This is a genomic window from Kitasatospora sp. NPDC004723, from assembly GCF_040609255.1.
Lineage (GTDB): Bacteria > Actinomycetota > Actinomycetes > Streptomycetales > Streptomycetaceae > Kitasatospora.
Genome location: NZ_JBEXJT010000011.1, coordinates 57,672 through 148,443 on the forward strand (window position 1 = coordinate 57,672; position 90,772 = coordinate 148,443).

The 90,772-nt window shown below is 74.0% G+C and carries 61 protein-coding genes and 1 pseudogene (1 of these 62 running past the window's edge); 32 read left to right on the top strand and 30 right to left on the bottom strand.

All coding sequences use genetic code 11. From position 1 onward, the window contains the following. Together ABZW10_RS14515 and ABZW10_RS14520 are read left to right on the top strand one after the other, a co-directional pair. A protein-coding gene (locus tag ABZW10_RS14515) for a hypothetical protein (protein WP_355364156.1) crosses the window boundary here: on the top strand, positions 1 to 237 show its final stretch. It extends 1,038 nt beyond the left edge of the window; only the last 237 of its 1,275 coding nucleotides appear in the window; its start codon lies off the left edge, out of view; the stop codon is at positions 235 to 237. Positions 238 to 432: 195 nt separating this feature from the next. Then, a complete protein-coding gene (locus tag ABZW10_RS14520) occupies positions 433 to 1,392 on the top strand; it encodes a hypothetical protein (RefSeq protein WP_355364159.1) in 960 nt (319 codons plus the stop codon). A 296-nt stretch (positions 1,393 to 1,688) separates the two neighbouring features. Here ABZW10_RS14520 and ABZW10_RS14525 read toward each other — a convergent pair whose 3' ends face one another. Then, positions 1,689 to 2,351 carry a site-specific integrase gene (locus tag ABZW10_RS14525; RefSeq protein ID WP_355364162.1) on the bottom strand — a complete coding sequence of 221 codons (663 nt, stop codon included), beginning with the start codon at positions 2,349 to 2,351 and terminating at the stop codon, positions 1,689 to 1,691. A 10-nt stretch (positions 2,352 to 2,361) separates the two neighbouring features. Between ABZW10_RS14525 and ABZW10_RS14530 the strand changes: the two are divergent. The 5 genes and pseudogenes from ABZW10_RS14530 to ABZW10_RS14550 form a co-directional block, all read left to right on the top strand. Then, positions 2,362 to 2,819, top strand: a pseudogene (locus tag ABZW10_RS14530) (transposase); the annotation flags it as partial. Between the two features lie 245 nt (positions 2,820 to 3,064). Continuing rightward, positions 3,065 to 4,216, top strand: coding sequence for a hypothetical protein (locus ABZW10_RS14535; protein WP_355364165.1), 1,152 nt, complete (start codon positions 3,065 to 3,067; stop codon positions 4,214 to 4,216). After that, positions 4,213 to 4,875, top strand: coding sequence for a hypothetical protein (locus ABZW10_RS14540; protein ID WP_355364168.1), 663 nt, complete (start codon positions 4,213 to 4,215; stop codon positions 4,873 to 4,875). The genes ABZW10_RS14535 and ABZW10_RS14540 overlap by 4 nt, the downstream gene beginning before the upstream one ends. Before the next feature lie 4 nt (positions 4,876 to 4,879). After that, entirely contained in the window at positions 4,880 to 5,533 is a 654-nt protein-coding gene (locus ABZW10_RS14545) for an RES family NAD+ phosphorylase (protein ID WP_355364171.1), read from the top strand. Positions 5,534 to 5,547: 14 nt separating this feature from the next. Beyond that, positions 5,548 to 9,705 carry a CHAT domain-containing protein gene (locus ABZW10_RS14550; RefSeq protein WP_355364174.1) on the top strand — a complete coding sequence of 1,386 codons (4,158 nt, stop codon included), beginning with the start codon at positions 5,548 to 5,550 and terminating at the stop codon, positions 9,703 to 9,705. A gap of 7 nt (positions 9,706 to 9,712) precedes the next feature. Here ABZW10_RS14550 and ABZW10_RS14555 read toward each other — a convergent pair whose 3' ends face one another. Then, positions 9,713 to 11,605: a caspase family protein gene (locus ABZW10_RS14555; RefSeq protein ID WP_355364177.1), complete on the bottom strand. Its 1,893-nt coding sequence runs from the start codon at positions 11,603 to 11,605 to the stop codon at positions 9,713 to 9,715. 337 nt (positions 11,606 to 11,942) lie between these two features. Between ABZW10_RS14555 and ABZW10_RS14560 the strand changes: the two genes are divergently transcribed. The 6 genes from ABZW10_RS14560 (at position 11,943) to ABZW10_RS14585 (ending at position 18,050) form a co-directional block, all read left to right on the top strand. After that, positions 11,943 to 12,278, top strand: coding sequence for a hypothetical protein (locus ABZW10_RS14560; protein ID WP_355364180.1), 336 nt, complete (start codon positions 11,943 to 11,945; stop codon positions 12,276 to 12,278). A gap of 40 nt (positions 12,279 to 12,318) precedes the next feature. Next, a complete protein-coding gene (locus tag ABZW10_RS14565; protein ID WP_355364183.1) occupies positions 12,319 to 14,109 on the top strand; it encodes a hypothetical protein in 1,791 nt (596 codons plus the stop codon). Continuing rightward, positions 14,106 to 14,291, top strand: a complete 186-nt coding sequence (locus ABZW10_RS14570; protein ID WP_355364186.1) for a hypothetical protein — start codon at positions 14,106 to 14,108, stop codon at positions 14,289 to 14,291. Before ABZW10_RS14565 ends, ABZW10_RS14570 begins: the two co-directional genes overlap by 4 nt. Before the next feature lie 44 nt (positions 14,292 to 14,335). Beyond that, the gene (locus ABZW10_RS14575; RefSeq protein ID WP_355364189.1) at positions 14,336 to 14,893 is read left to right on the top strand and encodes a hypothetical protein; all 558 of its coding nucleotides are present in this window, start codon (positions 14,336 to 14,338) and stop codon (positions 14,891 to 14,893) included. A 58-nt stretch (positions 14,894 to 14,951) separates the two neighbouring features. Next, positions 14,952 to 16,517 (top strand): AAA family ATPase, encoded by a 1,566-nt coding sequence (locus tag ABZW10_RS14580; RefSeq protein ID WP_355364192.1) that lies wholly within the window; start codon positions 14,952 to 14,954, stop codon positions 16,515 to 16,517. A 297-nt stretch (positions 16,518 to 16,814) separates the two neighbouring features. After that, positions 16,815 to 18,050, top strand: a complete 1,236-nt coding sequence (locus ABZW10_RS14585; protein WP_355364195.1) for an MFS transporter — start codon at positions 16,815 to 16,817, stop codon at positions 18,048 to 18,050. A gap of 73 nt (positions 18,051 to 18,123) precedes the next feature. On the opposite strand, the gene ABZW10_RS14590 is transcribed toward ABZW10_RS14585, so the two are convergent. The 7 genes from ABZW10_RS14590 to ABZW10_RS14620 form a co-directional block, all read right to left on the bottom strand. Next, positions 18,124 to 18,984 carry a helix-turn-helix transcriptional regulator gene (locus tag ABZW10_RS14590; protein ID WP_355364198.1) on the bottom strand — a complete coding sequence of 287 codons (861 nt, stop codon included), beginning with the start codon at positions 18,982 to 18,984 and terminating at the stop codon, positions 18,124 to 18,126. A 90-nt stretch (positions 18,985 to 19,074) separates the two neighbouring features. Beyond that, a complete protein-coding gene (locus tag ABZW10_RS14595) occupies positions 19,075 to 19,917 on the bottom strand; it encodes a class I SAM-dependent methyltransferase (protein ID WP_355364201.1) in 843 nt (280 codons plus the stop codon). Continuing rightward, complete coding sequence (locus tag ABZW10_RS14600; RefSeq protein ID WP_355364204.1) at positions 19,914 to 21,425, bottom strand: 4-hydroxyphenylacetate 3-hydroxylase N-terminal domain-containing protein; 1,512 nt, start codon at positions 21,423 to 21,425, stop codon at positions 19,914 to 19,916. The genes ABZW10_RS14595 and ABZW10_RS14600 overlap by 4 nt, the downstream gene beginning before the upstream one ends. Beyond that, positions 21,422 to 22,030 (bottom strand): flavin reductase family protein, encoded by a 609-nt coding sequence (locus tag ABZW10_RS14605; RefSeq protein ID WP_355364207.1) that lies wholly within the window; start codon positions 22,028 to 22,030, stop codon positions 21,422 to 21,424. Before ABZW10_RS14605 ends, ABZW10_RS14600 begins: the two co-directional genes overlap by 4 nt. 5 nt (positions 22,031 to 22,035) lie before the next feature. Further along, positions 22,036 to 23,868, bottom strand: a complete 1,833-nt coding sequence (gene asnB / locus ABZW10_RS14610; RefSeq protein ID WP_355364210.1) for an asparagine synthase (glutamine-hydrolyzing) — start codon at positions 23,866 to 23,868, stop codon at positions 22,036 to 22,038. Next, complete coding sequence (locus ABZW10_RS14615) at positions 23,868 to 24,623, bottom strand: hypothetical protein (RefSeq protein ID WP_355364213.1); 756 nt, start codon at positions 24,621 to 24,623, stop codon at positions 23,868 to 23,870. The genes asnB and ABZW10_RS14615 overlap by 1 nt, the downstream gene beginning before the upstream one ends. A 246-nt stretch (positions 24,624 to 24,869) precedes the next feature. After that, entirely contained in the window at positions 24,870 to 25,823 is a 954-nt protein-coding gene (locus ABZW10_RS14620) for a response regulator transcription factor (RefSeq protein WP_355364216.1), read from the bottom strand. 630 nt (positions 25,824 to 26,453) lie between these two features. Between ABZW10_RS14620 and ABZW10_RS14625 the strand changes: the two genes are divergently transcribed. The 9 genes from ABZW10_RS14625 (at position 26,454) to ABZW10_RS14665 (ending at position 36,418) form a co-directional block, all read left to right on the top strand. Next, positions 26,454 to 27,398, top strand: a complete 945-nt coding sequence (locus ABZW10_RS14625) for an ABC transporter permease (RefSeq protein WP_355364219.1) — start codon at positions 26,454 to 26,456, stop codon at positions 27,396 to 27,398. 2 nt (positions 27,399 to 27,400) lie between these two features. Further along, complete coding sequence (locus ABZW10_RS14630) at positions 27,401 to 28,333, top strand: ABC transporter permease (RefSeq protein WP_355364222.1); 933 nt, start codon at positions 27,401 to 27,403, stop codon at positions 28,331 to 28,333. Then, entirely contained in the window at positions 28,330 to 29,160 is an 831-nt protein-coding gene (locus ABZW10_RS14635; RefSeq protein ID WP_355364225.1) for an ABC transporter ATP-binding protein, read from the top strand. Before ABZW10_RS14630 ends, ABZW10_RS14635 begins: the two co-directional genes overlap by 4 nt. Continuing rightward, positions 29,157 to 29,960 (top strand): ABC transporter ATP-binding protein, encoded by an 804-nt coding sequence (locus ABZW10_RS14640; protein ID WP_355364228.1) that lies wholly within the window; start codon positions 29,157 to 29,159, stop codon positions 29,958 to 29,960. Before ABZW10_RS14635 ends, ABZW10_RS14640 begins: the two co-directional genes overlap by 4 nt. A gap of 146 nt (positions 29,961 to 30,106) precedes the next feature. After that, positions 30,107 to 31,723 (top strand): ABC transporter substrate-binding protein, encoded by a 1,617-nt coding sequence (locus tag ABZW10_RS14645; RefSeq protein ID WP_355364231.1) that lies wholly within the window; start codon positions 30,107 to 30,109, stop codon positions 31,721 to 31,723. Between the two features lie 28 nt (positions 31,724 to 31,751). Then, a complete protein-coding gene (locus ABZW10_RS14650; protein ID WP_355364234.1) occupies positions 31,752 to 32,771 on the top strand; it encodes an LLM class F420-dependent oxidoreductase in 1,020 nt (339 codons plus the stop codon). 117 nt (positions 32,772 to 32,888) lie between these two features. Continuing rightward, a complete protein-coding gene (locus tag ABZW10_RS14655; RefSeq protein ID WP_355364237.1) occupies positions 32,889 to 33,983 on the top strand; it encodes an LLM class flavin-dependent oxidoreductase in 1,095 nt (364 codons plus the stop codon). A 145-nt stretch (positions 33,984 to 34,128) separates the two neighbouring features. Further along, on the top strand, positions 34,129 to 35,337 hold the full coding sequence (metK, locus tag ABZW10_RS14660; RefSeq protein WP_355364240.1) for a methionine adenosyltransferase: 1,209 nt from the start codon (positions 34,129 to 34,131) through the stop codon (positions 35,335 to 35,337). A 46-nt stretch (positions 35,338 to 35,383) separates the two neighbouring features. Next, positions 35,384 to 36,418, top strand: a complete 1,035-nt coding sequence (locus ABZW10_RS14665; RefSeq protein WP_355364432.1) for a carbohydrate kinase family protein — start codon at positions 35,384 to 35,386, stop codon at positions 36,416 to 36,418. On the opposite strand, the gene ABZW10_RS14670 is transcribed toward ABZW10_RS14665, so the two are convergent. From ABZW10_RS14670 to ABZW10_RS14680, 3 genes are all read right to left on the bottom strand, one after another. Then, complete coding sequence (locus ABZW10_RS14670) at positions 36,361 to 36,993, bottom strand: hypothetical protein (RefSeq protein WP_355364243.1); 633 nt, start codon at positions 36,991 to 36,993, stop codon at positions 36,361 to 36,363. The genes ABZW10_RS14665 and ABZW10_RS14670 overlap by 58 nt on opposite strands. Then, positions 36,990 to 37,544 (bottom strand): SigE family RNA polymerase sigma factor, encoded by a 555-nt coding sequence (locus ABZW10_RS14675; RefSeq protein WP_355364246.1) that lies wholly within the window; start codon positions 37,542 to 37,544, stop codon positions 36,990 to 36,992. Before ABZW10_RS14675 ends, ABZW10_RS14670 begins: the two co-directional genes overlap by 4 nt. 201 nt (positions 37,545 to 37,745) lie before the next feature. Beyond that, positions 37,746 to 38,936 (bottom strand): lipase, encoded by a 1,191-nt coding sequence (locus tag ABZW10_RS14680; protein WP_355364249.1) that lies wholly within the window; start codon positions 38,934 to 38,936, stop codon positions 37,746 to 37,748. A 167-nt stretch (positions 38,937 to 39,103) separates the two neighbouring features. On the opposite strand from ABZW10_RS14680, the gene ABZW10_RS14685 reads away from it, so the two are divergent. Together ABZW10_RS14685 and ABZW10_RS14690 are read left to right on the top strand one after the other, a co-directional pair. Continuing rightward, complete coding sequence (locus ABZW10_RS14685; RefSeq protein ID WP_355364252.1) at positions 39,104 to 40,243, top strand: sensor histidine kinase; 1,140 nt, start codon at positions 39,104 to 39,106, stop codon at positions 40,241 to 40,243. After that, positions 40,240 to 40,929 carry a response regulator transcription factor gene (locus ABZW10_RS14690; RefSeq protein ID WP_355364255.1) on the top strand — a complete coding sequence of 230 codons (690 nt, stop codon included), beginning with the start codon at positions 40,240 to 40,242 and terminating at the stop codon, positions 40,927 to 40,929. Before ABZW10_RS14685 ends, ABZW10_RS14690 begins: the two co-directional genes overlap by 4 nt. Positions 40,930 to 40,933: 4 nt before the next feature. Here ABZW10_RS14690 and ABZW10_RS14695 read toward each other — a convergent pair whose 3' ends face one another. Then, complete coding sequence (locus ABZW10_RS14695) at positions 40,934 to 41,122, bottom strand: hypothetical protein (protein ID WP_355364258.1); 189 nt, start codon at positions 41,120 to 41,122, stop codon at positions 40,934 to 40,936. A gap of 440 nt (positions 41,123 to 41,562) precedes the next feature. Between ABZW10_RS14695 and ABZW10_RS14700 the strand changes: the two genes are divergently transcribed. Together ABZW10_RS14700 and ABZW10_RS14705 are read left to right on the top strand one after the other, a co-directional pair. Further along, on the top strand, positions 41,563 to 41,778 hold the full coding sequence (locus ABZW10_RS14700; protein ID WP_355364261.1) for a hypothetical protein: 216 nt from the start codon (positions 41,563 to 41,565) through the stop codon (positions 41,776 to 41,778). Between the two features lie 52 nt (positions 41,779 to 41,830). After that, positions 41,831 to 43,066 (top strand): SPFH domain-containing protein, encoded by a 1,236-nt coding sequence (locus ABZW10_RS14705; protein ID WP_355364264.1) that lies wholly within the window; start codon positions 41,831 to 41,833, stop codon positions 43,064 to 43,066. A 393-nt stretch (positions 43,067 to 43,459) separates the two neighbouring features. Here the strand turns inward: ABZW10_RS14705 and ABZW10_RS14710 are convergent, their stop codons facing one another. Beyond that, positions 43,460 to 43,825, bottom strand: coding sequence for a hypothetical protein (locus ABZW10_RS14710; protein WP_355364267.1), 366 nt, complete (start codon positions 43,823 to 43,825; stop codon positions 43,460 to 43,462). A gap of 144 nt (positions 43,826 to 43,969) precedes the next feature. Between ABZW10_RS14710 and ABZW10_RS14715 the strand changes: the two genes are divergently transcribed. From ABZW10_RS14715 to ABZW10_RS14725, 3 genes are read left to right on the top strand one after another with little or no spacing between them, the layout of a single operon-like run. Next, on the top strand, positions 43,970 to 44,329 hold the full coding sequence (locus tag ABZW10_RS14715) for a hypothetical protein (RefSeq protein ID WP_355364270.1): 360 nt from the start codon (positions 43,970 to 43,972) through the stop codon (positions 44,327 to 44,329). Further along, the gene (locus ABZW10_RS14720) at positions 44,326 to 45,348 is read left to right on the top strand and encodes a hypothetical protein (RefSeq protein ID WP_355364273.1); all 1,023 of its coding nucleotides are present in this window, start codon (positions 44,326 to 44,328) and stop codon (positions 45,346 to 45,348) included. The genes ABZW10_RS14715 and ABZW10_RS14720 overlap by 4 nt, the downstream gene beginning before the upstream one ends. Next, positions 45,345 to 45,734 carry a roadblock/LC7 domain-containing protein gene (locus tag ABZW10_RS14725; RefSeq protein ID WP_063350516.1) on the top strand — a complete coding sequence of 130 codons (390 nt, stop codon included), beginning with the start codon at positions 45,345 to 45,347 and terminating at the stop codon, positions 45,732 to 45,734. Before ABZW10_RS14720 ends, ABZW10_RS14725 begins: the two co-directional genes overlap by 4 nt. Before the next feature lie 255 nt (positions 45,735 to 45,989). On the opposite strand, the gene ABZW10_RS14730 is transcribed toward ABZW10_RS14725, so the two are convergent. The 9 genes from ABZW10_RS14730 to ABZW10_RS14770 all read right to left on the bottom strand — a co-directional run bounded on the left by ABZW10_RS14730 (position 45,990) and on the right by ABZW10_RS14770 (position 62,691). Continuing rightward, positions 45,990 to 46,490, bottom strand: coding sequence for a tetratricopeptide repeat protein (locus ABZW10_RS14730; protein WP_355364278.1), 501 nt, complete (start codon positions 46,488 to 46,490; stop codon positions 45,990 to 45,992). Positions 46,491 to 46,875: 385 nt separating this feature from the next. Further along, positions 46,876 to 48,468 carry an amino acid adenylation domain-containing protein gene (locus tag ABZW10_RS14735; protein WP_355364281.1) on the bottom strand — a complete coding sequence of 531 codons (1,593 nt, stop codon included), beginning with the start codon at positions 48,466 to 48,468 and terminating at the stop codon, positions 46,876 to 46,878. Beyond that, positions 48,465 to 51,407 (bottom strand): beta-ketoacyl synthase N-terminal-like domain-containing protein, encoded by a 2,943-nt coding sequence (locus ABZW10_RS14740; protein ID WP_355364284.1) that lies wholly within the window; start codon positions 51,405 to 51,407, stop codon positions 48,465 to 48,467. Before ABZW10_RS14740 ends, ABZW10_RS14735 begins: the two co-directional genes overlap by 4 nt. Then, positions 51,404 to 54,823: an amino acid adenylation domain-containing protein gene (locus ABZW10_RS14745; RefSeq protein WP_355364287.1), complete on the bottom strand. Its 3,420-nt coding sequence runs from the start codon at positions 54,821 to 54,823 to the stop codon at positions 51,404 to 51,406. Before ABZW10_RS14745 ends, ABZW10_RS14740 begins: the two co-directional genes overlap by 4 nt. Then, entirely contained in the window at positions 54,820 to 55,089 is a 270-nt protein-coding gene (locus ABZW10_RS14750) for a phosphopantetheine-binding protein (RefSeq protein WP_355364290.1), read from the bottom strand. The genes ABZW10_RS14745 and ABZW10_RS14750 overlap by 4 nt, the downstream gene beginning before the upstream one ends. Continuing rightward, on the bottom strand, positions 55,089 to 57,383 hold the full coding sequence (locus ABZW10_RS14755) for a beta-ketoacyl synthase N-terminal-like domain-containing protein (protein ID WP_355364293.1): 2,295 nt from the start codon (positions 57,381 to 57,383) through the stop codon (positions 55,089 to 55,091). Before ABZW10_RS14755 ends, ABZW10_RS14750 begins: the two co-directional genes overlap by 1 nt. Next, complete coding sequence (locus tag ABZW10_RS14760; protein WP_355364296.1) at positions 57,376 to 60,561, bottom strand: amino acid adenylation domain-containing protein; 3,186 nt, start codon at positions 60,559 to 60,561, stop codon at positions 57,376 to 57,378. The genes ABZW10_RS14755 and ABZW10_RS14760 overlap by 8 nt, the downstream gene beginning before the upstream one ends. Further along, positions 60,558 to 61,826: an MFS transporter gene (locus ABZW10_RS14765; protein ID WP_355364299.1), complete on the bottom strand. Its 1,269-nt coding sequence runs from the start codon at positions 61,824 to 61,826 to the stop codon at positions 60,558 to 60,560. Before ABZW10_RS14765 ends, ABZW10_RS14760 begins: the two co-directional genes overlap by 4 nt. Position 61,827: 1 nt before the next feature. Continuing rightward, positions 61,828 to 62,691: an aminoglycoside phosphotransferase family protein gene (locus ABZW10_RS14770; protein ID WP_355364302.1), complete on the bottom strand. Its 864-nt coding sequence runs from the start codon at positions 62,689 to 62,691 to the stop codon at positions 61,828 to 61,830. Positions 62,692 to 62,892: 201 nt separating this feature from the next. On the opposite strand from ABZW10_RS14770, the gene ABZW10_RS14775 reads away from it, so the two are divergent. Continuing rightward, positions 62,893 to 64,758 (top strand): BTAD domain-containing putative transcriptional regulator, encoded by a 1,866-nt coding sequence (locus ABZW10_RS14775; protein ID WP_355364305.1) that lies wholly within the window; start codon positions 62,893 to 62,895, stop codon positions 64,756 to 64,758. Between the two features lie 441 nt (positions 64,759 to 65,199). Then, positions 65,200 to 66,117, top strand: a complete 918-nt coding sequence (locus ABZW10_RS14780; protein WP_355364308.1) for an SDR family NAD(P)-dependent oxidoreductase — start codon at positions 65,200 to 65,202, stop codon at positions 66,115 to 66,117. Between the two features lie 89 nt (positions 66,118 to 66,206). Here the strand turns inward: ABZW10_RS14780 and ABZW10_RS14785 are convergent, their stop codons facing one another. The 7 genes from ABZW10_RS14785 to ABZW10_RS14815 all read right to left on the bottom strand — a co-directional run bounded on the left by ABZW10_RS14785 (position 66,207) and on the right by ABZW10_RS14815 (position 87,051). Continuing rightward, entirely contained in the window at positions 66,207 to 67,784 is a 1,578-nt protein-coding gene (locus tag ABZW10_RS14785) for an FAD-binding protein (RefSeq protein ID WP_355364311.1), read from the bottom strand. A gap of 100 nt (positions 67,785 to 67,884) precedes the next feature. Then, entirely contained in the window at positions 67,885 to 69,075 is a 1,191-nt protein-coding gene (locus ABZW10_RS14790; RefSeq protein WP_355364314.1) for a cytochrome P450, read from the bottom strand. A gap of 159 nt (positions 69,076 to 69,234) precedes the next feature. Then, positions 69,235 to 74,256 (bottom strand): thioester reductase domain-containing protein, encoded by a 5,022-nt coding sequence (locus tag ABZW10_RS14795; protein ID WP_355364317.1) that lies wholly within the window; start codon positions 74,254 to 74,256, stop codon positions 69,235 to 69,237. Beyond that, positions 74,243 to 80,746: an acyltransferase domain-containing protein gene (locus tag ABZW10_RS14800; protein ID WP_355364320.1), complete on the bottom strand. Its 6,504-nt coding sequence runs from the start codon at positions 80,744 to 80,746 to the stop codon at positions 74,243 to 74,245. The genes ABZW10_RS14795 and ABZW10_RS14800 overlap by 14 nt, the downstream gene beginning before the upstream one ends. A 17-nt stretch (positions 80,747 to 80,763) precedes the next feature. Then, a complete protein-coding gene (locus tag ABZW10_RS14805; RefSeq protein WP_355364323.1) occupies positions 80,764 to 84,240 on the bottom strand; it encodes a beta-ketoacyl synthase N-terminal-like domain-containing protein in 3,477 nt (1,158 codons plus the stop codon). Positions 84,241 to 84,960: 720 nt separating this feature from the next. Then, positions 84,961 to 86,151: a serine hydrolase domain-containing protein gene (locus tag ABZW10_RS14810; protein WP_355364326.1), complete on the bottom strand. Its 1,191-nt coding sequence runs from the start codon at positions 86,149 to 86,151 to the stop codon at positions 84,961 to 84,963. Positions 86,152 to 86,535: 384 nt separating this feature from the next. Continuing rightward, a complete protein-coding gene (locus tag ABZW10_RS14815; protein ID WP_355364329.1) occupies positions 86,536 to 87,051 on the bottom strand; it encodes a hypothetical protein in 516 nt (171 codons plus the stop codon). Positions 87,052 to 87,432: 381 nt separating this feature from the next. Between ABZW10_RS14815 and ABZW10_RS14820 the strand changes: the two genes are divergently transcribed. Next, on the top strand, positions 87,433 to 90,772 hold a 3,340-nt coding region (locus tag ABZW10_RS14820; protein WP_355364332.1), incomplete at its 3' end, for a hypothetical protein.

Here is a 90,772-nt window from a genome sequence, read left to right on the forward strand (position 1 = left end):
GTCCTCGAGGTCTTCACAGACCCGGAACACTTCGCTGACGCCGCCGCCGGCCACCCCGACCTGTTGGACGATGACACCTTCGCCTGGCTGACACGCGCCACCTTCCAGGAACAGCTCCTCCGCCACAAGGCACACCTGCCCCGGACCACCGCACTGGCCCTTCCCGACTGGGCGACGCAGAGCCTTCTGGCCCTGATCGAACCGGACGACGAACCCTCACCGACAGAAGCGTCATGATGTGGCCCCTGGTCACCCGCCGTAGCCTGCCGATCTGGCGCGGTCGGGTACCGCCACGGCCGGGCCTGGTGGCAGGACTGAGCAGCCGAGGGCCCGTCGGGCTCCTCCGCAGGCCTCACCAGGTGCCAGAAGCTCCTGCTGTGCGGCGTTCGGCGTGGCGCTCTCTGATGGATCGTCATGCTAGCGGGGGAGAAGATGATCGACAGGATTGTGCGGACCAACTATCGCCTGAGCCACCGGATGCGCCGCAAAGCGCACAAGGTGACGCGTGAGCAAGCCGGGCTGCTGGCGCGATCGCTCCAGCGCGCTGGTCTCACCGGGCCGGTACCGATCTCCATGCGCCGGGCTGCCTGGCGACGGGCCTACGGCTGGAACCTGTTCGGAGCCATGGTGCTGCTGCTCGGCGCCATGGGCTTGTCGAGGGGCTCGATACGGCTTGCCAGGCTGCTCTTCCCGGCCGCCGTTCCGGTCGTGCGAGGCCTCTTCCTGGTCATTGGGGTGGCCGTCATCAGCTGGATCCTCATGTACATATTCATCAGCAGTACCAGAGTGGGATGGCTCGGCATCATCGGCAAGTTCGTGCCGGTCAAAAGCCTCGAAGATGTCGTCACCGGGTGCGCGACGGTGCTTGCCGCCGGACCGCGCAGCCGCCCGGACCACCTCGCAGGGGTCCCACCGCTGATGCGCTACGCCGAGCAGTACGTCCTCAAGATGTACCGCCAGCGGGGCACGGTGCCGCGGTTCTCCCACCGGGGCCCTCAGCTGCGGGCCCATGCACGGCTTGTCGCAGCGCGGCTGAGGGCGGCGGAGGCCAGGCTCGACGTAGATGCCGAGGGTGCTGCAAGGGAGATCGCCTCTCTCGTGGTGCAGATAGCTGACAACTACGTCGCTGGTCGAGTCGGCGCCCTGCTTCCAGAGGAGGAGCTGAAGGACCTCCAGCCGGTGCGGGACTACACCACACGGTTGCTGCCTTCTCTCTTGTCGATGACCCGTCTGGTCGCTGCGGCCGCAGTGGTGGCCGCATTGGCTGGAGCCGGGACGTGGGCGGCGTCCAGGTTCGGAATCCCGCCAAGCCTCGCCGCCCTGCCCGCCATCGCGCTGGCCAGCGTGCTGGTGCCGGCGCTGGTATCGATCGTCACCCCGCAGGCGAAGTAGAACCGCCGTCCGTGAGTCGGCCAGGAGTTCTGCCCGGAGCTTCACAGGGCACCTCGGCTTGTGGTAGCGGCGCACCGCGCCAGTCCCTGGTATCGGGGACCGCGGTCGGCAATGCTGGATCCAGCTGGCGGGGGTGATGCTGGTGAAGGTCTGGACCTCGTTGATCTCCAGCGCCACGGTGAAGGTAGACGTGTTGCCCTTGTCGAGCTGTGGTCGGTCGTCCTGCGCGACCGGGTTGCGCGGCAGGCCGATCTTCTCGGCGACCTATCGTTGCCGGGGCACGGTGAGGGCGCGGGTTACGCGGCCATGGGCATGGGGTTCTCGCCGCCGTCGTCCTTGATGAAGTGCGGCCGGTTGGGTTGGGCGCGGTCGAGTGTTCGGGCGAGGGCGTGGCCGGCTTGGTCGGCGGAGTCTTTGAGGAGGTGGCCGTAGAGGTTGATGGTGGTGGCGATGGTGGAGTGGCGCAGGGTCTTGGAGATGACGGCGATGGGGATGTTTTCGGCGATCATGATGCTGGCGGCGGTGTGGCGCAGGTCGTGCAGCCCGATCTTGGGGAGGTCGAGTTCGGCGGTGCGTTTGCGGAGCTGGTCGAGGACCCACTGGGGCCGCAGCGGTGTGCCGCCGGGGCGGGCGAAGACGAGTCCTTCGAGCCGGCCGTTCGGGTGGGCGCGCATCTGGATTGCGGCCTGGCGGTGGAGGGCTGCGATGACTCTGGGGGAGAGGCTGATCCAGGCGCGGCTGGCCTCGGTCTTGGGCTCGCGGAGGTGGGTCTTGCCGTTGTCGATGGCGGCGAGGGTCCAGCGGACGTAGAGCTTGCGGTCCATGAGGTGGACGTCGGACCAGTGGAGGGCGAGGACCTCGCCGCGGCGCATGCCGGTGCCGAGCATGACCTCGAACAGATAGTCGCCGCGGGGCGCGGCTGCCATCCGCAGCGCGTCGGCGACCAGGCCGGTGCGCATGTGGTCGGCGATCGTGGGCAGGAAGCGGAGTATCGGCACCGACACGACCGGCCTGCGGCCGGTGGTGCTAGTCACCGCCGCAAGCGTGCAGGACAACGGCGCCGTCCGATAGTTGCTGATCGCGGTCTCAGCCGACCAGCCGACCATTGGCAAGGCCAAGGCCAAGGCCTGGGCCGATATGGGCTACAAGAGCACCGTCGTCGAACAAGGCGCCACGCTCGGCATCGACGTCGAGATCGTCCGCCGCGACCCCGCCGCCAGGGGGCCGTCGTCCAGCCACGACGCCGGGTCGTCGAGTGGACCTTCGGCTGGCTCATGAACCACCGCCGTCTTGCCCGCGTCCACGAATCCCTCCAAGCCCACTCGGAAACCGTGATCCACGTCGCGATAATCAGCCTCATGACCCGACGACTCACCGGTGAGAGCACCCCGCGCGGGCGTGGAGGACGAACCTCGGAATCGGGGTGAAATGCCCAGTAAGCCTCGCTGTCGTCGACGGCCCCACCACCTCGGCATCCGGCCCGCGGACGCTGGCGTCGATCACCAGAGACCCTGCGGATCGGCGTCGACCCGCGGAGCGATCCGCGTGCCGTTGTCCGGCGGGTGCCCGAGGTGCGCCCGGAAAGCGACCCGAAGCCGCCCGGGTGGGGTGGTTGGATGGGAGGGCGGATCCAGCTTGTCGCCGCTGTCGGCGCGATGCGATCCTTTCGGGCATGCTGCACAGCGAGCTGCCGGACCACGCGTCAGTTCTCAGGGAGGTGCGGGAATTGCGGCGGGTCGGCCTGGTACGGCTGCGTGAGCTGGAGCTCCCGGCGCTGGCCCGGGCCGCGGACGTGATCGACTTGCCGGCCGGGCGGGAGTCGCGGCCCGCCGCTGTGGAGCGGCTGCTGCGGCTGGCGGTGACGCGAATCGATCCCGGCAACCTTCACACCGCCGCCGAGTACAGCCTCGGCCTGGCCCAGGGCACTCGCGACTGGCCGCCCGCCGACCGTCGGAAGTATGCCGCGGGCGTGTACGGGGTGAGCGTGGAGCGATTCCGCAAGCACCACGAGGCGCTGGTGCTGGGTGAGGTCGCCGAGCAGGTGATCCGGATGGCCGCGCGGGCGGGGCAGCCAGGTCGGGCAGCGCGGTCGCGCCAGGCGGACCAGGCAGGGGAGGCGGGGGATGTCGGGCCGCTCTCGCCCGCGTCGTCGGGTCACCGGTCGCTGCGGGTCCGGGTGGGCGAGCGGACCGCGCTGGTGACGGTGCATGTCCACCCCGTCGATCTGCTGCGCGATGTGGACGTCGTGGTCTCGCCGACCAACACCTATCTGGGACTGCCGGAGCCGTACAAGTCGTCGGTGTCGGCGTCGCTTCGGCGGGTGGGAGCGGTGCGCGGGTCGACCGGGGAGCTCGTCGAGGACCTGGTGCACGAGGAGTTGCGGAGGTGGGCCGTCCGGCACGGGGCGCCGGGCCGGGCGGTCCTGCCGGGAACCGTGGCGGCGGTCGGGGCGGGGGCGCTGGTGGAGCAGGGCGTTCGGCGGATCTATCACGCCGCGGTGGCGGTCCCGCGCCTCGGGACGAACGACTACGACGTGCTGCCGGCGGACGTGACCCGGGCGGTCGCCCGGGCGCTCGCCGTGCTCGCCGAGGAGCACCGGCAGTTCGATCCTCCGCTGCGCTCGATCTGTCTTCCGCTGCTCGGTTCCGGCCGGGGCGGGCTGCCGTACGAGGTCAGTCTCGGCATGCTCTGGGCCGCGGTGGAGGCCGAACTGATCCGCGGTGCGCAGTGGGAGGTGCACCTCGTGGTGCGGCGGGCCGCCGTCGCAGATCTGATTGAGCGTCAACTCACGGCCTTGAAGGCCGTCGACGGAAGGACCCGATGAACCCGTACCAGGTGCTTGCGGCCGCCGCCGCCGACTGGGACCGATTGGCCGGCCTGCTGAAACCCGCGTCGGGCAGCCAACTGGAGGCGCGGCTGCAGGCGTTGAGATCCGCCGGGCAGGACGGGCCGGCCCGGCTGCAGGCGGCCGAGAAGGCGGCCCGGCTGCTGCTCGAAGCGCTGCCGGACGCCGAGTCCGGACGGCTCGACGACGCGTCCGGTGCCCGGTTTGCCGGGGATCCGCAGGACCGGTCGCACCTCGGCTTCCATGCGGACGACCTGGCCGTGCTGGTGCTCGACGGCCACCGCATGGTCGGCCCGGTGCTCGGCCCGACCCGGGCGAGGATCCTGGCCGTACCGGCGCTCGACCCCGACGAGGTGCGGCTGCTGGGCGGTGATCCTGGCGCTGCCGGGCTGCTGAGGTTGACCGGGCTCGGCGGGAGGCTGCGGCTGCCCGGATTCCAGTTCGGCGTCGCGGGCGCGCCGTTGCCGACGGTGGTGGAGGTCAACACCCTTCTGGACGCCGAACGCGACCCGTGGGGCGTCGCGGACTGGTGGCTGTCGGCCAATGCCTGGCTGGGCGGCAACCCCGCCGACCTGCTCGGCGCTGGGCGGGACGGCCAACTCGTCGACGCGGCACGGTACCTGTCGGAGGAGGAGTAACCGGATGGCGAACACCAGGCCCCCGCGGGTGCTGCCGGGCACGCCCGCCAAGCTGACCCTGCCGGCCGGCGCCCCGCTGTACCGGCTGCACGCGGCCCGCCACCCGGCGACCGCGTTCAATCCCGTACCCGCCCACTGCCTCTACGGCGGCGGCCGTTTCGACGCGACCAGGTGCGACCCGTTCGGCTATCTCTACGCCGGGCTCACCGCCGAGTCGGCGGTGTGCGAGTCGCTGCTGCGGTCGGTTCCGTTCGATCCGGGCGGGACGCCGCGGCTGGTGCCGAGGGCCGCGATTCGCGGCCGCCGGCTGTCCTTCCTGCGGCTGGCCGCAGAGCTGGACGTGGTGTCCCTGGTGACCGGCCGGGAGCTGGCGGGTGTCGCCCAGGACTCCTGGCTGGTCCAGGCGGAGGCCGCCGAGTACCCGTTCACCCGTGACTGGGGTCATTGGATCCGTGAGCACACCGACCCGTGGGCGCAGGGCTTCCTCTGGCCGTCCAAGCGCGAGCCCGGCGACCGGGTGGTGGTCCTGTTCGGTGACCGCTGCGTGCCGGACGTGATCGAGGAGACGGGCGTCCCGCCGATCGACTTCGACACCGCCGAGGGGGAGAGGCGGCTCAACTCCTTGCTGGAGCCCTACCATGCGAGGATCGCCCCGTGACGCCGGAGCGGGCCATGGACCCGGTCCGAGGCCGGGGCCGGGACCCGGACGAGGCCTCCGACGACGAACTGCGCGCCGAGCGGGACGAGTTGCTGGAGCATCTGGCGGGTCTGCGGGCGGACGACCCGCAGGCGCCGACGGCGTGGGCGGTCGCCGGGGACTTCAGCTACCAGCTCTTCCTGCGGCAGGCGCGCCCGGAGGACCTGGACCTGGCGGACGAGGCGTTCGAGCGGGCCTTCGCCCGGCCCGGCGACGAGGAGATCGGCGACGAGGAGATCTGGGACGCCTGGCGGATCCTCCGCGCTCGCGTGCTGCTGTTCCGGTACGACGACCGGCCGCAACCCGAACTGCTGGACCGGGCCTGGGCGTTGCTGGTCGAAGGCCTGGCCGAACCGGTCGCCGGGTCGTCGTTCGAGCACCTCAGGGTGCTCGGCAGGTACCTGGTGGCCCGGCTCGCCCGGTTGCGGTGGGTGCAGGCCGACGACCGGCCCGCCCCGCAACGGGCGGCTCTGCTCTCCGAGGCGCTGCGCCGGTACGACGCCGCGCTCGACGACCACGCACCCGGCAGCCCGGAGGCCGCCGAACTGCACGGGGAGGCCGGTGCACTGCACCACGAGCGGTACCGGACCGGCGGTGACCTGCCCGACGCGCAGGCCTCCGTCCGGCACTACCGCGCGGCTCTCGAGGCGGCCCCGCCGGACAGCGACGTCCCGCTGCTGTGCTACGGACTCGCCACCGCCCAGATGGTGCACGGCCAGCGCGCCCGGGACCGGGAACTGCTGACGGAGGCCCGGACCCAGTTCGGCCGAGCGCTGGTCGAGGCCGGCGAGCGATCCGCGGAGCGACCGTCATGGGGCCGCGAGGCAATGGCCCGGATGGTCTACATCCGGGCGATGCTGTGGTGGCACTGGGACGACAGCACCCAGGTCGGGCCCGCGGAGGCGGAGTTGGCGCCACTGCTCGCCGAGCCGGATGCCGTCGACGAACTGCTGCCCACGTACCTGGACTGCTTCGGGCGGCTGCTCTACCAGCGTGCCACCGAGCGCGACGACGACGCCGGACGAGACCGGGCGCTCCACCTGCTGCAGCGGGCTCTCGACCGCTGGCAGCCCGAACGCGACGGCGGCTCGGCCGCACCGCTGGGCCTGCTGGTGGCGACTCTCCAGTGGGCCCGCTACCGGGCGGACGGCGACCCGGCGCGCCTGCCGGTGCTCGCCGCGGCCAGCGGGCGTGCCCTCGAAGACGGGAGCCAGGGCGCCCAGTTCCGGCGGATGGCCGTCATGTGCCACGGCTGGGCCAGACACGAGCTGGTGCGCCAGGGCCTTGCCGAGGCGGGTCCCGAGGCCGACGCCCTCTTCCAGGAGGCCCACCGCGCCACCATGGGGACGATGGCGGACGTCGAACACGGCGGGGCCTTCCTGAACTTCAGCGATCAGGAGTTCAACGGTCTCGCCAACGACATCGGCGGCCTCGACCGGCTGCCGGCGGAATTCGACCGGCTGTACCGGACCTGGCGCGAAGCGGACCCGGACAGCCGTGAGTCGGGGGAGTCGGCCGCGTTCCTGCTCGGCATGGTGCCGTTCCTCGATCCGCACGGCACGCACGTGACCACCGAGCAGAAGAGCGCGCTCCTGCAGGCCGCGTTGCAGCACCGGAAGGGCGATGCCGCCGGGCTGAGCAGCCTCCACGCCATCGCCGGCTGGATCGGCCTGAACGAGGCGACGGCCGGAGACGGGTCGAGCCTGGACGGGGCGCTGGAGCACCTCGATGCGGCCCGTGACCTGCGCACAGGCCAGGACGGGCGGACGACCGACGGAATCGAGTTGCTGCGCTCGTTCGTCCAGGGCCAGCGAGGTCAGCTGCGCGGCGGCCTCGACGAGGTGGAGACGGCCGCGAGTGTCATCGCCCGGTTGCGTGACCGGCCCGGCACCACTCCCTACCTCCGGTCGCTCATCGACGGCCAGGTCGCGGGTATCGAGGCCATTCGGTACGCGCGGCAGGGCGACCTGGCCGGCACCGACCGGGCCATCGCGCGGCTCGCCGAGATCCACGGCGCGCTCGACCCGGACGACCCCGCCCGCGGGGAGCTGTGGACGACGCTGGAGAACGCCCGGATGGGCCGCGACCAGCTCGCCAGGCGCCTGGGCGTGCCGACCACCGCCATGGCGACCCACGGCGGTGCCACCCTCGACGAACTGCGCCGCCAAGCCGCCCGGCTACCGCGCGACCACCGTGCCTGGGTACTGGGGGACGCGGGTATCACCCGTACCGCACGGGCGATGGACCGGTCCGACCCCCGGCTTCTCGACGAAGGAATGACCCTGCTCCGGGAGGCCTTGGACCTGTCCGACGAGGGAAGCGACGACTGGCTGCGCTACGCCTTCGTGCTGGGCGGCACCCACTGCGCCAAGGCCTCCCGAAGTGGCGACCGCCGCGAGCTGGGGACCGGCATCGACCTGCTGGAGCGGGCCGCCCGGCTGGCCGGCGGCCCCGAGCACCGGCTGTGGGCGTTCTGCAACCTGACCCTCGGCCGGGCCTACCGACTGCGCGCCGACCCGGCCCGCGACGACCGCCGCCGGGGACGCCTCGCCGGGCTCGAGTCGCTGCGCGGACACTCCTGGGCGGCGTTGCTCCAGTCCGGCACCGGGCACGCAGCCGAGGGTGCGGCCGAGGCCACCGCCGCGGCCCTGGAGGTGGCCGCCTGGTGCCTGGCCGACGACGTCCCCGAAGCCGCCGTCCAGGCGCTGGACGCCTGCCGCGGACTGGTGCTGCACGCCGCGAACACCGCGATGACGGTGCCCCAGCTGCTGACCGCCACCGGCCGGCCCGACCTGGCGGAGGAGTGGCGGGCCGCGGGCGGCGCCGAACCGCCCGGCGGAGCGGACGGCTTGACCGGGTCCGGCGGCGTCCCAAGCGAACTGCGCCGACGCGTCCTGACCGCGCTGACCGCCCTCGGCCCGGACGGCGGGCGGTCGGCCCGGCTGCTCGGCACCCCGGCCCCCGCGGAGATCGGCGAGGCGCTGCGCAGCTGCCGGGCGGACGCCCTGGTGTACCTGGTGCCGGCCTCCGACGACCGCGGCGGGGCGGCGGTCCTGGTCACTGCGGACGGTGGCGCGCACTGGCTGCCGCTGCCGCTGCTGAAGGAGGACGCCGGACCCCTGCGGGCCTACACCCCGGCCGGCCGGTCCGTCCGGGACATGGGGCCGGCCCCGCACGCTGGCGCACCCGACTCGACCTCGCTGCGCCGGCAACTGGACCGGCTGTGCTCCTGGGCCTGGTACGCGGCGGTCAAGCCACTGCTGGACATGCTCGTGCCACCTCCCGGCCGCACCCGCCCGCCGTCGCTGATCCTGGTGCCCATGGGCGCCCTCGGCGTGGTGCCGTGGCACGCGGCCTGGTCGGAGCCGGACACCACCGGACGCCGCCGGTACGCCGTCGAGCAGGCCGAGATCTCGTACGCCGCCTCGGCCCGGCTGCTGTGCGACGTGGCCGCCCGGCCGTCCACACCGCACACCGGCGCCGCCCTGGTGGTCGGCAATCCGACCGGGGACCTGCGCTACGCCGGCGAGGAGGCGGACGCGGTGCAGCGGGTCTTCTACCCGCGGGGCAGCTTCCTCGGGCGGCGCGCGGCGGGCGAGGCCGACGGCCCGGGAACGCCGGCCGAGGTGCTCGCCTGGCTGCGCCGCGGCGGTGGTGGCGTCCTGCACTTGGCCTGCCATGCCACCGTGGCCGCCAACCAGCGCTACAGCTCGTACCTCTCCTTCAGCGGCGGTGAGCTGGCCGCCGAGGAGCTGACCGAGGCGGCCGGGCGGGGCGGCGACGGGCTGGAGCTGGTGGTCCTGGCGGCCTGCCGGAGCCACGTGTCCGGGCGCGGCCACAACGAGGCGTACAGCCTTGCCACGGCGTTCCTGGTGGCCGGAGCCCGATCGGTGATCGGCTCGCTGTGGCCGGTTCCCGACGACGCCACCTCGGTCCTGATGTTCATGACGCACCATTTCCTGCGCCGGGAGCAGGAACAGGCGGGCCGGGCGCTGCGCCGGGCCCAGCTGTGGATGCTCGACCCGGACCGCCGGCTGCCGCCCGGTATGCCCGGCGCGCTGGCCGCCCGCGCCGCCGCGGTGGAGCCGGACGACCTCTCGGCCTGGGCCGGTTTCACCCACCTGGGACAGTGACGGCGGATCAGTCCGGGACGACCGTGCGGAGCGGGATGGTGAGCGCCGCCCAGCGGCCGGGGGAGGCCGCCGGGCGGCCGGGCAGCATGTCCCGGCTGCCGCCCGGGGCGAGCGGGCGGAACACGCCGTCCGTCGACCGGCCGGTCTGCCGGTCCGCGGGCAGCGTCGGGTCCCAAGGCCCGAACTGGAACGGCACGGTGTTCAGTTCGCCCTCCGCCACGATCAGCTTGAGCCAGTCACGGACGTAGGCGCCGGGCCGGACCGGCCGGGTGGACGGGAGACTGAGGTGAACCGGATCCCCGTCCAGCGCGTAACCGGTGCCGCCGGGGGCGATGAAGGCCCCGGGGAAGAGGACCGATCGGCTGGCGTAGCTGTCCGTGAGGTTCAGCAGGACGCACCAGAGGGCCTTGCCCGTCGAACGGTTGTGAATGCGGACGGACACCCTCGGCTCCTGCCAGCCGCCCGGCCCGCGGCCGTAACCGCAGACGACCTCACCGGAGCCCTCGGGCATGATCGGGCCACCACTGCCCCAGGGCGTCACCTCGACCCGGGCGTGGGATCCGAGCGAGGGATCGGGGTTGGCGAGGTCGCGCAGCTGATGCCAACCGGCCAGGTGGACGAGGCAGTCGACGATCCGCCGGGCGTCGGCCGTACCGTCCCACGGCAGCGCCGGGACGGCGGGGGATCCGTCCCGGAACAGCACCCGGGCCTCCGCCCGGTCCAGGACGACCCGCAGCAGCGTCCCGGGCGCGTCCCGCGGATCGTCCACGAGGCGAAGCAGCGGCGAGCGGGCGGTGCGCAGGGTGTCGGTCAACTCGTCAGCTACCGCAGGGCGTTCCAGCGCCTCCACCAGTACCGACACCGGTGGCAGGGCCAGCGCGGAGAGCGTCACCGGGTAGCTGAGCGCCGGATCGGGTGACCAGCCGGACGGCTCCACCAGGGTCCGGTCGACCCTGACCTCCCGGGCGGTCAGCAGGTGCCGGTCCTGGCTGCCGGGCCCGGGCTCGACGCTGAACTCGGTACCGCCGGCGTCCGGTCCGCCGCGCAGCCCGTGGACGGTTCCACAGTCCACCTCCCAGCCCGAAGCACCGTGGCGGAGCAGGTGAGGGCTCGGGGCGCGAACGGCCCCGCCGAGGAACGGCCGGTCGGCAGGGCCACCGGCCTCCAGGGGGAGCAGGACCGGGTGCTGGCGTTCACCCGAGCGCTGCACCCGGCACTGCGCGGCCGCCATCAGCCGGCGGTAGCTCAGCTCCGGGCCGCCCTGCTCGCCGAGCGCGCCGAGGAGTGCGTGCGTGAACACGCCGTGCCTGCGTCCGTCGAACCAGTCCTCGAACGCGGGCTGGTTCAGCCGACTCGCGGCCAGCAGGACGTGACCCGGCCCGGCCGCGGGACCGGTGATGTCGCGGGCCGTCGCGAGCGCCCCCCAGGACGGATCCGGTGGAAGGAGGCGCGCGCTGCCCTCGGCGTCCCGGGTCGCGCCGCCCGAGAAACAGCAGTCGAGGACCGCGACGACATGGGCGCCGCGGGCGGCGACCTCGTCCAGCAGGGCCCCCAGCTCCTTGTCCAGCAACGGCCCGTCGGCGCAGACCAGGGCCTGGCAGCGGCCGGTGGATTCGACCTTCAGCTGCTCGGCCGTGGCGTCGAACTCGGTCCCGTGGCCGGAGAACCAGAGCAGTGCGGTGTCCTGCGGCCCCGCCTGCCCGAGATGCCCGCGGATGCCGTCCGTGACCGCACGCACGGTGGCGTCGGTGTCGAGCAGCGTCCGCACAACCGGCTCCGTCACCTTCGCGTCCAGCCAATGCTCAGCAGCAGCCGCGTCATTGACGCACCCCTGGAGCGAAGCGCGGCCGAGCGCCGAGTAGTCGTCGATCCCCACCAGGAGTGCAAAAACCGTCCTCATGGGCAGAAGTGTTCCAGGCGGACATCGCCCCGGCGGTCCGGTCGACCGGGCGAATGGTGGGCGGGAACAGGTCGTCATCCGGCCATGCGCGTGCGATCACCTGCACGGCTTCGCAATATGGCAGTGCGATCACTATCCTTCCCTTCTCGACCGCGCGGTGTGAGCGCGGCGTCACTCCATGGTCATCGGGGGATTCATGGGCTTCATCGAGCAGCCCCGCCGCGTCGTGCGACCGGGCCAGGCGACCGCGCCCGGTCGGGCTGCGGCGAGCGGTCCGGCCACCGGCGGGCGACCGCCACAGACCCGCGTCGGGGCGGACCGGCTGCGAGCGAGGCCGGTGGGCTTCCTGAACGCCGTACGCCGACTCGACGCCGGACTCGACCCGGCCGCCTGCAGCGAGCTGGCCGACTGGCTCAAGGAGCACTACACCACCGAGTTCGGCGACGTCCCGCTCGGCTTCCTCGCCACCTGCTACCTCGGTGCACCGTACGTCGACCATCAGCTGAACCTCTTCCACTCGATCGTGGACCACTTCGCCCCCGGTGATCCGATGCCCCACCCCTTCGCGGCCGCCCGGATGCTGGTGCGCACCGGCGCCTACGCCTTCGTCGAGGTGTACGACGGCGGCTTGGTGCTGCCGGTGCTCCCGGACGGCAGCGTGGTACGCCCGTGAACCCGTCCCGCCGACCGCTCCACCGTGAACGGAGACCCGCATGACAGAGGTGGACTACGTCCTGCGCAACCAGGTGGCGCAGGTCGACAGACTCGTGAACCGGCTCTCCGAGCAGGTCGGCCAGGTGTCTGGTCAGGTCTCCGCCGTCGGCATCGCGCAGCAGCAGACCCAGAGCGAACTGCAGCAACTGCGCGCCGACTTCCTGGCCTTCGTCCACCAGTCTCAGCTGACCGCCAACGTGCAGCGGGCCGAGACCCGCATCGGCGTCATCCAGGACAAGGTCGACCACGAGTTCGGCCACCACAAGGTGGTCCGGCGCACCGCCGTCGGCATGCTGCAGGCCTTCGACCTCGGCCTGGTGTCCGAGGCGACGGTGACCTCGGTGAGCGAGCAGCTGATGATCCAGACGCCGCGCTACTGGCTCGCGCCCGCCCTGGTCGCCCTCGCGGCCTGGTCCGCCGACGACCCGGCGCTGTGCGAGCGGGCGGTGGACGAGGCGTTCCGGCGCTCACCGGAGCGCACCTCGCTCCTCTTCGCGCTGGTGCTGCGCAGACAGGGCCGCCAGCAGGCCGCGGTGCGGTGGCTGCGGCACTACCTGATCGCCCAGGACCCGGCCGCGCTCGGTCGGGAGTTCGCGGTCATCCTGGAGTCCATCTCGCAGGGGGCCTTCGGCGCGGGCGGCCGCGAGATGCTGCACGGGACGCTCGGGCGGTGGCGCGAGACCCTGCTCGGCGACGACGAGGCCCGGGCCGCCCAGGTACGTCGGTGGCGTGCGGAGATCGACAGCCTGCGCGCACCGTCGGCCGCCGGCGAGTTCCCCCGGCTCTCCCAGGTGTCCCCGCAGTGGCCGCAGTTGGACGCCGTACTCGCCTCGGCCCGGGCCCAGCAGGCGATCCTCGCCAAGTACACCGCGATGATGGCGGGCGAGTCCCTCCCGTCCGAGCGGCTCGAGGACGCCATCGACGACATCCTGGACCGGCTGGTCTCGGAGTACGACAACGAGGAGCTGCCGCTCCGCCGCGACCTGGCGTTCAACCAGGCGGTGGTGGCGTGCGACGGCGACCTGGACGCCGCCAGGCAGGCCGTGGACGTGGACTCCGCTTCGCTGGAGGAGACGCTCGACTACCTCACCATCCAGTCCACCGCGGCACTCAACCCCTCGGCCATCGGTGCCTCGGCCTCCACCCAGCGGCTCGCCGTCGCCGCCTGCCACGCGTGGTTCGCGCAGGCCCACGCCGGCTTCAGCCGGGACTACCGGATGGCCGAACCGCCGGACGTCCACGCGGTGTTCGCCACCAGCCACACCGTCGGGGCCCAGGTCTTCAACCTGCCGCAGTGGGCAGGTTCGTTCAACGCCCCGCTTCCCGCCCTGGAACAGTCGCTCGCCCAGCACTGGGACCAGCACACCGCCCCCTTCCTGGCCTCGCTGGCCTACCCGCTGCAGCGCCAGCTGGTCATGCTCGGCGGCGCGCTCGCGCTGCTGCTGTTCGTCGTCGGCCCGATGAACATCGCGGTCGCCCTCGGCCTGGCGGTCCTGGCCGGCGGCATCTGCGGATTGGTGCTGTACACCCGCTCCGAGGCCGCCCGGAAGGCCGCGGACTCGGCCAAGGAACTGCTGGCGCGCGCCAAGAACGACTCCATCCACCAACTGCGCGGCGCGTGCGCCGAGTACACCGACTGGAAGACCGCCTACCGGAACGCGGACCAGGTGGAGACCCGGACCCGCGAGTTCATCGGCTCACTGGCCGCCGCCGGCCACGCCCATAGCCCGTTCGACGGGCGCACCGTCCGACCCGCCGCCGCCACGCCGCAGTCCGGAGGAACGCAGTGACCACGCCCTACCCCGCCGCGCCACCACCGCGTCGCCCCGCCGCCTCCCCGTGGGCGGCCAGCCCCGAGCCCACCACGGAGCGGGCCACCAGCCGGCTGCGCCGGATCGTCGATGGCCTGCCGGACTGGGAACCGCTGCCGCCCGGCGAGGTGACGGTGCGCCGCCCCGGAAGCGGGCTGTGACACCGGCCTGGCGGCGGCGCGTGACACCGGCCAGGCAGCAGGCAGTGCGAACACCCGGACCACTCGGCGGCCCGTACCACGCCTGGGCCGACTTCCTGGAACGCTGGTCGGCGGGCGAGCCGGTCGACGACACCGGCCTGCCCGCGCTCACGCCCACCGACTTCCCCGAGGACACCTGGCAGCGGCTCGGGGCTCGGATCAGGGAAGCGTTCCAGCAGCGCCTCCAGGCCTGGGCGGACGCGCTCGTCGGGGCTGTCAACGCGGCCGACGACGAGTTCGCCGCGGGCCGCGCCCTCGCCCAGGCACGCACCGGGCTGCACCGGATCCGGGCGCTCGCCGGCCACCCGCAGCTCCCGGCCGACCTGAGGGAGAAGCTGACCGCGATCATCGACGCGCAGACCCGCCGGGCCCAGCAGGACCTGGAACGCGAGCTGGAGCGCCGGGCGTCGCGCGAGCACGACCAACAGGCCGTCGACGCCCGCCGCCGCACCCTGCGCGACAACCCGCTCACCGCCGTCATCACCGCCACGCCCCCGGCTGACCCGGGCGGCTGGTCCTACGACCCCGCCGACGGGCCGCGCCGCCGAGTCGTCCCGGGCTGACCGCGTCTTCGACCCGCCGTCCTGCCGCCGTCCCGCCGAACCGAGACCCGAGGCCCAGATGTCCAACTACGCCGAGAGCCGAGACGACCTCGACAACTACCTCACCGCGCGAGTACCGGTGATCGGCCTGCGCACCATCGAGCAGCAGCGGGCGCTGCGGCTGGTGAAGGAGGTGGCGACCCGGTCGCGCCGCAGCAGCCAGCCGTTCTGGATCTACACCAGGGCCACCGGCCTGCGCGACCTGCGCTCCAACGCCACCGTCCAGGACGACCGCTCCCTGACCGGCGCCATGGAGTTCGCCGCCGCCCAGTTCACCAGCCGCCCGCAGGCCACCCTGATCCTGGTCGACCCGGACGGGCTGGAGACCGACACCCACTTCACCCGGCACGTCGCCGAACTCGCCCGGCTGGCCGACGCCAACGCCGGCAGCATCGTCCTGATCACCGACAGCCCGATCTGGAGCGGACTGCAACGGCTCGGCATGAGCCTGCAGCTCGAACTGCCGGACGCCGACGAGATGTACGGCACCATCAAGAGCTTCCTCGACGACCACCACGGCGTGGTGCCGATCGAATGGAACGAGGACGACGCGCGCCGCGCCTCGGAGTTTCTGCTCGGCGTGACCGAGGCCGAAGCGGTCAACCTGATGGCCACCATCGTCGCCAAGGGATCGGTCCAGCGCGACGACGTCCTCGCGCTGGCCCGGGCCAAGGACCGGATCTTCAGCGACCTGGCCGGCCTCGAGCGGGTCCAGCTCAAGGCCTCGGACTACTCCGTCGGGGGCCTGAGCAGCCTGCGGGGATGGCTCCAGCGCAAGCACGAACTGATGCACGCCGATCTGCGCGGCACCGACCTGCGGCCGCCGCGCGGCGTGCTGCTGGTCGGCGTGCCCGGCTGCGGCAAGTCGCTGTCCGCCAAGGCCATCGCCTCGCAGTGGCAACTCCCGCTCTACCGGCTCGACATGGCGAGCATCCACGGCAAGTACCTCGGCGAATCCGAGGGCCGGATGCGGGAAGCGCTGGAGACCGCCGACCGGGTGGCGCCGTGCATCCTGTGGATCGACGAGATCGAGAAGGGGTTGGCCGGCAGCCACGACATGTCCGGCGTGCCGCAGCGCATCATCGGCCAGTTCCTCTTCTGGCTCCAGGAGTCGGACTCCCGCGCGTTCGTCGTCGCCACCGCGAACGACGTCCGCAGCCTCCCGCCCGAGCTCCTCCGCAAGGGGCGGTTCGACGAACTCTTCTTCGTCGATCTCCCCGACGCACAGGACCGCAAGGAGATCATCGATCTCTACTACCGCAAGTACGTGAAGGTCGAGCCCGACCCGAGCCAGGTGGACCGTCTCGTCGACCTCTCCGAGGGATTCGCCGGCTCCGACATCGAAGCCGCCCTCCACGAGGTCGGCGCCGAGGTGCACCTCAACGGCGGAGCCGCCAAGCTGCTCCCGTCGTTCGTGCTCGACACCTTCGCCAACACCACGCCGCTCAGCCGGACCAACCCCGAACAGATCGAGGAGATCCGCACCTGGGGCCGCGACCGAGCCGTCCCGGCCGGCCGCACCACGGCCACCACGACGTCCGGCATCTCCGGTACACCCCGCCGCGTCGTCTTCATGAGCGAGTAACCGCCCGCCCACGCGGGCGCCGGGGGTCTGGACGTCGAACGGCTCCGTTCCGTCATCGGTGGTAGCCGTTTGTGATTCAGGCGAGGAGGATGCGGTGTCGCAGCCAGGAAGTGGCCTCCGTCACCACCATGCAGCGGCCGGTGCCGCAGCCGGGGGCCCGCGGGCCGGTGAGGCGGTGGCTGTGAGTGGGGGTCACAGGATGAACGGGCGACTGGTTGGCGGGGTGGCCGGGGGACAGGATGGCCGGGCTGCGCGGCATTTCCTGTCCCTGTGTCACCCCGAAGGCAGTGATCATCCTTGACCAGTACCTCCGCTACCTCCGCAGCCCCGCCCGGTGAGGGTGCGGCCTCGTTCGACCGGTTGCGTTACGCGGGCGTCTTCGTGCTGCTGTTCCTGTTCGGCACCGAGACCTTCCTGGTCTCGCCGCTGCTGCCGACCATCGCGGACTCGATCAAGGTCAGCGAGGCGGCCGCCGCGTCCGGCGTCACCGCGTACGTGCTGGTCTACGCGGTGTTCGCGCCCTTCCTCGGCCTGCTCAGCGACCGCTTCGGGCGCCGCCGCACGCTGGTGGCCGGGACGGTGCTGTTCGTGCTCTCCAATGTCGGGGCCGCCGTCTCCAGCGATCTGGCGGGCCTGGTGCTCTCCCGGGCGCTGGCCGGGCTGGCTGCCGCCGCGGCCGGGCCGGCGATCTGGGCGCACATCGCCGAGACCGCTCCCGATGCCGTCCGGGGCCGGGCGCTGGGTCTGGGCATGGCGCTGTTCTCCTGCGGCCAGTTGATCGGCGTCCCGCTGGGCGGGTTCCTGGCCGGGGCGGCGGGCTGGCGGTCGGCGTTCTGGGCGCTGGCCGTCGGTACGGCGCTGGCCGTGCCGCTGCTGCTGCGGCAGGTTCCGGCGGGCGACCCGGCGGCGGAGCGGCCGGCCTCCGGCGGGGCCGTCCGGGCGCTGCTGGCGGGTTGGGGCGACCCGGTGCTGCGGCGGGCGCTGCTGGTGAACACCGTCTTCAACGCCGCCAACCTGGGGGCGTTCACCTTCCTCGGGGTGGTGCTGGTGCAGCGCTTCGACCTCTCGGTGCAGGCGCTCGGCCTGGTCGGCGTGCTGGTCGGCGCGGGCAGTGTGGCCGGTTCGCTGCTCGGGGGGCGGCTGGGCGACCGGGCCCGCGCCGCCGGGCGGCACAACCTGCCGCTGCTGCCGGTCTGGGGCGCGCTGCTGGCGCTCGGCATCCTGCTCACGGCCGAGGGGCCGGGCCTGGTGGTGGCGCTGGTGGGCGTGGTCGTCTGGTTCGTGGCCAGCGGCGGCTTCGTGACGGACCAGCAGACCCTGGCCGGTACGGTCGCCCCCGAGCTGCGGGCCACCTCCAGCGCCTGGCTGACCTCCACCATGTACGCGGGCACCGGGCTGGGTGCCTGGGCGATCGGGGCCTACGGCGACGCGGCGGACAGCACGCCGGTGGTCGGCACGGTGCTGGCGGTGGTGGCCGCGGCCGGGGCCCTGCTGGTCAGCACCTCGCTGCGGAACCGGCAGGTGGCCGGCTGAGCGGCGCCGGAGGGGAGCACCGAAGCCCGTACGGGGTTCCGTACGGGCTTCGGCGTGTGCCGGGGCGGTGCGGTCAGCCCGCCTGCTGGACGGGCAGCGGGCGCAGCGGGCGGTCCACCAGGCCGGTCATCCGGCTGCGGTCCTCGGCGGCGACCGGGGTGAAGAGCAGCACCAGGGCGGAGGGGTCGTCCACCGGGTGGAAGGAGGAGAGCGAGAGCCGGACGGGCCCGACGCCGGCCGGCTCCACGGTGACCGTGCGGGCGGTCAGTTCGGCCACCGAGTGGCAGCCCCACCAGTGGCGCAGCTCCGGTGCGTCCTGGTCGAGCCGGCGGTACAGCTCGCCGGTGCGCGGGTCGGCGAGGGCCGGGCCGGCCTGGGCGCGGAAGTGCTGGAAGACGTTCATGGCCAGCGGCTCCCAGTCGTGCAGCACACCGCGCAGCCGGCGGTCGGCCGCCATCAGCCACATCAGGTTGCGCCGGTCGGCGGGGACGGCCTCGGGCGGGCCCCAGAGCGCGGCCCAGGCGGCGTTCCAGCCGAGCAGGTCGAAGTGGCGGTCCAGCAGCACGGCCGGGCTGGCCGGCCAGGAGTCCAGCACCGGCTGGACGGCGCCGGCCAGCCGGGCGGCGGCGCCGTCCGCCGGGGCGGCCGGCTCGTGGTAGCCGGCCAGCCGCATGGCGTGCCGCAGCCCGGCCGCGTCCAGCCGCAGCGCCCGGGTGACCGCCTCCAGGACCTGCCGGGAGGCGGTCACCCGGCCCTGCTCCAGCCAGGTGTACCAGGCGAGCCCGACCCCCGAGAGCGAGGCCACCTCCTCCCTGCGCAGGCCCGGGGTGCGGCGGCGCGCGGTGGACCGCAGGCCGACGTCGGCGGGCTTGAGCTGCTCGCGGTGGGCGCGCAGGAAAGCACCGAGCTCCTGGCTGGCGAGGGGAGGTGACATGGCGTGGGCTCCTCGGGGGGCGGGGCTGCGTCGTACCTCAGACTAGAGCGGCAGCCGTACGGGCGGGTCGCGCCCGGTGGCGCGGGTGGATCAGCGCGGTGCCAACCGCCAGAGCCGTACCGGCATGTGGCTCACCCAGCCGCGTTCGGCCTGGCGGCGGGCGGCGCTCTCGCCGACGGCCGTGAAGAAGGCGGGCCGCAGGGCGGGGGCCACCAGCCGGCTGTAGTAGTCGCCGAAGGTGGCCGCGTGGAAGTGCTCGTACTGGGCGGCGTCCCGGACGGTGACCACGGCGTCCCGCTCCAGGTACGACTCCACGGTGAAGAACTCGCCGAGCAGTTCGGCCAGGTCCTCGACCGTACGCGTCCGGGTGGCGATCGGCAGCACCTCGCCCTCGCTGAACACCTGCGGCACCAGGGCGGGTTCGGTGCCGGTCGCGATCAGCGCGTCGCGGACGATCTCGTCCTCGCCGCCGAGCCCGTGGGCGTCCCGGGCGGGGTGGTAGGTGGTGAGCAGGAAGCGGCCGTCGGGGGCCAGCCGGTCGGCCACCCAGCGGAAGACGCGGTGCTCCACCGGGTACAGCCAGTGCAGCACCGAGGTCATGGTGACCACGTCGGCCCGGACGTCCAGCGGCTTCGGATCGGTCAGGTCGGCCCGGTGCAGGACGGTGCGGCCGGGGAAGCGGGTCAGCCGCTCGGTGGCCTCGGCTATCCGGTGCTCGGAGCGCTCCAGGCCGACGGCGAGCCGCAGCGAGGGGTGGCGGTCGAGGGCGGTCTCCAGCAGCTGGCCGATGCCGCTGCCGAGGTCGACCAGGGTCTGCGGGCTGCCGGTGACCTGGTCGAGGACCCAGTCGCGGTCCTGGACCTGGCGCAGCCGGCTGGCGTCGGCGTAGCCGGCCAGCGTGCCGGCCTGGATCTCGATGGCGGATGCGGTCACTGCCGGGCCTCCTCGGGGGCGGTGCCGGCCGCGGTGGCGGCGTGCGGCTCGGGGGCGGTGTCGATCAGGCGCAGCAGCCGTTCGCGGGTGCTGCTCTGGTCGTAGCGGTTGAAGATGTTGATCCGGTTGCGGGCGAGGTCGCCGCGGTGGACGTACTCGTAGAGGTCCTGGCGCTGGCCGAAGCCGTCGCCGGTCAGCTCCCAGGCCAGCCTGAACAGGCGGGACTTGTGCTCGGCGTCGATGTCCTTGCCGCGCATGTAGCGGTCGATGTGCGGGCGCAGCCGGGGGTTGGCGAGGTCGCCGGCGGTGGGCTGCATCAGCAGGCCGGAGGCGCCGATCTTCCGGACGATCTCCACCGCGCTCGCCGCCACCTCGGCGGACCAGACCCGGCTGGCGGCGGTGTCGCCCGGGGCCAGCAGCCCGCTGTCGGTGACCCGGGCGCGGGCCTCGGCGGCGTCCAGGAAGTACTCGGTCAGCTCCGCGTACCCGGCCAGCCGGCCCAGGTCCTCCTGGATGTTGCGGAAGCCCTTCACCCCGATCGACTCGGCGACCAGGGTGGCGGTGGCCAGCAGGGTGCGCAGCCGCTCCCGGTAGCGGACGTGGCCGATGTAGGCGCTCCACGCGTTGATCCGGCCCAGGCCCGCCCGGGCCAGCTCGCCGTCGCGCAGCAGGAAGACGCGGTCCCAGGGCACCAGCACGTCGTCGAAGAACAGCATCGCGTCCTGCTCGTCGTACTTGGCGCCGAGCGGGTGGTCGTGGCCCCACGGGGTGCTGCCCAGCGGCTCCCGGCAGAGGGTGACCAGGCCGGGGGTGTTCAGCGGCAGCGCGAACCAGACCACGAACTGCTCGCCGCGCCGCTGGGTGAAGGAGGCGGAGAGGTAGACCAGCACCTCGTGGGCCAGCGGGGCGAGGGTGGTGAGCTGCTTGGCGCCGCGCACCACGATGCCGCGCTCGTTCTCCTCCAGGACGCGCAGGGCGAGGTCGGGCTCCTCCACCGGATCGGCGGAGCGGTCGATCTGCGGGTCGCCGAGCGCGTGCGAGAGGACGAGGTCGTTGTCGGCGCAGTGCCGGTACCAGGCCTCCGCGTTGGCGCCGAACCGCTCGTCGTTGCGGGCCAGCTGGTGGCGGAAGTCGTAGACGCCGAGCGCGATGGAGGCCATGAAGGAGGGCGAGCGGCCGTGCTGGCCCAGCGCCTCGGCGTGCCAGAACTCGGCGCTGCGGCGCTGGAGGCGCAGGTCCTCCAGGGTGCGCGGCGGGGCGTAGGCGCGGGCGATCCGGCGGCCGGTGTCCGGGTCCTGCACGGTCAGCAGGGAGCGGTGCTCGGGGTCGTGCTGGAGGTCGAGCAGCCGGGCCAGCTCCAGGGCGGCGGGGCGGAAGGCGGGGTGCTCGGCCGGGTTGGCGACGCGCTTGCCGTCCAGGTAGAGCTCGCGGCCGTCGTCGAGTTCGGCCAGGTACCGCTCGCCGGTGAGCAGTCCCCGTCCGGTGGCCGGCGTGTCCAGCAGGGTCATGCGGTGGCTCCTGTCGAAGTCATGGTCGGGGCGTCGGTGGGCTGCTTGTCGGTGGGGGCGGGTGCGGGAGCGGTGAGGGCCGGATCGGTGAGGGCCGGATCGGTGAGCGGGTCGGCCAGGGCGCGGTAGCGGCCGTCGTGGTACAGCAGCGGCTCGCCCGGGGCGCCGTCGGTGGCGACGACCTCGCCGAGCAGCAGGGCGTGGTCGCCGCCGGGCAGGATCGCGTGCAGCCGGCAGTCGAACCAGGCCAGGCAGTGGTCGACCACCGGCGCGCCGGTGACCTCCGGCCGCATCGGCACGGTGGTGAACATGCCGAGCGCCCGGCCCGCGCCCGGGGTGGCGAAGCGGCGTCCGACGGCCTCCTGGCGGGCGGTCAGCACCGAGACCGCGAACCGGCCGGAGTCCCGGACGGCCGCCGCCAGCGGGCTGCGGGCGGCCACCGCCACGCTGACCAGCGGCGGGTCCAGGGAGAGCGTGCCGAAGGAGGAGACCGTCTTGGCGAAGACCTCGTCGCCGTCCCGGGCGGTGAGCACCGCGACCCCGGTCGTCCAGTGGCGGGCGGCCGCCCGGACGTCCTGCGGCTCCACCGGCCGGTGCCTGCGCACGGGGCTCATCGGAGCGCCACCCGGTACGCGCGCAGCCACTCGTCCAGCTGCACCAGGTGGTCCAGGCCGCCGACCGGGTTGGGCGCGGTGCGGGGGCTCGGCAGCGGCCGGCCCTCGGCCAGCAGCCGGCGTACGGCGGCCCGGTCCACCAGGTCGAAGACCGGCGCCTGCGGGTCGGCCAGCAGGGCTTGCGCCCGCTCGGTCAGCACCTCCGTGTAGCGGACGGCCGGGGTGGACGGGTAGCCGCTCTTCGGCCGGTCCGCCACCTGCGGCGGCAGCAGGTCCCGGACGGCGTCCCGCAGCAGGCCCTTCGGTCTGCCCTCCGGCGCCTTCAACGCCCAGGGGACGTTCCACAGGTACTCCACCAGCCGGTGGTCGCAGAACGGCACCCGGACCTCCAGGCCGACCGACATCGACACCCGGTCCACCCGGTCCAGCAGCGGCGGCAGCCAGCGGGTCAGCGCCAGGTGGAACACCTCGCGCACCCGGGCGTCCGCCGCCGACTCGTGAGCCAGGCGCGGGACTTCGGCGATCGAGTCGCGGTAGGCCGCGGCGGTGTACTCGGCCGGGCGGACCTCGGCCGCCACCTCCGCGCGCAGCAGGTCGGCCGGGGTGGCGCGGCCGTGCAGCCAGGGGAAGGTGCCGGATGCCAGCGCCGCCGCGTCGTGGAAGTACGGGTAGCCGCCGAAGATCTCGTCGGCCGCCTCGCCGGACAGCGCCACCGTGGAACGCCGGCGCACCTCGCGGAACAGCAGGTGCAGCGAGGCGTCCATCTCGCCCCAGCCCGGCCGGTCGCGGGCCGCCAGCACCACGTCCCGGGCGGGCAGCAGGTCGTCGTCCGGCACCAGGACGGCCGTGTGCAGCGTGCCGATGTGCTCGGCGGCGGCCTGCACGTACGGTGCGTCCAGGGTGGTGCGCCAGGCGTCCGGGGTGCGGTCGGCGCTGCCGGGGAAGTCCACCGAGAAGCTGGTGATCTTGCCCTGGCCGGCCCGCTCCCGGGCGATCGCGGCCAGCGCGGTGATGGCGCTGGAGTCCACCCCGCCGGACAGCAGGGTGCAGAGCGGCACATCGCTCAGCAACTGCCGCTCCACCGCGTCCGCCAGCAGCTCCCTGACCGTCGCCCGGGTGCGCTCCGGAGAGTCCTCGTGCGGGCGCGACTCCAGCCGCCAGTACCGGACCTCGGTGGTCGCGGACCTGGTCACCCGTACCAGCCGGCCCGGCCGGACCTCGTTCAGCCCCCGGAAGAGCCCGTGGCCGGCGGTCGGGGCGGCGGGCAGCGCGAAGAGCTCGGCCACGCCCTGGGCGTCCAGCTCGGCGCGGAACAGCGGATTGGCCAGCAGCGCCTTCGGCTCGGAGCCGAACAGTACCCCCGAGCGGTGGGCGTGCCAGTAGAGCGGCTTGATCCCCAGGTGGTCCCGGACCAGCAGCAGTTCCTCATCGCGGGCGTTCCACAGGGCGTAGGCGAAGATTCCGTTGAAGCGCTCGGGGGCGGCGGCGCCCCACTGGAGATGCGCGCGCAGCAGCACCTCGGTGTCCGAGTCCGTCCGGAAGACGTGCCCGTGGGCCTCCAACTCCCGCCGCAGCTCGCGGTGGTTGTACAGCTCGCCGTTGTAGCCCAGGACGGCCTGCGGGGCGTGCGGGGCGTCCGCCAGCGGCTGCACGCCGCCGTCCAGGTCGATCACCGACAGCCGGCGGTGGCCCAGCGCGAGGTGCCGGGACAGCCACACCCCCTCGGCGTCGGGGCCCCGGCACGCCAGGGTGCGGGTCATCTCCCGGACCGTCCGCTCCTCGCGGCGCAGGTCCGCCTCCCAGTCCAGCCAGCCTGTCACACCGCACATCACGCCTCCTGGCGGGGGTCGGAATCGGAAGGGGCCGAGGCCTCCCAGCGGCAGCCGTGGCCCGTCGGGCCGCTCAGCAGCCGGACGGCCGGGCGGAAGCCCTTGGCGCGGATATTGGAGGACACCGCCTCCGTGCAGTACGTGCAGGGGGAGGCCAGGGTGAGGCGGACACCGGAGCGGCGGGCCTGCTCGCGGTAGTCCCAGATGGCGCAGTGGGTGATGGTCAACGCGGAGTGCTCCGCAGGGCCCCGGGCGGTGCTGTGGTCCTCGTCGAACTCGTAGTCGGAGCCGTAGAGTTCGGCCTGGCGGGCGAGGCGGTGCATCGGGTCGGCGGCGCCGCGGCCGTAGTCCGGCTCCACCTCGCGGTGCACCTCGGCGTTCGACCGGGCCCACTCGGCGAGCACCGGCTCGCCGTACCGGGACACCAGGAAGCGCTCCATCAGCGCCTGGCCCCGGAAGAACACCCGCTGCCACTCGGGCGCGCGGGCCGAACCCTCCTCGGGGAGGTCCGCGAACACGGCGGACTGCAGGGCGAACCAGTCGGTCAGGTGGACCTCGTCCCCGCGGGACACCAGGAACCTGGTCAGGCCGGCCTCGGCCTCGTGCAGGCGGCGGCGCCACAGCGCCGAACGCTCGGCGTCCGACATCGAACGGTACGGGGACGGGGGCAGCTCGGGCGGCAGACCGGGGCCGGCCACCGGCAGAACGGCGGTGGCCGGCGCGGGCGGTACGGCACCCTCGGGCGGAATGCTCAACGGGTCACTCCCTTCGGCGGATCGCGGTGTCGCAACCGTATGAAGGGGAGTGGTGGGGGGAGTAGCCCCGAACGGACCCACTGGTGGCGACGATCGGAGACCGGGAGTGCGCCGAAGGTCGCCCTCGGGGGCGTGCGGTGGCTGGGGCGGGAGCGGGGCGGGTGGGGGTGGTTGCGGGCGGGTCGGGTGCGGGTCGGGGGTCCGGTGCTGCGTGCGGTTCCCCGCGCCCCTGAGGTCGGTGGTGGGTCAGCCGGCGAGGCCGTGGCGGTGGGCGTAGAGGGCGGCGCGGAGGCGGTCGGAGTGGCCGGTCTTGCGCATGGCGGAGGTGAGGTGCTTCTTCACGGTGGCTTCCGCGAGGGCGAGTTCGCGGCCGATCTCGGCGTTGCTGAGGCCCCGGGCGAGCTGGGCGAGGACTTCGCGTTCGCGTTCGGTCAGGCCGACCTGCTGGAGGGCCGGTTCGGCGGCCTGGCCGGCCAGGCTGGCGGGGTGGACGCGGGCCGGGGGCGGGGCGGGGAGGAAGACCGAGCCGCCGGCGGCGGCGAGTTGGACGGCGCCGATGATGCGGTCCTCGGGCAGGTCCAGCGGGAAGCAGCCGACGGCGCCGGCCAGCAGGATGCGGCTGGCCTCGGCGGTGGACTCGGCGCGTCTCAGCAGGACGACCCGGGTGTCGGGGGCGCCCTCCGGCCCGCGCAGGGCGACGGCGGCGGCCAGGTCCTCGCCGAGCGAGGCGCCCCGGCCCAGCAGGACGACGTCCGGCCGGACCCGGCGGACGGCGGCCACGGCGGCGGCCGGGTCCCCGGTGCTGCCGACCACGGTCAGCCCCGGCGCCGTGGCCAGTACGGACCGCAGGCCGGCACTGGCCACGGGGTGCCGTTCGACCAGGAAGACCCGGGTGGCGCCGGCCGCGGCCTCCTCGCTGCCGCACACCGGGTGCCCGCAGTCGCAGGCGGCGGCCGGTGCGGCGGGCTGCGGGCCGGGCTCGGCCAGCAGCTGGTGACCGGCGATCAGGTCGAGCGGGTTGTCGATCTCGCTGTGCAGTGCCTCGGCCCCGATCACCGGGCCGACGCCGATGTGCGAGAGCCGGCGGGCGCTGCCCCGGTGCGGGGTCCGGTGCGGATGCGGGTCGCGGGCGCCGGTGGGGAGGGCGCGCTGGGGGGCGTACTGGGCGGGTGCGTACTGCGACAGGGCGTACTGCGGCATGGCGGGTGCGGTTCCCTCGGACGTGGCGGGCCGGCTCGTGGGCACGGTTGCTGCGGCGGGGCCTGGTACGGAGGTCGCGGGCCGGAGGCGGCGGGCGGCGGGGCGTACGGGCCTGGTGCGGGAGCGCTGCTGCCGGGGTCGGGGCTCGGCGTCAGCGCTGGAGAGCGCGAGGACACAGCTCGTCGAAACACCTGCGGTGCCACGAGCCGCCGATACCGACCAGGGTGTAGCCGGTCCGCCGGATTGCCATGCCGACAGGGTAGTTCCGGGCCTCGTAGCAGGTCAAGGACGGGACGGCGGTCCGGCGGAGGCGGTAGCCGGCTGCCCCGCGCGGCCGATCCTATGACCGGGGGTAACAGCATGAACTGCTGACTGGCTGTCAACGCCGCCCATCCGCGACCTTCATGACGTCGGCCTTCCGCCGCCCACCCGGTGCGCCGAGCCGTTTCCGACGTGCCCCGGACCGTTCCGGCGCGTCCCGGCCCGCCGCCAGGGCCGCCCCCTCGAAGGTCCCCCGCAGACTGCCCGCCGGTGCCACCGGCCCCGTCCGGAAAGGAATTCCGCCATGCCCGCCGCCGACCACCGGACGGCCGCCCGACCCGGCGCGGCCCAGCCCCGAGGGGTGCGTGGATGACCGGGTTCCTGCTGCGCCGCCTGCTGCTCGCGGTGCCGACCCTGCTCGGGGTGACGGTGGTGGTGTTCGCCACGGTGGCCCTGGTGCCGGGCGATCCGCTGACCGCGCTGCTGGGACCGGGCGCCCCGCCGGAGGCCCGCCACGAGCTGTCCGAACGACTGGGCCTGGACGAGCCCTTGCCGCTGCGCTACCTCGGCTGGCTGGGCGGGGTGGCCGGCGGCGACCTCGGGGTCTCCATCTCGGCGCAGCGCCCGGTGGCCGAACTGCTCGGCTCCGCGCTCGGCCAGACCCTGCTGCTGGCCGGCGCCGCCTTCCTGCTGGTGCTGGCCGGCGGGGTGCTGCTGGGGGCCCTCGGCGCGCTGCGGCCGAACGGCCCGCTGGGCCGGCTCTGCGACGCGCTGGGCACGCTGGCGGTCTCCGCGCCGCAGTACTCGGTGGCGCTGCTGCTGATCGCGGTGTTCGCGGTCAACCTGCGCTGGCTGCCGGCCGGCGGCACCCACGACGTGTTCGGCGGCGGCGGCGCGGGCGACCTGCTGCGCCACCTGGTGCTGCCCGCCGTGGCGGCGGCACTCGTACCGCTGGGCCTGACGGCCAAGGTGTTCCGGGCGGCGCTCTCCACCGTGCTGGCGGGGGAGTTGGCGGACAGCCTACGGGCCCGCGGCCTGAGCCGGTTCGCGGTGCTGCGGCACTGCGTGCACAACGCCTCGCCGGCCTTGCTGACCATCGGCGGCCTGCAACTCGCCTACCTGCTGGAGGGCGTGGTCTTCGTGGAGACCCTGTTCGCCTGGCCGGGCGTCGGCCGGCTGCTGTACGACGCGCTGACCGCCCGCGACCTGCCGCTCGTCCAGGGCGGGGTGCTGGTGGTGGCGGTCGCTTTCGTCGGGATCAACCTGCTGGTGGACGCCGCGCACGCGGCGATCGACCCGCGCGTGCGGAGCTGACCGTGACGCTGACCACCAAACCCACCAAACCCGCCGGACCCGCCGGACCCGTCGAGCCCGGACCCGTCGAGCCCGGACCCGTCGAGCCCGGAGCCGTCCGGCGCGCCCCCCGGGACGTCCTGCTGCTGCTCTCCGCCGGGGCCGCCGCCCTGCTGGTGCTGCTCGCCCTCGGCGCGCCGCTGGTGGCCCCGTACGACCCGGCGGCCGGCTCGCTGGAGGACCGGCTGCTCGACCCGGGCGCCCCCGGCCACCTGCTCGGCACCGACGGCCAGGGCCGGGACGTGCTCAGCCGGCTGCTCTGGGCCGGCCGGGCCTCGCTGGTCGGCGGCCTGGTACCGGTGCTGGTGGCCGTCACCGCCGGCACCCTGCTGGGCATCGCCGCCGGGCTGGGCGGCCGGGTCACCGAGCAGGTGCTGCTGCGCACCCTCGACGTGCTGTACGCCTTCCCCGGGGTGCTGCTCGCCATCGCGGTGGCCACCCTGCTGCGGCCCGGCCTGGGCGCCACCGTGCTCGCGCTCTCGGTGGTGCTCACCCCGGCGGTGGCCCGGGTGGCCTTTACCGAGCTGCGGCGCATCCGCACCGCCGAGTACCTGGAGGCCGCCCGGGTCAGCGGGGCCGGCGGGCTGGACCTGGCGGTGCGCCAGGTGGTGCCGGTGGTCGCGCCGGTGGTGCTGGTGTACGCGGCCTCGCTGGTCGGCCTGTCCGTGGTGTACGCGGCCGGGCTGTCCTTCCTGGGCCTGGGCGTGGCGCCGCCCACCGCCGAGTGGGGCGCGATGCTCGACGAGCTGCGCCCCAGTCTGTTCACCCACCCGTGGGTGGCGGTGCAGCCGGCCCTGGTGATCCTGCTGGTCTCGGTGGTCTTCAACACCCTCGGCGAGCGGCTGCGCCGACGGATCGGCGACAGCGGAGCACACCTTCCGGAGGCGGGCCGATGAGTGTCCTGGACGTGGCCGGACTGGCCGTGGAGTACCCCGGCGGAGTCCGGGCGGTGGACGGGGTCTCCTTCTCCGTCGACGCGGGCGAGGCGCTGGTCCTGCTGGGCGAGTCCGGCAGCGGCAAGACCACCGCCGCCCGTACGGTGCTCGGCCTGCCCGGGCGCGGGGCCCGGGTCAGCGGCTCGGTGACGCTCTCCGGCACCGACCTGCGGGCCCTGGACGCCCGGGGCTGGTCGCGGGTGCGCGGCGCCCGGATCGGCTACGTCCCGCAGGACCCGACCGGCTCGCTGGACCCGCTGCGCCGGATCGGCCCGCAGCTCGCCGAAGTCCTGCTGCGCCACCGGCGGGCCGACGGCCGCCGGGCCGCCCGGGAGGCCGTGCCCGCCCTGCTCGCCGAGGCCGGGGTGGCGGAGCCGGAGCGCGTCGCCCGCGCCTACCCGCACGAACTCTCCGGCGGGCTGCGCCAGCGCGCGGCCATCGCCATCGCGGTCTGCTGCGGCCCCGAGCTGCTGATCGCGGACGAGCCCACCACCGCCCTGGACGCGCTGGTGCGGGGCCGCGTCCTCGACCTCTTCGACGAACTGCGCCGCCGGCGCGGCATCGCCCTGCTGCTGGTCACCCACGACCTGACGGCGGCCCGCCGGATCGGCGGCCGGGTGGCCGTGCTGCGGACCGGCCGGATCTCCGGCACCGGGCCGACCGAGCAGGTGCTCGGCGCGAGTCCCGGCACCGCCGCCGATGCCGAAGCCGACCCTGCCGACCCTGCTGCCGATGCCGCCGATGCTGCCGATGGCATGGTGGCCGCCGAACCGGGAGGCCGTCGATGAGCGCCGAGTCCGCCGCCGGCACGCCGCTGCTGGAGATCACCGAGGTCCGCAAGGGCTTCCGCCGGGGCTCCCTCGCCCTGGACGGCGTCAGCCTGCGGGTGGCACCCGGCGAGACGGTCGGCCTGGTCGGCGAGTCCGGCTCCGGCAAGTCCACGCTGGCCCGGCTCGCCCTGGGCCTGCTCGCCCCCGACGAGGGCACCGTCCGGTTCGCCGGACAGGACCCGTACGGGCTGCGGGGGCGGCGGGCCCGACCCGTCCGCGCCCGGCTCCAGTTCGTGCCGCAGCACCCGCGCGGCTCCCTCAACCCCGCGCTGCGGGCCGGCGAGGCGGTGGCCACCGCGCTGCGCCTGCACGGCACCCCGCGCCGGGAGCGGCCCGCCGCCGTGGCGGAGCTGTTCGGGCAGGTCGGCCTGGGCGCCGAGCTGGCCGCGCGCTACCCCCGGGAGCTGTCCGGCGGGCAGCTCCAGCGGGTGGCCGTGGCCCGGGCCCTGGCCACCCGGCCGGACCTGGTGGTCTGCGACGAGCCGACCTCCGCCCTCGACCCCGCGGTGCAGGAACGCCTGCTGGACCTGCTCGCCGGACTCCAGCAACGCACCGGCCTGGCCTACCTGTTCATCTCGCACGACCTGGCGGTGGTCCGCCGGATCGCGCACCGGGTGCTGGTGCTGAGGCACGGCCGGGTGGTCGAGGAGGGCAGCGCCGAGACCCTGTGGTCGGCCCCCGCCCACCCGTACACCCGGGCCCTGCTGGCGGCCGCCGAGTGTGGGCCGGCGCCCGTCCTCCAGGGCGCCCGCGACTGAGCCCGTCCACAACTCCACAACCGCACGTCCCGCCGCCCTATCGCCGCCCTTCCGGCCCCCGACCGCGCGCCCTGCCGCCGCACCTCCGCCTCCCCTTCCCCTCCCCTTCCCCGTACCGCCGACCCGACCAGCGACAAGGAACAGCCATGACGCACCACCGCCCCGCCCGCATCAGCACCAGAGTCGGCGCGCTGCCGGCCGCCGCCGTCGTGCTGCTCGCCACCGCGGGCTGCGGCTCCGGGACGGAGGCCCCGGCCGCCGGCGGCGAGGGCCGGGGCGGCACCCTGGTGGTCGGCGCCACCGGCAAGCTGCCCAACCCCGACACCGTGATCGGCGGGGCCGGCTTCGAGGGCAAGCGGCTGGTCAGCTTCCAGATCTACGAGGGCCTGACCCGCTACGACCTGTCCGTCACCGACCGCCCGCCGGCCGTCACCGGCGCGCTCGCCGAGTCCTGGAAGGTCGCCGAGGACTCCCGCACCTGGACCTTCAAGCTGCGCAAGGGCGTCACCTTCCAGGACGGCACCCCCTTCGACGCCGACGCCGTGCTGTTCAACCTGGACCGCTACCTCAACAAGCAGAGCGAGCACTACACCGACGCGATCGGCGCCGCCGCCACGGAGTACGCGGGCTCCATCACCACCTACCGCAAGCTCGACGCCGACCACGTCGAACTGGTCACCAAGGACCCCAACGGCCACTTCCCCGAGGACCTGGCGCACGTCCTGATCGCCAGCCCCACCGCGGTGAGGAAGACCGGCTCCAAGGACTTCGCCAAGCAGCCCGTCGGCACCGGCCCGTTCTCCTTCGTCTCGCAGACCGAGGGCCAGCAGATCGAACTGGCCGCCAACAAGTCCTACTGGCGCGGCGCGCCCAAACTGGACCGGCTGATCGTCAAGCCGCTGCCGGACGCCGCCGCCCGCACCGCCGCACTGCGCTCCGGCGGGGTCAACTGGATCGAGTACCCCAACCCCGACGACATCGAGAGCCTCCAGCGGGACGGCGTCCGGATCTCCACCAACAGCTACGACCACCTCTGGTACTGGATCCTTGACACCTCCAAGGCGCCCTGGAACGACCCCCGGGTGCGCAAGGCCGCCAACTTCGCCGTCAACCGGCAGGCCATCGCCGAGAAGCTGCTGCGCGGCACCGCCGACCCGGCCCTCCAGGCCGCCCCGCGCGCCACCTTCGCCTACGACCCGGCCGGCGACGCCTACGGCTACGACCCGGCCAAGGCCAAGGCGCTGCTCGCCGAGGCCGGGGTGGCCGGCGGCTTCAGCACCTCCGTCACGGTGCCCACCGGCGGCTCCGGCAACCTGCTGCCCGTGCCGATCTCCGAGGCCATCCAGCGCGACCTGGCAGCCGTCGGCATCAAGGTCGAACTGCGCACCACCGACTGGTCCACGCTGATCGGCGCCGAGGCCAAGGGCCAGGTCGCGCTCGGCTCGGACGCCATCGCGCAGTCCACCACACTGTTCCAGTCCGAGGCGCTGCTGCCGCTGTTCATCGGCTCCAACAGCCCGTTCTGGACGGGCCACTACAGCAGCCCCAAGGTCGACGAACTGCTGAATTCCGCCTCCGCCCAGCCCGACCAGGCCAAGCGGCAGGCCGACTACCGGCAGGCGCTCTCCCAGGTGACCGCCGACGCGCCCTGGCTGTTCGTGGTCAACGACCGCAACCCGCGCGCCCTCTCGCCCAAGGTGCAGGGCCTGGTGCAGCCGCAGTCCTGGTTCATCGACCTGACCACCGTCTGGATCGGCAAGTAGTGACCCCCGTACGAGAGAAGGCCGCTCGATGAGCACCCCGCACGCACCCGACCGCCGCGCCGAGCCGCCGAAGTGGGGCATCACCCTCCCGCTGCCCGGCCTGACCATCGACCGGCACCGCTTCATCGTCGAACGGCTGCCGGAACTCGGGTACACCGACGTCTGGAGCGCCGAGGGCGGCGGCACCGACGCCTTCACCCCGCTGGCCGCCACCGCCGCCTGGTCCCCCTCGCTGCGGATCGGCACCGGCATCGTCCCGGTGCACACCAGGGGCCCCGCCGTACTCGCCCAGACCGCCGCCACCCTGGCCCAACTCGCCCCCGGCCGACTGCTGCTGGGAATCGGCGCCTCCGTGCCGGCGCACGTCACCGACATCAACGGCATCCCCTTCGACGAACCGTTCAAGCGCACCCGGGACGTGCTGCGCTTCCTCACCCGGGCCCTGCGCGGCGAGCACATCGCCGGGGACTTCGACACCTTCTCGATCACCGGCTACCGGCTGCCGCACCCGCCCGTCGAACCGGTCAAGGTGATCCTGGGCGCGCTGCGCCCCGGCATGCTGAAGCTCGGCTTCAACGAGGGCGACGGCGCGATCACCAACCTGCTCTTCCCCGAGGACGTGCCCAAGGTGCTGGACGCCGTCGGGCCGCAGCCGCCGGGCAAGGAACTGGTGGTCAAGGTGTTCGTCTGTCCCACCGAGGACGCCGACTACGCGCACCGGGCCTCCCGGCCGTTCCTGGCCTGGATCCTCAACCGCGAGCCCTACCGCAAGTTCCACGAGTGGCTGGGCCACGGCGAACTGCTGAAGGAGACCCACGAGCGCTGGGCGGCCGGCGACCCGGAGGGCTCGCAGCGGGCGCTGCCGGACGAGGTGGTCGACGGCCTGTTCGTCTCCGGCTCGCCCGAGGAGTGCCGGGAGCGCATCCTGCGGTACCACCGGCCCGGCGTCACCACCATCCAGCTGTACGTGTCGCTGCCGCCCGAGGTGTTCGTCAGCCGGGCCCGACTGCTGGACACCCTGGCCCGGCTCGGCCCGGCCGCCGGGTAGCGCCGCCGGGCAGCGCGCCCCGGCCCATGGCACCCGGCCCCTGCCCAGGGACGGCCCGGCAGGGGCCCGGGCAGGGCGCGCACCCCCCCGTACACCCGCGAACGCGGAGGCAGAGCAATGGAGTTGGAGATCCGTGGCGGCGTGAGAGCCGCCCCCGTACACGGCCGGACACCGCGCGAGCGGCAGGCGCTGCGCTTCGCCCCGGACCTGCGGGAGCGCGCCGCCGACCCCGGGCACGTCGCCCGGACGGCCCGCGAGAACGAGGAGGACGGGCTGGACAGCGCCCTCGTGGTGCAGTCCAGCTCCTGGCCGGACCCGTGGCTGGTGGCCACCTGGGCCCTGGCCGCCACCAGCCGGCTGCGGATCGCCGTCGCCCACCGCGTCGGCACCACCGCGCCCACCGTCGCCGCCCGCCAACTGGCCACCCTGGACCGGCTGTCGGGCGGCCGGGCGGCGGCCCACGTGATCGTCGGCTCCAGCGACCTCGACGTCGCCCGGGACGGCGACCTGCTCGGCAAGCAGGACCGCTACCGGCGCGCCGACGAGTACCTCACCCTGCTGCGCCGCTCACTGACGGCGGAGGAGGAGTTCGACCACAGCGGCGAGTTCTACCGCGTCCAGGGCGCCCGCCCCGGGCTGCGGCCCGAGCCGCGCGGCGAACTGCTCTCCTTCGGGGGCTCCTCCCCGCAGGGCGTACGGCTGGCGGCCCGGCACGCCGAGGTGTACGCCGTACCCGCCCTGCCGCTGCCCGACACCCGCCGCCGGATCACCGAAGTGCGGGAGGCGGCCGCCGGATTCGGGCGGGTGGTGCGGATCTGGCGGCACCTCACCCTGGTGCTGGCCGACACCGACGAGGCCGCCCGGGACAAGGTCCGCGAGCTGCGCCGGGAGGCGCTGCGGCTCACCGCCGGCCCGGACGGCCACCGGTTCGCCCAGGCCGTCGCCCTGGACCGCGACCGCGAGCGGGGCCGGGCCGCCGAGGAGCGGCCGGGCGAGCAGGTGGCCGCCTACGTCCGCCGCTCCTTCGCCGCCGCGTACGCGGGCTCGCCCGCCACCGTCGCCCGCCGGATCAACCTGCTGCGGGCGGGCGGGGTGGACATCGTCCAGCTCGACCTGTCGACCGAGACCGACCAGGACCGGGCCCTGCGGCGGGAACTCGTCGCGCTGCTCCGCTCGCCCGGGGCGGTGGCCGCCCGACAGCGGGGCTGGTAGCCGCGGGCCCGTCCGGGGTGCCGCCGCGACATGTCGTCAAGTGCCGTCAAATCCCGTCAAGTGCCATGAACCGCCGTGTACCGCTGCGGTCTGCTGTGAAGCGCCACGAACTGCCATGACCCGCCACGACCTCAGGGAGAACCAGATGGCCACGCGCCTGTTCACCTCCGAGTCCGTCACCGAGGGACACCCGGACAAGATCGCTGACCAGATCAGCGACACCATTCTCGACGCCCTGCTGAAGGAGGACCCGAAGTCCCGGGTCGCGGTCGAGACGCTGATCACCACCGGCCTGGTGCACATCGCCGGCGAGGTGACCACGAAGGCGTACGCGCCGATCGCGCAGCTGGTGCGGGAGAAGATCCTGGAGATCGGCTACGACTCCTCGAAGAAGGGCTTCGACGGGGCGTCCTGCGGTGTGTCGGTGTCGATCGGCGCGCAGTCGCCGGACATCGCGCAGGGTGTGGACACCGCGTACGAGGCCCGGGTCGGGGGCGCCAGCGAGGGCCAGGAGGGGGACGACCTGGACCGGCAGGGGGCGGGCGACCAGGGGCTGATGTTCGGGTACGCCTCGGACGAGACGCCGGAGCTGATGCCACTGCCGATCACGCTGGCGCACCGGCTGGCCCGCCGGCTGTCGGAGGTCCGCAAGAACGGGACGATCCCGTACCTGCGGCCGGACGGGAAGACCCAGGTCACCATCGAGTACGACGGGGACCGGGCCGTCCGCCTGGACACCGTGGTGGTCTCCTCGCAGCACGCCGGCGACATCGACCTGGAGTCGCTGCTCACCCCCGACATCCGCGAGTACGTGGTCGAACCCGTACTGGCCGAATTCGCCATCGACGCCTCGGACCACCGGCTGCTGGTGAACCCGACCGGCCGGTTCGAGATCGGTGGTCCGATGGGCGACGCGGGTCTGACGGGCCGGAAGATCATCATCGACACGTACGGCGGTTTCGCGCGGCACGGCGGCGGGGCGTTCTCGGGCAAGGACCCGTCGAAGGTGGACCGTTCGGCGGCGTACGCGATGCGGTGGGTGGCGAAGAACATCGTGGCGGCGGGTCTGGCGCGGCGGGCCGAGGTGCAGGTGGCGTACGCGATCGGGAAGGCCGAACCGGTGGGCCTGTTCGTGGAGACCTTCGGCTCGGAGGCGGTGGACGTGCTGAAGATCCAGGAGGCCGTGGTGAAGGTCTTCGACCTGCGGCCGGCCGCGATCATCCGGGACCTGGACCTGCTGCGGCCGATCTACGCGCAGACCGCCGCGTACGGGCACTTCGGCCGCGAGCTGCCGGACTTCACCTGGGAGCGCACCGACCGCGTCCAGGAACTCAAGGCGGCCGCCGGTGTCTGAACACGGCGCGGTGGTGGTCAGCGGCTCCATCGCCACCGACCACCTGATGACCTTCCCCGGCCGCATCGCCGAACAGCTCCTGCCCGAGGAGCTGGCCCGCGTCTCGCTCTCCTTCCTGGTCGACGGCCTGGAGATCCGGCGCGGCGGCGTCGGCGCCAACATCGCGCTCGGGCTGGGCCGGCTCGGACTGCGGCCCGTGCTGGTCGGGGCGGTCGGCGCCGACCACACCGAGTACGACACCTGGCTGCGTGCCAACGGCGTCGACACCCGGGGCGTGCTCACCGACCCCGAACTGTTCACCGCCCGCTTCCTGTGCACCACCGACCGGGACCAGAACCAGATCGCCTCCTTCTACCCCGGCGCGATGAGCCGGGCCGCCGACATCGACCTGCACGAGGTCCTGGCCCGCACCGGCCCGGCCCGGATCGTGCTGATCGGCCCCGACGACCCCGGCGCGATGCTGCGCCGCACCGAGGAGGCCCGCAGCGCCGGCATCCCGTTCGCGGCCGACCCGTCCCAGCAACTCGCCCGCCTCACCGGTGAACAGGCCCTCGCCCTGGTGGACGGCGCGGCCCTGCTCTTCACCAACGCCTACGAACGGAGCCTGCTGCTGGGGCGCACCGGCCTCACCGAGGAGGACCTGCGCAAGCGTGTCGGCACCTGGTTCACCACCCTGGGCGCGGACGGCGTCCGGATCGAACGCCAGGGCCACCCGCCCATCGACGTCCGCCCGCCCCGCGAACTGCGCCGCGCCGACCCGACGGGCGTCGGCGACGCCTTCCGCGCCGGCGTCCTCGCCGCGGACACCTGGGGCCTCTCCCTACGGGCCGCCGCCGAAGTCGGCTGCCTGCTCGCCACCCTGGCCCTGGAATCCGTCGGCACCCAGGAGTACGACTTCCATCCCGAAACCTTCCTCACCCGCCTCGCCACCACCTACGGCCCCGAAGCCGCCACCCACGTCCGCCCCCACCTCCCCACCTCCACCTCCCCACCCCCACCTGACCGGCCCACACCGTCCCGGGTTCACGCGCAGAGCGGTGCGTCGGCCACGGCCCGCAACGCGGCCGGTTCCCGAAGGTAGCCGGGCGCCTCGAACCGGGCCGTGTCCGCTCCGGTGACCGTCACATAGCCGGGTACCACCAGCGGAGCGGAGTTCGGCCCGTGGGCTCCCGGCAGCCCCGGTGGCAGTGACACCTCGCCCTGCGCCTGCCAGATCCTCCCCGAGAACCGCAGGTACCGCGCCCCGCAATGGACGCCCCAGTCGAACGGATACGCCCGGCCAAGCACCGGACTGCCGGGCTGGGCCGGCGGACCGGCGGGATCCACCTCGCGGCGGACCGGAGCCGCTGCCGGTGCGGATGCGAATTCGGACGCCGCCGCCGAGACCGTCGGTTCCGCGGACGTGGACGTGGACGTGGACGCGGGCGCCTGGGCCGACCGGCGTTCGTCCGGCGCGGACCGCGGCCCGGACAGTACGCCCGCCACCACCGCGCACGCCACGACGGCCGTGACCACACCGGCGACCCGCACGCGACGACGGCGCCGCCCACGCTCCACCACCTCGCGCACCGGCGCCGGCACAGGAACCTGCTGATCCGCCAGCCCCCTCAGACCCGAACGGAGTTCTTCCTGCTCCCGGCCCTCGAAGTCGTTCATTCCTGGTCCCTCCTTGCACGTCCGGACAGTTCCGCCCGTCCGCGGATACGGTCCAGAGCCCTGCTTGTCCTGGATTTGACCGTCCCCACCGAGCACCCCAGCAGCTGCGCGACCTGCTCCACGCTCAGGTCCTCGTAGAACCTGAGCACCAGGACCGTGCGCTGCGCGGCCGGCAGCGCGGCAAGAGCGCGCTCCAGATCCACCAGGTCCCCCCAACGCTGTGCGGGGTCCTGGGCCTGACCCTGCTCCCGGGGACTGCGGTGGGGGATCTCCCGGTACCAGTGCCTCCGGCGCCACGTGGCGTGGACGTTGACAAGGGTCCTGCGGGCGTAGGCCGCAGGGTTGTCCCACGTATCGGAACGCCCCCAGGACATGTAGATCCGCAGCAAGGCGCTCTGAGCCAAGTCCTGGGCGGAATGCGGGTCCCCGGTCAGCAGCCTGGCGGTGCGCAGCATCGCCGGATGGACAGCATGGGCAAAGCGGCTGAAGTCCGCTTCACGTTCGGAAGGCGAGTCCCGCACCGGCGTCCCTCCCGCAGGTCGTGTCGTCATGTCGTTCTACTGGACCACCTGGGAGGCCGAGCGGGTTCCCTTCACCCGACAGGTGCCGTTCGAACGGCAGGGCGACCGTGCCACAGCTCCGAGAGGAGAGCTGACCAGGAGACCGACGGCCCTCGCTCGCTGGGCCCCGCCCGGTGAACGCCCAGGCGTCGTGCCTCGGAGCCCGGACGGGCGGGGCCGGCGCCGAGGCGCTCACCGGGCGTAGTCGACCTCGGGGAAGTCGGGGGAGGGGCCGTCGAGCAGCTGCCCCTGGTCGCGGAGGTGGAGGTCGAAGAAGGCTCGCGGGTAGGCGCGTTGGAACGCCTGTGCCCGGTGCGCGGGGATCGTCCCGACCTCTTCCTCCAGATCGGCCGGTGACCTGCCCAGGAGAGGGGCGATCAGCGGCAGGATCAGCACATCGTCGCCGAACGACTGGTGCGCGGCTCCCCGTACGGTCAGATGCAGGCGCCAGCCGCGCAGACGCGACCAGAACGCGCGCAGGGCGGGGTTGCTCTCCATGCCGCCCTTGCCCAGGGTGTCCACGACCAGGAACGGGCGGTCGAGCCCGGCGTCCACCACCGGGCCCGCCGCGCCCCCGTCCAGGCTCGCTCCCGCCGTGATCCGCCCGTCGGTGAGCATGGTCGCGGCGGTGGTGGCGCCGCCCAGGGAGTGGCCGAGCATGCCGACGCGCCGCAGGTCGAGCGCCCCGCGCATGCCGGTGGGCAGCGGGGTGCGGCAGACGCCGGGGTGGCCACCCGCGCGGAGGACGGCGAGCCGGTCCAGGACGAAGCGGATGTCGGCGGTACGGACCGCGAGGGCCTTGGCGTAGTCGCTGATCCCGCCCAGCGGATTCGTCTCGACGCGTCCACCGGGGAAGGCGACCACCGCCGCGTCGTAGGTGTGGTCGACGGTGACCACCAGGAAGCCGTGACTGGCGAGGTCTTCCACGACGCCGGTGCCGAACGACCGTGACGCGTCGGAGCCGGGAGAGTAGAGCACGACGGGCAGGGGGCCCGGTGGGCCGCCGACGGGAGCGCCCTCGTGGCCGTGGGTGCCTCCCAGCCGTACCCGGCCGGGAGGCAGGCCGAGGAGGCTCAGGTACCGGTCGGCCGCCGCCGGAGGCATCCAGGGAGCAGTGGGGCGGGCCGCGCAGTCGCGGGCGGGGTACCAGATGCTGATCATCAGCTCACGGCAGGGGCGGGAGGGTACCCAGGGGTCCGGCCGTGCGGTGTCGGCCAGGTGCAGCGCGATCGTGCCCAGCGGGTACGGTCCGTTCGGGGCGGGCAGCTGGAACCGCACGGGTTCCTCCTGCCTCGGTCGCGCGACGGCCACCTGGGCGAGCGGACCCGAGACCAGGGCGGCGGCCAGTCCGGCGCACGAGGACAGCAGTGTTCTCCGATTCATGGCTTCACTGTTCCGTCCGACGAGCCCGGCGGCTTCGCCCCCGGGGAGGAACCCGGTGTCAGCCCAGGAGGGTACGACGGGCATCAGCCGCGTGGATGACTCAGCCCGGGAGATGACGTCCTCCGGGCTGACAGGCCCCGGGCCCCCGTGTGGATAGCGTGGCCGGCATGGGCGACGGGGAGTCACGGCCGCTGGTGGCCGGACGTCTGCGGGACGGACAGTGGCACGGCGTGGACACGGTCGCGGCCGTGCTCCTCGCCCTGGCGTTCGGCGCGAGCGAGACGCGGAGCGGTGGCTGGGGCGCGGGAGCCGTGGCGGCGGTGGTCTGGCTGCCGGTCGCGGTGCGGCGTAGACGGTCCGTCCGCGTTCTGTACACGGTCCTGGCCGGAGCGGTCCTCGCCATGGTGTTCACCGGATGGGAGGAGTCCTGGATCCCCGTCGGGGCCGCCCTGTACACGGTGGCGGCGCGGGAACCGCGGCGCCGGTCCGCGACGGCGCTCGGCTGCTCGCTGGGCGCCGTCGCGGCGGCCATGGCCCTCGTACCGCGACCGGTCCCGGCCTCCGGGGTCGCGTGGGGCGTCGTCTTCGCGTCTTTGATGATGACCCTGCCCTGGCTGGTGGGCACCGCGCTGAGAGAGCAGCGGTCGTACGCGGAACTCGCCGCCCGGCAGGCCGTGACGGACGAGCGCCTGCGGATCGCCCGCGAGCTCCACGACGTGGTGGCCCACCACCTGACCGTCATCGCGGTACGGGCCGAGGTGGCCTGTGCGGTGGCCTCCACCAACCCGCAGGAGGCCGAGCGGACCCTCGCCCTGGTCGGGACGGCGGGCCGGACGGCGCTCACCGAGATGCGCCGCATGCTCGGCGTTCTGCGATCACCCGGTGACGGAGCCGAGTTGGGGGCCGCCCCCGGTCTGGCGGACCTGCCCGCGCTCGTGGACGGCGCAGGCCCGCGGGTGGAGCTGTCCGTCGACCCGGATCCACCGCTCCCCCCGGGGGTGGAACTGGCGGTCTACCGGATCGTTCAGGAAGCCCTCACCAATGTCGTCAGGCACGCGGGATCGGCGGACTGCCGGGTGAACCTGTTCCGGGCGGGTTCCGAGGCGGTCGAGATCGAGGTCGTCAACGACGCGCCGTCCCGGCTCCCGTCCCCGCTCCCGTCCCGGCGTCCTGGCGGCGGGCACGGACTCATCGGGATGCGGGAGCGGGCGGCCATGTGCGGCGGGACCCTCTCCGCCGGCCCCCTGGCGACGGGCGGATTCCGGGTGCATGCGTGGCTGCCCTGCGGATCGGAGACAGCACGGTGAACCGGCCGGTCCGGGTTCTCATCGCCGATGACCAGGCGCTGTTGCGGGCGGGCTTCCGTCTGCTCATCGAGAGCGTGCCGGACCTCACCGTCGCAGGTGAGGCCGGCAGCGGTGAACAGGCCGTCGAACTCGCCCTGCGGCTGCGGCCCGACGTCGTGCTGATGGACATCCGGATGCCGGGCACGGACGGCCTGGAGGCCACCCGGCGCATCTGCGCGGACCCGGACGCCGTCGGCACCCGTGTGCTGGTCCTCACCACCTTCGACCTGGACGAGTACGTGTACGCGGCACTCCGCGGCGGAGCCAGCGGATTCCTCCTGAAGGACATCCTCCCCGCCGACCTGCTGACAGCCTTGCGGGTGGTCGCCTCCGGCGACGCCCTGCTCGCGCCCGCGGTCACCCGCCGTCTGATCCGCGAGTTCGCCGGACGCCACGAGCCGGGCCCGCGACTCGCCCGGGAGCTGGCGGGCGTGACCCCACGGGAACGGGAAGTCCTCCGCTTGGTGGCCCGGGGACTGCCCAACCTCGTGATCGCCGAGCGACTGGGGCTGAGCGTCGCGACCGTCAAGACACATGTCCGGCGGCTGCTGGCCAAGCTCGACGCCCATGACCGGGCCCAGATGGTCGTCATCGCCTATGAGACGGGCATGGTCACCGCGGGTGGGAACCTCCCGTCCACGGGTTGACGCCTCACCGGCCGGGACGGTGGACCTGAAGGGGACGCCCCGGCGGGTTGCCGAGTTCGGGGTTGTCGCGGAGGTGGAGGGCACGTCCGACTCGGTGAGCGGATCCGAGGACGGGGCCGTAGGAGACGATCACCGAGCCGCCGCTGGGCAGGTTCGGCTTGGCGATCGCGTCGGCGGCGATCAGCGTGGACACCGGTCTCCGACCTCGACCGTACCGACAGGCCCCCTCGACTGGACCGCGGCCGGACAGCACCGGCGCGCCCGGGGCCGCCGACGTCGGCAGCAGGGCCTGGCCCGGCCGCAGGTCACGCACCGAACGCCGGGAGCGACGCTGTGTGGCGTTCGCCCGCCGCCTTGACGACGGTGTCGACGTCATCCGGGCGGCCCGGCAGTCCGCCGATACGGGTGGTCGGCGGCCCAGCTTCCGAGCCGGGTGCCCGGGAAACGCCTCCCTGCTGCGGCCGGAGTACCGTGGAAGGGGTCGGGCGGTCGCGCCGCGCGTGCTGCTCGCAGGCATTCTGCCGAAGGACTCGACCGGGGGCCCGGCGCCTCCAGGAGGGGTGCTGCCCGTGGCCGTTCGTTCTCCGGCCGCCCACTGCGCCGTCGTGTCGCACGGCGCGAGGTGTCATGTACGTGGCTGACGACTCCCGGCAGAGCCCGGTCGGAGCCGTCGGGAGGGTGACGGTGCCGATCCCGACGGACGGGCCGGGCGAGGTGCTGGTCGGCCTGCGTGGGGGGTCGGAGGTGTTCGCGGCTTGGTCCGCCGGGCCGATCGCGGTCAACACCAGGGTGGTCGTGATCGACACGATCTCCGCCCGGTCGGTGCTCGTCGAGCCGATGCCGTCCTGAGTCCGGCGGCCCCTGCGGCCCCGTCGATCTGTTGCAGGTCAGGTGGTTCGTCATGTTGTTCTGGCACGTGCCCGCGCCCAACGAGGCCATGCTCATCTCCGGTTCCAAGCGGCAGTCGCAGGACACCCAGTTCCGGATCGTCACGGGCCACGGGAGCTTCGTCGTTCCCGTCAAGCAGAAGGCCCGCATGCTGTCCCTCGCCCTGCAGGAGGCGGAGATCGCCGAGGACTGCGTCACCCAGCAGGGGATCCGGCTCACGGTCCGCGCGGTCTGTGTCTTCAAGGTCGGCGACGACGCCGTGTCGATCGCCAACGCCGCCCGGCGCTTCCTGTCCGAGCAGGACCAGATGCAGGAACTGGTCGGACGGATCTTCGCAGGCCACCTGCGCTCCATCATCGGCGGGCTGACCGTGGAGCAGATCATCAGGGAGCGCAGCCGGGTCGCCCAGGAAGTCATGGCGGGCAGTCACGGCGAGATGGAGAAGCTCGGCATCGTGGTGGACGCCCTGCAGATCCAGGAGATCGAGGACGCCACCGGCTACATCGACAACCTCGCCGCACCGCACGCGGCGGCGGTGGCCAGTCAGGCCCGGATCGCCCAGGCCAAGGCCGACCAGGAGGCGAGCGAACGGGAGCAGCAGGCCGCCGCGCTCAAGGCCGAGTACGAGCGGGACACCGCGATCAAGCGGGCCGGCTTCCTCGCGGAGACCGAGCAGTCCAGGGCACGCGCCGCACAGGCCGGGCCGCTCGCCGAGGCACGAGCCACCCAGGAGGTCACCGAGGAACAGACCGCCCTCGCGCAGCGCAACGCGGCGCTGACGGCGCAGCGGCTGGAGGCGGAGGTGCGGCGCCCGGCCGACGCCGAGGCCTACCGGAAGCGGACGCTGGCCGAGGCGGACCGCGACCGGGTGAAGTTCGAGGCCGACGCCGGCGCCTACACGGAACGGACCCTCGCCGAGGCCCAGGCGGACGCCAACACCGCCCGCGCGGCGTCGCTGCGGGACGGCAACCAGGAGCTGATCGCGGCCAACCGGATCGTGGAGAACCTTCCCACACTCGCCGACGCGGCGGCCCGGGGCATGGCGGGCGCCGATCTGACCGTCCTGAACGGCACCGACGGGGTGAACCAGATCGCGGCCGGCATCGCCGGCCAGGCACTGGCCATACTGCGGTCCCTCCAGCACTCGACAGCGGCCTCGACGGCCGGCGCGTCGGTCGCCCCCGGCGCGTCGGCCGTCGACCCGAACGTTCACGGCCGCTCCACGCCCCGGCTCCCGAACCGGAGCTGACCCGGATGTGTGCCGCGCGCGCGGCGTGGTCGAGCCGATTCCGCGGCACCGCCGGAACACCGGCGCTTCGGCGGTTCGGGAGTTCGGGGGTTCGACGGTTCGGCCACGGTATTCCGGCGCTCCGTCGCCGTCCGGACCAGCCGGGAGCGAATATGACGCTCAGTCATCGGAAAGTCACGCATTTCCGTGGCCGGCGTACACCCGCGATATTCGCGGTCCGATTCCCGCGGACGGATCTCCGCCGTCGGTTCGTTGTGCTCCGCATTCGCTCCGACCGGAGTTCCACGCGCGACTCGCGGCCCGCGCGGGCCTTCCGGACAGCCCTTCGGGCAGAGCCTTCGGGCGGGCCTTCCGGGCGGGGTGCGGACGCCCGGGCCGCCGGCCCGGCCTCGGCTAGACGTCGAGAGCGGCCTCGATGCGCTTGAGACCGTGCCGGGCGAGCGCGAGGTTGGAGCGCGAGCGGTCCAGCGCCAGGTAGAGGAAGAGCGAGCCGTGACTGCGGGTCAGCGGGCGGATCAGGTGGTACTGGGTGCCGAGGGTGATCAGGATGTCCTCGATGACATCGTCGATCGACAGCGCGGCCAGGGCGCGAATCTTCGCGCGAACGACCTCGGTGTTGGCGGCGGCCGCAATCTCCAGGTCGAGCTGCGGCCCCCCGCCGAGGAGCCCGAGTGACATACCGCTCTCGTAGTCGGCCACGGCCACTCCGATGGCCCCCTCGATGGCCATCGCGTCCTTGAGTGCGTCGTCAATGTTCATGCGCTGTTCGTCCTTTGCGTGACTTCCGGGCAGAACTCCCGTGTGCGGTAACAAAGTAGCAAGAAGCCACCGGTTGTGGTCACCTCGTGAAAATGATGGAATAAAGTACGCTGCCGGGGTTCAGAACGTGAAGGGGTACTACTGGTGCGGGCACTCGAAGCTTCCCTCTCCGATGTGCTCGGCTCCCCCGGAGTGGTCGGTGCCGCGCTCGTCGACGCCGTCACAGGTCTCGGCTACCAGGCCGCCGGGGACCACCGGCTGCTCGGGACCGGAGCCGAACTCGCCGAGCTGACCAACCTGATCGGCGAGCGGCTGTACGAGGCAGGGGCGGAGAGCGAGTTGGAGAGCCTGGTGGTCACCAGCACCCGCCATCACCAGGTCGTCCAGGTGGTGTCCCGGCAGGGCGACCCCCTGCTGCTGGCCACCGTGCTGGACCGGGAACGGACCAACCTGGCGCTGGCCGTCCGCCAGACCGCCGACAGTGCGCAGGACTTGCTGGCATGACCGACCGGTCCCACGACACGGCGCCACCCGCCATGCCCGCAGCTCCCACGACGCCGGCTCCGCCCACCGCGCGCAACGTGCCCGCGCTGCTGCTCGCGCTGCGCCGGACGGAGTTCACCGGCTCGGTCACCGTCTCCAGCGCACCGGGCGGCACGATCCACCTGGAGCAGGGACTGGTCGCCGCGATCGAGACCCCCGGGGCCCCGACCGCCGAGACCCTGCTGCTGAAGTCCCGGCGCGTCGGCGAGGAGGAATGGGCGTCCGCCGAGACGGCCGTGTCCGCAGGCCGGCCGGCCGACGCTCCCCCGACCTGGGGCGGCGACCTCGGCGCGGCTCTGGTGGCTCAGGGGTCGATCGGCGCCGGCGAGCTCGAAGCCGTCTGCGCCGCCGCCGCCTTCGACGGAGCCTTCGCCCTGGTGCTGAGCCCGCCCGGCAGTTGGGAGACGGTCGAGGCGGCGCCGCCTGCCAGGATCGCGCTGCGCCCGGGCATCGAGCCGGAGCGGCTCTTCGAGGAAACCGCCCGGCGGACGGCCCTGCTGACCCGCCTCTGGGGACCGCCCGGCGAACTGGCCCGCATCCGGATCCGTCCTGCCGCCCGGGCCGAGTCCGGCGCGCTGCGGATCCCGGTCCGCTACCAGGAGATCCTGGCCGCCGCCACCGGCCGCCGCACCGCGCGCGACCTCGGCTTCGCCCTGGGACGCGGTGTGTTCGCGGTGCTCCTCGACGTCGTACGGATGGACGCCCGGCACCTGCTCCACCGGGAACCGGAGCACCCGGCTGCCCTGGCCCCGAGCGTGGCCCCGCGCATGCCGACGAGCGAACCGCCGCCGGCCGACACCGGGCCGCTGCCGCGGCGCGTCCGCAGCGGACGCGGCGCGGGTGGTCCGGGCGGCCCCGGCGGCCTGCCCGCCCGATCCGAGGGAGCGGCGGCCGCTTCCGGCGGTCCACCGAACGCACACCGCGCCGAGCACACCGCGCGCACCGAGACGACCGAGCAGAGCGAGAAGAGCGCACCATGAGCAGCCAGACACCGACCGCCGTGCTGGTCGACGAGTTGAAGTCCCTCCGCGACCGGGTCATGGGCATCTCGGAGAGTGTCATCTCCACCACCGACGGCCTGTTGGTGGCCGCCGACACGGCCGCCGTCCACCCCGAGTCGGCCGCCGCCCTGTCGGCCGCCATGCTCGGCCTCGGCCGGCGCACCGCAGCCGAGGTCGGCGTGGGTGGCCTGCGCGACGTGGTCACCCGCTGCAACAGCGGCTACGTCGTGGTGCTGGCGATCGGGGAGCAGGCACTGCTGATGATCCTGGGGGACGAGGGCCTCGACGTCGCCGGCCTGCACCGCGAGTCGCCCGCCACGGTCCGCCGCCTGAGCGAGTTGCTCGGGATGGTCCCCGCGGTCTGAAGCTTGTTGCAGACGCCCGGGTGCGGGCAGGGCGGTGTTCGCTCTGGCCTGCTGGTTCAGGTGGTTCGGGCGAGGCTGTGCATGGGGGCGACGGCCTGCACCGCGTGGTGCAGGCCGTCGCCTTTCTGTCGGCGCCTTGTTTCCCGGCGTGGTGCGGACGGTGGAAAACCTTGCTGAAGCGCAGGGGGCGCGGGTCGGCGACGGCCGGCGGGGGCGGGCGTCGCGGCGGAGGGGGTGGCTCCGCCGCGAGCGCGTTCAGGCGGTGTGGTGCAGGTCCTTGGCGTAGTACGCGATGGCGCGGCGGTAGCGCCGCACGTCCGGGTCCTCGCTCGTGGTGGCGAGCAGGTCGAGCAGCAGGCTCATCGCGCCGTGGTGGTCGCCGACGTTGAACAGGGCCATGCCGAGGAAGGTGCGCAGGGCGCCGTCGTTCGGGTGGCGTTGGACGCCGGCGCGCAGCGTGTCGACCGCTTCGGGGTAGCGGCCCAGGACGCGGTAGGTGCTGCCGAGGCCGAGGAAGGCGCCGCGGTGGTCCTCCTCGGACAGGCCGGTGGTGGCGAGGCTGCGTTCGTAGAAGGCGACGGCCTCGGCTTCCAGGCCCATCCGGTCGTGGACGGATGCCGTGATGTAGGCGATCTCGGCGTCGTCCGGGAAGCGCGCGGACAGTTCCAGCAGGAGTGTCCGGGCTTCCTCGAAGCGCTCCTCGCCGCGCAGACGAGCGACTTCGGACAGGTCGGCTTCCTTGGTCTGTGTGCCCATGCACACATCGTCGCAGAGCCCGGGGCGGCTTCTCTCCAGGAGGGAAGGCGGGGGGAACGAAAGGGGAAGCGGTGTCCCGATGCTCGGCGCAGTTGCCGTGACCGGGAGGGCGGGCCCATGACAGAGGCGTCGGGCGGGGAGCGGGTGCTGGTGGGCCGCCATCCGCGTCTGCGGGTGAAGGCCAATCCTCGGCATGCTCCACCCGGCTCCGGCCGGTGCGGCGCCGGAGTTCGCGGCCGGGGTGGGGACCGTCCCCGCCTGATGTTCCCGGGCGCCGGGACCGTGACCAGTCGGCGTGCAGGCTGAACTCGACGGGCGCCGGACCTCGGACAGCGGACAGCAGGGCCCCGGTGGTGCCGGGGCCCTGCCGTGGCTGTGGATGTGGTTACGGCCGGGGGCGGCGGCGGGGCGGTGGGGGGAGGGCGGTGCGGTCGGCCTTGCCGTGGGCGGTGGTGGGGATCGCGGCGAGCGGGACGATGCGGGCGGGCACCATGTGCTCGGGCAGGTGGTCGGCGAGGTGGCCGCGGAGGGCGGTCTCGTCGAGCTGGTCCGGGGTGCCGTCGGCGGGGACGGCGTAGGCGACCAGGGTCCGGCCGTCGCGGAGGACCGCGACCGCGTTGCGGACCCGGGGGTGGCGGCGCAGGGTGGCCTCGATCTCGCCGAGTTCGACGCGCTGGCCGCGGATCTTCACCTGGGTGTCGATCCGGCCGAGGTGGTCGAGGTGGCCGTCGGGCGACCAGCGGGCCAGGTCCCCGGTGCGGTAGACCCGCTCGGTGCGGCCGGCGATCGGCAGTTCGACGAAGCGTTCGGCGGTGAGGTCCGGGCGGCCCGCGTAGCCGCGGGCCAGGGAGGGGCCGGCGAGCAGGAGTTCACCGGGGACGCCGACGGGGGCGAGGTCACCGGACTCGTCGACGACGTAGGCGCGGACGTTGGAGAGCGGACGGCCGATCGGCACCAGGTCCCCGTCCTCGTGCGGGCGGCAGGCCCAGCCGGTGACGTCGATGGTGGCCTCGGCGGGTCCGTACATGTTGTGCGCGGTGGCCTGCGGCAGGGCGGCGGTCAGGGTGTTGGCGAGTTGGGGCGGAAGGGCTTCACCGCCGCACAGCACCGTGCGGAGGGTGGTGCAGCGCTCGACTCCGGGCTCGGTGACGAACAGCGCGAGCATCGACGGGACGAAGTGCACCATGGTGACGCCGTGCCGCTGGATCAGCTCGACCAGGGCCTGCGGGTCGCGGTGGGCGTCCGGCGGCGCGACGGCCAGGGTGCCGCCCGCCAGGAAGGCGAGCAGGAGCTCCCAGAGGGAGACGTCGAAGGTGTACGGGGTCTTCTGCAGGAGGACGTCGGCGGGGCCGAGGCGGTGGCGGTCGAGCATCCCGGCGAGCCGGTTGGCGAGGGCGGCGTGGGTCAGTTCGACGCCCTTGGGCTCACCGGTGGAGCCGGAGGTGAAGATGACGCAGCAGAGGCCGTCGACGACGGCGGGCTCCGCGCGGTGGTGCCGCCAGTCGAGCGGGGCCGGGGCCGGGGCGGTGGTGGACGGTGCGCCGGTCAGCGGGAGGACCGGGACGGGGTGCCCGTCCGGAAGGGGTGGCGCGGTGGCGTCGGTGAGCAGCAGCGCCGCCCGGGTGGAGTGCAGCATGGTGCGGAGCCGGGCCGGCGGGTGCCGCGGGTCCAGCGGGACGTACGCGGCGCCGGAGAGCAGGATGCCGAGGACGGCGGTGACCAGGCCGGGGCCTCGGCGGGCGGAGAGGCCGACCAGCGCGCCGGGGCCGATGCCCCGGGCGGCGAGCCGGCCGGCCAGGGCGGCGGCGGCGTCCAGGAGCCGGCGGTAGGTGAGGCTGTCGTCCCCGTACCGCAGGGCGATCGCGTCGGGGGTGCGTGCGGCCTGCCGGCAGATCGCCTCGTGGACGGGGGTGCGCGGGGCGGGTGTCGGGTCGGGGTTGAAGCCGAGCAGGGTCGGCAGGTCGGTGCGGTCGCTCATCCGGCCACCGCCTGGGCGGCGATCGCGCGCGGGGTCGGGGACCCGGCGAGGGCGGCGATGTCGATGGGGGTGGCGAGTGCGCGCTGGACCTGGGAGATCATCCGGATGAAGAGCAGGGACTCCCCGCCGAGCGCGAAGAAGTCGGAGTCGGCGCCGACGTCGGGGACGCCCAGCAGGGTGCGCCAGATGGCGAGGACCTGGCCGAGCGGCGCGTCGACGGCGGAGACGGTGGAGGGGGAGGCGGAGGCGGAGGAAGGAGCGGAGCGGGCATCGGCGGGAGAAGCGGCGGGGGCGGCGTCGAGCCAGTGCCGGGTGGCGGCGAACGGGTGGGTGGGCAGGGCGGCCCGGTTGGCGGGGGCGCCGGCCCGGACGGCGGGCCAGTCCAGGTCGACGCCGTGCGCCCAGAGCTGCCCGAGGCCGCCGAGCAGATCGGCGCGCCGGGGCTGCAGGGCGACCATGGCGGCGTGCCGGGCCGCGGGGATCTGCCGGGCGCTGCCGATCAGTCCGGTGCCGGGACCGACCTCGACCAGGACCAGCCGGGAGCGGTCCGCGACGGCCTCCACCGCGTCCTGGTAGCGCACCGCGCTGCGCAGCTGCTCGGCCCAGTAGCCGGCCCGGCGGACGCCGCCCACCGGCAGCAGGCCGCCGTCGACGCTGCTGACCACCGGGACGGTGGCGGGGCGGGCCGGGACGTCCGCGGCGATGGCGCCGAGGGCGGTGGCGGCGTCGGCCATCATCCGGGAGTGGAAGGCGCGCCGGGCGGGCAGCGGCCGGTGCGGCACGCCGTCGGCCTCGAGCCGTTCGCGCAGTCGGCCGATCGGGGCGACGGGGCCGGAGACCACCACCACCTCGGGGGCGTTGAGCGAGGCGAGGTCCAGCTCGTCGAGGTCGGCGAGGTGGCGGCGGACCGTCGGTCCGTCGGCGAGGACGACGACCATCCGGCCCTCGGGGGCACGCTGCATCAGCGCCCCGCGTTCGACCACCAGCCGCAGCATTTCCTCCGGGGTGAGTTCCCCGGCGAGCGCGGCGGCGGCGAACTCGCCGACCGAGTGGCCGATCAGCGCGGCGGGCTTCACCCCGAGGGAGAGCAGCAGCCGGCCGAGCGCGTACTCGTGCAGGACGAGGGCGGGCTGGGTGAGGTCGGTGCGGTGGAGCAGTCCGTCCGGGTCGCTGCCGAGCAGCAGGTCGCGCAGGTCGACGCCGAGCAGGCCGTGGACGTGGTCGGCGCCCCGGTCGAGGTCGGCGGCGAATCCCGGGAAGCGGTGGTACGGCCAGGCGGACATGCCGGGGGCCTCGGCGCCCTGGCCGGGGAGGAGCAGGACCACCTCGGGTCGGCGCAGCGCGGTGCGGCGGGGAGCGACGGCCAGCGCCCGGGCGGCGGCGGCCGGGTCCCCGGCGACCACGGCGAGCCGGTGCGGGAAGTGCCGGCGGTGTTCGCGGCTCGTGGTGGCGGCGTCGCGCAGCGGCAGCCCGGGCCGCGCGTTCAGGTGGGCGGCGAGCCGTTCGGCGGCGGTCCGCAGGGCGTCGTCGCTGCGGGCGGAGAGCACCAGCAGTTCGGGGCCCGCCGGTGGTTCGGGGCCGTCGGCCGCGCGCACTGCGTCGGTGGACGCCGCCCCGGTGGACGCAGCCCCGGTGGGTGCCGCCTCGGCCGTCGGGGCCTCGGTGAGCACCACGTGCACGTTGGTACCGCCGAGGCCGAAGGAACTCACGGCGGCGCGGCGGGGCGTCCCGGGTGCGGCGGGCCAGTCGCGGGCGACCGTGTCCACGGTGAACGGACTTGCCGGGTCCAGCAGTTCGGCGCGCGGCTGCCGCACTCCGGCGAGTGGCGGGAGCTGCCGGGAACGCAGCGCGAGGACGGCCTTGATCAGCCCGGCCACCCCGGCGGCGGCCGACAGGTGCCCGATGTTCGCCTTGACCGAGCCGAGCGAGCAGCGGGCTCCGCCGGCCTTGAACACCTCGTGCAGCGCCGCGAGTTCGATCGCGTCGCCGACCTCGGTGGCGGTGCCGTGCGCCTCCAGGTAGCCGACGGTCGCCGGGTCGACACCGGCCCCGGCGTAGGCGCGGGCCAGGACGTCGACCTGGCCGGCCACGCCGGGAGCCGTGTAACCGACCTTGGCGGCGCCGTCGTTGTTGATCGCGGAGCCGGAGATCAGCGCGTGGATCAGGTCGCCGTCCCGGCGGGCGTCCTCGGCGCGTTTGAGCGCGACCACGCCGACGCCGCTGCCCGGCACCGTCCCGTTGGCGGCGGCGTCGAACGGCCGGCAGCTCCCGTCCGGCGACATGATGCCCTTGGGCTCGTACTGGTAGCCGGACTGCTGGGGGAGCGCGAGGTAGGCGCCGCCGGCCAGGGCGAGATCGCAGTCGCCGGTGCGCAGGCTCTGGCAGGCCAGGTGGACGGCGGTCAGCGAGGTCGAGCAGGCGCTCTGGACGGTGATCGCCGGGCCGCCGAGGCCCAGCCGGTACGCGATCCTGGTCGCCAGGTGGTCCTTCTCGTTGGCGAGCACCACGGAGAGCAGCCCGTCCGTCTCCAGCACGGCCGGGTCGGCGAGCACGTGCTGCTGGAGGTAGTAGTTGTAGCCGGTACCGGCGAACACGCCGACCCGGCCCGGCGGACCGTCGGTGATCAGGCCGCCGGACTCCAGGGCCTGCCAGGCGGTCTGCAGCAGCAGCCGCTGCTGCGGGTCCATCAGGTCGGCCTCGCGCGGCGGGATGCCGAAGAAGGCGGAGTCGAACAGCTCCGGGTCGGCGAGCGTGCCGCGCACCGGGACGTAGCCGGGCTCGTCCAGTTGCGCGGCGGGGACGCCGGCCGCGAGCAGCTCGGCGCGGTCGAGCCGGCTGACGCTGATCCGGCCGGCCACCAGGTTCGACCAGTACGCGTCCAGGTCGGCGGCGCCGGGGAACCGGCCGGCCATGCCGACGACGGCGATCTCCTGGCTCATCGCGGTCCTCCCGTGGTCGTCGCGCGCAGGTGGGCGGCCATGGTCCGCACGGTGGGGAAGCGGTAGAGGTCGGTCAGCGGGATCGGGCGGCCGTCCAGCTGCTCCTGGAGCCGGCGGCGGACCAGGGCGATGCCCAGCGAGTCGCCGCCGACGTCGAAGAAGCCCTCGTCGGTGTCGAAGTCATCGGTGCCGAGCACTCCGGCCCAGACCTTGGAGATCAGCTCCTCCAGATCGCCGACCGGGCCGGCGGACGTGGCGGCGGTGGCGGCAGCGGTCGGGGCGGAGGGGCCGGCGGGGGCGGACAGCGCCCCGAGGGCGCGCAGGTCGACCTTGCCGTTGCGGTCCAGCGGGAAGGCGTCCACCGCGAGCCAGCGCTGCGGGCGCTCGTACGGGGCGAGCCCGGGTTCGACGGCGGCGCGGATCCCGGCGAGCAGGTCGGCGGGTGCCTTGACGGCCGCGCACAGCCGCTCGGCGGCGACGAACACCACGGCGTCCAGGACGCCGGGCCGCTCGCGGATCCGGCGCTCCACGTCGACCGGTTCGACCCGGTGGCCGGCGATCTTCACCTGCCGGTCGGCGCGGCCGAGGAAGCGCAGCCGCCCGTCGGCGCCCCAGCGGACCAGGTCGCCGGTGCGGTACTCGCGCTCGCCGGAGCGTCCGCCGGAGCGCTCGCCGGAGCGTTCGGTGAACGCCGCGGCGGTGCGCCGCGGGTCGCCGAGGTAGCCGTCGGCGAGCCCGGCGCCGCTGGCGCGCAGTTCGCCGACGGCGCCGGGCGGTACGGGGCGGCCGGCGTCGTCGGTGATCCGCACGCCGGTGCCGCACACCGGTGAGCCGATCGGGAACGGGTCGGGCACCTCGTGGGCGCCGTCGGCGTGGAAGACGGTGGTGAAGGTGGTGTTCTCGGTCGGCCCGTAGCCGTTGGTGATCCGCAGCCGGCCGCACCGCCGCAGCACCCGGCGGACGTGGTCGGGTGAGACCACGCCGCCGCCGGTGAACAGCTGGCGCAGGCCCGCGAACGCCTCCGGCCGGTGGTCGGCGACCAGGTGGAACAGGCCGGAGGTGAGCCAGGCGTGGGTGGTCCGGGAGGCGGGGAGGAAGTCGGCCAGGCCGCCGGGCGTGGGTTCGCCGGGCGGGTGCACGACCACCGTGCCGCCGGCGGCGAGCGGTACCAGCAGCTCCAGGGTGGAGGCGTCGAACGCCAGCGGGGAGAGCCGCAGCATCCGCGCCCCGGCCGGGTGGGCGAACAGCTGCCCGTCGTCGGCCAGCCGCAGCACCGCCCGGTGCGGGACCACGATGCCCTTGGGCTCGCCGGTGGTGCCGGAGGTGAAGGAGATGTACGCGGCCGCGCCGGGCCCGGCCGGTCCGCCGGTCCGCGGCGGGGCGGGCGCGGTGTCCGCCGCGAGGCCGGCCGACGGGCAGCGGGGGACGGCGGCGAGGGCCGGGTCGTCCGGGGCGCCCCCGATGCGGGCGGTCGGGGCGACGGCCTCGGCGATGCGGGCACGGCGGTCGGCGGGAACGCCGGGGTCGACGGCGACATAGGTGGCGGGCAGGCTCAGGACGCCGAGCACGGCGACGGCCTCGGCGGCCGAGCGGGGCAGCTCCAGCACCACTCGGTCGCCGGGCCGGACGCCGAGGGCGCGCAGCCGGTCGGCCTGCGCGAGGGCCAGATCGAGGAGCTGGCGGTACGTCAGAACCGTTCCGCTGTGCGGATCGTCGACGGCCACCGCGTCGGGCCGGCGCCCGGCCTGCCGCTCGAACCGGGTCCAAAGGTCCTCTTCCCCGGTGAACTCGCTGCCCCGGCCGAGCTGTTGGAGCCTGAGCCGCTGCCCGTCGGAGATGCCGGTGACCTCGCCGAGCGGGGCGTCCGGCCGGGCGGCGAGTTCGGCGAGGACGGTCCGGAAGGACTCGGCGAGTTCGCCGACGTCGGCCGCGTCCTGCGCCGAACTCGCGTACTCCAGGGCCAGCCTGGGCCGCCGCGACCAGTCCTGGACGAACAGCACGGCGTCGAAGACGGAGCCGTGGCAGTGGCCCTCGTGCACCCGCCACTCGCCCTCGGCGGTGTCGAAGCGGTCCGGGACCAGGTCGTGGTGGGCGGCGAAGCCGAGCTGGGCGACCGGGTTGCGGGCGGCGTCGACCTCGCCGGCGAGCGCGTCGACCACCCGGGCGAAGGGCAGGTCGGCGTCGCTGACGGCTTCGGCGAGCGCGGCCGCGGTGGCGCGTACGTAGGCGGTGCCCGGCTGCCGGTCGTCGATCCGGCAGCGGACCGGGACGATCCGGGTGCACAGGCCGATGAGGTCGGCCATGCCGGCCTCGGACCGGCCGGCGGCGGCCACGCCGAGCAGCAGGTCCGAGGTCCGGGCACGGCGGGCGGCGGCCAGGGCCCAGGCGGCGAGCAGGACGGCGGTGACGGTGGTCCGGGCGCGGCGGGCGAGCCCGTCCACGTCCTCGGCGACGGCGGGCTCCAGGTCGAAGACCAGCCGTTCGCCGCGCCCGTCGGCCTCCTCCGCGCGGGGGCGGTCGGTGGGCAGGGTGGCGACCAGCGGGGCGCCGGCCAGCCGGGCGGTCACCCGTTCGGTGGCGGCGGCGAGTTCGCCGGCGGCGTCCTTGGCGGCGAGCCGGGTGGCGGTCCATTCGGGGGACGGCCCGGCGGCGGGCAGCGCGCCGGGTCCGTCCTGGTGGAGGCGGGCGAACTCGCGCCAGAGCACGCCGATGCTCCAGCCGTCGGCCAGCGCGTGGTGCAGCAGCACGGTGAGCAGGGTCCGGTCCCCGGCGTCGGTGCGCACGAACACCACCGGCGGCTGCTCGAAGGGGCGCAGCAGTTCGGCGGCGCGCCGCCCGTACAGCTCGTGCACGGCCCGGACCGGGTCCGTGCCGGCGGGCAGGCGCTGGTGCAGCAGCCGCGGGCTGTGCCCGGGGGGCAGGACGGTCCGGCGGGCGCCCCGGCCGTGCTCGCTGAACAGGGTGCGCAGCGACTCGTGCCGGGCGGTGAGCGCGCGCAGCGCGGCCTCGGTGCGGTCGGGGTCCAGCCCGCCCGGCGGCTGCAGCGTGAACATCAGGTGGTACGACTGGTCGTGGCCGGCCAGATGAGCGGCCAGCATGGCCTTCTGGCCGGGCAGCAGCTCCCGGTCGAGCGCCTCGGCGGCCGGCTCGCGCGGGGCGGGCTCGGTGCGGACGTAGTCCGTCGCCCCGGCCAGTGCCTCGGCCAGCGGGAGCGCCCCGAGCAGCCGGGCGACCTCGACGTCCCTGGCCAGTTCGCGCTGGCCGCCCGCGGTGAGCGCGATCGCCTGCAGTGAGGTGCCGCCCAGGGCGGTGAAGGACTCCCGCGAGGACCGGTCCGCGACCTCCTCGGCCGGAAGGCCGAGGAGGTGGGCGATCAGGGGGGTCCACTCGGCGAGCGGGCCGACCTGCACGGTCATGCCCGGCCGCCTTCGGACACCCGCTCCGGCCCGGCCTTCTCGGCGACGGCCAGCAGGTCGCCGAACCGCGGGTTCTCCAGCACGTGGTTGAGCTCGACGGCGATGCCGAGCTCCTGGCGGGCCAGCATGGACAGCCGCAGGGCGCTGAGCGAGTGCCCGCCGAGGTCGAAGAAGTCGTCGTCCTGGTCGACGGCGTCCACGCCCAGGACCTCCATCCAGATCTGTTCGAACTCGGTGGCCAACGCGGTCTCCCGGTGCTCGCTCATCACAGGTGCCTCTCCTTGGCCGTGGGCGGGATGTCGAGGTAGTGGCGGGTCGGGGCGAAGGGGTAGCCGGGGGCGGGGACCCGGCGCAGGCCCCGGTCGAGCTCGGGGTCCCAGGGGCCGCCGATGCCCATCTCCCAGAGCAGGCCGACCGAGGCGAGCAGCCAGTCGTAGCCGTTCGACACCGGTGGCGGCTCGACGTCGAGACGGGGCAGCACCTGGGTGCCGATCTCCAGCCAGGCGGCCGGGGAGGGCCCGGCGGCGGGCGGGGCGAAGCTCCGGTCGTGCTCCTCGTGCAGCCGGGCCGCCCAGTAGCCGGGGTCGGCGGCCTGCGCGGAACCGATCGCGGTGCCGTCCGGGGTGTACAGCGGGACGGTCGGCTCGGCGCAGCGCAGGCCGTCGGCGGGCCGGCCGAGGGTCAGGCCGATCGCGTCGGTGAAGTCCAGCACACCGGCGGCGCAGGCCGCGGCGAGGGCGCCGACGCCCTGGCCGACCAGCGCGGACGGGCGGACACCGCGCCGCCGCAGGGCGTCGATCCAGGCCAGGGCGACGGCGAAGCGACCGGCCAGCTCCCGGGTCTCCAGGTCCGGAACGCCGTCCACGGTGCGCAGTTCGGCGTAGCCCCGGTCGACGATCTGCCGGAAGTGCGGGTCCAGGTTGTAGGTGTGCGTGCTTCCGGGCAGCCGTCCGCCGCCGGTCAGGAAGTAGCCGGCGCCGCGCTCGGCCTGCACCGCGGTGGCCCGGCGCACCGGGCGCAGCGGCTTGAACTCCTCGTCGGGCGTGCGGATCAGGCAGCCGCGCCAGGGCAGCTCGGCCCGGCCGGTGCGCAGGGTGTAGCCGAGGTCGGGCAGGTCCGCGGCCGGCAGGCCGGCCAGGTGCCCGTTGATCCGGGCGAGGCTCTGCGTGGCGGCCTCCTCGGTCTTGGCGGAGACCAGCAGCAGTTCGCTGCCCTCCCGGCGCCTCGGCCCGCTGCGGTGGACCGGCGGGGCCTCCTCCAGTACGACGTGGGTGTTGGTGCCGCCGATGCCGAAGGAGCTGACGCCGGCCCGGCGCACGCCGTCGATGGCCGGCCACTCGTGCGCCTCGGTGGGCACGTACAGCACCGACTTGTCGAGCCCCAGGGCGGGGTTGGCCTCGGTGAACCGGGCGACCGGCGGAATGGTGCGGTTCTTCAGGGCGAGGACGGTCTTGACCACGCCGACCACGCCGGCCGCGGTGTCCAGGTGGCCCATGATCGACTTGAGCGCGCCGAGGGCGACGGGCTGCCGGTCCGGGCGGTCGGTGTCGAAGACGGTGCGCAGCGCGGAGACCTCGATCGGGTCGCCCAGGACGGTGCCGGTGCCGTGCGCCTCGACCAGGCCGATGGCGTCCGGTTCGAGGCCGGCGACGGCCAGCGCCGTGCGGACGGCGGTGGCCTGGCCCTCCGGTCCGGGGGCGGTGAAGCCCGCCTTGCGGGCGCCGTCGTTGACGGCCGCGGTGCCGGCGATCACCGCGTGCACGGTGTCGTTGTCCCGGATCGCGTCCTCCAGCCGCTTGAGCACCAGGATGGCGCCGCCGTCGGCGTCCACCGTGCCCTGGGCCTGGCTGTCGAAGGTCCGGCAGCGGCCGTCGGGGGAGAAGATCCCGCCGGGCTCGTGGAAGTGGCCGCGCCGGGTGGGCGGCCCCACCGAGGCGGCGCCGGCCAGCGCGATGTCGGCCTCGTGGGTGAGCAGGCTCTGCACCGCCAGGTGGACCGCGACCAGCGAGGTGGAGCAGGCGGTCTGCACGGTGAACGCGGTGCCCTGCAGGTTGAGCTTGTAGGCGATCCGGGTGGCGGCGAAGTCCTTGTCGCTGGAGACCAGGATCTGCAGGCCGCCGGCGGACTTCACCGCGCGGGCGTTGGGCCACAGGATGTCCAGCAGGTAGACGTTCAGGCCGGTGCCGACGTGCACGGCGATCCGGTTGCCGTCCGGGGCGATCGGCGGGTGGCCGGCGTGCTCCAGGGCGCTCCAGGCGCACTCCAGCAGCACCCGCTGCTGCGGGTCCATCAGGACGCAGTCCTGCGGGGAGTAGCCGAACAGCCGGCCGTCGAAGCAGTCGTAGTCGTCCAGCACCGAGCGGGCCGGGACGAAGTCCGGGTGGTCGATCACCTCGTCCGGGTAGCCCCAGCTGCTCAGCTGCTCGCGGTCGAAGAAGCTCATCGCCTCCACGCCGTGCTCGATGTTGTGCCAGAAGCGGTCCAGGTCCCGGCCGGCGCCGGGTAGCCGGATCCCCATCCCGATGATGGCGATCCGGTCCTGCCCCAGGTCGTCAGGCATGCTCGTCCCCTCTCATCAGTCGACGCCGGCGGGCGAGCTGTTCGCGGCCCTGCCGGCGCTGTGCGAGCCGTTGGTCGACGACGGGTGCGGTCGCCTCCGGCCGGAAGTGGGCGGCGCAGGCCGCCGCCGTGCTGAAGCGGAAGAGGTCGGTCACCGAGATCTCCAGGCCGATCTCCGCCATCCGCTGTTGCACCGTGATCAGGGCGAAGCTGTGCCCGCCCACGTCGAAGAAGTTGTCGCCGGGCTCCAGGTCGGGCCGGCGCAGCACCTCGGCCCAGAGCGCCCGGATCCGCTCGGTCAGCGAGTCGCCGCCGGACCGCACCGGTACGGGCGCGGCCGGTGGCGCGGTGCGCTCGGCCAGCAGCCGGCGGGTGTCGACCTTGCCATTGGCGTTCAGCGGGATCCGCTCCACCGGGACGATCCGTGAGGGCACCATGTAGCCGGGCAGTTCCTCGCGGACCAGGGCGCGCAGCTCGCGCTCGCCGCCGGCGCCGGGGTCGGCGACCACGAAGGCGAGCAGTTCGTCGCCCTCGGCGGCGGCCACGCAGGAGCGCACGCCGGACTGGCGCAGGAACGCGGCCTCCACGTCGGCCGGTTCGACCCGGTAGCCGCGGACCTTGACCTGGTCGTCCTCCCGGCCGAGGTGGACCAGCCGGCCGTCGGGTGCCCACTTGGCGAGGTCGCCGGTCCGGTACAGGGTGCCGGGGGCGTACGGGTCGGGGCCGAAGCGCTCGGCGGTCAGCTCGGGCCTGCCGAGGTATCCGGCGGCGACCAGGTCGCCGCCGACGTACAGCTCGCCGGGCACGTTGACCCCGGTCGGCCGCCCGCGGGCGTCCAGGACGTAGCAGCGGGCGGAGGGCAGCGGCACCCCGATGTCGCCCTCCCGCACCCCGCCGAGGCCGGCGGCCGGGACCTGGGCGATGGTCACGTGGATGGTGCCCTCGGTGATCCCGTACATGTTGACGAAGACCGCGGCCAGCCGCTCCGGGTCGACCAGCGAGGCCAGCCGGGACCAGCTGAGCGCCTCGCCCGCCAGCACCACGTACCGCACCGGGGACTTGCCGGGGCCGAGGGTGTCGAAGAACGGCGGCAGCACCCGGTACAGGGCGCCGGGGGTGAGGCTGAGCACCGTCACCTGCTCGGCGTGCACCAGCCGGGCCAGGCGCGGCGGGTCGACCAGGTCGGCCTGGTCGGCGATCACCAGCCGGGCGCCGGAGGAGAGCGCTCCCCACATCTCCCAGACCGAGACGTCGAAGGAGAAGGAGTGGGCGCCCAGCCAGCGGTCCTCGGGGCCGGTCTCCAGGCCGGCCGGGGTCGGGTCGCAGAGCGCGTCCAGGCCGCGGTGGCGGACCATCACGCCCTTGGGCACGCCGGTCGAGCCGGAGGTGTGGATGAGGTACGCGAGGTCGTCCGGGTCGGGCAGGACCTCGGGCGCGGGCCGCGGGCCGTCCAGTGTGCGGGCGTCCAGCAGGGTCCGCTGCCCGGCCAGCCCGCCGGCCTGGCCGAGGGTGTCCGGCTCGACCAGCAGGACGGCGGGCTCGGCGCTCGCCAGGATCAGTTCCAGCCGCTGCTTGGGGTACTCGGGGTCGAGCGGCACGTACACCCCGCCGGCCTTCCACACGCCGAGGATCGCGGCGACCACGGCCGGCGAGCGGCCCAGCAGCAGGCCCACCCGCTCGCCGCGGGCGAGGCCGGTGCCGGCCAGCCCGGCGGCGATCCGGTCGGACCAGCGCTCCAGCTCGCCGTACGTCACCCGGTCGCCCCGGTGCACCAGCGCCACGGCGTCCGGGGTGCGGGCGGCATGGCCGCGGAACGCGCCCAGCACGGAGGGGTGTTCGGCGCGCCGCTCGGGAACGGGCGGGTTCCACCCGAGGGTGAGCCGGTGGTGCTCCTGCGGGGAGACCGGGCCGGGCTCGCCGTCGGAGACCACCGCGGCCAGCAGGGTGTGGTACTGCTCCAGCAGCCCTTCCGCGGTGGCCGGTTCGAACAGCTCGGTGGAGAACTCGGCGCGCAGGAACGGCGCCCGGGTGGAGACGTCCACGGTCAGTGCGAGGTCGAACTTGGCGGCCTCGATCTCGACGTCCACCTCGGTGGTCCGCAGCGCGGCGAACTCCGGCACGGTAAAGCTGAAGTTCTGCACCGTCAGCATGGTCTGGAACAGCGGGGCGTGGCTGAGCTGCCGCTCCTCCCCGACGGCCTGCACGATCTGCTCGAACGGCACGTCCTGGTTGCCGAGCGCGGTCAGCGCGGTGCGCCAGGTGCGGGCGGTCAGCTCGGCGAAGTCCGGGTCTCCGGACAGGTCGACCCTGATCGGCAGGGTGTTGACCAGGCAGCCGACCAGCCGCTCCTCGGCCTCGTCCAGCCGGTTGGCCACCGGGACGCCGATCACCACCTCCTGCTGACGGGCGTAACCGGCCAGCAGCTTGGCGTACGCCGTGAGCGTCACGCCGAACAGGGTGGTGCCGCGCTCCTTGGCCCAGGCGGTGAGCCGGGCGACCAGCTCCGGGTCGAGGGGGCGGCGCAGCACCGCGCCGGCGAAGCTCAAGACGCTCGGCCGGGGGTGGTCGGTGTGCAGGGTCAACTGCGGTGCACCGATGAGTAGTTGGCGCCAGTTCTCGAGCCGGCGGGTGTTCTTCGACCAGAGCGCGCGCTGCGCCTCGGCGTAGTCCAGGTAGCTGGGTCCGGCCGGTGCGCCCGCGCCGGTGTTGTACTCCTCGGCCAGGTCGTCCAGCAGCAGGCCCACCGCCCAGCCGTCGCAGGCGATGTGGTGCACCAGCACCACCAGGGCGTGCCGTTCCCGGTCCCAGGAGACGAGGTGGGCGCGCAGCACCCGGCCGCCGGCCAGGTCGAACGGGCGGGCGGCCTCGGCGGCCACCAGCTCGCGCAGCTGGGCGTCCTGCCCGGCGCGCTCGGCGGGGCCGCCGTCCAGCAGGGTGATCTCCGGCTCGGCGTCCTCGACCACGCGCTGGACCAACTCGCCGTCCCGCAGCGCGAATCCGGTGCGCAGGACCTCGTGCTTGGCGGCCACCCGGCGCAGCGCTGCGCCCAGGGCCGCGCGGTCGAGCCCGCCCTCCATGCGCAGGGCGAACGCCACCACGTAGGCGGGGTTGCCCGGCTGGAGCTCGTTGAGGAAGTAGAAGCGCTCCTGGGCGAAGGACGCGCGTGCGGTGCGGGTCATACCGACTCCTCCGTCTCCACCGCGGCCTGCGGGCCGGCGGCGGCCATCGCCTCGGCGCTGCGCCGGGCGGCCGGTCCGATCAGCAGCGCGGCGGCTGCCACCAGCGCGGCGACCGCCGCCCAGCCCCAGAAGCCCTGGGCGATGACCAGGCCGGAGAGCAGCACCGGGCCGGCCACGTTCTGGGTCGCCACGTGCAGGTCGAAGGTGCCCAGGTACTCGCCCTCGGCGTGTTTGGGGGCGAGCCCCAGCGCCAGGCCCCAGGCGGAGGCGGACTGCATCACCTCGGCCACCGACAGGGCCAGGACGGCGGCGACGATCGCGGCCACCGCCAGCGCGGTGTGGTGCCAGACGGCGGTCAGCGACACCGCGAGGCAGCCGGCCGCGATCCACAGGCCGGCCCTGCGGCCGATGGCGGCGGCGCCGGGCAGTGTCTCGGCGCCCTTGCTGGCCCGGACCTGGAAGAGGATCACGAAGCCGGTGTTGATCACCAGCAGCAGCGGGACCAGGAACGGCCGCACCTCGGTCCGGTTGACCGTCCACAGCGGCAGCACCACCATCAGCAGGCTGATGTGCGAGGCGAGCAGCGCGGACAGTCCGACGACGCTCAGGTAGCGCAGGTCGCGGATGGCGCCGAACCGGCGGGGGCGGCGGGCGGCGGGGACGGGTGCGCCGACCGGCAGCCGGGTCGCCAGGGCCGCCGCGGCGCCGAGCAGCACCGCCGAGCCGACCGGGATCAGCACCAGCAGCCGCGAACTGAGCGCGGCGAGCGCGGCGATCCCGATGCCGACGCTGAAGCCGATGTTCAGCATCGAGCGCATCATGGCGTTCAGCCGGACCCGCTCCCCGTCCGGGACGAGGGTGGCGACCATGGCGCTCTCGGTCGGGCCGGTGCCGTAGTCGAGGAAGGCGATCAGCACCACCAGGGCGTAGAACTCCGCCGCGTTGGAGACCACCGAGTACAGGCCGAACCCGACCGCGACCGCCGCGAACAGCACGCACAGCAGGGTGCGCTTGGGCATCCGGTCGGCGATCATGCCGAACAGCACCGAGGAGACCAGTCCCGCGAAGCCGGCCGCGGACAGGCCGATGCCGACCTGGCCGGCGGACAGTCCGACGTGCAGGGTGAAGTAGACGACGCTGCCGCTGAGGAACACGCCCTTGCCGGCGGCTCCGGCGAAGCGGATGGCCAGCAGGCGGCGGCGCAGCGGGTCGGCGGGGATCAGCCGGGCGAGCCGGCCGGCGGGCACCGTGTCGTTCCCGCTCACGTCAGTACTCACCGCGTGCGAAGGCGAGCAGTTCGAAGACCCGCTCGGGGATGGTGGAGCGGGACGCGCCGAGCGGGGCCAGCGCCCGGCACCAGGCGTCCAGCCGGTCGGCGTCCAGCCCCGCCTCGTCGGCGAGTTCGTCGCGCCGCCGCACCATGACGGTCCGGTCCCAGCCCTCCAGGACGTAGTCGGCGGCGTCGAAGCAGCGCTCGCCGACGCAGGCGATCGGGCTGCGGGCGACCAGGCCCCGGGTGTCGGAGGCCAGGACGTTGCCCAGGTGCAGGTCGCCGTGGAGCAGCACCCGCTCCGCCGGGTCGGCGAGCAGTTCGGCGGAGATCCGGCGGGAGGAGGCGCAGTCCAGGCCGCCGCGCTCGCTCCAGCCGTACAGCACCTGCAGCCAGTCGGCGATCCGGCGCGGCGCGGCCTCCGGGTCGCCGACCGCGTGCAGCTCGTTGAGGAAGCGGGCGTACTCGGCCGGGTCGGGCTGCTCGGGCAGCGGCTCCACCGAGGTGCCGGGGACGACGGCCTCCAGCAGGGCGGCGCCGCGGGCGGCCGCGAGCACGCCCGGCACCCGGCCGCTGGGCGCGAACTGCCGGAGCATCGCGACCTCTTCGGCCAGCGCGTAGGAGTCGGCGGCGAGCTTCAGGCTCGCCGCGCCGTGCGGTCCGGTGCAGGGCAGCAGTACCGAGGAGACCCTTGCGGTGAAGTCGGTCTCGATGTCGGCGCCGATCTCCAGTTCCCACTCCCGGGCCAGGGCCGCCACCTGTTCGGGCAGGGTGCCCAGCCAGCGGTGGTTGACCTTGCCGGTGCCGGCGTAGTCGGCGGTCGCTTGGAATTTCGCGGTTATCTCGTCCAGATCGAGCAACGGGGATCATCACCAATCGGCAAGCGGCGGACGATCTTTGAGGCGATCAACGGCGACAGCCTGGCGGACCCGCGTTCAAGCCGGATGGAAGCCGCGTGCAAATTCCGTTCAAGGGATGGCCCTTATGCGTCACTCCTTGACTGGAAGTGTTCAAGATAGGTTCAATCGCAGCCATAACCGTGCAGTAACTGGGGAGATACGGTGGGTGGAACGATCTGGTTCGGCCTTCTGGGGCCCCTGGAGATCCGCGTCGCCGGAGCGGCGGTCATGGTGCCGTCCCGCGTCCGGATCCTGCTGGCGAGCCTGCTGTGCCGCGCCAACCAGACGGTCGGCGTGGAGGAACTGGCCGACGCCGTCTGGAGCAACCAGCCGCCGCGCGCCGCCGCCACCACCCTGCGCAGCCACGTGCTGCGGCTTCGCCGGCTGCTCGGGGAGGCGGCCGAACGGGTCGAGACCACCGGATCCGGCTACCGGATCGGCCTGGACCCGCACACCGAACTGGACGCCACCATCTTCACCGCGCGCGGCGAGTCCGCCCGCGCCGCCGCCCGGCGCGACGACTGGCAGACCGTCTCCCGCTCGGCCGCCGCCGCCCTGGAGCTGTGGCGCGGATCGCCGCTGTCCGACGTGCCGTCGGATCCGCTGCACCGGGACGAGGTGCCGGGCTGGCTGGAGGCCCGCATCGAGCTCGCCGAACTCGCCGCCTGCGCCGACCTGCGGCTCGGCCGCACCACCGAGGCGATCCGGGTGCTCCGGCGGCTGGCCGCCGAGGAGCCGCACCGGGAGGGCGTGCACGCGCTGCTGATCGAGGCCCTGGCCGCCGCCGGGCGGCGCGGCGAAGCACTCGCGGTCTACCGCCGGGTGCGCGCGGCCCTCGCCGCCGACCTCGGCATCGAACCCGGCCCGCAGATCGCCGCCGTGCACCAACGGGTGCTCGGGCCGGGCGGCGCCGCGCCCCCGCCGGACACCCGCCGTGCTCCCGGCTCCGCCGAACCGGCCGAACCGGCCCGCCGGTCCCCGCCCTTCCCGGTCACCGTGCTCCGCCAACTCCCCGCCGACCTGCCGACGTTCACCGGACGGAGCGCCGAACTCGGCGTCCTGCTGGACTCGGCCACCGCGCCGGTCGGATCACCCGCCACCGTTCAGGTCATCGCGATCGAGGGGATGGCCGGCGTCGGCAAGACCCGGCTCGCCGTCCGCGCGGCCCACGAACTCGCCCGGGCCGGCCGGTTCAGCCAGCTCCAGCTCTACGTCAACCTGCGCGGCTTCGACCCGGACCACCGCCCGCTCGACCCGTCCGACGTCCTGGACGGGCTGCTGCGCGCCCTCGGCGTGGACGAGTCCCGGGTCCCGGCCGGACTGGACGCCCGCGCCGCGCTGTTCCGCGACCGCCTGCACGGCCGCGAGGCGCTGCTGCTGCTCGACAACGCCGCCGGAGAACCGCAGGTCCGCCCGCTCGTACCGGCCGGGCCCGGCTGTCTGGTCCTGGTCACCAGCCGCCGCCGGCTGGCCGGCCTGGAAGGCGCGAGCGCCCTGCCGCTCGACCCGCTCGGCCCGCCGGAGGCCGTCTCGCTCCTGGCCGCCGCCGCCGGACCCGACCGGGTCGCCGCCGCGCAGGAGGCCGCGGAGCGCATCACCCTGCTCTGCGGCCGCCTCCCGCTCGCCCTCGCGCTGGCCGCCTCCCGACTGCGCGCCCGCCCGGCGTGGGGCCTGGCCGACCTGGCCGAACACCTCGAGCACGGCGGCATCCGGGCGATCGTGGCGGGCGACCGCTCGCTCTGCACCGCCTTCGACCTCTCCTACCGGGGCCTGCCGGAACCCGCCCGGCGGCTATTCCGGCTGCTCGCCGACCACCCCGGCCGCGACTACACCGCGCGCTCCACCGCCGAACTCGCCGCCCTCGACCCGGCCTCCGCGCGCGAGGCGCTGGAGTCGCTGGTCGACGAGAACCTGCTGATCCAGGAACGGGCCGAGCACTACCGGCTGCACGACCTGCTGCACGCCTTCGCCGTCGAGGCCGCCGCGGGGCGCCTAAAGGTGGAGGGAACCCCCCTGGGGATGCAGTGAGTTGACGCACCGTCGGCAGGGAGCGCCGATCAGGTGTGTGCTCGTGGTTCCGGACGGCGGCGTCGAGCGGGACCGGCGCCGTGAACAGCCGCCCCCGCGGACCACCGCCTGGGTGGGGCACACCTGTATGTGCTTCCCCACGGCCGTGATCCTGAAGAACCGGGCCACCGGCCGGAGCCTCCCGTGGCCGAGCCGAATGACGGCCCCGAAGGGCGGGCGGCCGGGTGGCCGCCCGCCCTTCCGTCGTACCCGGCGCATTTCCGGAGGGGGGTCGTCCGATCTTGGCCATTTCTTCACGACGACGTGTGACCGGTCCATGCCGGGAGGATATTTCCGGCAATCGAAGGAAAGGATTCGGGAATACGGCTCTGGTATTCTGATGGGCAGTCAGACGTATCGCTGCGGGCGCATGATTGCCATCACCACAGAGAAGAGTCGACCTTGAAGAAGTCCGTCATCATCACCGGTGCCTCCTCGGGACTGGGGCTGGCCACCACGCGCGAACTCGCCGCTGCCGGAAGCCATGTGATCATGGCCTGCCGAAGCGTGCCGAAGGGGGAGGCCGCCGCGGCGGAGATCCGCGCGGCGATTCCCGCGGCGAGTCTGGAGGTGGTCGAACTCGACCTTTCCTCGCTCTCGTCGGTTCGGGCCGGTGCCCGGGAAATCCTCGCGAAGTCCGACCGGCCGCCACTGCACGTGCTGATCTGCAATGCCGGAATCCAGGTGGTGAACGGTGTCCAGCGATCCAGTGACGGTTATGAACTGACGTTTGCGACGAACCACCTCGGGCATTTCCTGCTGACCCAACTCCTGGTCGACCACATCGTCGAGCCGGGCCGGGTGATCCTGGTTTCCAGCGAGGTCCACCAGGGGCCCCGGAAGTCGATGGGATTCCCGGCCCCGCGCTGGGAGGACCCGCAGGCGCTGGTCGATCCGGACCGCTCCGTGCTGGGCGATTCGGCCAAGTCCGGCCGGATCCGTTACGCGACCTCCAAGCTGGCGAACCTGTACGCCACCTACGAGCTGGCCCGGCGGGTCGTGCCGCGCGCGATCACGGTGAACGCCTTCGACCCCGGGCTGATGCCCGGCACCTCGCTGGACCGCGACTGGCCGCCGCGCATCCAGCGGGTCTACGCCCAGCTGACCCCGTTGCTGGTCAAGACGCTGCCGGGGGCCCGGTCCGTCGAACAGTCCTCCGCCGACCTGGCCTGGCTGGCCACCGCGCCGGAACCGGCCGGGACCACCGGTACCTACTTCTCCGGCCGGCAGCCGCGCGAGAGCTCCAAGGAGTCGCACGACCGCACCCGGGCCGCCGAACTCTGGACGGCCTCCGAGCGGCTGGTCGCCGCACACGCCTGACCCGGGCGGCACGCGAGGGCCGTTCCGGAGACCGACTGGTCTTCCGGAACGGCCCTCGACGGTTCGACCCCCGTACGCCCGAAGGGCGTTCAGGAGAGCGCCAGTACCGTCCCGGTCGGGCCCGACGAGGTCAGCCGGTGCAGCGCCCGGTCGACGCAGCGGTCGGCCAGCGCCGTCACCGTCAGCGCCGGCGGCACCGCCCCGGTCGAGCCGGGTATCAGCGAACTGTCGATCGCGAACAGGTTGTCGTAGCCGAGGACGTCGCCCGCCTGGCCGGTGGCCTTCCCCAGGACCACCCCGCCCAGGCAGTGCGCGGTGAGCGCCGGCGTCACCACGTCCACCCTGATCCCGGGGTTCGCCCGGTCCAGCTTCGAGGTGGTCGCCGACATCGCGTCGGTGACCCGCTGGATCCGCGGGTCCGACTTCGGCCAGGTCAGCTCGACCTTGCCGGTGGCCGGCCGGTAGTCGAACCGGCCGAGCGCCGGCGGCACGGACAGGCCCAGCATGGTGCCGGCGAGCGAGCCGAGCTCCGGGTAGCCGAGCGGGAACCCGAGGAAGGTCACCGGGGTCTCGGGGTCCGCCCAGTCGGTGGCCACGATGTGCGAGGGCCCGCCCTGCGCGGTGTCCCGCAGCGGCAGCCCGGCGCGGACGATGATGTGGTCCCCGCCCGTTCCCCAGTTGCGACCCACCTGGTCGCCCAGCTTCGGGAGACCGCCCCTGGCCTTGGCCCGGACCAGCAGCCTGGTGGTGCCGAGCGAGCCGGCCGCCAGGAAGACGTAACGGGCCGCGAACTGCGGACGGGCCGAGACCAGCCCCTGCTCGTCGATCCGCTCCGCCGAGATCAGGTACCGGTTGTCCACCGTGCTGATGTCCGTCACCTGGTGCAGCGGCAGCACCGAGACCCGTCCGGTGGCCTCGGCGGTTGCGAGGATCGAGCGGTCGACGCTGCGCTTGGCCCCGCTGTTGACGCCGAAGTCCGAGTGGCCGAGGATCGCCGACCGCACGGCGGTGCCGGCGATCTCGTTGCGGACGATCTGCCAGTCCACCGCCATGTCCGGGCGCAGCGTCGGCAGTCCGGCCCGCGCCGCCTCGGCCAGCAGGTCCCGCGCGTTGGCGTAGTAGGGGGAGTTGAGCACGTCGTCCGGGATGGGGGCGACGCCGATCAGGCCCCGCGCCCGCGGGTACCAGACGTCCCGCATCTCGGCGTAGTCGAGCGACTCGCCGAAGCTGCGGCGGAAGAAGTCCTCCCGGGGCGCCATCATCACCGCGTTGTTCACCAGCGAGCCGCCGCCGACGCCCGCGCCGGCCAGGCCGATCACGCCGTCGGCCACGAAGGCCTCCAGCACCCCGGTGAACGGGTGGAAGCTCTGGTTGGTGAACGGCGAGGTGGTGGCGAGCCACGCGGCGCGGCCGTCCGGGGCCTGCGGGGTGCAGAAGGTGTCGCCCGCGGGCGTGATCGGCCAGCGGCGTCCGCGCTCCAGCAGCACGCTGCTGAAGCCGGCCTGGGCCAGCCGGAGCGCCGCCACCGAGCCGGCGTACCCGCTGCCGACGATGACCACGTCGACGGGCTCGGCGGCCCGGGCGACACCGCTCAGCAGGCCCCCCGACAGGGCGGCGGCGCCGGTGGCCACCGCTCCGTAGCGGAGAATCTGCCGTCTGTTGAACACGGGTCCGTTCACTTCGTCCTCTCGAATGGTGCCGACGGTGGCGCCGGTGGTGGCGCCGGTGCCGGCACGTGGTGCCGGCGGTGGGCGGGCCGGGGCTTCCTCAGGCCGTCACACGGACGCCCATGCTCGCGATCCCGTACGAGCCCTGCGTGGTGCGCAGGCGCGGCGGGTCCTCCGGGTCCAGGGCGAGCCGGTCGAGGTGCGGGTAGAAGGAGCGGAACGCCGTCTCGGCGAGCAGCCGGGAGAGCGCGGCGCCCGGGCAGAAGTGCGGTCCGGCTCCGAAGCCCAGGTGATCGCCCTTGGTGTCGCGGTCCAGGTCGAAGACGTCGGGGTTCTGGAACTTGCGCGGGTCGCGGTTGCCGGAGCCGATCAGCACGTGCACCAACTCGCCGGCGGGGATGGTGACATCGTGCAGGGTGACGTCCTCGGCGGCCCGGCGCAGCAGCCACTGGGTGGGGCTGTACAGCCGCAGGTACTCCTCGATGAAGTCCCGGGTGAGGCCGGGCTCGGCGGTGAGCCGGTCGGCGAGCGCCTTGTCGGTCAGCAGCATGTGCACGCCGCCGCCGAGCAGGTTCATCGTGGTCTCGTGGCCGGCCGCGACGAACGACCAGGCCATGGTGACCAGTTCGTCGCGGGTCATGTCCCCGGCCTCCAGCTGCACGACCAGCTCGCCGAGGATGTCCTCCTGGTTGGGCTTGCCCTTGCGCTGGTGGGCGAGTTCGCCCATGTAGTTGCCGAATTCCACGATGTCCTCGAAGAATCCGGGCGCGAGGTCCGGGTCCATCCCGGCGGCGACCGCGAAGGACGCCATCACGGCCCCCGACCAGCGGCGCAGGTCCGCCTTGCGGTCGAGCGGGATGCCGAGCATCCCGCCGACCACCTTGAGCGGCAGCGCGGTGGTGAAGGCCTCGACGAACTCGACCTGCTCCTGCGCCAGGATCTCCTCGATCAGCTCGTCGACGATCTCCTGCACCCAGCCGCCGAGGGTGCGGACCAGCCGGGCGTTGAACGCCTTGTTGGCCATGTGGCGCAGCCGGGTGTGCTCGGGCGCGTCCCGGTTCACCAGCATCGGGAGGTTGAGGTAGTCGCCCTTGCGGATCTGCGAGGAGAAGAGCTTCTTGTCCTTCAGTGCGAGCGAGACGTCGTCGTAGCGGCTGAGGACGTAGAAGTCGGACCCGTCCCACATGCCGCCGGGGGCGTGGAACACCGGGTTCTCGTCCCGCAGCCGCACGTAGGTCGGCCAGGGGTTGAGGTGGTACTCGGGGTCACCCAGGTCGATCGTGATGGTCATGGTTGCCCTCTCTGTCAGGCATGGCTGTCCGGACTGCTGCGACGCGCGGGGACGTGCGGGGACGTGCGGGATCGTGCGGGGACCGCGCTGGGGAAGGGGGAGTGGGACGGGGCCGGCCCCGCCCGCCGCTGCAGGGTGGGCGGGGGCGGGGCCGGCGGCTCAGCCGGCCGCCGGGCCCTCCATGAAGCCGCTGGCGGTGAAGGACTCCAGGTAGGTGCGCACCAGCGCGGCGTCCAGCGGCGGGCAGCTGATGCCCGTCCCCTCCAGCGCCGCCCGGGTGTCCTCGGCGGCGGACTTCGGGAGCCGGACGTCGTCGACCGCGTCGTTGAGGAAGGGCACCAGACCGAGCAGCGCCATGGTGCCGGCCTCGCGCCCGGTCACCTTCTCCTTCCAGCGGGCGAACGTCATCCGCTCCATCGGGTAGCCGTACTCCTCGACCAGGTCGAAGAATTCGATCCAGGTCAGCTTGGTGTCATTGACCAGGTGGAAGGTCCGCCCGCTCAGCTCCGGGCGCCCGGCCAGCTCCACCACCGCGCGCGCCACGTAGTCGATCGGCGCGGGCTGCAGCGGCATCTCCACGTGGTCGGGCGCGATGCCGGCCTCGGCGCAGCCCTTGATCACCATGCTCAGGTGGTCCAGCCGGTTGAACGCCCCGGAGCTGCTGTGCGGGCCCGAGTTGATGCGGTGGATGGTGACCGGCACCCCGCGCCCGTGCGCGGTGCGGACCATGTGCTCGGCGACCCACTTCGACTGCGCGTAGCCGACCACCAGCGGGCCGCTGGTCAGCAGGTCCTGGCTCTCCGGCACGCTGTCGGCCTCGAACTCCTTGGAGGAGAACACCCCGACGGTGGAGATGAAGTGCACGGGCCTCGCCGCTCCGGCCGTCGCCAGCCGCAGCACCTCGCGGGTGCCGTCCACGTTGGCGGCCTCCAGGCCGCTGTAGGGGTACGTCCACTTCACGGTCGCGCCGCAGTGGAAGATGTCGCCGATCCGCGCGTGCAGGCCGGTGAACTCCTCCGCGCCGAGGCCGAACCGGGACTTGGAGAGGTCTCCGACGACCGGCACGATCCGGGCCGCGGCATCGCCGACGTCGACCCCGTAGGTGGTCAGGTTGGCGAGCACCCGGCGGAGGGCGTGCTGCTCGTCGTCGGCCCGGACCAGGCAGTGCACCGTGCCCGGGCGCCGCTCCAGCAGTTCGGCGAGCAGGAAGGCCCCGACGAAGCCGGTGGCACCGGTGAGCAGGACGTCCTGCGGGGCGGTCCCGGCCGGCTCGGGCGGCACGGTGGCGGTGATCGACGCCTCCAGCTCCGCCTTCTCCACCATGTCCGCCACGGTCATCGAGCGCACCCGGCGGCTGCCGAGGCCGCGCGGGCGGGCCGCGGCCCGCGGTGCCGCGGGCGCGGCGGCGGCGGAGGCGGCGGCGGAGGCGGAGGCGGGGGCGGCCGGGGCGACGGCGGAGGCGGCGGGCGCGCTGCCGGGCGACGGCTCCTCGCCCGCCGGGGCCGGTGCGGGAGACTGCTCCAGCTCGCCCGCGACCCACTCCGCGAGGTCGGTCAGCCGGCCGCCGGTGAACACGATCTCCAGCGGCAGGCCCACCTCGAAGTCGCGGTCCACCTGGCTCTTCAGCTCGGCGAGCATCAGCGAGTCGGCGACGGCCGTGACCTCGGTCCCGGGGTCGACCTCCTCCGGCGCGGAGCCGAGCACGGCGGCCAGCAGCCGGACCAGGTGCCCGGTGACCGTCCGCTCCCGTTCGGCGGGCTCCGCCGCGCGCAGCGCGGCCAGGTCCACCGGTCCGCCGGCTCCCGCGGCCCCCTCGGGCCGGCCGCTCGACACCATCCGCTCCAGCATGGCCTCGCTGACCGGACGGAACGACACCCCGCTCAGTTCGGCGACCAGCGAGCCGTCCGGCGCGGTCAGCCGCAGGTCCCCGGCCAGGGAGCCGTCGGCGGTCGCCCGGGTGACCACCGTGCACAGCACCTCGTCCGCCGCGACGGCGCCGTGCACGACCATCCGCTCGTAACCGGTGCCCAGGTGGACCGGGCGCTCGGCCCAGTCGGCCGGCTGCGGGTGCCCGGCGATCGCGACCAACTGCACACAGGCGTCCAGCAGCAGCAGGTCGGCCCGGACACCGGCCGCGACACCCCTGGTCCGCGCGTCCGGCGGCACCAGCCGCCCGACCGCGACGCCCGGCCCCCGCCGGGCGGACTCCACCAGCTGGAAGCTCGGGCCCAGCCGGAACGCGGGGTGCCAGGCCCGGCGGTAGAAGTCCGCGCCGTCCAGGGTGTCCTGGCAGCGCGTCCCGGCGTCCTCGAAGAGCGCCGCGGGTGTCACCTCGGCCGGGTCCCCGCCGGCCGGGGCCGCCGGGACGACCAGCGCCCGCAGGTGCTGCTGCCAGCCGGCCACCGGGTCCTTGCTGTGCACCCGGACCTCGGTCTTGCCGTCCGTCAGCGGGCCCAGCACCACCTGGACCGTGCGGGTGTCCTGGTCGGAGAGGACCAGCGGACGGGAGATCGTGAGGTCCTCGATCCCGACCGGTCCGTCGAAGGCCCGCTCGGCGCAGCGCAGGACCAGCTCCAGGTAGACCACGCCGGGCACCACGAGCCGTCCGTGCACCCGGTGCTCGGCGAGGAACGGCAGGGCGGCGAGGGAGAGTTCGCTCTCGCCGATCACCTCGCCGTCCGCCGTCTCCAGGATGTGCGGGCGCAGTGCGCGGCCGCTCCGCGAGGCGGTGGCGGTGCCCGCGGAGGTGTTCCGCGGCCAGTACTCCTGGCGCTGGAAGGGGTAGGTGGGCAGCTTGGCCGGGGAGGCCGGCCGGGTCACCACGGCGGACCAGTCGACCTCCCGGCCGCGGGCCCACACCTGGGCGAGCGACTCCAGCAGCACCCGGTGGGCCGAGGGCCCGTCGGCCGCCGGGGCCAGTCGCAGGACGTCCTGGTCCCCGCCGCCGACGGCGAGGGCGCCGGTACCCAGTTCGAGGATGATCCCGACCCCGCTGTCCAGGACCGCCGCCGGCGCCGCGTCGAGCGCCGCGGGCCTGTCCGGAGCGCTGTCCGCGGAGCGGTTCCAGTACTCGGCGGTGGCCACCTCGGGACCGGCCGGGCCGGTCCGGTGGTCGAGGACCAGGTCGACGGCCGGGATGCGCAGCCGGACGTCGGCCAGGTCGGCCGAGCGGCCCGCCAGGGCCAGCCGGGCACCGTCCGCGATGCTGAAGACGCCCGCGAGGGCCGCCGCGGCGTACGCGCCGGCGCCCTGGCCGACGATCACGTCCGGTTCGACACCGACCGAGCGCCACCAGGCTCCGAGCGCCACCGTGGCCGCGTAGCGCGCGGCCGGGCCGTCGCCGGCGGCCAGTTCCTCGCCGGGGACGCCGAGGGCGGCGGCCACCGCGTCCACGGTCGCGGTCACCACCGGCAGCTTCCCGTACAGGCCGTCGGCCCGGGCGCCGCCGTCGGTGGCCACGAAGGCCGCCTGCGGCACCGGCCCGGCACCGCGGCGACCGGTCACCACACCGGGGGCGTCGGCGCCCTCGGCCACGGCGCGCAGTCCCTCCGCCAGGTCGGCGGAGGTCTCGACCACCACGGCGGCGCGGTCGCTGAGGTCGGCCCGGCCGACACCGGCCGACCAGGCGAGGTCGGCGGGCGTGAAGGCGTCGGCGGTGGCGGTGAACTCGGCCAGCCGGGCGGCCGATGCGCGCAGGGCCACCGCACCGGAGCCGGAGACCTTGACCACCACGGGCCCGTCCGGGGCCGGTTCGGCGGCGGTTTCCCGGACCGGCGGGGACTCCAGTACGACGTGGGCGTTGGTGCCGCCGAACCCGAAGGCCGACACGCCCGCGATGCGCCGCTCCTGCTGCCAGCGGGTCAGCTCGGTCGGCACCGAGACCGGCAGATCCGCCCAGGCCACGTGGGGGTTGGGCTCGACCAGGTTCAGGTGCGGGGGGATCCAGCCGCGCTGGACCGTCAGCACCGCCTTGATGAACCCGGCGATGCCCGCCGCCGCCTCCAGGTGGCCGATGTTCGTCTTCACCGACCCCAGCGCCACCGGGCTGTCCGGTGCCCGGCCCTCGCCCAGCACCCGGCCCAGCGCCCGCACCTCGATCGGGTCGCCGAGCGGCGTGCCCGTTCCGTGCGCCTCGACGAAGCCGACCTCGGCGGCGGCGATCCCGGCCACCGCGAGCGCCCGCCGCACGACCTCCTGCTGGGAGGAGGCGCGCGGGACGGTCAGGCCGGAGCTCTTGCCGTCCTGGTTGACGGCGGAGCCGCGGACGACGGCGAGGATGTCGTCACCGGCGGCGAGGGCGTCGGAGAGGCGCTTGAGCACGACCACACCGGCGCCCTCGCCGCGGACGTAGCCGTCGGCGGAGGCGTCGAAGGTGCGGCAGAGTCCCTGGGCGGAGAGCATCCGGCCGCTGGACAGGGCGACCGAGGAGTCGGGGGAGAGCATCACGTTGACGCCGCCGGCCAGGGCCGTCCCGCACTCGCCCGCGCGCAGGCTCTGCACCGCGAGGTGCAGGGCCACCAGGGAGGAGGAGCAGGCGGTGTCCACCACCATGCTCGGGCCCTCCAGGCCCAGCACGTAGGAGAGCCGGTTGGCGCCGAAGTTCCCCGAGCTTCCCGTCGCGGAGTAGGCGTCGATCAGCGACACGTCGCCCGCGCCGAGGCGCTGGAAGTCGTTGCTGCCCATGCCGACGAACACGCCGGTGCGGCTGCCGCGCAGCGAGTCGGGCGCCACCCCGGCGTGCTCCAGGGCCTCCCAGGCCACCTCCAGCACCAGCCGGTGCTGCGGGTCGATGCCCGCCGCCTCGCGCGGCGGGATGCCGAACAGGCCGGCATCGAAGCCCCGCACACCGTCGAGGAACCCGCCGTGGCGCACGTACATCCGCCCCGGCGCCCCGGCCTCCTCGTCGAAGAACTCCTCGACGTCCCAGCGGTCCTCGGGAATCCCGGTGATCCCCGAGCCCCCGCGGGCCAGGAACTCCCAGAAGCCCTCCGCGCCCGTCACCCCGCCCGGGAACCGGCACCCCACGCCGACGACGGCCACCGGCTCGTCACGGGCCTGCTTGGCCGCCGCCACCTCGGCGCGCGCGGCCTTGAGCTCGACGAGGGCGCGGCGCAGCACCTCCTGGCGTTCGGGCGCGACCGCCCCTTGGGTGACCATGGTCCGCTCCTCAGTTGTTGTCATGGTGGCTCTCCTGGTTCAGCTCGGACTCGAGGAGGTCCAGCAGCTCCGACTCGGACAGCTGGGCGAGTTCCGCCGACAGTTCGTCGACCTCGGCGCCCTGCTCCGGGAGCGGGTCGGCCAGGCCGAGGACCTCGCCGAGCAGGTACGCGCCGAGCGCGGTGACGGTGGGGTGTTCGAAGGCCACCGTGCCGGGCAGCTCCTCACCCACCAGCTGCTCCAGCCGGAACTTGAGTTCGACGCTCATCACGGAGTCCATCCCGGCCTCGAAGAAGCCGAGGTCGGCATCGATCCCGCTGCCCGGCTCCCGGCCCAGCACCTGCGCGACCTCGGCCTGCAGCGCCCGCTCCAGCAGCCTGGTCCGGGCGGCCCGGCTCTCCGCCTGACGCAGCCGGCCCAGCAGCATCGCGTCGCCGCCGGCCCGGCCGGCCGCGGCCCGGGTGCCGAGGTGGGTGAGCAGCGGGCGGCGCCGCTTGGCCTCCATGACCGGGCGGAACCTCGCCCAGTCCACCGGTGCCACGGTCAGCTGGTGGCGCCCGGAGCCCAGGGTGCGGCCCAGGGCGGCGAGGCCGGTCTCGTTCGGGAGGACGTACAGGCCCATCGACTCGAAGTACTGCTCGTGGTGGCCGGCCATCTCGCTCTCCTCCCACCAGCCCCAGTTCATCGCGAGGCCCGGCAGGCCCCGGCTGACCCGGTCGTGGGCCAGCACGTCCTGGAAGTAGTTGGCCGCCACGTAGTGGCCCGCGAGCGCGGAGCCCCAGACCGAGGAGGCGGAGGAGAACATCACGAAGAAGTCGGTCCCGCCGGCCGCGGTGAGCGCGTCCAGCACCAGGCTGCCCTCGACCTTGGGCCGCAGGACGTCCCGGAAGTGCTGCCAGTCCAGGTCCACGACGGCCCGGGGCTCGAACAGCCCGGCCGCGTGCACCACGCCCTTGACGGCCGGCCAGGGGGCGGCGGCGTCGAAGACCGCGGCCATCGCGGCGGCGTCCGCCACGTCGGCGTGCGGGGTGTGGACGCTGACGCCGGCCGCCCTCAGCTCGGCGAGCGTCGCCAGCAGCTGACGGTCCGCCTCCGGAAGGTCCGGGCCGTCCTCGGGGACGGGCCGCCGGCCCAGCAGCACCAGGTGGCGGGCACCGCGCCCGGCCAGCCAGCGGGCCACCCGCAGGCCGAGGATGCCCCGGCCGCCGGTGATCAGGTACGAGCCGTCCGGGCCGACCGCCGTCGGCGAGGGTGCGACGGGCAGGTTCTCCACCCGGCGCAGCCGGGCCGCCTTGCGCAGGCCCGAGCGGTAGGCGACCTGGTCCTCGCCGTCGGGGGCGAGCAGCTCGGCGGCGATCGCCGCGGCCTCCCGCTCGGGGTCGGCGCCGGCCGGGTCGAGGTCGACCAGGCCGCCCCAGATCTCCGGGTGCTCCAGACCGACGGCCCGTCCGAGACCCCAGGCGGGGGCGTGCGAGGCCGTCATGGCCGCGCCGTCGGTGCCGACGCCGCCGCGGGTGACCACCCACAGCTGGGGCGCCGGGGCGCCCGGGCGGGCCCGCAGCACCTTCGGTGCGAACAGCAGCGGCCCGCAGGCCAGCGCGAGCGCGCCGTCCAGCTCCGGGCCGGGCAGCCGCGGGTCCGCCGCGTCGTGCAGCGCGCCCAGGTGGACCAGGCCGCGCACGGACGGTTCCTCGGCCAGCGCCCCGGCGACCAGTTCGCGCAGCCGGTCCGGCCCGTCCTGGCAGAAGGCCGCGGCCGTGCCCGGCTCCGCCACCGTGAGGATCCTGGCCCGCGCGCCGTGGGCGGCCAGCTGCTCGGCGACCCGGCGGGCCAGTCCGTGCTGGTCCTCGATCAGCAGCCAGGTGCCCGGGGAGCGCGCGGCGCCGCCCGGCTCCAGGACGGGCGGCTCGACCCGCTCCCAGTCCACCTCGTACACGTCCTGCGCGAGCGGGTCGGGCGCCTGCCCGTGCGGCACCGGCCTGCCCGGCAGCCAGTACCGTTGCCGCTGCCAGCGGTAGCCGGGCAGGGCGGCGGTGCTCGGCCCCTCGCCGTGCAGGGCCCGCAGGTCCACCGGCCGGCCGGCCACGTGCAGGGCTCCGGCGGCGTCCAGCATGGTCGCCCTGGCCTCGGCACCGGCCCGCATCGAGGCGGCCGTGCCGAGGCCGGCGACCTCGCCCTCCAGCGTCTGCCGGACCGCGGTGGACAGGACGGCGTGCGGGCCGACCTCGAGCACCAGGGTGTTGCCCTCGCCGGCGGCGGCCCGCAGCGCGTCGGCGAAACGGACGGGCAGCGTCATGTTGTCCGCCCAGTAGCGCGCGTCCAGCGCGTCGGGGGCGGCGGCTTCGCCGGTGACCGTGGAGTAGAGCGGGACGCTGCGGCCGGCCGGCGTCAGCAGGCCCAGCGCGTCGACGAGTTCACCGCGCAGCGGGTCCAGGACGGGGGTGTGGAAGGCGTACTCGCCCGGCATCGCCATCCAGAACGCCTTGCGGCCGCGGACCAGCGCCTCCAGCGCGGCGACCTCCTGCGGCAACCCGCCGACCACCGTGTTGACCGGGCTGTTGACGGCGGCGACGAACAGCCGCCCGTCGAACGGCTCGATCAGCGTCCGGACCTCGGCGACGGGCAGGCCCACCACCGCCATCCGGCCCTGACCGTGGCTACGGGCCATCACCCGGCCGCGGAGCACCGCGATCCGCAGGCCCTCCTCCAGCCCGAAGGCACCGGCCGCGACGGCCGCCGCGATCTCCCCGACGCTGTGCCCGACGACCGCGTCCGGCTCGACGCCCCAGGAGCGCCACAGCGCGGTGAGCGCCGCCTCCACCGCGAAGATCGCCGGCTGGGTCACCTCGGTGTCGTCCAGACGGGAGACCTCGCGCGGGGCCTCCAGCTGCTCCAGCAGCGACCAGCCGGCCAGGTCCCGGACGATCTCCTCGCAGCGCAGCAGCACACGCCCGGCCACCGGGTCGGCCAGCAGGCTCCGGCCCATGCCGGCCCACTGGGATCCCTGGCCGCCGTAGACGAAGACCAGCCTGCTCCGGGCGGGCCGGGGCAGCACACCCTGGCGCACCTGGTGGCGCGCCCCGGTCAGCAGCTTGCCGAGCTGCTCGGCGGCCTGCGCCGGCGAGGAGGCCACCAGCGCCATCCGGGCCGCGAAGTGGTCGCGGCGGACGGCCGCCGTGCGGACCGTCTCGGCCCAGGCCGAGCGGCCCCGGACGGACCCGCCGTCCGTCAGGAACGTCCGGTACGCCTCGGCGGTCTCCCGCAGCCCCTCGGGGGTGCGGGCCGAGAGCAGCAGCAACTCCGGCCGCTCGTCGGCCTGTTCGCCCGGCTGTTCGTCCGCGCGGCGCTCGGCCGGCTCGGGAGCCTGCGCGAGCACCACGTGGGCGTTGGTGCCGCTGAAGCCGAAGGAGCTGAGCCCGGCGACCCGGTCCCGGCCGTCGGTGGCCCACGGCGTGAGCTCCGTCGGCACGGCGACCGGCAGCGCCGCCCAGTCCACCAGCGGGTTCGGGTCCCGCAGGTGCAGGTGCGGCGGGATCTGCCCGTGGTGCAGCGACAGGGCCACCTTGACCAGCCCGCAGATGCCCGCGGCGGCCTCCAGGTGCCCGACGTTGGTCTTGGCGGAGCCGACCAGCAGCGGCGGCGCCCCGCCGTCCTCGGGCCGCAGCGCCTCGGCCAGCGCCTGGACCTCCATCGGGTCGCCGAGCGCCGTCCCGGTGCCGTGCGCCTCCACGTAGCCCACCTCGTCGGGCGAGGTGGCGGCGTCGCGCAGCGCGTCGCGGATCACGGCCTGCTGTGCGAGGCCGTTGGGGACGGTCAGGCCGGCGCTGCGGCCGTCCTGGTTCACCGCCGTACCGCGCAGCACCGCCCAGATGTGGTCCCCGGCCGCCTGCGCGTCGGAGAGCCGCTTGAGCACGACCACGCCGGCGCCCTCGCCGCGGCCGTAGCCGTCCGCCGAGGCGTCGAAGGCCTTGCACCGCCCGTCGGGCGAGAGCGCCCGCAGCCGGGAGAGCCCGGCCGTGGTGGCCGGGGCCAGCATCAGGTTCACCCCGGCCACCACCGAGAGGTCCGACTCGCCGGAGCGCAGGCTCCGGACCGCGAGGTGGGCCGCCACCAGGGACGAGGAGCAGGCCGTGTCGACGGCCAGGCTCGGCCCCTGGGCGCCGAGCAGGTAGGACAGCCGGCCGGCCGCGACGCTGAAGGTGTTGCCGGTCGCCAGGTGGGCGCCGTCGTCGGCGGTGCCCTCCGCGACCAGCAGCTGCAGGTAGTCGGAGGTGTTGATGCCGACGTAGACCGAGGTGCGGGAGCCGTCGAGCTCGGTGGCGGTCACGCCCGCGTCGGCGAGCGCCTCCGAGGCCACTTCGAGCAGCAGGCGCTGCTGCGGGTCCATCCCGCGGGCCTCGCGGGCCGAGATGCCGAAGGCGTCGGCGTCGAACTCGTCGACCCGGGTGGTGAGGAAGCCGCCGCGCCGGGTGGAGGTCTTGCCGGCGGCGGCCGGGTCGGCGTCGTAGAACGCCTCCCGGTCCCAGCGGTCCTCCGGCACCTCGACGGTCGCGTCCCGGCCGTCCCGCAGCAACTGCCAGAACCCGTCCAGGTCGTTCGCGCCGCCGGGCAGCCGGCAGCCCATGCCGACGATGGCGATGGGCTCGGAGGGCGCGACAGCCGGTTCGGCGGCCGGCGGGGCGGCCTCGGGCTGCGGCACGGCCTCGTCGGGCTGCGGCACGGCCTCGCCGGGCTCGGCGGCGCGGGAAGCGGCGGCCCGCGGGGCGGCGGGCGCCTGCCGGAGCCGGCGGTCGGCCAGGTAGCCGGCCAGCCTGCCGATGGTGGGGTGGTCGAAGACGGCGGTGGTCGGGATGTCCCGGTCGATCAGGTCCTCCAGCCGGACCCGCAGGGCGACCACCATCGCCGAGGTCAGGCCGAGGTCGAACAGGCCGGTCTCGGCGTCGAGTTCGTCCGGGTCGGCGAGGTCCAGCAGGACGGCCAGTTCCTCCTGGAGCCGGCGGAGCAGGTCCTCGGGGGCGGGCTGCGCAGAGGCGGGCTGTGCGGAGGCGGGCCGCGTGGAGACGGGCCGCCCGGTGGCGGGAGCCCCGGCGGGCGCGGCCTGCGGCACCGGACCGGCCGGCCGTACGGCCGCGGGTCGGCCGGCGCCCTGGCGGACGGCCGGCGCGGGGCCGTAGTCCTGCCGCTGGAACGGGTAGGTCGGCAGCTTCACCGAACGGGCCGGGCGCGGGCCGACCGCCCGCCAGTCGACCGGGCACCCCTCGGTCCACAGACGGGCCAGCGAGCCGAGCAGCCCGCGGTGCGCGGAGCCGCCGGCGAACGCCGACGGGACGCAGACCGGCGCGCGGCCGGGTGCGGTGGAGGCCGCCGGGCCGAGCAGCCCGCCGGTGCCGAGCTCGACCAGGATCCGCACGCCCCGCTCCCACACGGTCCGCATCGCCTGCTCGAACCGCACCGGCTCGCGGGTGTGCCGGACCCAGTACCCGGCGGTGGTGATCTCCTCGTCCGCGAGCAGACCGGTGGCGTCGGACACCAGCGGCAGACCGGGGAGGTTCATCGTCAGCCCGGCGAACTCCTCGGCCAGCCGGTCCAGTACGGGCTCCATGGCGGCGGAGTGGAAGGCGTGCGGCACGGCGAGCCGGACACCGCGCACGCCGCGGCCGGCCAGCTCCTCCGCCACCGCCGTGACGGCCTCCACCGGGCCGCTGACCACGGTGTCGCGCGGCCCGTTGAGCGCCGCGATCCCGACCTCGCCCGAGACCAGCCGCTCGATCCCGGCCAGCTCCTCCGGCGCGCAGGACAGCGCCACCATCGCGCCGCCCGCCGGGAGTCCGGCCATCAGCCGCCCTCGGGCGGAGGTCAGCCGGGCGCCGTCCTCGACCGTGAACACCCCGGCGAGCGCGGCCGCCGCGTACGCCCCGACGCTGTGCCCGACCACGGCGGCCGGCTCCACGCCGACCGAGCGCCACCACGCCCCCAGCGCCACGGCGGCGGTGTAGAGCGCGGGTTGGGCCACCTCGGTGGCGGCCAGCGCCTGCCGCGCCTCCTCGCCGCCCGACAGCAGTGCGGACAGCGGCAGTTCGGTGACCGGGCCGACCACCGCGGCCACCGCGTCCACCGTCTCGGTCACCACCGGCACCCGGCCGTACAGGCCCGCCAGCACGCCCGCGACCTTGGCGCCGTGGCCCGGGACGACGAACGCCACCCGCGGTGCGGCGCCGACGCCCCGGCGGCCGGTGACCACGCCGGTGGTGCTGCCGCCCAGGGCCACCGCGCGAAGGCCCGCCGTCAGTTCCGTCCTGGTCGCGGCGACCACGGCCGCCCGCTCGCCGAGGTCCGCCCGGCCCACGCCGGCGGCCCAGGCCACCTGCTCCGGGGTGACCCCGTCGGCCGTGGCGACGAAGTCGGCCAGCCGTCCCGCCGCCGCCCTGAGGGACTCGCCCTCCGCCCCCGACACCTTCACCAGGACGGGGGAGCCGTCGGGGTCCGGCTGCCCGGCAGACCCATCTGGCGTCACGTCAACACTCCTGTCGATCATCGCGTTCCCTCCAGCACGACGTGTGCGTTGGTGCCGCCGAATCCGAAGGCGGAGACTCCGGCGATGCGCCGTTCCTGTTCCCAGCGGGTGAGCACGGTGGGGACCGCCACGGGCAGGTCGGCCCATTCCACGTGGGGGTTGGGTTCGACCAGGTTGAGGTGCGGGGGGATCCAGCCGTGGTGGACCGTGAGGGCGGCCTTGATGAACCCGGCGATGCCCGCCGCGGCCTCCAGGTGGCCGATGTTGGTCTTCGCGGAGCCGAGCGCCACCGGGCTGCCGGGGTCCCGGCCCGCACCGAGGACGCGGCCCAGCGCCCGGACCTCGATCGGGTCGCCGAGCGGCGTGCCCGTTCCGTGCGCCTCGACGAAGCCGACCTCGGCGGCGGCCACCCCCGCCGCCGACAGCGCCCGCCGCACCACGTCCTCCTGCGCGCGGCCGCTCGGGGCGGTGAGACCGTTGCTGCGGCCGTCCTGGTTGACGGCGGAGCCGCGGACGACGGCGAGGATGTCGTCACCGGCGGCGAGGGCGTCGGAGAGGCGCTTGAGCACGACCACGCCCGCGCCCTCGCCGCGGACGTAGCCGTCGGCGGAGGCGTCGAAGGTGCGGCAGAGTCCCTGGGCGGAGAGCATCCGGCCGCTGGACAGGGCCACTGAGGAGTCGGGGGAGAGCATTACGTTGACGCCGCCGGCCAGGGCCGTCCCGCACTCGCCGGTGCGCAGGCTCTGCACCGCGAGGTGCAGGGCCACCAGGGAGGAGGAGCAGGCGGTGTCCACCACCATGCTCGGTCCTTCCAGGCCCAGCACGTAGGAGAGCCGGTTGGCGCCGAAGTTCGCCGAACTGCCGGTCGCCGAGTAGGCGTCGATCAGCGACACGTCGCCCGCGCCCAGGCGCTGGAAGTCGCTGCCGCCCATGCCGACGAACACGCCGGTGCGGCTGCCGCGCAGCGAGTCGGGTGCCACCCCGGCGTGCTCCAGGGCCTCCCAGGCCACCTCCAGCACCAGCCGGTGCTGCGGGTCGATGCCCGCCGCCTCGCGTGGCGGGATGCCGAACAGGCCGGCGTCGAAGTCCCGGACGCCGTCGACGAATCCGCCGTGGCGCACGTACATGCGTCCCGGTGCGCCGGCCTCCTCGTCGAAGAACTCCTCGATGTCCCAGCGGTCGCGGGGGATCGCGGTGATCCCCGAGCCGCCACGGGCCAGGAAGTCCCAGAAGCCGTCCGCGCCCGTCACCCCGCCCGGGAACCGGCACCCCACCCCGATCACCGCGATCGCGTCCTCGGCCCCGCCCCGGACCGTCGGCGCCGTCCGCGCCGGGTCCTGGGCCGGGTTCTGGGCCGGGGACGACGGGGCGTTCGCCGCCCGCAGTTCCTCGGCCAGTGCGCGGGCCGCGGCGGCCGGCGTGGGGTGCTCCCAGACGAGCGTGTCAGGCACGTGGTGCCCGAGCCAGTCGGAGAGCGTGCCGGCCAGCGAGACCGCCTGGATCGAGTCGATCCCGTACGAGGTGAACGGCTCGTCGGCGGCCACCTCGTGCAGGCCGAGCCGGGCACCGGCGGCGATCAGCTCCCTGAGGAGGTCCTCGATCTCGGCGGCGGTCCTGGTCCGCACGGCGGCCGTCCCGCGGCCGTCGGCCGGCTGCCCGACCGGGGCCGGGGCCGGGGTCGGGGTCGCGGCCGGTTCCGGGGCCGCGGCAGCGGGGGCGGGGGCCGGACGGGCGGCCGCCGGACGGACCACGGGCAGCGAACCGTCCAGGTACTGGGCCTTGCACGCCCGGCGCTGGACCTTGCCGCTGGAGGTGGTGGGGATCTTGCGGGCCGGTACCAGCACCACGTCGTGCACCTGCAGTTGGTGCACCTCGGAGATCCGTCGGCGGATCGTCGTGGTGAGCCCGCTCGCCAGCTCGGCGCTCACCCTCCCGCGCGGCAGTTCCTGGACGACGACCAGCACATCCTCGCCGTCCGTCTCGACCGTGAACGCCGCGGCCCGGACCGCCCCGAGCGAAGGGTCGCTGTCGGTGCAGGTCGCCTCGACGTCCTGCGGATAGACGTTGCGCCCACGGAAGATCATCAGATCGGTGGCCCGGCCGGTGACGAACAGCTCGCCGTCCATCAGCACCCCGAGGTCGCCGGTGCGCAGGTACGGACCCTCGCCGTTCGCCAGCCGGAGGCCGAAGGTCTCCGCCGTCGCCTCCGGCGCCTCGAAGTAGCCGGCCGCGACGCTCTCCCCGCGGACCCAGATCTCCCCGACCTCGCCCGGAGGCAGCACCTCACCTCGCTCCCGGGCCACGATCGCCACCTCGGTGTCCGCCGCGACCTCGCCCGAACTCGCCAGCGACTGAACCGAGTTCAGGTCATGAGGTGGCCTGATCCGGCCCTGCTCCAGCTCCGGCTTCGAGACGTGGCGCACCAGCGGATCGCCCTGCGGCCGCGCGCCCGAGACCAGCAGGGTGCTCTCCGCCAGCCCGTAGCACGGGTAGAAGCTGCTCCGGCGGAATCCGCAGCGCTCGAAGGCCGCCGCGAAGCGGTCCAGCACCTCCGGCTGGACCGGCTCGGCCCCGTTCAGCGCGGAGACCCAACTCGACAGGTCCAGCCGGTCCTTGACCTCGTCCGTCACCCGCTCGACGCACATCCGGTAGGCGAAGTTCGGCGCCGGGCTGACGGTGCCGCGATAGCGGCTGATCGCCTCCAGCCACACCGCCGGTTCCCGGACGAAGGACACCGGGGCCATCAGAGTGACGGTGTAGCCGGTGTGGATCGGGCAGATGATGCCGCCGATCAGCCCCATGTCGTGGTACGGCGGGAGCCAGCTCACCGACTGGCTCTCGACGGTGAGCCCGAAGGCCTCCTGTGCGGCTCGGGCGTTGGCGATCAGGTTCCGGTGGGTGACGATCACCCCCTTCGGGGTGGCGGTCGAACCCGAGGTGTACTGCAGGAACGCGGTGTGCTCACCGGTGAGGGGCGGAGCGCTCCAGCCGTCCTCCCGGCCGTCCAGCACCCGGTCGTCGGCGGGCAGCCAACGGGCCCGCGACAGCGGGGACACGAGGTCGTCGCCGGCCGTGCCGTCGCCGATCGCCGGGGCGATGTCCGCCAGGCCGGAGGACTCGTCCGTGAGCACGATCTGCGCACCCGAGTTGAGGGCGATCGCCTGTACCCGGCCGACGTGCTTGGCCGTCCCCGGCGGATACGCCGGCACCGGGACGAATCCGCCGTAGAGGCAGCCGAAGAAGTAGGCCACGTAGTCCAGCCCCGGCGGGCAGAGCATCAGAACCCGGTCTCCCGGGGTGCCTTCCGCCCGCAGGGTGACGGCAACGGCTCGTGCCCAGGCGTCCAGCCGGCTCCAGGTCAGCAGCGATTCCTCCGGCTGCCCGGTGCCCGAGAAACTCAGGAATCGGTATCCGACCTGGTCGGGCTGATGCTCGGCCCGGTACCGCAAGAGTTCGACAAGCGTCCCGGCCGCTGATTTTGGGCGCGTCGACATCGGCTCTCCCCCCATGCGCAAATGAATGTTGGTGATTCCGGACGGTTCGCCGCAGGAGCCCGTTCCCGATCCCCCTTGAAATGGGCCGGGCGCTGCGGCGTGCAGTTCTGGACAGCATGACGACGGCCCCGCATGCGGGAGCCGGTGAATCAGAGCAGGAAGAAGGGTCTTGAAATCCCGAAAGCGCCTTTGCGTGCAATCGGCCAGGGAAAGTTCCCGGCAGAGACATAAGTAGCGAAAAGGAAACCCGGAGCAAGTGCCGCTCACAGGCCGCGGTACGTATCTTCACCCCGTTGTACCGCAACCAGGCCGCGGCCAGGCTATGAGCAGTACTTGCAGCCTGTCAAGAAATAAAGATCCCGCCGAGCTTGTATGACACTGCGTCAACTAGCGTCCTTGGAAACCTACTTCATGACACATGAAAGCGGGTAAACATGCGGTAAGCGGCTGGTTGACGAGGTCGTCGACGCGGCGGTCGCGGCGGATCGAATGGGCCGGCGAACGCCTTCTGTCCCGGCCGGGCACGGGATACGCTCGTGCTCGGGAGTGTTCGGCCTTGTCATCGGCCCGCGCCGACGGCAAGGCGAACACCGCGCGTGCACCGCTATTTCTGTCGTGTCCATGGCATTAAATGGGGGACCAATGAAACGGCTTCCGGTGAAGCGGCTTCCGGCCCGGCGCTCCCGTGCGACTTGAGCGAATTCCCGGCGGCCCGGGAATCTAGGCGGTCCGGCCGGTGCAGGCCGCGGCGGTCACCAGGGCGGTGAAGGCGGCTGCGGAGGCGTCCGGTCCACCGGAGTCGTACGGGTTGCGGGAGAGCACGACCTGGCGCTTCCCGGTGTCGTCGCTGAGCATGACGCTGCTGTAGCCGATGCTGTCGCCGCGGTGGCCCCAGAAGTCTCCGCACGGAGTGGGTGTGCGTTCCAGGCCGAGGCCGTAGTCGGCGCCGAGGCCGAGGCCCGTGGTCCGCTTCATCTCGGCGAGCTCGGCGGGTCCGAGCAGCCGGCCCCCAAGCAGGGCGGCCATGAACGTGGCGAGGTCGGCGGTGGTGGAGATGCCGGCGCCGGACGCGCCGGCGATGCTCGGGTTGAACAGCGTGATGTCCACCGGGCCGCCGGGCAGACTGGCGTAGCCGTGGGTGTGGCGGCCGGGCACGGTGGGGTCGTTCTCCGGCATCGTGGTCTCGCGCAGGCCGAGCGGCCGGATGATCCGGCGGTCCACCTCCTGCTGCCAACTGCGGCCGGTGGTCCGCTCGATGAGCATGCCGAGCAGGATGTAGTCGGTGTTGGAGTAGTGCCAGTCCTGCCCCGGCGGGAAGTACGCCGGGTGGGACTCGGCGACGGCGACGAGCTCCGCCGGCGTCCACGACTTCCAGCGGTCGGTGCTGAGCCACGTCCGGAAGGAGGCCTCGTCCTCATAGGCGAAGGCCGGATCCGAGGTGTAGTTGAAGATGCCGCCGGTGTGGTTGAGCAGCTGGCGGAGGCTGATCGCGGCTCCGTTGTGCACGACGCCGGGCAGGTGCTTCTCCACCGGGTCGTCCAGGCCGATCCGGTGCTCCGCGGCCAACTGGAGGACGACCGTCGCCACGAAGGTCTTGGTGGCGCTGCCGATCCGGAAGCGGTCGCGGGCCGCGGCGGGCTCGCCGGTGGTGACGTCGCCGGTTCCGGCCGCGCCCCTCCAGAGGGTCCGGCCGTTCTCGCTCACCCGGCCGAGCGCGGCGGTGGCACCGCCCGGCGCCACCACCGCCTGCAGGCCGGCGTCCAGCGCCGCCCGGTCGACCCGCCGTTCCGCGTCCGTCACCGGGCCGGCGGTGCCCTGCGCCTGCGCCGCCGGGACCATGCCGATCACCAGGCCCGCCCCCGCCAGCGCGACCGCCGCCAGGCGGACGGCTCCGTTCCTTGACGTCCCCACTGCGCCAACCTCCCCTTGGCCGGGCGGAAGGTGTATCCAACTCCCGCCATTCGTCCGGTGGTTGAAACTCTCCCAGTATCCGAATGACGGTTCGTCAGACCGGGGTCCGACCTCTTCTCCCCATCAAGTCGCACGGTTTCGGCCGGGCGACTACGCCTTGGGGAGGGGGCGGCCCCCGACCGGCTCCCCGGGGTGGTGTCCCGATCCCTTAGGGGATGCCCGCCGCCGGGATCGGGGTTGGCCGTCTCCCTCGCCGGTATCCGGCTGCGGCGCGAGCAGCCGCGTCCGTCGGCCTGGGTGCACGTGGGGCCCGGCCCGTGCGGACCGGCCGGAGGCGGTTCGCTCGTGGAGAGCGGACCGCCTCCGGACGTTCCCGTGGCGCGGTCAGCGCACCCAGCCGGTCATGCTCTGGCCGACGGTCTGGACCTTCCCCGCCGGGCGCGGCCGTGCGCCGGCGTCCACCGCGCCCGCCACCGCCCGCACCAGCCAGGCGTTGACCGACAGTCCCTCGCGGCCCGCCGCCTCCTCGGCGCGCGCCTTGAGGTGGGCCGGCAGTCGCAGGTTGACGCGGGCGGTGGCGCCCTCCTCGCCGTCGGCGGGCACCGGCACCGTGAACGGTTCGACCGATGCGGCCGGCTCCGCGGGCCCGGCGGCGGCCGGCGGGAGGGTCACCACGAAGTCGGGGTCCAGCCCGCGCAGCCGTACGTCGACCGAGCCGGGGGCCAGCTCGCGGGTGATCTCGTCCGACGCGGCGGAGAGCACGTTGAGCATGGTCAGCCGGGCCGCCGACTCCAGCGGCGCGGTGAGCCGCTCGGCCAGCGCGCGCGCTTCCTCCCCGCCGGCCTCGGCGGCCACCGCGAGTTCGCGACGCAGATTCTCGACATACGGAGTGAGGTCCATGGTGCCATGGTGGCACCATCATGGCGCCATGCGCAAGCCGGGTGGCGTCGCCCCGGTCGGACCTCCGGCATGCGGAGCTCCGGTCACGCACAGTGGCGATCACTCGGTCCGACCGGTTTTCCGTCAAGCCGTGGCACCCGTCTGAGTGCTCCTGGGTGGCCGCAGAGTGAACCTGAGCTTTGTCATACAAATCGGATGCCTCGTCAGAACATCATCAACTCGAACTGTGCTCTTCCTGGCTTCCCTTCCCCGCCATCCCCGAACACGAGCGCAGGGTCGAAAGGACTTCTGATGACGCGCTGTCCGCCCACACCCCCGGATCAGGGTCAGAGACCTGACGGACGCTCCGCCCACCGACCACCGGGCCGGCTCGTCACGCTGGTGGCGGCCTTCGCCGCCGCCGTCGCGTCGCTGACCACCCCGGCCCTCGCCGTCGGCCACGCCGCCGCGGTGACCGACCGCCCCGCCGCGGCACACCCGTCGGACCGTCAGGGAGACCGGCAGGGCCGCCAGCAGCCGGTGACCCTGGAGAAGACCGGCACCGACATCACCACCGGCAGCACGACCACCACCACCCACGGCGACACCATCCGCTGGGTCGTCTCCGCCACCAACCCGGACAACGTGCCGGTCTCCACCACCGTCACCGACCCCATCCAGGGCGGCCCGGGCAGCACCCCCGAGTCCCAGACCTACGTGCCCGACACGCTCCAGGCGCCGCCGGGCTTCACCAGGCAGTGGTCCACCGACGGTGGCGCCACCTTCTCCACCACCGACCAGGGCCCGGCCACCAACGTCGTCCAGGCGACCAACCCGAGGCTCTCCGCACCGGCCACCGGCAGCGTGGTCCAGATCCCGCCGCCCCTCACCCCGGTCAACACGGCCACCGGCGGTGACGGCTTCACCCCCATCCTCTACACGGCCACGATCAACGGCGTCTCCACGCCCGAGGCCTGGAACATCTACCACCACGGGTACTCGAACACGGCCAGCGTGGTCTGCACCGACCTGCTGTCCAACGGCCCCTGCCCGACTCCGAGCGGCGCCCCCGCCAGCTGGCCCCAGCCGCTGAACTCCTCGGCGCCCAACGGGACCACCGGAGACCTCGGCAGCACCCGGACCCCGACCTACGTGCAGTCCGGCTCCAAGCTGTACTACGCCGCCGTCAGCCGGGTCACCCCCGAGCTCATCGGCATCGGCTGCATCGACCTCCAGGCCCAGGCCAGCTGTGGGTTCACCCCGCTCCAGGAGGGCACCGGTACGGTCATCGGCGGTGTGGTCGAGGTCCCCGGCGGGTTCGACTACGTCGTCTCCGGCACCGGCGAGATCCTCTGCTACGACCGCGCCGCCAACGCCCCCTGTGGCACCTTCGAGATCGGGCTGCCCCCGAACGAGGGCCAGGGCGGCTTCCCCGGTGACTACGTCGGCACCATGACGGTCATCAACGGCAAGGTCTACGTGACCGACAACCAGCGGGCCCCGCTGCCGTCGTTGATGGGTTGCTTCGACCCGGCGACCGGCCTCGCCTGCGCCGGCTGGACCGTCCCGAAGACCGTGGTCACCCCCCTCGGCAGCGATCCCGCCCGGGTCGACAACGTCTTCGCGATCTACAACTCCTCGGGCACGGCCATCGGCGTCTGCACCGTGGTGGGCGGCGTCGAAGGGCGGGTCACCCCGCCGGTCGGCACCGTCGTCTGCTTCGACTTCGCGGGCGACCCGATCGCGGCGCCCCCCGGCCTGCAGGCCCTGGTCAGCACCAACGTCGCCCCCGGCGAGGCCAACTACCAGGTCCCGCTGACCATCACCGCCCCCAACGGGCACCTGGAGACCGAGTTCCCGTTCTGGATCTACCAGGGCAACACCCCGACCCTGAACAGCTCCGAGTTCTGCTACGACTGGAACACCCAGGCCCCCTGCTCCCAGTACGGCACCAACGGCGTCGTCAACGGTCCGCTCAACGTCAACGGCGGCAACACCAGCCCCTACGGCTTCGCCTACGACGGCCAGTGCAAGTACAGCCTCGGCGACACCGGCGTCCTGTTCTCCATCGACCCGATCACCGGTGCCTCGCCCTGCCTCAAGACCAAGGCCCAGAGCACCATCAACCCGTCGGCGTACTACTGCGACGGGGCGACCGGGCACGTGAGGTCCTACGGGACGGTCAGCCTCGTCGGCATCGATCCGACGACCGTCGACTTCGCCAACTCCACGGTGACCGTGCTGTCCGCCGGCGGCACCCCGATCGGCACCTTCCCGTTCGACCCGGCCACGGGCACGGCGGACATCTCCTCCGTCCCGATCGCCGATCAGCCGATCCAGGTGATCGGCAACATCGACCTCGTCAACGGCTCGTCCTTCACCCCGGACAACCACCCGCTGATGCAGGTGACCTTCGTCGGCGACGCCCCGCAGATCTGCTACGAGACCAAGGTGACCACGGACTGCTCCGTCACCTCCATCTCCAACCAGGCCTACGCCGTCACCGACGGCGGGATCCCCGTCACCTCCAACACCGTCACCTTCGAGGTGACCCCGGGCCCGGAGTGCGCCCCGAAGCTGGAGATCAACAAGGAGATCTGCACCTCGGCGAACGCCGCCGACTGCGCGAGTGGCGGCCCCGGTCCATGGGCGAAGAACGCGACGCTCGTACCCGGCGGTACCGCCCACTGGCGGATCACCGTGACCAACACCAGTGCGGTCCCGATCACCGGGATCACGCTGGCGGACAGTGTCTCGCCGTCGTGTGTGACCGCTGCGGGGACCTTCGATCTCGCGGTGGGGGCGTCCCACCAGGTCTTCTGCGACCTGGCGAACATCACCCAGCACACCGTGAACACCGTGACGGCCTCCTTCCCCGGCCCGGGTGGGGAGATCATCACCACGCCTCCGTCCGAGGCGACAGCGGACGTGCAGTCGCTGGAGATCAACAAGGAGGTCTGCACCTCGACCAACGCGGCCGACTGCGTCGAGGGTGGCGCGGGCCCGTGGGCGAAGGGCACCACGGTCGTGGCCGGGAGCACCGCGTACTGGCGGATCACGGTGACCAACACCGGGACCGTTCCGGTGAACGGGATCACGCTGGCGGACAGTGTCTCGCCGTCGTGTGTGACCGCTGCGGGGACCTTCGATCTCGCGGCGGGCGCTTCTCACCAGGTCTTCTGTGACCTGACGAACGTCACGCAGCACACCATCAACACGGTCACGGCATCGTTCCCCGGTCCTGCCGGGGAGCCGATCACGACGCCGCCGTCGGAGGCGACGGTGGAGGTGACGCCGCCTCCGCTGCCGGAGCTGAGCATCAACAAGGAGGTCTGCACCTCGACCAACGCGGCCGACTGCGCCGAGGGCGGCCCGGGTCCGTGGGCGAAGGCCACCACGGTTCCGTCCGGGAGCACGGCGTTCTGGCGGATCACGGTGACCAACATCGGAACGATTCCGGTCACGGGGATCACGCTGTCGGACAGCGTTTCGCCGTCCTGCGTCACGGCCGCCGGCACGTTCGACCTCGCGGTCGGTGCGTCGCGTCAGGTGTTCTGTGACCTGGCGAACGTCACCCAGCACACGGTGAACAGCGTGACGGCGACCGCCCCGGGTCCGAACGGCCCGATCACGACGCCGCCGTCTGAGGCGACTGTTGATGTGCCGGCGGTTGTTCCGTCGGTGAGTATCAACAAGGAGGTCTGCACCTCGACGAACGCGGCTGACTGTGTCGAGGGTGGTG

Bases quoted from the DNA above. Each gene is read 5' to 3' on its own strand.
- ABZW10_RS14520 (WP_355364159.1), top strand. From the start codon at position 433: ATGATCGACAGGATTGTGCGGACCAACTATCGCCTGAGCCACCGGATG.
- ABZW10_RS14590 (WP_355364198.1), bottom strand. From the start codon at position 18,984: ATGTCACCTCCCCTCGCCAGCCAGGAGCTCGGTGCTTTCCTGCGCGCC.
- ABZW10_RS14565 (WP_355364183.1), top strand. From the start codon at position 12,319: ATGACAGAGGTGGACTACGTCCTGCGCAACCAGGTGGCGCAGGTCGAC.
- ABZW10_RS14625 (WP_355364219.1), top strand. From the start codon at position 26,454: ATGACCGGGTTCCTGCTGCGCCGCCTGCTGCTCGCGGTGCCGACCCTG.
- ABZW10_RS14795 (WP_355364317.1), bottom strand. From the start codon at position 74,256: ATGACAACAACTGAGGAGCGGACCATGGTCACCCAAGGGGCGGTCGCG.
- ABZW10_RS14760 (WP_355364296.1), bottom strand. From the start codon at position 60,561: ATGACCCGCACCGCACGCGCGTCCTTCGCCCAGGAGCGCTTCTACTTC.
- ABZW10_RS14600 (WP_355364204.1), bottom strand. From the start codon at position 21,425: ATGACCCTGCTGGACACGCCGGCCACCGGACGGGGACTGCTCACCGGC.
- ABZW10_RS14815 (WP_355364329.1), bottom strand. From the start codon at position 87,051: ATGGACCTCACTCCGTATGTCGAGAATCTGCGTCGCGAACTCGCGGTG.
- ABZW10_RS14645 (WP_355364231.1), top strand. From the start codon at position 30,107: ATGACGCACCACCGCCCCGCCCGCATCAGCACCAGAGTCGGCGCGCTG.
- ABZW10_RS14685 (WP_355364252.1), top strand. From the start codon at position 39,104: ATGGGCGACGGGGAGTCACGGCCGCTGGTGGCCGGACGTCTGCGGGAC.
- ABZW10_RS14740 (WP_355364284.1), bottom strand. From the start codon at position 51,407: ATGAGCCAGGAGATCGCCGTCGTCGGCATGGCCGGCCGGTTCCCCGGC.
- ABZW10_RS14675 (WP_355364246.1), bottom strand. From the start codon at position 37,544: ATGACGACACGACCTGCGGGAGGGACGCCGGTGCGGGACTCGCCTTCC.
- ABZW10_RS14805 (WP_355364323.1), bottom strand. From the start codon at position 84,240: ATGTCGACGCGCCCAAAATCAGCGGCCGGGACGCTTGTCGAACTCTTG.
- ABZW10_RS14790 (WP_355364314.1), bottom strand. From the start codon at position 69,075: ATGACCATCACGATCGACCTGGGTGACCCCGAGTACCACCTCAACCCC.
- ABZW10_RS14640 (WP_355364228.1), top strand. From the start codon at position 29,157: ATGAGCGCCGAGTCCGCCGCCGGCACGCCGCTGCTGGAGATCACCGAG.
- ABZW10_RS14725 (WP_063350516.1), top strand. From the start codon at position 45,345: ATGAGCAGCCAGACACCGACCGCCGTGCTGGTCGACGAGTTGAAGTCC.
- ABZW10_RS14705 (WP_355364264.1), top strand. From the start codon at position 41,831: ATGTTGTTCTGGCACGTGCCCGCGCCCAACGAGGCCATGCTCATCTCC.
- ABZW10_RS14665 (WP_355364432.1), top strand. From the start codon at position 35,384: ATGACCTTCCCCGGCCGCATCGCCGAACAGCTCCTGCCCGAGGAGCTG.
- ABZW10_RS14535 (WP_355364165.1), top strand. From the start codon at position 3,065: ATGCTGCACAGCGAGCTGCCGGACCACGCGTCAGTTCTCAGGGAGGTG.
- ABZW10_RS14755 (WP_355364293.1), bottom strand. From the start codon at position 57,383: ATGCCTGACGACCTGGGGCAGGACCGGATCGCCATCATCGGGATGGGG.
- ABZW10_RS14730 (WP_355364278.1), bottom strand. From the start codon at position 46,490: ATGGGCACACAGACCAAGGAAGCCGACCTGTCCGAAGTCGCTCGTCTG.
- ABZW10_RS14710 (WP_355364267.1), bottom strand. From the start codon at position 43,825: ATGAACATTGACGACGCACTCAAGGACGCGATGGCCATCGAGGGGGCC.
- ABZW10_RS14555 (WP_355364177.1), bottom strand. From the start codon at position 11,605: ATGAGGACGGTTTTTGCACTCCTGGTGGGGATCGACGACTACTCGGCG.
- ABZW10_RS14635 (WP_355364225.1), top strand. From the start codon at position 28,330: ATGAGTGTCCTGGACGTGGCCGGACTGGCCGTGGAGTACCCCGGCGGA.
- ABZW10_RS14540 (WP_355364168.1), top strand. From the start codon at position 4,213: ATGAACCCGTACCAGGTGCTTGCGGCCGCCGCCGCCGACTGGGACCGA.
- ABZW10_RS14650 (WP_355364234.1), top strand. From the start codon at position 31,752: ATGAGCACCCCGCACGCACCCGACCGCCGCGCCGAGCCGCCGAAGTGG.
- ABZW10_RS14745 (WP_355364287.1), bottom strand. From the start codon at position 54,823: ATGACCGTGCAGGTCGGCCCGCTCGCCGAGTGGACCCCCCTGATCGCC.
- ABZW10_RS14680 (WP_355364249.1), bottom strand. From the start codon at position 38,936: ATGAATCGGAGAACACTGCTGTCCTCGTGCGCCGGACTGGCCGCCGCC.
- asnB (WP_355364210.1), bottom strand. From the start codon at position 23,868: ATGTGCGGTGTGACAGGCTGGCTGGACTGGGAGGCGGACCTGCGCCGC.
- ABZW10_RS14545 (WP_355364171.1), top strand. From the start codon at position 4,880: ATGGCGAACACCAGGCCCCCGCGGGTGCTGCCGGGCACGCCCGCCAAG.
- ABZW10_RS14580 (WP_355364192.1), top strand. From the start codon at position 14,952: ATGTCCAACTACGCCGAGAGCCGAGACGACCTCGACAACTACCTCACC.
- ABZW10_RS14735 (WP_355364281.1), bottom strand. From the start codon at position 48,468: ATGAGCGACCGCACCGACCTGCCGACCCTGCTCGGCTTCAACCCCGAC.
- ABZW10_RS14655 (WP_355364237.1), top strand. From the start codon at position 32,889: ATGGAGTTGGAGATCCGTGGCGGCGTGAGAGCCGCCCCCGTACACGGC.
- ABZW10_RS14550 (WP_355364174.1), top strand. From the start codon at position 5,548: ATGGACCCGGTCCGAGGCCGGGGCCGGGACCCGGACGAGGCCTCCGAC.
- ABZW10_RS14620 (WP_355364216.1), bottom strand. From the start codon at position 25,823: ATGCCGCAGTACGCCCTGTCGCAGTACGCACCCGCCCAGTACGCCCCC.
- ABZW10_RS14720 (WP_355364273.1), top strand. From the start codon at position 44,326: ATGACCGACCGGTCCCACGACACGGCGCCACCCGCCATGCCCGCAGCT.
- ABZW10_RS14525 (WP_355364162.1), bottom strand. From the start codon at position 2,351: ATGCGCACCGGCCTGGTCGCCGACGCGCTGCGGATGGCAGCCGCGCCC.
- ABZW10_RS14670 (WP_355364243.1), bottom strand. From the start codon at position 36,993: ATGAACGACTTCGAGGGCCGGGAGCAGGAAGAACTCCGTTCGGGTCTG.
- ABZW10_RS14750 (WP_355364290.1), bottom strand. From the start codon at position 55,089: ATGAGCGAGCACCGGGAGACCGCGTTGGCCACCGAGTTCGAACAGATC.
- metK (WP_355364240.1), top strand. From the start codon at position 34,129: ATGGCCACGCGCCTGTTCACCTCCGAGTCCGTCACCGAGGGACACCCG.